Below are 115343 nucleotides of genomic sequence, written 5' to 3'. Positions count from 1 at the left end.
GAGCGCTATAGCAGAGCGCTCGACGCGCCTCGACTCGACCTTATTGGACCAGTCGAAATCGACGAACTGTACGTTTCTGCAAGGTTGAAAGGCCGCGAGCGCGACCAACCGTCGCGCTCGCGTGACCTGTCCACGCGCGGACGTAGCTCAATATGATGGAGACAAACTACCTGTCTTCATTATCGTTGATTGTGGAACGACAGCGATACGTTGTCCCAGCGAAATCCACTGACGAATAGGGTGCGACTCCTCCTCGCTGATCACGAGGAGGAGTCGCTAACCGTCTACACCGGCGGATTTCGAGCATACGATCTACTGGAGGACTACGACGAGTTCGACCGCGAGTACGTCGTCCACGGTGATGGAGAATACGCGGATGGAGACGTTCACGTCAACACCTGCGAGAGCCACACGTCCCTGACGCGACGGTGGCTCTCGCCGCATCGAAGCGTCTCGAAGGACAAGTTGACACAGTATCTTCGCGCCTTTCAGCTACGCAGTGAACTCTTCGAAAAATCTGGTCGAGAATCACTTAAACACGCTTTCAATGTGACTCTCTGAAATCAACAATGTGCTACACATGAGCGTATAAATAATTTAATATTATATTTTTGTGATTATTTAATGTATTGTTATCGTTGACCGTGGCCACAACTACTATACTTTCTCAAACCAACGAGTCGATATGGTAGAACAGACGAATGTACCGCAGCCATTGGATGGAATTCGAGTTTTAGATTTAGGCCAGATTTACATGGGGCCCTATTGTGGAAAATTACTCGGTCATTTAGGGGCCGACGTCATCAAGATTGAACCGCCAGGCGGAGAAAATGTTAGATATCGAAGTGATGAAGATGAGTCAATTGAGGTACAATTACTCAATCCTTCTAAACGTGGCATAGAATTAGATCTTAAACAGGAGTGTGGAAAAGATGTTTTGAGAGACTTAGTGGCTGAATCTGATGTCCTCATAGAGAATTTCGCAACTGGGAAGCTTAATGACCTTGGTGTCGGATATGACAATCTTAGCAGCATCAACCCAGAACTTATCTATGCCCACGGATCTGGTTTTGGAGATGAGGGGCCATATAGTGACCATCCAGCTATGGATCTGACAATTCAAGCAATGGGTGGTGTGCTCCATACCACGGGGTTTGAGGATTCGCCACCAGTCAAGGCAGGTCCTGCTGTTAGTGATTTCACGGGAGCTATCAACCTTGCTGTTGGGATTGTTAGTGCATTATTCCAACGAGAACAAACAGGTAAAGGACAATATGTTGAAGTGGGAATGTTTGACACGTTATATCCACTATTAGCTTCACCAGTTTCTGCGTGGGCTCGGCAAAACGATACACCACCGAGGACAGGTAACAGACATCCAGGACTTGCACTTGCACCGTATAATGTCTATGAAGCTGGTGATGGGTATGTCGCAGTTATCTGTGTGACCAACAAACATTGGCGGGACTTGTTGAGAGTTATCGATAGAGAGGAGCTGATATCCGATGGTCGATTTGATAATAAAGTTAAACGCGCAGAAAACGTGGATCAAATAGATGCGATTATTGAAGAGTGGATAGATGATCGAAGTAAACAAAACGTGGTAGATGATTTGATTGAAAAGGATATTCCAGCTGCCCCTGTCCTTTCAATTGAGGAAATTACCGAAGACCCTCATCTTAACCATCGAGATATGTTGAATTATATTCCCAATAAGGGAAGCGGCCGACAAGAATTGCCAGTAGCCGGAATGCCAATTAAGTTCTCAAAAAACAATGATCCCACCATTGAATCCTCACCAGGTCTCGGTGAGCATTCCCATGAAGTTCTGTCGCAAGTAATTGATTATTCGGATGAGAACATTCAAAAACTACGGGACGAAAATGTAATTTAGAATATTAGCTTCGAAGGTTGTCTCGAAATGTATTCCCGGTGTATTCCATGCGAACTCTATTACGTTCTTGGAGAATTGGAATGACCTTTTCAACGAAATCAAATAACGTTCCTGGTCGATATAATTCGATTATATTAAAGCCATCAACACCTCCTTCATCAGCGAGAGTTTCAAGGCTGTCTGCAATCTGTTTCGGTGTGCCCGTTAGATTGTGGTGACTTCCGATGCCGTATTGGGTAGCTGCCTCTCGAAGTGTTTCATGGTTACTATCAACAATCATTTCAAGCATACCTTGGCTCCCTTCCACATCGAGTTTTGAGATAGGTTTATCTGGATCGTATTGAGAAAAATCGTGATTTGTATGTCCAGATAGTAATGCCATACCGGACTCATAATTTGACATATCCTTAATTTTCATTAATTGATTCTGAGCACTTTCCTCTGTCTCACCAATAATTGGCAACACAGACTGGATTATGCTGATGTTTTCTGGGTTTCTATTCTTATTCTTGGCCCTCTTTCTTATGTCGTTGACGTAATCTTGGACCAGGTCAATACGATCGGTGGGTTGAGCTGTAAAGATGGCTTCGGCGTGTTGAGCAGCAAATTCTCGTCCTCGATCAGATTGTCCTGCTTGGAAATAAACCGGCTTTCCTTGCGGAGATGGTGTTACTGGAAATGGACCAGGAATAGTGAAATAGTGACCATCATGATCTATTCGAGGGACATCATCGGCATCAGCATAGACATCTTTTGATTCACCTTTGGTTGGATCACCTTTCCAGCTGTTCCATAACTTCCCAACTACTCTCATATATTCATCAGCGCGTTCGTATCGTTGGTCATGGGGAATGACCTCGTTAAGGCCCATATTTTTTGCTTCGTTATCATTTAAAGATGTGACGATATTCCAACCAATTCGGCCATTTGTAATGTGGTCAAGAGTCGAAAGCTTTCTCGCAAGTAAATATGGTTGATAATATGTTGCAGACATTGTTACGGCGATACCGAGGTTATCAGTGACCTCCGAAATAAGGGGCACATGTAATAATGGATCGTGCTGGGGAAATTGTACCCCGTTTTCGATGGTGGATTCACACGAATCTTCATATGTATCGTACGCTGCAAGGTTATCAGCAATAAAAATTGAGTCGAATTTGCCTCGTTCAGCGACTTGGGCAATAGCTTTCCAATATCCAGTCTTTCGAGTATCGTACGTCTCATTATATTTGTGCTTCCATGATCCCATGGAATGGAAACTTCCATGAATCGCAGCCACAAAACTATGCATTTGAAGGCGATTATTTGTCGTCCTCGACATAGTGCCTATGTAGTGTACTATCAGTTAATTCTAACTATAACTAGCTCCGCTGCATTTCAACTTCTAAAGGGCGAAAAGACACCAACATATATGTGTAGACAGAGAGATAGCCAATTGATGCTATCACTTACAAATGACCAGCAGATGATCTTGGATTCTGTTGAACAATTAGCCAATGAAGAGTTCCGAGATAAAGCGTATACCTGGGGTAGTGAGATACCGTGGGAGAATATCGAGTTACTAGCAGACCACGGTTACATGGGTATCAATTTCGAAGAAAAGTGGGGTGGCGGAGGAATGTCCGAGTTTGAGGTGATGCTTATCGTTGAGATTCTGGGTAAAATATGTCCTGATACTGCGAATTTTTATCATGCAAATCATCTTATTGGGCCTCGTGCGATTGAAATGTTTGGTAGTGAAGCAGCAAAGAAGAAGTACATACCGCCAATCGTAGAAGGGAATGATTCAATAGCAGTCGCTATTTCCGAGCCGGAAGCTGGGTCAGACGTTCAATCGATGAACACAACTGTTAGAGAGGAAAATGGTGAGTTAATCCTCAATGGCGAGAAGACATGGGTTAGTGCCGTGGACTATTCTAGTGCAGCTGTTGTGTGGGTAAAGTTTCCTGAGGGATTAGGATCAATAGTTGTGGATTTAGATGAGCCAAATCTCAAGATATCTGGAAATTACACTAACATGGCCGGTCATAAACAGGCCCAATTCGTTATGGAAGATATTGTGGTTCCCGAAGAGAATGTTCTTACTCGTGATCGTAACGCATTCAAACAACAGCTTAAATCCTTGAATTGGGAGCGTCTTGGTGCTGCAATGAAATCAAACGCATGGGCGATGAGCGCATTTAATATGGCCTTGGACTATGCGCAAAATAGACAACAATTTGATCAAGCTATTGGTGATTTCCAGGGTAATGAGTGGAAAATCGCAGATATGGCTAAACGAATTGAAGCATCACGAATGCTAACCTATAGTGCAGCTCAAACCGCTTTAGATCAAGGTCGAGTCCCTGATCGTCTTGAAACAGCGATAGCAAAACTCCATTCTACTGAAACTGTACTCCATGTCGTTGATGAATCACTTCAGTTACACGGCGCGAATGGGTATATGAAGGAGCATCCCCTCGAATATCTCTATCGGCTAGCGCGGGGGCGGCGCTTCGGAGCTGGGACAGATGAAATTATTCGAAATAATATTGCATCTGTTGTCAAAGAAAACGGTCTTCCTTCGCATTGGTGAGATAAGCCAATCAATCTTACTGGGGAAGGTGCGTTCAGATCGTCAGCGTGTTGTTTGGCAAAGTCTCAGTATATCTGCGCGAACCATCTGAACGATCCAATACCGTCGGTCGGTGTCGATTTCAAGGATAATGTGTCGGAATCTTCCTTGCCAAGAGTCTGAAGTTGGCCTCAATCGGCGATAGAGCAACGTATTTGAGTTTCTGTGTCAACGATCGCTGTTGCATTGACATCCATTTGCTTCGACGAGACCAATAAGACACTCCACGGTCACAAACGTGACCAGTTCGATACGCTATTGTCTAATCTGACGGATCTACCACGTGTCGAAACTTTGAACAGAGGACGCTATGTGGCAGGCCAATCACGATACAACCAAATGGTTGATCAATTGGCAGTTCACCACTTGTTACCTACGTATCAATATATGCAAACTCTATCCCGAATCGATGGATGAGAACTTATTAGACTGGGACTATAGTTTCAAAAGGCAAGACATAATCGACACATTTAATATATCATGTGTCCTATCTAAAAAGGGACATATGACAGAGAATACAATGCACATTTTCTCGTTCGAAGCAAATAATCCTCTGCCCCACCACGTTATGGGTGCGTGGCGGCATCGAAACAATCGGACTGCTGATCCGACTGGACCTCAATATTGGCGTGAGCTCGCTCAAATCGCTGAACAAGGAAAGTTAGATGGTATATTTCTCGCTGATGGATTCGCAGCTTATGAACAATACGAGGGATCAATTGACCCGACAATAAAACATGGCATTCAGTTCCCAAAACACGACCCTGTTCATACAATCCCGATTATGTCTGAAGCGACAGAAAATCTTGGTCTCGCGGTAACAATGTCCACAACATTTTACCAGCCATATAACCTAGCAAGAAAATTCGCTACACTGGACCATCTGACCGAAGGACGAATTGGCTGGAATATCGTGACGTCGTTCCATGATAAAGAAGCCGAAAATCTGGGTCTCGATGAAATGGTCGAACACGACGAACGATACGAAATAGCAGATGAATACATGGAAGTCGTCAACAAATTGTGGACTAGCTGGGATGACGACGCTGTAACACAGGATTACGAATCTGGTCAATTCGCCGACCCAAACAAGGTGAACAAAATAAATCACAAAGGGAAATACTTCGATGTCCCAGGCATCCTCCCAGTGACACCGTCTCCGCAAGGACGACCAGTATTTCTTCAGGCCGGGCAGTCGGATCGAGGGCGAGAATTCGCAGCTAAACATGCCGAGGCTTTGTTTACTATCAACAGGTCTGTCGAAGCGACTCGGGAGTTTGTTGATGATATTAACGAGCGAGCCAAGTCTTACGGAAGGAAATCCAGTGATATCAAAAAACTTGGTGGAATTCTCCCGATAATTGGCGAGACTGAGAAGGAAGCTAAAGAAATTGAAAAACAAGTCAAAGAATTGGTTTCGTATGAGGCTGGCCTTACGGCAATTTCTGGACAAGCAGACCATGATTTCTCTGGTCACGATCCGGATATGCATATTAAAGACATAGAAGTTGGAGGTGTACGTGGAGCGCTTGATGTAGTTGCGGAAGAAACAGATTCCCTCCGTGAAGCTGCTACTAAATTTGGGTTTGGTGTCTTCATTCCACGATTGGTAGGGACTCCTGAGCAAATAGCTGATAAATTAGAGTTATATGTGGATGAAGGTGGACTCGATGGGTTCCTTTTTGCTCAGGTTTTCCGACCCGGAACAACGTTTGATTTTGTTGAGAAAGTCATTCCAATTCTTCAAGAACGAAGTCGGTTTCGAACTGAATATGATGGAAATACACTCCGGGCCCATCTCGATTTAGATTAATGATAGAAGTAGATACTATTCTCGGTATTGCTGGAAGTGCAATTTCACCATCGAAAACGAAATCTGCTGTAGAGACGTCCCTTAACGAAGCTGCCGACGTTTTCGACGTGGAAACTCGACTTATTCACTTGGCAGAGTACGACATTGTCACTGCTGATGGGCGAACCTTAGATAAATACGAAGGAGACACAGCTTCAGTACTTGAAGCAATTGCCGAAAGCGATGCATATATCATCGGCACGCCTGTTTATCGAGCCGCATATTCTGGAGAGTTGAAAAATATTTTTGACATGATTCCTCGTGGAAAGTGGCAGGCTGATATTGCGCCACTAGAAAATAGCGCGGTCGGCTTGATAGCTACAGGAGCAACAGAACACCATTACTTATCTATCGATCAGGAGCTACGACCGATAATGGCTTTTTTTGGGGCTCATACGGTCGGATCGAGCGTATATGCTTATGACAATCACTTTGAAAACACAACCATTATTGATGACAATATCGAGTCGAGGCTAGAAGCCCTTGGCCGTGCGACCGTCGAACTTGCTAATGCTGTTGAATTAAGTGAGACACTTACAAGTTTTGGACCCCAAATATAATATAATCGCACCAATATAGTGTATTTATTCATATAGAATTATATTTCATTGAATCAAATAAGTGATGTTTGGATCTTATAATAGACTCCAAGAGTAATTAATCGCAGTTTAGAGTATTACTCAAGACCGACCAAACATACAGCTAAAGGGCACTGTCTAGTTCAACACCTCCTCAGTTGGCGTTCGGCCTTTGAGCGCTTGAATCGGCCGATCGTAATTGTAATGGTGTCTGAGGCGACTGAGCTAGCGTCTTGTGCTGGCTGGACTCCCCCGTTAGAACGAGTGAAAGCGGTCGATTCTCATTAAGGCAGTCTGAAACCACTTTTCGACCTGTCCCATTTCGACTTGACAAGACTAGCAAGCGAGAAGCCACGAGGAAGGCAGTACCCCCTCAGAATCACGAACTGGTCTACGGAGTACGAAACAGACGAAGACGTACTCGACCAGTTGGGAGAGTACAGACTCAGGTGTAGCGTATACTCAGTACTTCACAAAGCAACCTGTCGATGCCGAACTGTCGTGAGAGCGTCCGCTAAATAGTAAGTAACTGGGAAGGATGTTTGCTTACGCAAGGTGTGTCTAACACCCTGCAAGCAGACAGTTTAATCCACGAGGACCAGGTTCTTAACTTCCTCGTCAACACGATTGACGAGGAAGCTGAACCTGACTTCGCTCCGACCGCCGACACGACATCTGATGACATTCACGAGGTCCTCGTCGGCGCATGCGCCGACGGGACTTCGGTCTCAGCCCTTTGCGAGAAGAGCGAAGACTCACCGCACCACAACACGGTTCTGTACCACCTTCGTGAGAAGTCCACCTTCGTGAGAAGTTCGACCTGAAATCGGTCGAACAGATCGGCAACACACTGCTCCAGAAGGACGGTCTCGACGTATTCCCCAAGCAGGTGGAGGTCTGCGCAGACCTCCACCTGCGGCCCTACTACGGTGACGAGGACGAGACAGACGGTCTTTATCACTCAGAGGCAAATCGTGGAATGACTGCCTTCCACGCCTACGCGACACTCTACGCGCGTGTACCGAACAAGCGATTCACGCTGACAGTGCGCTGTCTCGAAGATGGCGACACTGCTAGCAGCGTCCTCGCGGAGTTTTTCGGTGTGCTCGACGGCCTTGACCTTAGTGTCAAGGCGGTCTATCTCGACCGTGAATTCTACAACAGCAAGTGTCTCACGTTGCTACAGGCGCACAACCACGCGTCCGTGATGCCGATCGTCCGCTGGGGAAAGACGATCAAGCAGGAACTCTCCGGAAGGGTGGAATCGCGTCATCCAGCACGATCTGACGGCTACACTCGACGGTCACAGCTGGACCGTCAAATTTCCAGTCTACATCGACTGTACCTACCAGAACGGACGCTACGACGAACACGGTGTGGCGCGTCACGGCTACGCCGCTGACGCGCCGTTCATCGACGAACCTCGACAGGCACGATCCCACTACAGCAAATGCCTCGGAATCAAAGCGAGCTAGCGCCTCTCAGAATCAACATTGATCTCGACGACGCAAGATCCTGCGAGACGATTGTTGTTTGTCTGGTTGAGCCTGTTGCTGCAAAACGTCTGGCGGTACTTGCAATGGGAGTACGTGCCAACGCCACGCCGTGGCAGGCGTCGCCTCTGGTGGTGGCCGTTCGAAGAGTCATCGACATGGTGACTCTGGCAGTGTGGACGGCCCTCACGGCGCGTCGGTCCGTCCCCGCAAATCGGCCACCTGATGACCGCTTCCACCGGTAACTGGTGACCGAGTGCGGCCTCCCGATTAGCGAACCCGCCGACTGCGACGACTTCCCTTCTCTTGATTTCGAGCTACGATACGGATAGTACAGATCCAGTTCTGGTTGGTCGGTAATTCACGCTTCAGCGGCTGTTAGTTAGGGACGCTTTGTGAGGTGCTGAATCTATTCGACCCACATCGAAGCGATTCAATACAATGACGCTGCCTAATGGTACTACGATTCAACAACAAAGAACTTTACTACGGATTCGGCTGTACGATCGCCTCAACCGGCGCAAAGATCCCGATGGCCGTAGGTTCACACAGGCCAAACACTCGACCCCAGGGACGGCGACGCGCGTCACGCGTGACGCGCTCGCCGTTAAAAATCCAATCTGGGTACTTGGAGACAGCGCCTACGACATTCTTGACTGGCACGACCTCCTGCTGGTTGTAGGGGTCGTGCCAGTCGCCCAATACAATCCGTGCAACACTAACAACCAGAAAGACATCGAGTACAAGGTCGGAGACCGTGTTGAGGATCATGGAAAAGACGCGCAATTAGAGCAGTACATCTTCGACGAGACATACGACCGGCGTACAGGAGTTGAGCGAACCAACGGTGCTTGCAAGAATGCGGCCACGGGCGCGAATGTGCGCGAGGCCGCGCTCACGCGAAAACAGAAGTGGTCATTGCTCTGAGTATCGGGATCGTAATTGCAACCACCAATTACGAGCGAGGAGACGGTCCTGAGCGTGAGAAACTCAAGCTATGAGTTAAATTTTATAAACGTCTAAACATAGCTAAATAAATATTATTTATAGACTTTACAATTGTAATGTAATTGTTATATCACAAATACGCTTGCTAACTCAGGCCATTTGAATAGGTAGGATATGTGGCATTGGAAATATCCCAAATCTATTTAAACATCAATATCTAGGATATTCGCAATGCTGCAGAATAGAAATTCAGTTCTTAATAGTGAACTAGATCGTAAAATTAGTCACTGTGCACAAACACTACGAGAACGGGCACCAGCGGTAGACAAGGAAGCAACAATCCCATCAGAGAACTTTGAGTTGCTTGGTCAGAATGATATGTTAATTCTTTCGGCTCCCGAAAATTGTGGCGGATATGACATAGGATTCGGTGGAAATGGAAGGAAAGAGAAAGTCGAAATTCTCGAACGAATAGCCTCAGCATGTTCAAATACAGCTCAGTGCCTTAATACCCACCTGTCGGCACTGGGAACAATTAGCCTTCTAGGGGATGAAAAACAGATAGAAAGATTTGCTAATGAAATAATTGAACGAAACACTATATTTTCCTATTATGGAAGTGAACCTGATCAAGAATTTGACACAGAGGAAGGAGATCGTATAAAATACGACACCATTGTGGAACGTAACGGTGATGAATGGATCATTGATGGAGAAAAATTTTTTGCGACCAACTCCTTGTATGCTGACTATCACTTGGTGTTTGCGATGGAAGAAGATGCAACAGATATGTCCGATTTGCGGGTTGCAATTGTTCCTGACGATGCTGATGGAATTGCCATCCATGACTCATGGGACGGAATGGGACAACGAGCGACGGCTTCCGGGAGGGTCGAATTTAATAGTGTCCGAATCCCTGATGACAACGTAATTGGTGAACCAGGTGCACTAATCGAATCGGGGATTGGAGGATTCGGCTTTCAACTTGATTTCGCTGCACATTTCGTTGGCATCGCCGATGGTGCACTTCGCTTCACGAAGCGATGGTTGGATGAAGAGGCAAAACCTCCATCTGACCTTGATAGTCTTTCGGAAGATCCCCATGTTCAACTTCGTATCGGTGATATGGACATTCAAGTGAACGCTGCTCGTGAGTTAGTTCGTGAAGCTGCTCGACAACTTGACGCAGCTGAATCAGAAAAAGAGATGAAGACTGCCGGAACAGCTGTTTACAGATCGAAAGTGTTTGCATCAGAAGTTGTTGTTGATATTTCAAGTAGACTGTTCCAGATCACAGGTGCGCGGTCGACAAGCAAAATGTATAATTCAGATAGGTTTTGGCGAGACGGACGTACCCTCGTCCTTCACGATATTATAGATAAACAGAAAACAAAAGTTGCTCGTGATGTACTTGGCCTCGAGAGTCCGACAATGAGTACGCGTTAGCCTTCTTATAAACAAGTGCTTTTGTTAGCAATAATTGTTATATATTTAGCAGTAGTGTTGGGATAATTCTCTGACTCGTTTTGAATATATAGACGCACTCTTCTGTAAGATATTGTAGGACAGGACACAACAGTAGCCAGAAGTCCCAGCAGGCAAGGATGGCGCGGACGCGCCACCCGACGAACGATGTTTCCAATCTAGACATTCGTCTCGAAGCGTCGGACCGCGAATCTGCTGGCATACATTCACTGGCATGACGGCACCTATTGCCCGCGTTGCCGGGGCGTATCGGTGATTCGGTACGGCAGCTTTCGAGTGTTCCAGCGATTCCGCTGTAAGAATTACGACCGAACATTCAACGACCAGACAGGCAATGTTTTCGAACACTCAGTACCTCACAAAGCCGGTTAGTTAGAACGTCTGCTTGCTGAAGATGTGTCCAAGCACCAGCAGCAAGCAGACAGTGAAATCCACGAAGACCAACTCCTTAACTTCCTCGTCAAGTCGATTGACGAGAAAGTTTCTCTGAACCTCACCAATAACGCTGAAATCGATGCAGAGGACATCTACGAGGTCCTCGTCGGCGCAACCGCCGACGGGACCTCGATCTCGACGCTATGCAACCCCAGTGAAGACTCGCCATCGGCGAACACGAACTTCTACCACCTTCGGGTGAAATTTGAGCCGTTCCGGCTCGAACGAGTCGCTAACACGCTTCTTCGACGAGACATCGTCGAATTGCTCCCCGAGCAGGTGGAAGTCTGCGCATACCTCCACCTGCGGCCCTTCTACGGTGACGAAGACAACACAGACGCTCTCTACCACTCGGAAGCGAAGCGTGGAACCACTTCGTTCCACGCCTACGCCACACTCTACGTGCGTGTGAAGAATAAACGCTACACGCTGGCGTTGCGCCGTCTCGAAGACGGCGACACCGCCAGCAGCGTCCTTGCTGAGTCCCTCGGTGTTCTCAACGGCCTTGACACCGAGGTCAAGGCCGTCTACCTTGATCGCGGATTCTACGACAGCAAGTGTCTCACGCTGCTACAGGCCCACAACTACGCCTACGTTGCTCCGATCATCCGGTGGGATGAAGCGATTAAACAGGAACTCTCGGAAGGGTGGAGTCGCATCATTCAACACGACCTGACAGGGAACTCGACGGCCACAGATGGACCGTCGAGTTTCCCGTCTACATCGACTGTGTCTACCAGCGAGGACGATATGACGAGCACGGCATGGCGCGTCACGGCTACGCCGCTGACGCGCCGTTCATCGAGACACCACGCGACGCTCGATACCACTACAGCAAACGCTTCGGTATCGAGTCGAGCTATCGCTTGTCCGAGCAAGCGATAGCGACGACAACGACGCGTGACGCGACGATCAGACTGCTGTACGTCGTAGTGAGTCTGCTGCTACAGAACGTTTGGCGGTATCTGCACTACGAATACGTGGCGACGCCCCGCCGAGGCGGGCGTCGCCTCTGGTGGTGGCCATACAAGGAGTTCGTCAACATGATTCGCCGGGCTGCGTGGACGGCCCTTGCGGTGCCTCGGGCCGTCCCCGCAAACCGGCCACCTGACGACCGATTCCATCGGTAGTCACTGACCGGGGACGCCACCTTATGAGTGGCTACGTTGCCGCGTCGGCGGCTGACTGCCGCCGACAGCGACAGCTCCGTCTTCGATTAGCGTTGTTCAACCGCTATCGACGACACATGACGACAGAACAGGCGACTCAGGTCAGGCTAACTGGCGATGTTTTGTGAGGTACTGACACTCAGCCGTCAAACTCAGCAAGTGGTATCTCGCCATCTACACCTCCACCCGCTCATCACCAGTCTTCGCCAGCCAGACGTTGAAATTGATGTGTCCTACAAGTCGGTGTACCGGCGCGTTCAGCGCTTTCTGCGAGCGCTGGATGCGCCGGCCATAACTAAAAGTCCGGTCGATATCGACGGACTGTACGTGAAAGCAGGTCTCAAAAAACGCGAGCGAGACGCCTTATCGAACTCACATGGCCTGTTCACGCGGGAGAAGGATCGTACGAGGAGGCAGGCCACCCGTGTTCATTCTGGCTGATCGCGGCACCAGCGATCGATAAGTGCTACCGTCGAAAACCATCGACTAATCGACAAAAGACTCCTGCTTGCTGACCGTAAAGGGGAGTTGCCAACTATCTATACCGATGCTTTCGAAATTGTGAACCGCTCGAGGAGGAAGACACATTCGACCGTCCATACGTCGTCCACGGTGATGATGAATACGTCAATGAGATACTCATGTCAATACCTGCGAGAGCCACAGATCGCTGGTGCGATCCCGGCTCTCGCCCCACTGAGATATCTTCAAAGACAAATACACGCCATATCTCCGAGCGTTCCAACTTCGCCGTCTCATCTACAAAACCAGGGAAAGAGGCGTTGGAAACCACCTCGGGGACTGTATTACGACTCACCAACAATCTACGCCACAAGAGCGTTCCTTATAGTCCGATCCTCTTCACACCAACCGAATTCGCCGCAGAATACCTATCCCCTTTACTTGTACGCACACTTACTATAGACCTCACCTTGAATCGAGAAGAACACAGTTTATGGACTTGAATTTGCCGGCGTCCACGTTGTCCTCGACGGTCTCATGTGGACCGTCCGGTTTTCTGTATGCATCGACTGTATCTGCCTAAATTTACAGTTACATTTCTGTTATAAATTGCAGTGATACAATTATAGAATATATGGAGTTGTGCTATCATTGTCCCATAACCATGCCGCCATTTCCGGTGAAATTAATAACTAATGTTTTGGTATTAAAGATCAATGTGAATGCGGACATGAGAAGATATATGTACTATCATGAACGATCCCATATTGAGAATGATGTGTGACCATAGCAAACATACCATTCAATTTTCGCCTAAACAACAAAGGATGACAATGGCAAAAGATTTGATTTGCTACAGTTTGAGTGGTGGGATATATGTCTGTTAGTACTGAAATATTACGAGTGCTCATCAACGGTCTTACTAATGGTATGATGTTATTTTTAATTTCTGCTGGTCTAACTCTTATTTTTGGAGTATTAAATGTTATTAATATTGCGCACGGATCTTTCTATATGTTTGGAGCGTACACGGCATACTTAATGATGTCAAGTGAAATTACCTTAATTCAGTATGGTGGCTTTTGGATAGCCTTAATCATCTCTGGCGTTGTCGTTGGTATAATTGGTGGTATTGTAGAACGAGGCATAATTAAAAGAATATACGATGAGGACCACATAATGCAATTATTATTGACTTTCTCATTAGTAATTGTGTTTGATAATTTTATCAATATAGTTTTTGGTAGTGAGTTTAAATCAGTCACAATGCCTTCACTCCTCCAATTCCAAATCAATGTTCTAGATGTCGTCGTACCAGTGTATAACCTATTCTTAGTTGGAATCGGAGTCATAATAGCATGCATCTTAACTGCATTATTCCGGTACACCCAGTACGGTAAATCCATCCGAGCTGCCGCTCAAGATCGGGAAATGGCGGCCGCACTCGGAGTGAATATACCTCTGATATATACTAGTATATTTGTACTAGGGAGCGTACTCGCTGGGCTTGGTGGTGCGCTCTCAGCACCATACTCAACGATTCATCCAACTATGGGTGAAGAAATTATCATTGACGCTTTCATTGTCGTTGTGATCGGAGGACTTGGATCGTTCACTGGCGCCATCATTGGATCACTTCTCATTGGATTTTTGAATTCGATTACTTTTGTGGTTATGCCCGAGTTACAGAGTGTGCTTCCCTTTTTGATCATGTCAGTAGTGATATTAATTAGACCTGGTGGACTAATGGGGGTAGAAGAGTGATGGAGATACCTCGTTCAATACTTCGTTCCAGACAAAATACCATCGTTTTAGGGACGATTGTACTATTGGCTCTGTTACCAATGCTGGGATTCGATACCCGTTTCCTCGGGTTAGTAATAGATTCAATGATTTTGGTATTATTCGGGATGGGGTTGAATATTCTATTCGGATACACAGGATTACTATCATTTGGCCATAGCGCGTTTTATGGCATTGCCGCATATGCGTTCGGACTCTCAATAACTAACAGTTATGGACTTATTCCGACAACGCATTCAGTTATACCTGCAATTCTCATTGGTGTGTTTGTCGCGACACTAACTGCGGCAATTGCTGGTGTTGTAATCGTACAGCGAGGAGGTATTTACTTCGCGATGCTAACACTAGCATTGACTATGTTGTTCTACGAACTCGCCAACACATTATCTAATATTACTGGAGGTGATAACGGCCTAATTGTGCCATCGCAAACAATTGACTTGGGTGTTTATTCCTTTAGTTCTGCGGACACCAAAATGTTCTACTATTTGGTCTTAGTAATAGTTGTGTTATCACTATTATTCGCATGGAGGATCGTCAACTCGCCGTATGGAGAACTAATAACTGCGGTACGAGAAAACCCGGAGAGATTGAATTTCATCGGGTTGTCGGCTAAGTTCTACCAATGGACCGCGTTCGTCATAAGCGGTGCTTTTGCGGGTCTTGCTGGATCATTAGCCGCCTTGCGTAATTACGTCGTGTCACCATCGCTGTTAAGTTGGACTACGGCAGCTGATCCGCTTCTCGTCACCCTAATCGGAGGTGCTTATAGTTTCTTAGGACCTGTGATTGGCACCATAGTCTACGTTGGAATCGAAGAGATACTTATCCGATTCACTGACTACTGGCAGATCAGTGTTGGAATCATATTAGCCTTCATTGTACTATTCTTCCCTAACGGAATTCTTGGCGTTTGGGAAAATAGAAGCGATTATGATCTTCAACTATTATTAAAAGAGCAAATAGGGAATAGATACACCCAATTCAAAAAATTATTCAGTGGTGATCAACAATGACTGACAAAATAATCGAACTTGAAAACGTATCGAAGCAGTTTGGAGGAATAGTTGCAATTGATGACGTAACCATCAACTGTGATGATGAGGGTGTTACTGCTCTCATCGGGCCCAACGGTGCAGGGAAGACAACACTATTTAATCTCATAACTGGTAAATTACACCCAACAAGTGGGACTATTGCCTACAAAGGTAAAGATATCACGAACGAAGGTGTCGCTGCACGTGTGAAACAGGGAATTGGTAGGTCCTTCCAACTAAACAATTTATTTGATGATCTTACGGTACGTCAAAACATTAGGGCGTCAATCACTGCAAGAACACGGAACAGGTTCAATTTTTATTCGCCTGTCGGTACCAACGTAGAAATATCCAAAGAAGTCGATGAAATACTTGAATTACTAGATCTCCAAAGGGTAGAAAATATAAGTTGTAACAAACTAGCCTATGGCGATCAACGACGTGTTGAGATCGCCTTATCATTAGGAACTGATCCTGACTTCGTTCTCCTTGACGAACCAACTGCTGGTCTTAACCCAGATGAGACTGAAGAATTTGTAGACCTATTAGAATCAGTTAACGAACAGACTAATAAGTCATTTTTAATTATTGAACATGATATGGATGTTGTGTTCTCCATTGCATCGCGGGTCATCGTGTTGAACGAGGGTGCGATAATTGCAGATGGTTCTCCAAAGTCTATTCAACAAAATGATGATGTCGAGAAAGCGTATCTTGGAACCGAAAACTTTGATGAGATCCGTTCAGATAGTAAAAACGAGAGTAAATTCAATAGTAAGCAGCCTATACTATCATTAGATGATGTCAATTCATTTTATGATGAGAGTCATATTCTTCATAATGTGTCGATGTCGATAAACGAGGGTGAAGTTATCGCGCTACTCGGCCGAAATGGAGCAGGGAAAACAACGATACTTCGAAGCATTATCGGCGTTGTTTCTCCCAGGTCTGGTAGTGTTGTGTTCAACGGTAACGAAATTTCAGGAATGCCCACACATAAGATTGCGAGAACTGGTATAGGTTATGTCCCACAAGAGAGACGTATTTTCCCAAATCTAACTGTCGAAGAAAATATAGAAGTTGCTATAGAACCGGACTCAAATTGGTCGATTAAGAGGCTTTACGATATCTTCCCACGACTTGAAGAACGAAAATATAATGATGGGAAAAATTTGAGTGGGGGAGAACAACAGATGTTATCGATTGCGCGTACCTTAGGAACAGATCCGGATCTGTTATTACTTGATGAGCCCAGTGAAGGACTTGCACCAGTTATTGTGAACAAACTTCAAAAGAATCTTTCGCGACTCATTGAAGAGACAGATATCACATTGATACTCACAGAGCAGAATTCTGAACTCGCGTTCTCGTTAGCCGACCGCATTGCTCTAGTAGACAAAGGACAGATTGTTTGGACAGGTACCCCATATGAACTTGACAATAGTGAGGAATTGATCCAAAAGCATCTTACAGTAGCCAAAGCAGGAAAGAAATAAATTAATTCTCCAATTGTATCTCGCATTATTAGCAATAGTACAACGAGACCGTGACAGTGCAGAATTGCTACAGCATGTCATAGAATACGTCTCACTCCCTTTACCTGACGATTATATAGCTCTCATTTTGCGTAAGAGCCTGTAGTTTAGCCAGTCATAGGTTTTGTCCAAGATTGATGCCGTGAATAATCCCTGTTGAGAACCATTGTACGACATGCTCTTGCTAAGTAAAAAGTATCAGACGCATCCTATGGCAAAACGGTCATGAGTATCTACAGCGACGTTGTGTGACCTGAGCCCAAAGCCATTAAGTTGTATTAGACGGGATTTCAGCCTGTAGCGTTACTCGATACCCGTTAGTGGTAATTCGACGACGCTCTTCTCAACAGGATTTCCGAAACGATGTCATGGCGGCCCTGCGACGGGTTTTCGATCTTCGAAATGACATAAGCGAGCACGCAAAGTTTGTCTGCCAGTATCTCTTCGGGTAGCGAATTGTGATACGAGCTTATCGTTCTGGTGCCTGCTCCTTGATGAAATTTATAGTCTCGTCTATCGAAGTGCCAGGGCCGAAGATCGCTGCGACGCCTTCCTCTTCGAGTTCATTGCAGTCCTCCTCAGGAATGACCCCACCCACGAGAACGAGCGTGTCGTCTCTGGCACTGTACTTGTCGAGTCCGTTCATAATCTTCGGGACCAGCGTGTCGTGGGCCCCGGAGAGAATTGAGATGCCGAGCACGTCAACATCCTCCTGGACCGCTGCCTGAACGATTTCGTCGGGCGACTTGTGCAATCCGGAGTATATGACCTCAAAGCCGGCGTCGCGGAACGCACGCGCAATGACGTGTGCACCGCGGTCGTGACCGTCCAGTCCTACTTTCGCTACCATACATCGGATACTTTGCTGCTTGCTCTCAGTACTCACATAGATATCTTTTACGCAGTTCCGTATAATCCTATCGGAAATCGGAATGTGCATGCGTAAAGTTGATAAATTTACATTAGAATCGAATGTATTTCATAATAGGTCGGCTACCGAAATAGAGGTGACCAATATATTTGATCTATGTGATGCCTCCATAACCGGTTCGTGAAGTGAAAGTCGATGGTATTGTCAGGATCCAGACCGTGTCAGAAGATTTATAGAGGCCGTTCTTCCTGAAACCGATGTATGAAGACCATTCAAGACCGTTTTGACTATTGGTACTACGGCAACTGGATCAAATACTCGATTGTTTTGGGGCTGTCATTCATACTTGTGATTTGAATTGCGAAAATTCCAGCTTCATGAAGCCCATATTGAGGAGGTGCCGCTCAAATAGGACAGCGATTGGTTGTTTGAACATTCTCTAATGGGATGCGAATCGACCAGGCCTTCCAAAACGGTATAATTTGACGTCTCCCACGATTCGACGCCGATCAGATGGGTGTGATGTTCTCCTGGTAGGCACCGTAGTGGTCCTCAAACACCTGCATAATTTCGCCCATCGACGCGTACGCTTTCACTGCGTCGATGATGAACGGCATCACGTTCTCTTTGCGATCAATTGCTTCCGATAGAGCCGCGAGCGTAGCGTCGACTTCCCCGTCGTCGCGCTCATCTTTCACCTCCTTGAGCCGCGTTAGCTGGCGGTCGCGTGTTGTTTCGTCGACTTCGAGGATCTCCGGGGAAGTGTCCTCCTCGATCGTGTGCTCGTTGACACCGACAACGACTTCCTCGCCGCTTTCAACCCGCTGTTGGTACTCATAGCTCGCCTCTCCTATCTCTCGGTGGAAGTAGCCCTGTTCGATGCCCTCGAGGACACCGTCACGAACCGATCCTTCGCCCATTTCCCTGATTTCTTCGATGTAGGCCATGATTTCCTTCTCGAGTTCATTGGTGATCTTCTCAATTGCGAAGCTACCTCCCATCGGATCGACGATGTCAGCCGCACCCGACTCCTCAGAAATGATCTGCTGGGTGCGTAAGGCGACACGGACGGCCTTCTCGCTCGGAAGAGCTAGAGCTTCGTCGAAGCTGTTCGTGTGCAGCGATTGGGTGCCGCCGAAGACGGCAGCCAATGCCTGAATCGTCACTCGGGCGATGTTGTTCAAAGGCTGCTGGGCAGTGAGAGACTGTCCCGCAGTCTGGGTATGAAACTTAAGACGCTTTGATTCGGGGTTCTGGGCACCGTACCAGTCTTCCATTACACGGCCATAGATGCGACGCGACGCGCGGAATTTGGAGATTTCCTCGAAAATAGAGTTGTGACAGTTGAAAAAAAAAGAGAGTAGCGGCGCGAACTCGTCAACGTCGAGTCCTCGGTCGAGACAGTCCTCAACGTAAGCGAAGCCATCGGCGAGCGTGAATGCTGCCTCTTGGACGGCTGTCGAACCAGCCTCCCGGATGTGATAGCCTGATATGGAGACAGGATGAAACTTTGGTGTCTCCTCAGTGGCAAACTCGATTGTGTCAGTTACGACGTCCAACGAAGGATCCGGCGGAATAACCCACTCCCGCTGAGCGATGAATTCCTTGAGCATATCGTTCTGAAGTGTACCGCGTATCTCCTCGCGTGGGACGCCTTGCTGCTCGGCCAAGGCGATATACATCGCGTAGATGACTGGTGCCGACGGGTTGATCGTAAACGACGTAGATACCTTGTCGATTTCGATTCCATCGAAGAGGATCTCCATATCCCGAAGCGTGTCGACAGCGACGCCTTCCTTGCCGACCTCGCCTTCGCTCATTGGATCATCAGAGTCGAGCCCCATCAGCGAAGGCATGTCGAAGGCAGTCGAGAGGCCAGTCTGACCCTTATCTATGAGGTAGTGGAACCGCTCGTTGGTCTCTTCGGCGGTTCCGAACCCCGCAAACTGGCGCATTGTCCACGTCCGTCCCCGGTACATGGTTGGATACGGGCCGCGCGTGTACGGCGGTTCGCCGGGAAAACCGATCTCCTCCTCAAAGTCGATGTCGGCTACATCAGCGGGTGTGTAGAGGCGGTCAACCATGTGATTTGAGACTGTCGCGAAGCGGCCCTTCCGTTCGCCGTGGGATTCGAGAACCGAATCTAGTGACTCCTCTTCCCACCGGTCCCGTTGCTCCTGAATAGCATCGAGCTCGTGGTCGTCGAACATTACTTTGAATATGTGTGGCAGATTCTAAAATGTTGTTATCAGCATCTAGAGCCGAGTGGTCCACCGTCAGTCACTGCTTGTCCGGCACTAATCCTGTCACACCGATGGCGTTTCACACGGAAGGATGGAGAAAGAGACGTCGGCTACCGTCATTTCAATGTTTAATACCATCGCTTGTTTTTTGACAGGTATGAAACATAGATCTGTAGTCTTGAGCAGTGGCAGTCGGCTGCCGCGGTCTAGTCGTTCGACTAACTTGAGTATATGCTAATGAGCCAAGAAGACACTAGTCGACTCGGGGATCTAATCGGCAGACCCGTCGAGACTGTGCGCGATTTCACGGTTGGATCAGAGAAAGTCGCTGAGTTCGCGCGAGTCATCGGCGACACGAGTTCAGTTTACATGGGCGCGGTCGCAGTCGACCGCCAATGTGGTGATGAAACCCCCGCTCCACTTACGTTCACGCGCGCTGGCCTCTTCCCTTAGTACCGGTTTTCGGACCACGGACCATGCGGGTTCGACCTCGGTTCGACCGTCGCTTCGAAATTCATGGTGAGTAGGAATTTGAGTTCGAACGACCAGTCTCAGTACCTCACAAAGCCGGTTAGTTAGAACGTCTGCTTGCTGAAGATGTGTCCAAGCACCAGCAGCAAGCAGACAGTGAAATCCACGAAGACCAGTTCCTTAACTTCCTCGTCAAGTCGGTTGACGAGAAAGTTTCTCTGAACCTCACCAATAACGCTGAAATCGATGTAGAGGACATCTACGAGGTCCTCGTCGGCGCAACCGCCGACGGGACCTCGATCTCGACGCTATGCAACTCCAGTGAAGACTCGCCATCGGCGAACACGACCCTCTACCACCTGCTGACGAATTTCGAGCCGTTCCGGCTCGAACGAGTCGCTAACACGCTCCTACGGCGACATATTGGCGAACTGCTCCCTGAGCAGGTGGAGGTCTGCACAGACCTCCACCTGCGACCCTACTACGGTGACGAAGACGACACAGACGGCCTCTACCACTCCGAGGCGAAGCGCGGAACCACCGCGTTCCACGCTTACGCCAGACTCTACGCACGCGTAACGAACAAACGGTACACGCTGGCGGTGTCGCCGTCTTCGGGTGATCGGGGTTTGGTTTGAATACTCGTTTCGGACGCGTTCGCTCGAGTTGCCGGATTCGAATAGCGTTCCAACGTTGCCAAGATTCAGAAGTGACGCAAACCACTCCGAGACGGCGACACCGCCAGCAGCGTCCTTGCTGAGTTCCTCGGTGTTCTCGACGGCCTTGACCTCGGTGTCAAGGCCGTCTACCTTGATCGCGGATTCTACGACAGCAAGTGTCTCACGCTGCTACAGGCCCACAACTACGCCTACGTTGTCCCGATCATCCGGTGGGATGAGGCGATTCAAGACGAACTCAGCAAAGGCTGGAGTCGCGTGATCGAACACGAACTCGCTGAGCGGGTAACATTCCCTGTGTTCATCGACTGTGTCTACCAGCGAGGACGATATGACGAGCACGGCGTGGCGCGTCACGGCTACGCCGCTGACGCGCCGTTCATCGAGACACCACGCGACGTTCGATACCACTACAGCAAACGCGACGGCGCGGCAGATACGGCGGGCCATGGGAATGCGATCGAGAATCCCGAACTAAGCCGACCATCCTCGTTCGCATCCATCACGTGGCCAGATGGGGAATGCGATAGCCGCCCAGATCCCGCGGCCGTTGAGGAAGGTGACTCAGGACCGACGCTACTAACCGAGGGAATATCATCGACCGATTTCGTCCGGTGCACCCGGGCGAGCGGCGATTTCAATCTGATCCTTTACGACCAGGACTACGCGCGCCGACTAGGAAACCGGAACATCTTCGGACAGGGGATGATCACCGCCTGCTATGCTTCGACGGTACTCTCGAACTGGTTCGGCATCGAGACGGTAACCCAATTTCGGAATCGGTTCACTGCTCGTGTTTGGCCTGGAGATATCCTCACCGTCACGGGAGTCGTTGTAGGCGTCAAATTCCCGTTAGTCGACGTTGCGTTTTCGATCGCTAGGGAGGGCAGTGAGGTCGTCTTGCAGGGTGATGCGCCCGTGGATTTCTCCGGCTGACGGGATCACGCTCATGACCGACTGCGATCAGACGAGGTATGCTCAGGCGGATACTCAACCGTCGGCTTCGGACAGGCCATATTCTCGGTCGATGAGAGTCGAATTCAATGGTCTGACCAAGCCCAGGTCAATGTAATCCAATGGAATCGATCCGATCGCAGTGAGTAAAATATATTTTAAGTTATATTTAAGGTGTCGTATATAGATATGTTACCGTGCAACTCGATAGCATTCGTGTCGTTGATTTGACTCGGCTCCTTCCAGGACCGTATGCGACCCAGTTGCTTTCGGACATGGGAGCAGAAGTGATCAAGATCGAAGATCCGGATTTGGGCGATTATGCGCGATTCATAGAACCGAAGGTGGCCGACGACGTGGGCGCCGTCTTCTCTGCCATCAACCGTGGCAAGAAAAGTGTAACTATCAATCTCAAAGATGAGGGCGGTCTTGAGGCCTTCTACAAGATCGTCGCAGACGCGGATGCCGTGATTGAACAGTTCCGCCCTGGCGTCGCCGCCCGCCTCGGCGTCGACTATGAATCCGTCCGTATCCACAATCCAGACATTGTCTACTGTTCACTGTCCGGATACGGACAGGACGGGAACTACCGGGACCGCGTCGGTCACGATCTAAACTACGCAAGCATGGCGGGGTTGATTGACATGACTCGGGACAGTGAAGGTTCAAAACCCGAGATTCCCGGTTTCCTAATCGGTGACATAGCCGGTGGAACATTCACGGCGCTCAGCATGGTCAGCGCTCTCTTGAGCCGAGAGTTGAATAAGGGCGATAGTAACTACATCGATTTGTCCATTACTGACACACTACTGTCATTTTCGCACGCCGTCGCGCCGCTCGCGCTGAACGGAGATCAACCCCGCCCTGGGCGCACCGAACTGACAGGAAAATTCCCCTGCTACGACGTGTATGAGACAGCTGATGGCAGATATCTCTCGATTGGTGCACTCGAGCCAAAATTTTGGCGGACGCTCTGCGAGGAACTCGGCCAGGAAGAACTGATCGAAAGACATCGAGCGGAGGACGAGGCGACGCGAGTGGCCGTGCGCGAGCGACTCGCGGAGACGTTCCGATCGAAGACCCTCGAAGAATGGAAATCTCGACTCGCCCAGAAGGAGGTCATGTTCGCTCCGGTACAGACAATAAGCGAAGCTGTGACCGACGACCATGTTCGAAGTAGGGGGATCGTACGCGATGCCAACGGATTGATACCACGTATCGGATACCCGGCCAAGGTACGCCATGGGCTCCAGCAGACCGACGAATCAGTTCCTGAGATGGGCGAACACACGGAGGAAGTTCTCGAAGAAGCGGGTATCGACCAAACAGAGTTCGAGGAGTTGCGAAGACAGGATGTGGTGTAACCCGTTGATGAGACATTCGACCACCGTATCCTGCCAGAGAACGTCGGCGACGCGCTGACGACGCGACTACGGTCGGGAAGTTGTCCGGGTCACTATGACGAACGGACTAGTGATCGCTCTCCGTCACGATTTCCCCGTCCTCCCAGACGTAGAACCCTTCGCCTGTCTTCTTGCCGAGTTTTCCCGCCCTTGCCTTTCGTTTTAGGATCTGGGGCGGCTTGTAACGCTCCCCGAGTTCTTCGCGCAGGTATTCCATCACATCCAGGTTGACGTCAATTCCAGTGTGATCAACCGTCTCGATGGGGCCCATTGTGTGGTTGTAGCCAAGTCGCATCGCAGTATCGATGTCCTCTGCGCTTGCGACGCCTTCCTGAAGCATGCGGAGCGCTTCGATACTAAGCATCGCTCCCAGTCGCGATGACGCAAAGCCAGGGAAATCCTCGACAGTGACGGCGGTCTTGCCGGTCGACTCGGCGTACGCCTCACCGACCGAGAGCGTCTCGTCGTACGTCTGTTCGGCGAGGACGACCTCAATGAGCGGCATAATGTGGGGAGGTTTAAAGAAATGGAGTCCAATCATGCGACCCGGTTCGTCAAGCGTGCTCGCGATCTCAGTTACCGAAAGCGAGGATGTGTTAGTTGCGAGAACGGCATCCGCTGGTGCGTGATCATCGACGGTCTCAAACGTCTCCTTCTTGAGGTCCATCCGTTCGGGGATAGCCTCGATCACGAGGTCTGCATCCGCGACCGCTGCCTCTATCGAGGTAGTCCCCGAAAGTCGTTCAAGCGTGGCATCCCGCTCTTTCGTTCCAATTTTTCCGTGCTCAATGCCCCCCTCTAGGTTCGCCTCAATCGCCTCGAGTCCCTCTTGTATGAGGCCTTCGTCGATGTCTCGGACGGTAACCTCGTGTCCCGCCATTGCGCTTACCTGTGCTATTCCGTGTCCCATAGAGCCGACTCCAAGGACGCCGACGGTCATTTTGTCGATCATACAGTTGGTATGATTTTCAACCGAAGATAATATACTTTGGCATGACCTTGCCCGGTCCTGGGCTTTGCACCACCGACTTTTCGGATTTGTTGTCCGAGGACTTGCTACGTTCGAGATAAGTGTAGATGAGATCAGGGAGCGAACGTCGCGGCGATATTGTTCGGCGGCGGAAACTCTAAGTAGGTTGGCCAATATCCCAGATGTATGTCTGAGGCAGTCATAGTTGATGCCGTCCGTACGCCGTTCGGAAAGTATGATGGATCGTTCGCGGACACGCACCCACAAGATTTAGCGGCGAAACCGATCGAAGCTCTTCGCGACCGAAACGAATTAATTCATGGGACGATCGAAGACGTCATCTACGGCTGTGTGACGCCGATCGGTGAACAGGGGCTCAATATCGCTAGACTTGCACCGATGGTGGCCGGGTTGGGCGACATAGTCCCTGGCGTCCAGCTTAACCGTATGTGCGGGTCCGGCCAGCAGGCAGCAAACTTCGCGGCGGCGAACATCATGGCTGACCAGCACGACGTCCTAATCGCCGGCGGCATCGAACATATGACTCGTGTTCCGATGGGATCAGACGGCAACTCCCAAGAGGGTATCCTTGACCGTCACGCGGTCACGGACACCTACTTAGAACACTTCGACGAGATCGTCGATCAAGGAGAAGGAGCTGAACGCATTGCCGAGGAATATGGCATCTCGCGCGAGCAGGTTGATAAGATTGCGGTCGATTCCCAGCAGCGCTGGAAAAACGCCTGGGATGACGGCCGGTATGATGATCAGCTCATTCCCGTCGAGACGGAACTCGATGGCGAACGGGTCGTGGTGGAACAGGACGAACACCCGCGGCCGGGGACGGACCTTGATAGCCTCTCGGAACTGCCGCTCTCGTTTCGGGACGAAGGCGACGGCGTGCACCACGCAGGCAATTCCTCGGGTATCGTCGATGGATCGTCCGCGCTGTTGCTCGCCAGCCGAAAGGCGGCCAACGAGCATAGCTGGGAACCGATGGCGCGAATCGTAGCGACAGAGGTAGTCGGGGTCGATCCAGTAACAATGCTCAAGGGGCCGATCCCGGCGACTGAGCAGGTTCTGGAGAAAACAGACATGTCCGTTGATGATATAGATCTTTTTGAAGTTAACGAAGCGTTCGCCTCAGTGATCGGAGCCTGGCTCGAGGAGACTGGCGCCTCTTGGGAGAAGGTCAACGTCAACGGCGGCGCCATTGCACACGGCCACCCCCTCGGCGCAACTGGGGCGATGCTGCTTACGAAACTTGCCCACGAACTCCAGCGTACCGGCCAGGACTATGCTTTGTGCACTATGTGTATTGGCTTCGGGCAGGGGATTGCGACGATCATTGAGCGTATCTGAGGTTCTGGACGCTAACTCCCTGTGTTGACGTAACCGAACGAACCAATCCCAACCTTTCCACGCTGCCCTTATCGAACGAGTATTGGTACCACAGATGTCACGTGCACCATAGATGTTTCATCATCGGTTACTGCGACACCGCGGGCGTCGCTAGGTCGAACCATTCAACCCATTCGGACATTGTCGCGCCGGCCGTTACAGCAATCCATACTGCTTGGCGATCGTATTAAGTTGAATTTCGTCAGTTCCCTCGACGATACGGAGCACACGCGCGTACTTGAGACGGTGCATGAACGGGTTCTCCTCTGACAGGCCGTTGCCGCCGTGGATCTGGACGACGTCGTCGGCTATCTCCCAGAACGCATTCGTTGCAAGCCACTTGAAGATCGAGGACTCCTCGACGGTGCGATCGTCTCGGTCCATCGCCGAGGCGAGACGCAATCCGGTCGTATCGGCGGCATAGGTTTTCGCTCGGCCACGGGCAATCTTATGAGCAACCCCTTGGTACGAGCCGATCCGATTACCGAATGCCTGTCGATCGGACGCGTAGTCCGTGGCACGGTCGAGGAGGAACTGCGAGTGGCCGACTGACTCTGCACCTAGCTCGAGTCGACCCAAAGAGAGGAAGTCCATCGCGGTGTAGAAGGCGTCGTCAAGGGTCCCGAGAACCCGATTAGCGGGCACCCGGACGTCGTTGAAGTGAACTTCGGATTGATACCCGATCTGGCCGACAGCGTTGTTGATGGAACCAATCTCGTACTCGTCGGACTCGACGAGAAAACATGTGATGCCGCCGTACCGTCCTGCTTTCTCCTGAGGTGCCGTCCGGGCGAAGACCTGCATGAAATCCGCGTACGGCCCGTTGGTTATCCATTGTTTAGTTCCATTGATAACCCACTCGTCACCATCACGTTCGGCGGTTGTTTCCATGTTCGGCGAATCCGAGCCGGTCCCAGGTTCAGTTTGTGCGAATGCGGTGGATTTCTCCGCCTGCATGGTCGGCTTTAAGAACCGCTCGATCTGGTCGCCTTCGGCTTCCAACAATAGCGGCTTTGGCCCCTCGGGACCGGCGAGGACGTAGCGAGCGAGCGGAACCTCTGACGTGGCTACCTTCTTCTTCGCGGCGTACCACCCGACGTTGGACACGTCGCCGCCACCGATATCTGACGGAAGATTCATGGCATAGAAACCGGCCTCCGCGCTCTTGTGTCGGACCGTCTCGATGGCGTCCAGGAGTTCTGGGACGAATAGGCCGTCGTCCTCGTACCGGAGTCGAGGATTAGAGTACGTTTCTCCCAACTCGGACTGAATTGGCTCGACCTCCTGATCGATAAACTTTTCGAGATTGTCGATTATCAAACGTGTCTCCTCGTCGAGTGAGAAGTTGATTCCACTCTGTTGGTTTTCGGCTGACTTCGCCATACTCTCACACAGTTGAGCAGCATGAAAAACATTGTTACTCAGTCGGAAAGTCTGCTCACCTGCGAAACAATAATACGACTCCAGCAGCGAGTAGAGTGCGGACGAGATCGATGTGAAATCTCTCCAGAAACCGAGGATCAAATCGTGACAAAAACCACATATAGTGTCAGCGATCGAGTCGCCGTTGTAACTGGTGCATCACGGGGTATCGGTCAGACGATCGCGGAGCGGTTCGTCAAGGATGGTGCGGATGTCGTTCTCTGTTCTCGATCACAGGCAGACGTTGACGAGGTCGCAGCGTCGATAGCCGAGAATGGGACCGGTGATACGCACCCAGTCGAGTGCGACGTCACTGACCGGGAGTCAGTCGATGCCCTCGTCCGAGCAACCATTGAGGAGTTCGATAGCTTTGACATTCTCGTCAACAACGCGGGTGGGAGCTTCGCTTCCGAGTTCGAAAAGTTGAGTGAGAACGCCTGGAAGACGATCGTGGACATCAACCTGCACGGGACATTCAATTGCTTGCAGTCTGCGGGTGAAGTGATGCGGGACGGCGACGGCGGTGTTATCGTCAATATCGCGAGCAACGCAGGTCTGCGAGGGGCGCCGGCGCTCAGCCACTACGGTGCAGCGAAAGCCGGCGTCATAAATCTCACCGCGACGCTCGCCCACGAGTGGGCGGGCGACGATGTGCGGGTCAACGCGATTGCGCCAGGAGTCGTCGCTACGCCCGGTATCGAAGAACAACTCGACATCAGCGCCACGTCGATTGATCGGGACTCAGTCGATCGCCGCATTGGAACGACCGACGAGATCGCCGATGTCGTTCAGTTCCTAGCCAGTCCGGCGGCTTCCTACGTGATTGGCGAGACGATCCCCGTCCGGGGAGTCCCTCAAATCGACGGAATTGGAACGCCGTAGCTGACGGACGCATCTGCCCTAATCAAACTAATCGATGTCCTCGAAGCGATCGGATAAATATCGACTACTGGCGACGAGACAGGTGTGGGCGGTCAGTCACCGACTGAGCTCATAGCCGCTTTCCCGGTCCCAGATTGACGACCGTGTATCCGAACCACAGAGCTTATGCTTTTGAATCTTTCCGGACGGGGTTCGAGGGAACGAGTCCCTAATCTCGATATACCTCGGCACCTTCAGGTAGGCCAGTTGTTTCTCACAGTGGCGGCAAATCTCGACCGGAGTCACGGTCTCATCTTCCCGGGGTACAACGACCGCTTTTATGTCTTCTTCCCCAGTTCGGTCAGTGACGCCGATGACGGCGGATTCCTGGACCGCAGGATGACAGTCTATGATACTCTCGACTTCAAGCGAGGAAATACGACCGGCGGCCCGGCCGCGGTTGATCGTGTTCTTCTTGCTCGCGACGAAGTGTAAGTACCCGTCATCGTCTAAATACCCGATGTCATTCGTGTGAATCAACTGGTTGCGACAGGTTTTGGCGGTCTTTTCGGGCGAGCCGTGGTAGCCCAGAAACATTGAGTTCGGTCGGCACGACCGAACGACGATTTCGCCGGTGTCGCCCGTTGGGACTGGCCAGTCGTTCTCATCGACTATCTCGATCTTGGCATGGGCGACCGGTCGGCCCACGCTTCCACCGCGTTGATCGTCCACGCGGTTGAACGAGGCAACCGTCGCCGTCTCTGTCGCGCCGTATCCCTCGAGAACCGACGTGTCGAACCGATCCTCGAACCGTTCGATAAGTTGCTCGTCAGTATCGAAGCCGTAACCGTGACCAATTGCCAGCCTGAGTGGGTTCCCCGAGGCCGCGGCGTCGTCGCCGTGGTTATAGAGGACGGACAGCATCCGATCTAGGTAGAGAAACACGGTGGCTTCGTGGGTACGGACCTGATCCCAGAACGCTGTCGGTCTAAATTGGTCCTCGAAAGCAAATTCGGCACCGGTGAGCATGGACCCAACGACCCCGATCTGCAGAGCATAGCTAGTGAACAACGGGAGGGTCGTGAAAATACAGTCGGAACGCGTGAACTCAAAGAGAGTGTGCGCACTTTCCCAACCTGTATTGATGTACGAGAAGTTAGGAAGCATCACGCCCTTCGGCCGCTCGGACGCCTTCTGCTGAATGTAAATTGCGGAAAAGGGGTCTGAACCGTCGATTTCAACGGTCGGCGACGATGAAACGTCGCCTTCGAGCAGTTTGTCGAACGGTCTATACGAGAACTTGGCGTGGCTCTCCCCTATAAAGTACTCGGTCGATATATTCGGCAGGTGGTTGTCAATCGCCTCGTAGTCGGTTCGCGTGTTTGTGTCTAGAACGATGACCTCCGCGCCGGTCTCCGAGAGAACGTGCTGGAGCGTCTCACCATTGAATCGCGTGTCGATCGGCGCGGAGATGGCGCCAATTTTCGCGAGCGCGAACAGGGTGGTCAGGTACTCCGGCCGGTTATAGAGAAACAGGCAGACGAAATCGCCTTGTCGGACACCCTGCGAATAGAGGCTGTTTGCGATTGCGTTCGCTCTCTCATCAATCTCGGCGTACGTGTAGGTCTCATTCCGGTACCGAAGGAACGTCCGCTTGGGGTGGTCGGTCGCCGTCGTCTCTATCAGCTCCTTCATCGTCCGGATCGCCAGCCTCGAATCACCGTTAGACATGGGTATCGCCACCTCCGTGTAGCGACTCTTCAAGGCCAGCGACGGCATTTATCACCGTCTCCTGCAACCGCATCAATTTACTCTCTCCAGTGAGGTCTTGCGAATAGCCGAAGATCCCAACCGCGTGTACGGCCCCATTTGGGACCGTGAACGCAACACCGATCGACTCTACGCCGAGGACAGCTTCGCCGTTACTGACTGCATATCCGTTTTCGCGAATGGTTTCGAGTTCCGCGGCGAGTGCGTCGTCGTCCGTAGTAGTCTTTATTGTCTGTTCGGGCAGTCCATGATGGGCGATGATTGTTTCGACGTCGTCATCTGGGAGTGCTGCGAGGATAGCCTTTCCCGGCGCATGAGTGTGCAGATACGACCGCTTTCCAACGCGACCATATATTCGTTTGGGCGATCCCGTGCCAAAGTACTCGAGGAAGTTAGCTCGACCGACCTCCTCAACGATCCACCATATCGGGGACGACACCTCCTGGGAGATCGCATTGAGAGATCGGGAGACCTCCGTCTGGACGGCCACGCTCTTCTTTGCAGACATCCCGTGGGTCAGGAAACGCAGACCGAGTCGATAGGTTCCGTTCTCGTTGACGACGTACCCCAGCCCTTCAAGCGTCGCGAGGTAGTTGTGGATGGTACTCTTTGCAAGGTCGTGATGCTCGACCAATTCCGCTAGCGTAGCCCCGTTGAACTCTTGGATCATGTTGACCAAATGGAACGCCGTCCGGACCGACTGAACCTGCCGTGACGTGTTATCTGTGAGCATGCCCTTCCATTCAAGGGTATGGCCTATATACTTTCGGTATTTGTGAACATACAACGCTATCGTTCAAAATCTTCAAAACCAATTGTTCGATAGAGGTGAACAAATATTTGTATAGGTATTAATCAACTCACAATATGTATATGCGAACTGTCCTATCTTCGGCTGCCATTCATAATTACCCTTCTGTTTAAGATGAAATTGTCTTTCCATGATGGAATATACTATCATAACAGGTCTAGTGCTGTTATTCCCTTTGAAATCTCAGACAACAGTCGGGCCCTGGAATCAGTATTAGACCGTCAAAGATGCCATCGAAGATCATAGATGTTCACTTACGAAAACCGAAATCGAACTTCACGCTGGACTGTGAATTGTATATATGTCCGTGACGATCAGAGGTTGTAATAAAACGAGTAACACAACAAGGAGCAGGGTGAACACTGAGGTGGTATGCGCACAGCGATCCTGCAAGACGATCCTTCGGTAGAGTTGTTCTTCAATGTCGTGGAGACGAAGATACTCGCGTTGTTTGAGCATCTTCCCTTCGTTTTTCTCGACGAGTTCGACGTGTTCGCCCGGCGGAAAGATACAACGCCACAAACTTATTAACTGAGCGACGCCACGTCATAGCTCAGCATCGTCTGCCAACGTCATGCGTCGGCGTATTTGAGATTTGCCCCCCCTATGATAGCAGTCCGCATGACTGGGTTAGACATTGATTCGATGAATTCGTTTTCGTCCATTCGGTGAATAGGGACCGCAATTGCGATGGAAGCCACAATCGCCCCCACCTCGTCAAAAATCGGCGCGGCTAGGGTTCGAACGTCTTCGATCCGCTCGCCTTGATCGAGCGCGAACCAACGCTCCCGAATAATCAAAAGCTCCTCACGTAGTGTTGACGGATCAGTGATCGTCTCTTCCGTTATCGCCGGAAGTTCGTTTTTGTCGATAATCTCAGCTCGACGTTCCTCTGGTAAATGAGCTAGAATCACTTTGCCGGCAGCCAAAGAGTGCAATGGCATCCGCTCCCCAGGAAATGAGCGGATATCGACAGCATTGTCTCCTTTGTGCGAGTGTAGCATGACGCCGAGATTATGCTCTTCAATCATGAGGCCGGCGAACTCACCCGTCTCCTCTGCCAACTGGACGATTTCGGGTTTGGCGATCTTGTAGAAGCGCTTCTGGTGGAGTTCGCGTTGGCCGATTTCGAGGAATTTCGTCCCCACATGATACTCGGATTCGTGTTGAACGAGGTACTCAAGTTCTTCAAGAGATTTGAGATGATCATGGACCGTGCTAACAGGCCTGTCGATCGCGTATGCTAACTCCGATACGCCCGCACCATCAAGTTCACTCAGGGCTTCTACGATTTCGAATGTGATCCGGATGGCCTTGAGACGATTCGTCATAAGCCAATATACGATTCGGCATCGTCAAATATCTACTGATAAGATTAAATGTCTACAATATAAATCATTTATTGAATATATGTGCCGTTATCTTCAGCATTAGTTAATGATGTTGTGCTATGTCATGAGTTAGATGAAATTACTAGAATAGAATAACTTCCGGTATTGCCGGAAGGGTTGAATGAGTTTATTACCGAGGATACACACTGTGTATGACTACCAAACAGAGGGAATCGCATTCAGAGGGACTAGGTGGTACGTTACGAGTTAGAAAACTCCAATTACATCACTATATCTGTAAAGGACCGTGTTGAGATTTTCCAGTAGTACCCGGCCATATTCTAGTCCATTAGAAATGACTACTCACTCCGAGCGCAAGGAATTAATCATATGCAGGAGCAGTCGCGGTCGGAGACTCGGTGAGCCGAAAATTCGGTTCCTGTGTACAGTTTGTGACGGCAGCTGGCAATCATTAAAAGGGAACCAATTCCAGCGAAATACGCAGGTAACGTGTCAAATTTGGGGGCGTAACGGGCATTACATCCGTGACAGCCGTCGCGTGAACGGACGGTACTCCATCCAGAGCTACGATCGAGTCATTTCTGAATTCGACACATAATACAAAAGGGATCTATCCTGCACGGTTGGCAGTAACGTACTCTTCGAACCACGGGGAAAAAGTGGTCGACGTTTTCGGTGCTAACGTCCAAGAGACACGCCAGTCGCGTCGGCTGGGACTCCGATAGGATAGATGGCTGCGTAGCACGAGGAAACCACGCGACACGTGGCTCAACTCATACAGAATATGTCGCAGGACGATTCTTGCTCATCAGCACCAGACTCGGCGGCTATACGGCGTGAGTCTGGATTAGTCACTCCCGCTTCTTTGAACAACCGCCAGCAACTCGATGTTCCACTGTGTCAGCATCGGATAATGAGCAGAAAGTTCTAATAGCAACAGCAGTCGTTAGCTGGGACTCGGCGTTCCCGGATCGGTTTTGGTCAGTATGGACTTAGTCGAACCCGTCTGACTCTGATCGTGGTGCGAACAGAGGTACGAAATCCCCGAATCAGACACCACTAGTTCGGCTCAAGCCAGGTGATTCCGGCAAAAGCGAAGATATAACAGCCCTACTTGATTACGTTCTTCCAATAAGTGCGAGCGACTGGAACGTTCCGAGGGGGGACGTAATCGACTCGATCGGCAACTGTCTCGATGTCGTCGGAACGCGGTTCTAGCCCGGTCGTCGATGTCGATGGGAGCGCGAACCGTCGCCCGGGAGCGAAGATGGTAATCGACGAGCAGGGTGCCGGCGGATATCCGAGCCGGGCGACAAGGTCGATACAGATACGTACGCCGTAGTAATGACGCACAATTTCGACGACCGAATCGCCCTCGAGGAACTGCTAGAGACGCCGGCCCCCTATATCGGGCTAATGGGTCCTCGAAAGTGTTTCGAAGAAATGAAAGAAGCGTTCATCGATGATGGACGGCCGCTCTCAGAGGGAGACGTAAACCGCCTCTACACGTCCGTCAGGCTCGACCTCGGCGGCGGTTCACCGTCTCAGATCGCAACCAGCATCGTGGCAGAGATACTCGCCGTTCGTAACAGTCGTCGTCCACGCCATCTTACGGACAGCGAGGGACCAATTCACGGCCGCCCAGACGACGATGACCGAAGCGGCGGTGACTAGCGTCTCTCTATCGGCGCTTGTTCGAGCACCGACAGCGGTCTCGAGGGCTACTCGTCAGAAATCATCCCCTGGCGATTCTACATCAATTCAAAACCAGCGAATACCATCTACCGCCGATAGCCATTGTTAGAGAGGAGTATCACATCCTCACCAATAGAACAAGAAAGAGTATCACGACAACGTTGAACGCGAGAATGGCGCCGATATATGCTTGTGAGAGAACGTTACTACTCGAGGTTGCATCAAGGAGGTACGCGCCAGTGACAGTGAATACAATCCACATCAGATACAGTATTAATTTTTGGATTACATTCTTGGCTATATATCGTCTCGTTAGCGGGATTCTGTACTCGATGAGATCGAAGGTCTGAAGGACTACTACAGAATGTTTCTGGTTTGAATGAGCGCGCCCCGAGTAGGTATTAATGGTTTTCTTTACGTTCCGCCAGACATCAGTTTTCTCTTGGCGAATTCGATGCCCATATATGGCGATGTAGTTGAAGTGTTTTGACAATGCTCGTAGTCGTTGATGAATCCAGTCAGTTTTGTTTGGCAAATCATAAACTATTGCAATGCCGATTTCGTCACCGATAGCGATGTCGCAGTCAGTTATATATTTCGAGTAGGTCATTTCTGCTGCTACTTCACGGTTCCCCGTTTCGACTAAATATTCTTTGATAAAATTGTAAATTTTATTTTTGATGTTTATCTTTCCTCGTGATCCATGGGATGTGATCCATTCGTCGATCCCACAACAAACGACATCAAATATGTCGCCGAAGGAGTCCGTAGGCGATGAATTTTGGTGATTCATAGACATAGGTTCTTGAATATTCCTCTGCTCGCTATTGTTGGTATATCGCTCAGGTGTCGCCGAATGAAACGGAGATTCGACTGCTGTTCTTCCATCTGGGTGTGAGTATTCACCTGTCGTTCACGGTTACCGTCTGCAATGGTATAAAGAGATTGTTGATTTCAAAAGTTGAGTCTGAAACAAAAATATTATAGAATAAACATTTCTAATCGTGGGAGACGTTCTCTGTTACCTTCGAAAAATTGTCACTATATTGTGTAGAATATGTTACTATTGCCCCGTTTTGGGTAAGAGATTTGAATGTATAGAAACCAATAAAACAAATATTGATTATAATTCTCTTTTGGCAACCACACTTATTTGTGACGTCAATCGAAGTACTTTCGAGATAGGGGCCCCAAAACCCTGCCTCGAATTGCTGAGCAGATCCTCTCTTATTCTAGCTTCTCCAATTGTGAGGAGCCCGGTTTGATCGATGTCAGACAAAATCCGACCGCTCCGAGACAGCGCTTACTCGACGATCCGTGATAGCCCGACTGTGAAGGCGGTAACAACCCAAATCGTCCATCCTTGCTCAAATCGCTCTTCGAGTGAGATGTGTCTCCCGATCATCGCCGTAGCCGGTGGCCGATTCCTGACCAGTATACCTCCAAGATGGTGGCCGTCCCTGCCGTGATGCCGAATACGCCAGCAACCACCAGATCTCCGATAGTCATCCATGTCGGTGCCACATGGAGTATGCCGTTGACAACCGGACCGGTGATAAAGGCGATGATCCACGAGAGGCCAGTCTTCGAAGTTCGATCCATACCATCGGCCGCTGGCTCGATGGGGCCTCTGGCAAGTGCAGCTGTGCTCCGCCCAGTTGTGCTCTCATCTCCGGTCCCGAGACGCTCTGCTTCGTAGGGTGTTGCGATATTTACGCTCCACACGATGTCGTTATTCTCGGAGAGTTCGATCACGCGATTTCCCTGGGAGTCAGTCACGAGCGTATGACCTCCGGGGAGTCGGTCAGCGTCGCGCGGCCACCGGAGTCGTTCGTCTTTCCACTCCCAGGTTCGTGTCCACGTCGCGTTTTCACGCTGATACTCGAGGACGCGATTGTTCTCAGAGTCGGAGACGATAACCGCCGGACCGCCGCGGGCGGGCGGGATGTAGTCCGGGTTGTGCTGCTCGTAGAGGATTCCGTACGCGTCTTCAGCGCCGAGCGTCCAGTCACGCTGGAGCCCTTCACCCGGCTCGAGAAAGACAACCCGGTCCTGGTTACGGAGACTGACCATCACCCGACCATCGGCGAGCAGTTCGACGTCATTTACGTGTGTCCAATCGCCGGATTTCCCACCGGTATCCGGATCGAGATCTGCACTGGCGCGCCACTCCCACGTCACCTCGTCGGTGGTTGTGTTCAGCGTGAACACGCGATCTCGAGCGATGTCGGCCACGAGAAGTCGGTGTTCGTCGATCCGATCAACGTCGTGCCAGATATCCCAGCCAGTGACTGCAGTATGTATCCGTTCGGTAGTCCCAGTGGTGAGGTTGACGCGTTCAATTGCGACCTCTGCACAACCGCCGTCGACGGTCCCATCCGCCTGCGCTTTGAGGTTGTGAGGGCACGGGTCGTACCGGCTTCCTGCAACGTAACGGACGGTCTTCGAGTCGGGTGGATCGGGATCAACATCGAAGTAGTTACCATACGTGTCGTTGTGATAGAGCGGCCGCCCGTCGGCACTGAAGGCGACGATAGCCCCAAGGCCGTCGCTCCCTCCCGGCGGATCGGTCGTGATGACGGTCGCTCCATCGCGTTTCTCGACGACAGGAGTACGATCTTCAAGCGGTATATTGCGCTGATTCGCCGCGGCATCGGTTGCATCAGTTGGTGCATTGAACCACGTGACTGCAAGACTGCTGGCGGTCCCAACCAAGACGGCCAGAATTAGGACTCGAAGAATATTGCGTCGTTCCATCGTAATTGCAATCCACTGTCTGTATCGATTTCATCGGTTTCACTTGAGAATGTGGGGTCCTCAGTAGTTTCGAGCCACGATTTACGGACGATACCCTGCATCTCGTAACTGACGATGGTTGGCTGTCCATCTTGAAAAACATTGAGAACGGGTCAACGTCGCAGGCATTGCAGAAATTCATTTGGTAAACATGCATCAAGTCGATGCTCTCGGATATCTATCCCGTCGTCGATTTGGAGACGATCGCCTCGAGGGCAAGTGGTTCGAGAGGCTTCGTCTTTCGTCAGCATGGAAGGGGTCGACTTTCGACCGAATCTGAGGCAATCGTCCGGTTTGATCGATGAGCATGAGAACGACGACCGTGATACCGAGGAAGACGGCACTGGTCCGAAATAACGAAGCCGATGATCCCGGAGATGGCGACCAGCCCGACCAGCCCGTCGACGACTGTTAGTACGAAAAGAGTGATGGTGAAGACGCCGACGATGCCGAGCATGTACGGAACACGCGGCAGCCTATCGGCCAGATCACCGCCGAAGTAAGACGCTGGAATACCGGCGATGAAAACGAGGGAGAGAAGCAATCCTGCTACCTGCCCTGATAGCCCCTTCGACTGCATGTACAGTTCATAGAAGTTGAACACGCCTTGTCAGACGAACGACGCTGCGCCGGCAATCGCAATCGCGGTCACGAGAGGCGCCACTCCGATAGCCCACCGGTGACGAAGTTTCGATCCTCCTGATTAGCTCTCGGTAACTCGGTCTTTCTCGCAGTGAACCACGTAAAGACCGTTACCGCGGCGACCACCGACGGTGATCGCCCACAGCGAGAGTCGCCAATCGGCAACGAGCGTAAGCGCCACGAGTGGCGCGGCGACCACCGCGGCGATCTAGCTGGCGGCACCGTGAATTCCCATAATACGGCCGATGCGATCCGGAAAGAACTCGCTCAGAAACGGATTCGCCGAGACGAAGTATACGCCGGAAGCGATCCCCATCAAGAAGGCCCCGGCCATGAGGTGACGGGTCGTCGTTGCGGTCGCAGCGAATCCGGATGCGGCCGTACGAATCGTTCCGGAACCGATCACGACGTAGTGTCGCGGCACTTTCGCCAGGAGCCACCCAGTCGGTAATCGAGGAGACGCGCTTCCGACCCACGCGAGCGTCACCACGAGTCCAGCAGTCCCCTCTCCGATCGAGAAATCCGTAATGATTACATCCAATAGCGGTGCAAAGACGATTCTGGCGAGATTGAGGAGGAAAACGAGACCACAGAGGGAAGCGAAGAGTCGAGAACGGCACATGTCTCCTTTTTTCGCGTCTATTTGACAAACGTTCCGAAATTACGCTCTCCGGCATCACCAGTAGTTTATCACCGGACAGACCACCGTGTGGAATCACTGATGTCGAACGATGATCCGGCCTCGACGTGGGGTGACTGTCAGCGACCGGTCACACGTTCTCGTTCAGTCGAGAGCGGCTTTTCGTCCCTCTTTCGTCGAATATGTACTACTTACAAACTGAATTTGAGATAGATATGTTGTCGATAGATTATTTTCGTTCGGAGTCAGCAACTGGCAGAATCTGGTCTCGACACAATGCTATGTAATACAACAGTCACCAGACCGACGTGTGGTCAATGGTCACCCCGTTTCAAATCGGACGTCCTCCGTGACGACGCGCTCCGAACTACCGCTATGCAATTATTCGACCACCGGCACGCAGGTCGGCCGATCTCGAAAAGCCGAAACTACTGCCGTCCGAGGTGGAGTTCAGGTAGCGTTTAGGCCCTCACGATAGGAACCGTACTGGTCTTTGAACACCTGCATCACTTCACCCATCGTGGCGTACGCTTTCACCGCATCGACAATGTATGGAATCACGTTCTCATCGTCTTCGATAGCGCTCGATAACGCCTCGAGCGTCGCGTCGACCTGGCTATCGTCGCGTTCGGCTTTGACGCGCTCGAGGCGTTCGATTTGGCGGTCTCGTGTGGTCTCGTCGACGGTCAGGAGATCTGGTGAAGTGTCTTCTTCGATCGTGTACTCGTTGACACCGACGACAGTCTCTTCGCCTCGTTCGACTCTCGTCTGGTACTCGAAACTCGCATCCTGAATTTCACGATCGAAGTAGCCGGATTCGATACCGTCGAGGACGCCGTCTCGGACGGAACCATCGCCTATTTCCTTGATTTCGTCGATGTAACCCATGATCTCGGCTTCCATCTCGTTCGTAAGTGTTTCGATGGCGAAACTTCCGCCCATCGGATCGACGATGTCTGCTGCACCCGACTCCTCGGCGATGATCTGCTGAGTGCGCAACGCGACGCGAACGGCTTTCTCGCTGGGAAGGGCGAGCGCTTCGTCGAAGCTGTTCGTGTGCAGCGATTGGGTGCCTCCGAGAACGCCCGCGAGTGCCTGAATGGTGACTCGAACGACGTTGTTGAGCGGCTGTTGGGCAGTCAACGACTGACCGGCGGTCTGTGTGTGGAATTTCAGTCGCTTCGATTCGGGGGATTCCGCGTCGTACCACTCGTCCATTACGCGGGCGTAGATTCGACGTGATGCGCGGAACTTGGCTATCTCCTCAAAGATAGAGTTGTGGGAATTGAAGAAAAACGAGAGTTGCGGGGCAAACTCGTCGACGTCGAGTCCACGGTCCAGGCAATCTTCGACGTAGGCGAAGCCGTCGGCGAGGGTAAACGCCGCCTCCTGAACGGCGGTCGAACCAGCTTCTCGAATGTGATAGCCGGAGACTGAGACGGGATGGAAATTCGGCGTTTCCTCGACGGCGAACTCGATGGTGTCGGTGACGATGTCGAGGGATGGATGAGGGGGAACAACCCACTCTCTCTGTGCGATAAATTCCTTGAACATGTCGTTCTGGAGGGTCCCTCGGATCTCTTCACGCGGAACGCCTTTCTGGTCGGCTAATGCAATGTACATCGCGTAGATGACGGCTGCGGAGGGATTGATCGTAAACGAGGTAGACACTTCACCGATATCGATCCCATCGAAGAGGACCTCCATGTCCGCGAGCGTATCGACGGCGACGCCTTCCTTGCCAACCTCTCCGTCGCTCATCGGATGATCTGAGTCGATACCCATCAGCGACGGCATGTCGAAGGCCGTCGAGAGGCCGGTCTGTCCCTCGTCGATGAGGTAGTGAAACCGTTCGTTGGTTTCTTCGGCGGTCCCGAATCCCGCGAATTGTCGCATCGTCCACGTCCGGCCCCGATACATCGTCGGATACGGACCGCGGGTGTACGGCGGTTCGCCGGGAAAACCGAGGTCTTCGTCGTAATCGAGGTCGGCTATGTCTTCGGGCGTATACAGTCGGTCGACCTCGTGGTTCGACACCGTCGCGAACCGATCCTTTCGTTCGCCTCGTGCTAGAAATGGCTCGAGCGTTTCGTTCTCCCACCTTTCTCGTTCGTTTTGAATGCGATTCAGATCGACTTCATCAAACATGGGTTGGTACTCATTGGCTGGATTCTAAAGCTTTGTCAATGGGAGATGGAGGCTATTGTTTGAGCCGTCAAGTACCAGGCAATACGAAGAAATGAATAAAACGAGGTGTTTAGATCCGAACCTGGACGCTAGCTGTTCGGTCGAGTCGGCATTCCGGCGATAGACGATGGATGGCAACGCTTCCGATTTTACGGTCGGCGAGGTCCCCACCTGGCGGTCGATTGGCCTCCTGAAAGGCACATCACAGTTGTTATACTCGTTGCCTGCGGACATATCGTATGGATCACGTCGAACGGTTCGAGATACCGACCCCATTTCAGATCGGGAAGGTAAACAGCTATTTGATCACGGCTGGCAAGCCAACGCTGCTCGACCCAGGGCCATCGACTACCGAAGCGTATGGCGAACTGACTGAACAACTCGACGGGGCCGGATACGCACTCGAGGACATAGAGCGAGTGCTGATCACCCACCCGCACATGGATCACTTCGGTATCTGTCATCGAATTCGAGCAGAATCTGGTGCGCAGATCTACTGCCACGAGGATGCGAGGGAACTGCTTACGGATCCTGACGGCTGTTTCGAACGCGAACAGCAGTTTTTCGTTCCGTTCTTGCAACGAATGGGCGTCCCCGAACAGTCCGCAGAGAGTGCCATCTCCCTTCCGGAACCGTACACCGATTTTCGGGAAGCGGTGACTGTCTACGAGTGTCTGACTGATGGTGATCGTCTCGACGTTGGACTCGAGTTAGACGTCGTGTACACGCCCGGCCACTCCCCCGGATCGGTCTGTTACGTAGACCCGGCTCACGACGCCGCGTTTACCGGTGACCACATCATGAACGACATCTCGCCCAACCCGTTGCTCACGCTCGTTCCGGGAACGACCGACGAACGAACCAGGAGCCTCCCCATGTACCTCGAGTCGCTTCGGCGGATGAAGCGCGTCGACGCGACGGTTGCCTACGGCGGGCACAGAGAACCGGTATCCGATCTAAATGCGCGAATCGACGAGATCGTCGATCATCATCAGGAGCGCAAACAACGGATCGCAACCCTGATTGACGAACATGGGGGCCTGACGGCATACGAGGTGATGGAGGCGATGTTCCCGGATCTTCCGATGACGGAGATTTATCCCGGCATGTCCGAGGTCATCGGTCATCTCGACCTGCTCGAAGACGACGGGACTATCGTCCGCTCCGAGCGGGATGGAGTCTGGTATTACGAACTCGCTTGAAACGGTAATTACACCTTTTCGAAGTTATCGACTGGAACGAAGCGTCCGCCGGCGTATCGTGACGACCGCACGAATTCCGACGACAGAATCCATGACTTTTGAGGGCATCGTGATCGGCAACTCTCTGTGTGATCTCGAGCGAGAGTTCGGTAGCGGATACAACCGGCTTGCGGTCTGCCCCAGCGAATCGATTGACCACCCGGAATCACGATCGGCGTCCCGCATCCGTGAGAATCCCACACATGTCCCAATTATGCATTTGAAACTTGTTACTAATTTTAAATTTGGTTTTTACCCAACGTTATAAGGCCTTCTCTCGTATCTGGCCTGACAAACGTTTGGTTTTTGGGAGGGGAATGTGTGGGGCGAAAAACCGACGGACCGTTTGTCGAGGGAGATGCAGAACGATGTACTGCCTCGGAGACGAACCCCCGAGTGACTCGCCCTGCTTACCTTCCGGCCCGGATTTCGGTACGGATTCAGTGGTTTTCCTTGTACTGACCGACGACCTCTTGCATCGTCTCCTGGCCGTCGCCAAAGAGCATCAGACAGTTGTCTTCGGCGAACAGCGGGTTCGGAATGCCCGAAAAACCGGGACTGAGACTTCGCTTGTTGACGACGACAGTCCCCGCCTCTGCGACGTTGAGAACTGGCATCCCGGCGATCGGACTCGAGTCGTCGGTGTTCGCGAGCGGATTCACAACGTCGTTCGAGCCGATCACGATCACGACGTCGGTCTGGGCGAACGTCGGGTTAATTTCCTCGAGTTCCTTCATCTTGTCGTAGGGGACGTCCGCTTCGGCCAGGAGCACGTTCATGTGTCCGGGCATTCTGCCGGCGACAGGGTGGATGCCGAACGCGACCTCGACGCCGTTTTCGTCGAGTAGTTCCGAGAGTTCGGCGACGGCGTGCTGTGCCTGTGCGACGGCCATCCCGTATCCGGGGACGATGACGACCCGATTTGCGGTATCGAGAAGCATATCGAGCTCTTCGGGGGAGGTTTCCGTGATGTTGCCCTCGTAGATCTCGTCCATCTCTTCGGAGGAAGCAGCCGCTTCACCGAATCCACCGAAGAGGACGTTCGCCAGCGATCGGTTCATCGATTCGCACATGATCACCGTGAGGATGATTCCAGCGGCGCCAACGAGCGTGCCGGCGATGATCAGCGCGCTGTTACCGAGAACGAAACCGGTTCCGGCGGCCGCCAGACCGGAATACGCGTTCAACAGTGCGATCACGACGGGCATGTCCGCGCCCCCGATCGGAATGACGAGCATCACGCCGAGTACCGATGCGGCGAGGATCAGGAGCCAGTAGGAGGGGACCGCAGACCCCTGGAGTAGACCCGCGAGCACCTCCGGCTGAACGACCATGTAGACGCCGCTCAGAACGGCGATCAACAACAGAAGCGCCTTGACGGCGTGTTCACCGGTGTATCGGATTGCAGATCCCGTCACGAGGCCGTGGAGTTTGCCGGCGGCGACCATGCTTCCCGTAAAGGTGACCGCGCCGACGATTCCGGATGCGGCCGCCGCAATCCCGACGTCTGCGGGAATCGCGCCGCCGTTTGCCGTTCCGAGCTGGAAGACTTCCGCGCCGGCGACGAGCGCCGAGGCGCCACCGCCCAGCCCGTTGAACAGCCCGACCAGCTGTGGCATCTCCGTCATCTCGACCGTGGTCGAAAGTCCAACACCAATCGCGGCACCGACGACGAGCCCGCCGAGGAGCACCTCCGGTTGCAGGATCTCGAACCAGAGGACCGTCGCGCCAACGGCGACGAACATCCCCGCCGCCGACGTGAGATTGCCCCGGACCGCGGTCCGGGGATGGGTCATGTCCCGTAGTCCCTGGATGAACAGGATGGCGGCGATCAGATACACGAGCGAGAGGACGGTCTCCGAGAACAGTTCAACCATCCGTCAGTCACCTCCTCCGTGGAAGTCAGAGAGCATGAAATGGCTCACCATGTAGCCGCCGACGACGTTGACCGTGGCCATGACTACCGCCAGAAAGCCAAGCGCCGTCGCCAGGGTTGACGAACTCGAGCCGGCGACGACGACGGCGCCCACCAGCGTGATGCCCGTAATGGCGTTAGAACCGGACATCAGCGGCGTGTGGAGCGTTGCTGGAATCTTGGTGATGACCGAGTAGCCGAGGAACGCGGCCAGCACGAAGAACGTCAGGTACGTAACGATCTCGCTCATCGGTCCCTCCGTGTGGCGGCGACTGCGGTGCGTTCGTCGATACGGTGATTATTCGTCATCGGTCGCCTCCACGGTCGTCTCTTCGTCTTCGTCGGGTTCGGCCTCGTCGGACTCGTCTTCCGCCTCCTCGTCATCTTCTTCGTCGGGCTGTTCGTGTGGGTTTCGTATCGTTCCATCGTGGGTGAGCATCGTCGCGTCCACGATTTCGTCTGCTGTGTCGATCGTGAGTTCATCGTCTTCGAGTAGATTGTCGAGGAAATTGGTCACGTTGTTCGCATAGAGTCGGCTCGTCGTGCGAGAGACGGTTCCCGGGAGATTAGTCGGGCCGAACACGGTGACGCCCTCGTAGGTGACCGTCTCGTCTGCCTGTGTGGGTTCGCAGTTTCCGCCGCCTTCGGCCGCGAGGTCGACGATGACCGATCCGCGTTCCATCCCTTCGATCATCTCGTTGGTCACGAGTTCGGGAGACGGTCTGCCGGGGACGGCCGCCGTCGTGATTACGACGTCGGAGTCGGCGATCACGCGGTTCATCATCTCGCGTTGTTTGCGGTAGAACTCCTCGTCTTGTTCTCTGGCGTGGCCCTCTTCGTCGGACGTGTCGTCGGTTTCTAAGTCCAGTTCGACGAATTCAGCACCGAGGCTTTCTACTTCCTCTTTGACTTCCGGCCGGATGTCGTACGCGCGTACGTTGGCACCGAGCCGGTCCGCCGTCGCGATCGCCTGCAGACCCGCGACGCCCGCACCCACGACGAATACGTCCGCGGGACGGACGGTTCCGGCTGCGGTCATCTGCATTGGAAATAGCTTTGGCAACTCTTCGGCCGCGACTAGGGCGGCCTTGTACCCGCCGACGCTGGCCATCGAAGAGAGCGCGTCCATACTCTGGGCCCGGCTGATCCGCGGGATGAGCTCGAGAGCAAACGCTGTAACGTTGCGTTCTGCAAGCGTTTCCAGTTCGTCCTCGAGTTCGTACGGCCCGAGGAGCCCGATGACGATCTGCTCCTCGTCGTACTGGTCTGGTTCTGCTTCCGGGCTGGCACCTAAGCCGCGCACCTGGAAGATGACATCGGATCGGTCGAAGACTGCGCCTCGATCGTCGACGACCTCGCATCCGGCGTCTCGATACTCCGTATTACTCCAGCCCGCTTCATCGCCGGTACCGGCCGAAACGAGAACGTCGAACCCTCGTTCGACGAGGCCCTCTGCCACCGGCGGCGTAAGGGCCGCCCGTCTTTCGTTTACCGCGACCTCACGTGGAACACCGATAATCATACAAATTCTCTTACTGATAACTCCTATGTATATGTTTGTGTTCAACTCACGTAAAACGGAGATTCTCGCCTCTTGTCGTGAAACGGGAAGTAACGATCGGCGGGGACACGACGAAGAGGGGTTCTACCGGGCAAATTCGTCGACAGACCGCCCAGCGCGCGCTCGTTCGAAAACGGATGTCCCTCTCGGTACGCGAATCGAACAATTAGTTAGACGATTTCGACCCGGCCGTCTTGAACTATTATCTCGAGGAGCGACGTCACGTCATAGGAGCATCCCTCGAGCGCATTCTCGCCACCGACCTTGTGCATGACCACGATGACATCGACGATATCGACACCCATCGACTCGAGAACGGACGTTATAGCGCGGAGCGTCCCACCGGTGCTGAGCATGTCGTCGATCAGGAGAACCGAATCAGATTCCTCGACATCGTTGATGTACATCTCGCTCTCCGCGTAGCCGGTTTGCTGGGTCAACGAAACTTCCCCCTCCAATCCGTACTCGCGTTTGCGAATAACGACCAGCGGAATGTCAGACAGAAGAGAAACAGCTGTCGAAATATGGATTCCCATCGCAGCGGGTGTGACGATTTTGTCTACCTCCTCGAGGTCTGCGACCGCGACGATCCGCGAAGCGACTTCTCGAAGGAGGGCCGGCTCGAGTTTTGGAACGCAGTTGCTGATCGGGTGGACGAGATACTCGTAATCGCCTTTATTGATAATCGGCGCCTCGTGAACCGATTCTTCCAATTTTGCCATATCTCTACTTCTCGTCGGGCACGTAAAAGATACTGATTGCGGGCCTCCGGGAGAAACGAGACTAGCAATTCACACCTCCGCAGATACTACTGAACAGTTACACGAAAATATACTGGTACGGCGTCCAGATATCACCTCAGTCCTGGTTTCCCGTCATGTATCGTCCGAAACTCCACCAGAAATACGGGCAGTGAACGACCGACCCGGTGTTTACATCTTTAGGAATATCATACTATACACTATCAGATGGTTTTATAAATATACATTATATTTTACACAATATTATTCTATTTTTGTTCATCTAATGTGCGAACATCTATTTGTTTTTCATACCTTTTAGCTCACCCACTGAGTCGATAATATGACTATATCCAAATTTTTCGCTTATTTTTCTATTATCAATTATTATCTACTATGTTTCAAAAATGCCGACATGGCTATTTCTAGTACCATGCAGTATTTTCGGTGTGAATCCCGCATACGAGTCGTTTTTACGATCGAGAGCCTCATGACCGAAACGAGATATAGAGCCATCCGGTCACCGCAGCCAGTATCGAAAGCAGACCGGCGACAGGGAGAACGACGCGATATCCGGCTAACTGTTTCTCGAAACCGACTGCGGCCACCCCTGTGAACGCAATTGGGCCGATCGTCTGTCCGATTCGAAGCATGCTCGTCTGCGTTCCGAGCATACTCGCGCGCAGGTGGTCGGCGGCAAGCGAAACGATCGATGCATTAAGCGACGGCATGACGATACCGAATCCGACGCCAAAGATCACGAGCAACAGACCGACCTCTGCTGGCGACGTAACGACTCGAATTCCGAGCAGCGCGAGGCCGAAGCACGTGAATCCAAACGCGACGAGCGAGGGGAGATCGAAGTACGGTTCGAGACGGCCGTAGAAGGATGCTGTGATGGCATTAGAGAAGGAGACGATCGCAAGGAGAAATCCGAGATACGGTTCGACGACTCCGTACTCGTCGGTGAGCAAAAGCGGTATCGCAGTAAGTACGCCGCCGTAGAACAGGAAGAAGGTGGCAAACGATGCGACGTAAATCCCGAACGCATCACGCCTCGTTACGGCTTGTACGACGCGTTTTAAGTACGTCCGAAGCGACGGAGGCGCATCGACGGCCGGTTCCTCGAGGATCAACGCCGCGGCGATCCCGACCAGAAACGCGACGCCGAAAAAGAGAAACGGGACGTTCCACCGTATCGCCGCGAGGGCTCCACCGATCAACGGATAAAGCGCTGCACCCGTCCCGATTGCGCTGCTATTGATGCCGACAATCGATCGTTGTCGTTGTCCCTCGTAGTAGTCCCCGATGAGAGTGATAGCGAGCGTGATTAGCGCACTGGCACCGATTCCCTGGACGAACCGGAGGACGAGGACCATCTCGAAGGTGTTCGTAACCGCGATAGCGGTTCCGGCAGTCCCAAAGATGAACAACAACGGAATTAACGTTCGTCGCCGACCCAGTCGGTCTGCGACGAGTCCAACGAACGGAGTCAGAAGTATTCCGGGTAGCGTATAGACAGTAATGATCAAGCCGACTTGCGAGTCAGTGATATCGAAGGCAGCTCTGAGCGCCGGCAATACCGGACTGAGCAGGGAGACGCCCATGACGCCGATCAACGAACTTGCTAGTATGACGTGAAGAAATGGGGATCGCCACGGGATAGCCTGTGATCCGTTTTCGGTAGTGGGACGGGTCGTCATTGGTGGCTACGAGGGAAACGGTTTCGGATACCGACGCTTCACGGGACAATGGGTGAGCAGTTCAGCGGGATCCGGATGGGATCGGAAACACGCATACATTGGTGAAATCGACGGAACGATTCGAAGCCGATTTGTTTTGTTTTCGTCGTTAGTTACGCATCTGTGTTTGTTTGGGATAAAAACTCCCATTCCCGGCCGGAATGAGGAATGGGACCAGTTGTCGTCGGTCCCGGGAGATAGGCGTCTCTCGAGCGGCGAGTATGGAGGCGAGTGGAGTGGAACTGGTCACGTGACGGCGGTGAGACGGTTCGTTTCGAACGAGGTGACGATCCCCCGGTCGAGCCGGGAAGTGCGCTCGAGGGCCGTCGAGACGGCATCCGTTGCCTGTCTCGCAAGCGTGGCATCGTCCGCTTTGTTAACGAGCGGAACGACCGTCGCATCGTCGGGAACGTGCTTCAGGCCACCGTCAGGATGAGCGAGAACCTGTCCGATGACGTCCGGTGTGATACGCTCGCCTGCCGAGATATCCGCACAGCGTTCGATTCGATCGACACGGTGGACGACGTCGTCGGCGAGTGGCTGGCCGACAGCTTGAACGGATGCAACCGGAACGACGACCGTGCTCGTCTGTGGAATCGGCGGTTCGTTCGGGCCAGGTGCTTTGAATTCGCGCATTCTGGCCCCATCGGCTTTGACGAGGAGCCAGTCGAACGGAGCATCGTCGAACAGCGAATTGAGGGTAGCCGGCTGGTATCCTCGTACCTTCTCGTCGACGCGGGATGGATTGGAGACGCGTGTACGGGCCAGTGCGATCGGAGCTGTGGCATCGTCGACACTGGACTCGATGCGATCCGGGTCGGCGAGAACGAGCGGAAGATCCGGCGGCGGCATGTGTGTCGTCGTGGTGTATCCCGCCTCGAGACCTCGTTCGCTCGCCTCAGCGACTAACCGAGTCATGGCAGTCTTTTTTCCGCCAGCGCCGACGAACGAAACGAGTTCGTCGTCCCCGAGGCCGAGCGTTTCGGCAAGATTCATAGTGTATCCACAGTGGCCGGGGAGATGAGGGTTGCGGCGGGAATCGCCTCTGGGCTACGACTCGGGACGTGCGTCTCGAGCGTCCCGTAAAAAGCAAACCGGTCGAAATCGAATTGGAATCCGGTGGCGGCTCGAAGGAGAAACCGAATTCGGCTCCCGCCGGAACCGGTCGGAGACAGGTGACGAGATCCCACCGACGCTACCCAGGCGTGGCGATACAATTATTCGGACAGGGTCGGAATGGATCGGTATGGAACGTGTGGACGTCACAGGGGAAGTATGTCCGCGTCCCGCTCTCATCGTTCGTCGGCGGTTGTCCGACCTGGGCGAGAACGACGAACTGCTCGTTCGGGGAGATTACCCGCCAGCAGAAACCAATCTCCGCCGAACATGTACGAAACACGGCTACGAAGTCGAGGATCGGCCGGCACCCGAAGACGCCGACGGTAGCTTTGAATTGCTCATTCGTCCATCTGCCGACTCGAGCCGATCGGAGGAAGAGGATGTCTGACGCAGGTGACGACCGCTCACCAGCCCTGACCGAATACGCAGAGCTTCACGGCTGTTCGTGTAAAGTCGGTCAGGCCGAACTCGACTCGTTGCTCACAGACGTCGGGTTATCCGAGGCTCAGGAGGAACTGCAGTTCGGTGTCGGCGAGGACGCGAGCGCTCGCGTCATCGCCGACGGTCTCAGTGTCGTCTCCACGATCGATTTCTTCACGCCGATTATAGACGACCCGTACGAATTCGGTCGCATCGCCGCGTGTAATGCGGCCAGCGACGCGTTCGCGACCGGTGCTGGCGATGATCTGACATTTCTGGTGGTCCTCGGCCTGCCACAGGAACTAACGGACGCGGCCACGGACGTTCTGTGCGGCATCGTCGACGCGGTGGACGACATGGAGGGCGTCGTCGCGGGTGGACACACGATCATGAACCCATGGCCGATCGCGGGCGGGTCCGTCATCGCCACCACTCCGTCGGAACACGTCCTCCAGACGAGCGACGCCTCGCCGTCGGACCGTCTCTATCTGACGAAACCGCTCGGCACGCAACCGGCGATGGGCGCGCTCCGTGTGCGAGACGGAGAATTCGGCGAGACGATCGCGGAAACGACGGCCCGACCCGTACAGGACATCGCAGACGAGGCGCTCGCGTGGATGACGACGCCGAACAGGGACGCGATGCTCGCGGCCCGGGAATACGCGACGGCCGCGACCGATATCACGGGCTTCGGGCTCCTGGGACAGGCTCGCGTCCTCGCGGAGAACGCCGGCGTCGGCGTCGAGCTCACGCACCTCCCCATCATCGACGGCACCCTCGAGCTCTCCCAGCTTTTCGGCTACGGCCTCGAAGACGGCGAGAGTGCGGAAACGAGCGGGGGGCTATTACTAGCGGTCCCTGACCGACAGACGGACGCGTTCGAGTCCTCCCTCTCAGATGCAAACGTGTTCTATCGTCACGTCGGCCGCGTTACGACCGATTCCGGCGCGACGATCGTCGATCCGACGATCGAACGGGTCCACGGCTGATCGCCCGCAGCTGATCGTCCACGAGCCCCTGACCGGGGTACGGGCTGTGGAATCGAACGGACACCGACTGCAAACGGCTTGTCCGAGCTGTCTCTAGGAGAGGTTGAGCAACGCTTCGAGAACGCCGCCGCCGAGACAGAGCGCTTTGTCGGAAATCTTCGTGTAGTCGACGTCATCTCGGGGATCGACGTCACCGAGTTTCGCGCCAGAAGAGACGGAAACGCCGTCGTGGACGAGTCCCCGGACGAGCCCGCCGATTGCCGTGACGACCGGATCGTCGTCGACGTAGCCGACGGTTGCCTCCGCCTCGACGATGTCGCCGATTTCGACCGACGGCGACCACACGCCGTCGCTTGGGGCTCTGAGAACTCGCTCGTGAGTGTACCCACGACGTTCACCCGGTTCGCCGTCGTACGGGCTGGGTTTCCCGTCGTAGATGACGTGTCCGAGTTCGTGTCCACGATCGGTTTCGACGACGGCGTCCACGTTCTCGCCGGCCTCGAATCCCGGACCGAGACCGATGACGACGTCCGCGAGGTCCCGGCGGGTTCCGGTGTCCGTCTTCCCCTTGGCCATAATCGCATCGACGACGGCCTTCGGCTCGAGTTCGTCGACGACGGTCGCGTTCGGGTCCTCGAGGACGGGCACCTCGTCGTCTTTGATAGCGGCGAGTGCGTCGTCGATATCGGCGGCCTGACGGCCCGTGACGCCCTGTATGGAGACTTCGTCCTCGTACATCGCAGCGCCGAACGCGACCGCGCGGCGGACGACGGTCGGCCGCGCCGTCTCAGCCACGATGACCGGATAGCCTGCTCGATGGAGGCGATAGACCACACCACTCCCGAGGTCGCCGCCACCGCGAACGACGACGAGGTCCTCGAGATCGTGTCTGGTCGCTCGCTCGCCTGTCGTGTCGTAGCGATCGCGGTGCATCTCGGCGAGAACCGAGAGCGCGACGTCTTCGGGTCCACCCCCACCGAGGTCGAGCCCGACGGGCGCGCGGACGCGAACGAGGTCTCGGCGCGAGTAACCCTCCTCGAGCAACGAATCGAAAATGTGAGCCGCCTTGTCTTCGCTGGCAACGACGCCGACGTAGCCGGCGCCACCGTCGATTGCGGCGGCGACGGCCTGTCGGTCGAACGTTCCGCTTCGCGTCGCGACGGCGACCGCCGTTTCCGACGTCATCGGGAGTTCGGCGAGGACCTCGTCGTAGTCCCCGTGAACGACGTCCGCCTCCGCAGCAAACCGGTCCGAGGATGCGTATTCCTCGCGGTCGTCGACGACGGTGACGTCGTAACCGAGTCGGTTCCCCATCGCCGCGAGTTCGACGCCGATGTGTCCACCGCCCGCGACATGGAGCCGAGAGCGGCCCCGGATTCGATCGATAAAGACGTCCATGGACCCGCCACAGACCATGCCGGTGTTGCCGCCGGGACGCAGTTCGTACGACCGGACCCCGGGATCGGCGTCGCCGCGGAGGACGTCACGAGCTTCGTCGACGGCGAGCCCTTCGACCGTTCCGCCGCCGATCGTTCCGTACTCGTCTTCGTCGGTCACGAGCATTTTCGCCCCGACGTCCCGCGGCGCACTTCCGTCTTTGCCCACGACGGTCAGCATCGAGGCCGGCCGTCCCTGCTCGACGAGTTCGTCGACGCGATCGAAGAGCGTCATACGAAACTCGTCACCTCGTGATCGACCATGAGCGTCATCAGTTCGTCGTACGTGACGGTGTCGATTCGTTCGGGCGCGGTCAGACCGCGCATCTCGAGGTCGCGTTCGACTGCGAGCGTCGGCGCGTCGAGATCCGGATCGAGCAAGACGCCGTCCTGTATCAGGACGACGATTCCGTCGTCGTCGTTCGCCGCCGATCGCAGTCCGATTTCCGCCATCGGTTTGTCAATCAAATACAACATTGTCAAAAGTCGAGAGTGTGATCAGCCTGCTTGATCATCGACGCGATCTCCTCGCCGGTCTTGATGCCGACGTCGGGAGCTATTTCCTCGGGTGTGACGTCGCGTGCCGTCATCGATGCCTCGTCGACGAACAACTCACCCTCTTCCTCTGCGAGGTCGATGAGATGGTCGGTCATGTTGAGCGCATCGCGGTCGACCGCCGCTCGAGCGGCGTAGATACCGTCCTGCGTGAACACGACGGAGACGTCGTGACGATCGAAGCCGGCAGCGACGCCACGAGCCGCCCGAAGCCCTTCAGGGACGTGGACGCGACCGTATGGCCCTCGCGTGAGCAAGACGAGGACGTCTCGTTTCATAGCGAGATCACCCGATCGGCCTCGCCGAGTATATCCGCCAGATCCGGCAGCAGACCGACTTCGACGCCGTCCGGGTAGTCCGTTTCGGCGTCGATACCCCGTGCGTTCACACAGAGGCCGCAGCAAATCACCTCGGCACCGTCGTCGATCAGGTCCTGAAACTTATCCGTCGGCATTTCGTCGTACAGTCCCGCCTCCGAACAGTCGGGGAGGTGCTGGTCGGCGACCGGAACGTAGGCGCCGTCGAGATAATGGAAGTACGTGACCTCGTGACCGGCGTCGAGCGCTGCCCGGCCGAGTTCGTATGCTGTCCGCCACCGTTCGCTATCGAAGGGGCCACCGGTAAGCAGAAACCCGACGTGGATCATGTCCGAGACGTTGGCCGAGTGCGATAATAAGAGTTAGCATCCCACAAAATATCATTCGGACGAACCGGCCGTCGACCGCCTGTCGTTCCGCCTTCCCGTCTCGGCGCGACTGTCCCGAGTCACTCGACCACTGCGTCGACGTGGTCCCAGCGCTCGACGTCGACGAGCCCCCGGTTCGTCAACCGGTACTCCGGGATCACCTCGAGAGCGAGGAACGAAAGCGTCATCAGACCGTGGCGGTCGAGGCCGAGGTCTTCCGCCCGGGCGGTGACCGATTTGAACTGCTCGAAGACGTCAGTCAACGGCTCGTCCGACATTAACCCGGCCACGGGCAACGGAATCGCCGAAATGTCGTCACCCTCACGTTCGGGATCGCACACCGCGATACCACCGTCGACCGCTCGGAGATGATTCGCAACTCGAGCCATCGCATCGTAGGACGTTCCCGCAACGACGCAGTTGTGTGCGTCGTGTGCGACCGTCGACCCGATCGCCCCGCGCTCGAGGCCGAGCCCCTCGACGAAGCCGCGGCCGATGCCGGCGTCGCGGCCGTGCCGTTCGATGACCGCGATCGGAAGCACGTCCTCGTCGGGTGCCGGTTGGATCGTACCGTCGTCGACGGGAAGTGACGCTTCGGCACGTCCCGTCTGAATCCCCCCGACGAGGTCGATTACGCGGACGGTGGCCGTCTCCGACGCCGATTCAGGGGCGGGGAGCGCGAGATCGGGCTCCGCAACCGGAGCGAAATCCACGGTCCCCGTCGAGAGTGCGGTCGATGGTGGATCGCGCTGAGTGCTCGTCGGATCGAGCCGTCCATCGACGAGGACGTGATCGACGCTCCACGACTCGAGGTCGTCGAGCAAGACGAGATCGGCTGGCGCACCCGGTTCGATCCGTCCGAACGGAAGGTCGTAGGACTCGGCCGTGTTCAGCGTCGCCATCTGGACGGCTTCGACAGGGTCGACGCCCTCGTCGATCGCCTTTCGCACCGCGAAGTCGACGCCGCCGTTTTCGACCAGATCGACTACGTCGCGGTCGTCCGTACACAGCGACAGCCGACGCGTGGGAACGTCGTCGACGAGACTCACGAGGTCGGCGAGGTTCTTCGTCGACGATCCTTCGCGCAGGTAGACGCGGAATCCGAGGTCGACTTTCTCGCGTGCCTCGGCCTCGGTAATACTCTCGTGATCGTTGTCGAGGTATCGTGCAGCCTCCTGCAGGTCCGAACCGGACACCCGCGGAAGGTGTCCGTCGACCGTGAGCCCGCGCTCACGCGCGGCACCGATTTTCGCGTGCAGGTCCTCGTCGCCCCCGACGAGAGCGGGCAGGTCCATCACCTCCGCGAGTGCGACGACCAGTTCGTGATCGAGCAGCGGCGAGACGTCGTCGGCGTCGAGCGTCGCACCGCCGTCCTGCAAATTCGAAGCGGGCACGCTCGACGGGACGCCGAACCTGACCTTCAACGGGGTTTGCGTCGCGTCTTCGAAGGCGGCCCGGACGCCGTCGGCGCCGAGGACGTTCGCGATTTCGTGGGGGTCGTGGATGATACTTGTCACCCCGCGAGGCACCAGTGCTTCGCCGTACTGAGGCACCGTGACCATGCTCGACTCGACGTGTACGTGTGCGTCGATCAATCCCGGAGCGACGTATTCGGCCTCGAGTTCCCGATCTGCCGGCCGCTCCTCGAGCGCGACTATTTCCCCATCGTCTATGGCGATCGCCCGGTCTTCGAGGGACCCGGTGTTGACGTTGACGAGCGTTCCCCGAACGAGTGTGTCGACGCGGTTCATGTATGGGTCGTGATGCTACTCCCGTGTACTGCGACGGCCGTCGATTGGCCGGGCGTGCGATCGGTCGGACCTGTTCTGTGCATACCTATGCTGTATGCTCGCTTTGTAATCAGTATTAGTCTTCGTTCATGGCAGTGGGTTCCGCCGGTGATGGATCGTCGCCGTCGACCGGCTCTTCGAGTCCCATCTCGTACTCTCCGTCCGGGCGCGGGACGAGCGTATTGAGCAGGACCGCACAGATCGCGGTCATGATAATCGCGTTGCCGAAGAAAATGCGGACCCCGGTCGGCATCGCTTCGAAGATTTCGGCTCGAACTTCGACGCCGAGACCGAGACCGATCGAGACGGCTATGATCACCATGTTCCGGCGGTTCATGCGTTCGTTCAAGAAGATGAGCCGGAGGCCGCTCGCCATCACCATACCGAACATGACGATCACCGCACCGCCGAGAACGGCGCTTGGGATCGTCGCGACGACGGCGCTGACCTTCGGAATGAATCCGAGAACCAGCAACACGGCACCGCTAATGCCGACCACATAGCGGCTCATAACGCCAGTGAAGTTGATTATTCCGACGTTCTGTGAGAACGTCGTCAGCGGGAACGCGCCGAAAATGGCGCCGATCGAACTGCCGAGACCGTCGACGAAGAGGCCGCCACTAATTTCGTCATTGTCAGGGTTTCGTCCTTCTGCAGCCGTGATTCCGGACATATCCCCGATGGATTCTATCGCAGCTGTGATGTGAATCGCGGTGATCGTCAGGATGGCGACCGGTTCGAACTGGAACCCGAATCGGCCCGGAATCGGGAGTGCGAACCAGCCCGCGTCCGCGACAGTGGAGAAATCTACGACGCCCAGGGCGACGGCGGCGATGTAGCCGACGACGATTCCAATCAGAATGCTGAGAAGCCGCCAGATTCCGTCCATAAACAGGTTCATTCCGACGGTGACACCCAGGACGAGCAATGCGAGGCCGAGGTTCGTGTATGAACCGTAATCGGACGCGCCGACCCCGCCTGCCATGTAGTCCATCCCGACCGGGATCAGGTAGAGACCGAGGATCATGACGATGAGGCCAGTAACGAGCGGTGGGAACAGAGTTTTGATCCGATCGTACTGCCAGCCGATCAGAATCTCGACCAGCGCACCGATGACGACCGCACCGAAGACCGCATCGAGCCCGTACTGACTGCCGATGGCTATCGCCGCGCCGACGAACGCGAAACTCGTCCCCATCACGATCGGAAGTTTCGCACCGACCGGTCCAAACGGGAAGACCTGAACGAGCGTGGCCAACCCGGAGAATACCAGGACCATCTGGATGAGGTACGTCGTGTCACCGCTGCTGACCCCGACTGCACCGGCGACGATGATTGCCACCGCAATCGTCGGGACGAACATCGCCGATACGTGTTGCAATCCGAGTAAAAGCGCCTCCGGTATCGGCGGTTTGTCTTCTAGTTCATACGCCAGATCGATCGACCCATCACTGGATGACATGGGATAACATAACCCAGATCATCCCCGACCTTGATAAGTTCTTTGTAGGGCAGGTATTTGGCCACTATATGACGAAAATGGGGAGCAAAGAGCCACACACTAGTTCGTTATCACATTATTCCACAGATTATTGCTCGGATTGTGGAATCAAATGAACGAACAACAAACGGATTTTATGTACCAGATATTACACCTCCTGCGGTGATGTAGTAATAGAAAATAAACGCCACAGCCAGAAGCCACTGACCTGGGCGGACGTCATCCAGTTCACCCATCGCTGCTTTGACGATCGGATAAGTGACGATTCCCGCCGCAAGTCCGTCGGCAACGGAAGCTGTAAGCGGCATGACGGTGATGGTGAGTCCGCTCGGGATGAGCCAGGCCGGATTGTCCCAGTCGATATCCGTCACACTGCCCAGCATAATGAGCCCGACGACGACCAGCGCGAGATAAGACGCGTACTGCGGAATCGCTGTGATCAGGGGGACAGCGAGCAGGGACAACAGAAAGAGGATGCCGGCGACGAGCGCCGTCATCCCAGTCCGGCCCCCTTCCTCAATCCCCGCCGAACTCTCGACGAAGGTCGTCACCGTCGACGTCCCGAGTATCGCACCGGCAGTGGTTCCGACTGCGTCGGCCATGAGCGGCTTCTCCATCTCGGGCAAGTCACCGTTTTCGTCGAGGAATCCGCCGAACTGCGAGACACCGATGAGCGTGCCCGCAGTGTCGAAAAAGTCGACGAAGAAGAACGTGAACACGACCAGCGCGAACGTTGCCGGTTCGATCTCGCTGAAGCCGTCGATGAACGCACCGAACAGCGGCGATATGTCGTACTGTGCCGAGGAGAGATTTTCTGGCGCGAGTACCCCGCGGTCGACTACGCCGCCGAGCGTGAGGCCCCAGCCCGCAAGCGCAGTCGTAATTATCCCCATGATTATCGCACCAGTAATTCCCTTCGCGTAGAGAATGAAGGTCAACGCGAGACCCGCAAGCGAAAGGAGCGCAACGGGGTCAGTCGCCACGTCGTTCATCTGGACCAGCGTCGCGTCGGCCGCAACGATCACGTTCATCTCGATGAGGCCGAGCAACAGGAGGAACAACCCGATACCTGCACCGACGGCGAACTTGACCGGTTCCGGGAACAGTTCGATGATGTATCGTCTCGCGCCCACGAACGTCAACAGGATGAAAATGATCCCCTCGACGAAGACGGCCGCAAGCGCCGTTTGCCACGGGACACCGAGTCCGATGACGACCGTGAACGCGAAGTACGCGTTCAGCCCCATCCCCGGCGCCAATCCGAACGGTCGATTCGCGTACAGGGCCATGACGAGAATGCCAATCACTGACGATAGAATCGTCGCGATGGCGATCATCTGGAAGACTTCCTGATCGGTGTAGCCATCTATCTGAATCGCCGCGGAGAGAATTGCAGGGTTGACGACGATGATGTACGACATCGTGAGGAACGTCGTGATTCCTGCCACCACCTCTGTTTTCAGGTCGGTACCGTGTTCTTCGAACCCGAAGAACCCCGCCACCCGCGAAGTATTGTCAGTTGAATCTGACATATGATCCATGTTAAACCATATCAATAAAAAGGTTTCCTGAATGAGTTATCCGCCAAATAGTTTTGCGACAGTCCGTCAGGCTGTGGCAAATTGTGACCATCGCGTGGCACACCCGTGCAACGTAGCCGTCCGACGACATGCTAATAACGATTGTGCCGGAGATATCGACTACCATGGTGAACGCAATAGATCCACCAGCCGATCTCGAGGAACTGCGACGCGGGACCGAACTCGTCAAGCGCGGCTTCGCGCGCATGCAGAAAGGCGGCGTCATCATGGACGTCGTCGACACCGAACAGGCTCGTATCGCCGAGGACGCCGGCGCCGTCGCCGTCATGGCTCTCGAGGCCGTCCCCGCGGACATCCGCAAGCGCGGCGGCGTCGCCCGGATGGCAGACCCCGCCGACGTCGCGGAGATCGTCGACTCGGTTTCGATCCCCGTTATGGGCAAATCCCGCATCGGCCACACCAAAGAGGCCCAGATTCTCGAGGCCGTCGGTGTCGACATGATCGACGAAAGCGAGGTGCTGACGCCCGCCGACGACGCCTACCACATCGACAAGCGCGACTTCACCGCCCCGTTCGTCTGTGGCGCGCGCGACCTCGGCGAGGCGCTGCGCCGGATCGACGAAGGCGCGGCGATGATCCGCACCAAAGGCGAGGCCGGCACCGGCGACGTCAACCAGGCCGTCCACCACCAGCGCACCATCAAAGGCGCCATCCGCAAACTCGAGGGGATGAGCCACGAGGAGCGCGAAGCTTACGCCCGCGAGATCGAAGCGCCCGCGGAACTGGTCCACGAGACCGCCGAAATGGGCCGGCTCCCCGTCGTCAACTTCGCCGCCGGCGGCATCGCGACGCCTGCCGACGCCGCGCTCATGATGCACCACGAGTGCGACGGCATCTTCGTCGGCAGCGGCATCTTCGGCGCCGAAAACCCGCCCGTGATGGCCGAAGCGATCGTCGAAGCGACCAACAACTGGGACGACCCCGAAACGCTCGCGGAAATTTCGAAGAACCTCGGCAAGGGGATGAAAGGCGACGCGAACGTCGACCTCTCCGAGGAAGAGAAGATGCAGGGCCGGGGCGTTTGATCCCCTCGTGTGACACCTGATAGTCAGCTACGGAATAGCGTGCGTGAAAGTCGGAGTTGTCACGTTCGATGTGATATACTGGTTCGCAACGCTGACGTGCCATATCCAATCGGATGCTACAGGGGAACCCCCTCACTTGGTAACGTTTAAACGGTCGTACCTGTATGCAAACCGTATGAAGCGTATCCTCAGTACTGACGAAGCGCCGGCTGCAGTCGGTGCGTACAGTCAAGCGACGACCAACGGCGACGTGACGTTCACTGCCGGTCAGATTCCGATGACGCCTGACGGCGAATTACTCGACGACGAACCCATCGCCGTCCAGACTGAACAGTCTCTGTCCAACGTCGAAGCCGTGCTGGCAGAAGCCGACCTCGAGATGAGCGACGTACTCAAGGTCACGGTCTTTCTCGACGACATCGAGTCCTTCGACGAGATGAACGAAACGTACGCCGAATTCTTCGATGATGAACCCCCGGCCCGGAGCGCCGTCGAGGTGGCGAACCTGCCGAAGGGCGTCGGCGTCGAAATCGAAGCGATCGCCGCAAACGACTGAGTCGGCCACAGCAATCGGGTCTTCATCCGTTTTGAGAAACCACTACTGAGCCGATGGTGTCGGCACCGAGGTCGCGGTCGGAACGCGAAAACTGCTCACGAACGTCCATCCGCAGTTGGTTCTGTTCGGCGGTCTCAGTCGCGGAGACCGGCGAAGGCCGTTACTGAAATCGAACGCCGAGGTCGTGCATTCCGTCGTTGTTCATCGCGAGGTTGATCAAGAGCGGCGTCATGCTCTCGACGAGCGCGGTAACGGCAAGCGGACCGCCGTCGAGGGCTCGCAACCCGTCGATCTCTGCCGCAAGCGATGACACGAGAGCTTTTGCCTCCGCGTCGTCGCTGGTGACGATAACGTCCGCAGCCAGGTCCCGATCCAGGTCACTGAGCGCGCCGGCCGCGAGGTTCTGGAAGGCACCGACGATTGGGACGTCGTTCGGTGCTGTATCCTCGATCGCTTCGGCGACCGAGCCGGCCTCTGGGGCCTCGTAGTGAAAGCCCGCACCGTCGCGACGCATCGCCACTGCGGGACTCACGAGAACGGTCTCGTCGTCGAGTTGCGATGCGATGGTATCGACCGTATCTGTGGCGTACTCGGGCGGAACGCTCACGACGACGACATCTGCAGTCGCCGCGGCTTCCTCGTTGCCAACACCGGTTACGTCGATATCGACACCACGAGCCGAAAGGAGTTCGTCGTAATCGTTCGCCCGGCTCGTTGCCTTCTCCGGGTCTCTCGAGCCGATTACGACGCTATGCTCGGTGTCACGAGCCCACCGCAGAGCGAGTCCTTCACCGATATCGCCAGTTCCGCCGAGGAGTGCAATCTCCATAGTTTCGATCTCGAGAGTCACGCTCTTAGAACTATGCCTGAACGAGGCGTCTGTGGCCACTCCGAAGCTCATGTGGCCGGCCGACACAATCTATGGCACGACGATCTGTTCGACGATTTGCCCATGAAAAGCAGACTGTCGGTCCGATCGCCTCAGTTCGGGCTCGTCGAACCAACCATAGTTATATGTAGCGCTATCTCACATCTTACACAACGATACGTATGCTAGTGACACGTTCGCAGGAGGGATCACAGTGCAGTTCAGCCTGACCGTCAACGGCGAATCGCTTGACATCGAGGCAGCGCCGGACGACGATCTCGCATCGGTGCTCCGTCGCGAAGGGTACACGGGCGTGAAATGCGGCTGTGACGGTGGCATCTGCGGGGCTTCGAAGGTCCTCATCGAAGGGAGCGCCGAGATGGCGTGTGGAAAAGCCGTCCAGGAAGCTGATGGCGCAACGATCCAGACGATCGAAGGCATCGGTAGTCAGGACGAGCTCCATCCGATCCAGCAGGCGTTCGTCGACCACTTCGCAGTTCAGTGTGGGTTCTGTATCCCGGGAATGATCGTCCAGACGAAGGAACTGCTCGAGGAGACTCCCGACCCGACCGAAGCGGAGGTTCGGGAGGCTATCGACGACAATCTGTGTCGGTGTACCGGATATCAGAAACCCGTCGAAGCGATACTCGACGCCGCAGCGCGAATGAACGGTGACGGGGCCGTCGCGACGGATGGCGGCACGCCGTCTGCCCCAAACGCTTGCGAGGGAACCGAACGCAACGGTGAGACGAATGAGTAACGAAAACGATCCGAAGCCCGATGGTGGTACCGCATCGCACCCGGAACAGGACGTCACGGAATTCGAGGACCATCCACTCGAGTGGGACGAACCGGAGAACAACAATCTAGCCCCCGACGAACGAGCCAGCGTCTCCCAATCGGCCGAGAAAGACGACGATCCGAAACTCGTCACCGGTCAGGCGAAATACACAGCGGATTACGAGAAGAAGTTCCCGGACCTCGCACACGCCGCCGTCGTCCGTAGCGACGTTCCACACGGTCGAGTGGCGAATATCGACACGAACGACGCAGAAGAGATGGACGGCGTCCACGCCGTTCTGACGCCGTGGTCCGACGAAACCCCGGACGCGAAGTATACGAGCGCGGGTCAGTCCTACCCCGAACCGAGCCCATGGGACATGAACGTGCTCAACGAGCACGTCCGCTACATCGGCGATCCGGTCGCAGCAATCGCGGCTGACGACGCCGAGACTGCACGCGCCGCGGCCGACGCCATCGAGGTCGAATACGAGGAGAACGACTACGTACTCGATCCCGAGGAGGCATACTCCGAGGACGCCCCCCAGATATTCGGCGACGACGAGGTCGAGAACAAGATCGTCGGGCACGATTACAGCCGCAATCGGATGTCCCAGATCGAGGGCGAGATCGGTGACGTCGACGGGGCCGTCGATCGTGACGACGTCCACGTCCACGAAACCGAGTGGGAGACGATCCGACAGTCCCACGCCCAGATCGAGAAACATACCACCCTCGCGTACACCGACGAGGACGACAGACACGTACTCGTCACGAGTACGCAGGTACCCAATCACACGCGCCGACAGCTAGCTCACCTGTTCGACATCCCCATTCGGGACATTCGCGTCTCGAAGCCACGGGTCGGTGGCGGCTTCGGCGGCAAACAGGCGATGGTCGTCGAGCCGATTCCGCTCGCGCTGGCCCTCGCGGCCGACCGTCCAGTCATCTACGAAGCGACGCGCGAAGAGGAGTTCGCCGGGATGCGCTCGCGACACCCGATGAAAGTCCGAGCGCGCACCGCAGTTACCGACGATGGGTCGATCGAAGCCATCGATCTGTACGCGCTCTCGAACACGGGCGCGTACGGGAGTCACGGCATGACCGTCGCCGGAAACGTCGGTAGCAAGCCGATGCCGCTGTACTCGAAGGTTCCGAACGCGCGATTCAAAGCCGATATCGTCCACACGAACACCCCACAGACGGGGGCGATGCGTGGCTACGGCGCCCCACAGGGCACCCTCGCGCTCGAGGGACACTTAGACGAGGTGGCCCGCGATCTCGACCTCGATCCCATCGAGTTCCGCAAACGCCATTACATGGAAGTCGGCGATCTCGACGAAATCGCCGGCATGATGGGTGGCGAAGGTGCAGAGCGACGAATCCGCTCGTGCGGCCTCGACGAGTGTATCGAACGCGGTATGGACGCGATCGGATGGGGCGACATCGACCAACCGGACGAGGAGCACCGCCACCGAGGCATCGGGATGGCACTCTCCGCACAGGGGACCGGTGTCGCGGGCGACGAACTCGGTGCCGCCCAGCTCATGATGAACGAGGACGGGTCGTTCCACCTGCACGTCGGCGGCGTCGATATCGGAACCGGAGCGGACACGGCGTTCATCCAGATCGCAGCCGAAGTGCTCGGCTGTCCCGAAACGGACATCGTCATTAAATCGTCCGACACGGACGTCACGCCCTTCGACTACGGGGCGTACGCCTCCTCGACGACTTACATCAGCGGCATGGCGGTCAAAAAGGCCGCAGAGGACGCGAAAGAGCGCATCCTTCACTGGGGCTCGAAACTTCTCGAGGAACCCGAAGCGAACCTCGAGACGGGAGACGGGGAGGTCTACAGTGAAGAGACGGGTGAGAGCGTCAGCCTCGAAGAGATCGGTTACGAGGCCGCCTACGGGCACGATGAACGCGAACACATCCTCGGAAAAGGGACCCACTGCACGGAGGAGAGTCCGCCGCCGTTTGCCGCACAGTTCGCGGACGTCACCGTCGACGAAGAAACCGGCGAGTTCGAGGTCAACAAGCTCGTCGTCGCGGTCGATTGCGGGGTCGCGATCAACCCCGGCATGGCAGAGGGACAGGTCGAAGGCGCAAACCACATGAGCTACGAGATGGCGGTCAGCGAAGGCATTACGTTCGACGACGACGGCCGATCGGAGGTGACGAGTTTCGGCGACTACGACTGGCCTACGGCGTCGGAGACGCCGACGATCGAGTCGATTCTGGTCGAAACGCACGAGCCGACCGGCCCGTTCGGCGCCAAATCCGTGGCGGAAGTGCCGACGAACACGGTTCCGCCCGCGCTGAGCAACGCCATCCGTGAAACGGTCGGCGTTCGGATCACCGACATGCCGATCACCCCGGAAAAAATCAGAGCCGCCCTCGAAGACGACGAGTGAGCTAACCCCAATCTGACACTTCGGACCACCATTCCCTCCATTCTTCGCACTCTCCGTTATCTGACCCGTCTCCGCGGGTCACACTCCCGACCTATCGAACGGACGTCGTTCGCGGATTCGGGACTTTCAGGCATTCGTGATCTCACGTATCTGTGAATAAGGATAACCTCCAAAAATGTTTTATTACATATTATTAGTGAGCAGAAACCTCGACAAATCTTAAGGTTCCGGTACGTGTGGTGTGAGGTATAGTGGTAGCATCCCCCATAGAGTGAGCCATATGCACATCGAATGTACAATCAACGGTAACGAACGGTCCTTCGAGGTATCGAAATCAGACCTCCTGCTCGACGTGTTGCGTCAGAACGGATACACCGGTGCTAAGCGCGGCTGTGACACCGGCGCGTGTGGAATGTGTACCGTCCAGATCGATGGAGAGCCGACGATGTCGTGTATAACGCCGGTCGTGAAGGCCGACGGTGCGACCATCGAGACGGTCGAAGGGCTCGGCACTCAGGACGATCTGCACCCGGTTCAGCAGGCGTTCGTCGACAACTCGGCGCTGCAGTGTGGATTCTGTATTCCGGGGATGATTATGCGATCGAAGGCGCTGCTGGAGGAGAACCCATCACCGAGCGAGGCTGAAGTCCGGGAGGCGCTGTCTGACAACCTCTGTCGGTGTACCGGATACAAGAAAATCGTCGAAGCGGTCCTCGAGGCATCGGAACGAATGGGTGAGCAGACGGTTGCTGCCGATGGCGGATACTCGTGTCGCTGCGAGGACACGGGACTCGAGGTCGATTCACGAGGTGAGACGGATCGATGAGTAAACCGACTGAACGAGATCGTCCCGACGACACGACCGAAGAAGGCGAGCGACGAGTCGCCGACTCCGAGCAGTCCCCGATGGAGTGGGACGAACCGGAGAACAACCGCAAACCTAGTGACGAACGCGAAAATCTCACGACGGACGTCGAAAAGGACGACGCGCGGAAGATCGTTACGGGCGAGGCGCAGTATACAGCCGATTACAGCCGTCAGTTTCCCGACCTCGCCCACGGGACGGTCGTCCGCAGCGACGTCGCACACGGCATCGTGACAGATATCAATACAAGCAAGGCCGAATCGATGGACGGCGTATACGCAGTCGTCACACCCTGGGACGACGCCGTTCCCAACACGCTGTACTCGAGTTCCGGCCAGTCCTATCCGGAACCGAGTCCGTGGGATATGCGCGTTCTCAGGAGACACGTTCGGTTCGTGGGAGATCCGGTCGCGGCCGTCGCCGCCGAAACCGGTGAGATCGCGGATCGAGCCGCCCGCGCGATCGAGGTCGAGTACGAGGAACGCGACGCCGTTTTCGACGTAGAGAGGGCGATGGAACCGGATGCGCCACGGCTGTTCGAAGACGACGAGGTGGAAAACGCACAGAGCGGCGCGGAGTACGAACGTAACCTCGAGTCGCACTTCGAAGGAGAAATCGGCGACGTCGAGCAAGCGTTCGAGCGTGACGACGTCCATGTACACGAGACCGAACTGGACACGCCGTATCAGTCCCACTGCGTTCCAGAGCCCCACACGACGATCGCCTATACGGACGAAGACGACAGATACACGTTCATCACCGCAACGCAGGTGCCAAATCACACGCGACGACAGCTCGCGCACGTCTTCGACGTGCCGATCCGAGATATCCGCGTGGATAAACCCCGCGTCGGCGCCGGTTTCGGCGCGAAACAGGAGATGGCGATCGAACCGATCGCGTTCGCACTTCACCTCGAGGTCGACCGACCCGTCAAACTCGAGATGACGCGACAGGAGGAATTCTACGCGCTGCGGTCGCGCCATCCGATGGACATGACGATGCGATCGGCAGTGACCGAGGACGGGACGATCGTGGCGATGGACCTCTATGCGCGCTCGAACGCCGGAGCGTACGGCACCCACGGGATGACGGTCGCAACGAACGTCGGAACAAAGGCGCTTCCGCTGTATCCGCGCGTTCCGAACATCCGGTTCGAGGGCGACGTCGTTCACACGAACCTGCCGATGGGTGCCGCGATGCGCGGGTACGGTGCCCCACAGGGTCACTTCGCCGTCGAGGCACACATGGATGAGGTTGCCCGCGACCTCGGGATAGACCCCATCGAGTTCAAGCGCCAAAACGCGATACGAAAGGGGGATCTCGACGACGTTTCGACCATCCTCAAGGACGACGATCGTTTTGCCCGACGAATTCGCTCCTGTGGCCTGGAAGAGTGTATCGAACGCGGCATGGACGCGATCGGCTGGGACGACGTCGAGCAACCCGAGGAAGACAACCTCCATCGTGGGGTCGGGATGGCGATGTGTGCACAGGGAAGCGGGGTCGCTGGCAAGGAACTCGGCGCTGCAAAACTTATGATGAACGAGGACGGCTCGTTCCACCTTCACGTCGGCGGTGTCGACACTGGAACGGGAAACGATACGATGTTCAGCCAGGTCGCAGCCGAAGTGCTCGGCTGTCGACCGGATGATATCGTCGTCAAATCGTCAGATACTGACATCACGCCGTTCGACTACGGCTCCTACGCGTCGTCGACGACGTACATCAGCGGAACGGCGGTCAAAAAAGCAGCCGAAGACGCCAAAGATCGCCTATTGTACTGGGGATCGAAACTCCTCGAGGAACCCGAAGCGAACCTCGAGACCGGAAACGGGGAAGTCTACAGCGAGGAGACGGACGCGAGCGTCGACTTAGAGGAAATCGGCTACGAAGCGACCTACGGCCACGACGAACGCGAACAGATCATGGGCGACGGCCACCACTCGACGGACGAGAGTCCGCCGCCGTTCGGCGCGCAATTCGTGGACGTCACCGTCGACGAGGAGACCGGCGAGTTCGAACTGAACAAACTGGTCTACGCGGCCGACTGCGGCGTTGCGATCAATCCACCGCTTGCCGAGGGGCAGGTCGAGGGAGGCCAACACATGAGCCTCGAGTACGCGACGAGTGGCGGGTTGGAGTTCGACGACGAGGGGAACCCACAGACGACCGGGTTCCGTCAATACGGGATGCCACGGACGACGGATCACCCACCGATGGAGACGATCCTGGTCGAAACACACGAGCCGACGGGCCCGTTCGGCGCCAAATCCATCGGCGAACTGCCGACGAACGGAATCCCACCCGCGCTCAGTAACGCGATTAGTGACGCCGTTGGGGTGCGCATGACGTCGCTCCCGATCACTGCGACGGACGTCAAAGCGGCGATCGAGCGCCGCGAAGCGTAACGCGCCGGTCCGAGCATCGTTGCTAGCTCGTTATTTTGCAGCGGTCATTGGTGGCTTGACGGTCCGAGGAGGATAGTTTCGGATATCGTCCGGACGGAAACCGCGGTGTCTGTTGTGCCATTCGACGTGGCTGTCGTCCACGGATCTGTGGCGGACAGCCAAACGTGCCACACAGCTGAGGAGTTAAGTGGCTCGATAACGTGTAGATAGCCTGTGCGGACGGTACCTGCTCTCGAAGGCGGGCACGCGCCGTCGGAGGAAGAGAATGGCCACTGACAACCAACGTAACGCCCAAAGTACGACTCGAGTGGATCAACAGTGTCGTTATTTCAGCGAGAGACAGCGGCGCATCTACGAGTACGTCCGCAATCACGAACCGGTGGCCCGTGAGCGTCTGGTCTATCGATCCGATTCCGTAACCGACCAGCGTGCCGCCGTCCATCACTGTGTGGCACTCAAACGCCTCGGGATACTCACGGCCGATGGAAATCGACTTCGAATCGGTTTCGACGTTGCAACGCTTCCCGACCCCGAAACCGTCACCGCTCGATCGGTAAACGGCGACGTTACGATTCGCCCGGTCGGCTGGAGGGGGTACACCGACCTGTGTGAGCGTCTCCAGCAGAACGACGGCGAGAACCCTGACGTTGAAACGGAACAGATTTCTCGTCGGGTGGCGACCGAGGGACGACTGTTTCGCCAGGATCGTGTGCGTGAACGCGTCGCATACGCCGCGTACACGGCCACCGAAATGCGGGGATGGGTCCTTCTCAGTTCGTCTCGGCCGCAGGACAAACACACGGTGACGTTAACGAGCGGCGTCGTCGAAACGAGTGGTGGCGATGTCAGTCTCGGGAGTCGGCTGCGAGAGTACGGCCTCAAGTGGGCCCGGTCGCGAGGATACGGGAAAGTCTACCGCCCGCTTCCGGCAACGAAGCAGGGTACCATCGAAACGCTCGAGTCCGACGGATGGACCGTCGACGCCAGACGCGAGGGACGGTATCGGACGGAAGCCGGCTTGGTCGACGAAGTAGTTCTCGCGTGGCGGTTCGACGACGGTTTTGAGAGCGACTCGTGACGAAAACCATCCGGAACTGGAGGCGATGCAAGGCGGTGAACCGGTGCGGTTTCGGCGGCTACCGACCGATCAGTTACGGTGTCTCGTCTCACCCGTGGAGGGTGTGACGCCCTCGGTTACACGAATTCGAAGGGTGAACGTTTCCGCACCGTCAGAGTCGTCGTCGGTGGCATCGGTGACCGCATATCCGTGCTTGTAGCAGGTTCTGCAAATACTGCGTTCGGCTGGCGGATAATCACCGGTAACGACCAGTTCGTCGCCGGGTTCGAGTTCCTCGAGACAGCGGCGGACGATGCTCACCGGTTGCGGGCAAACCATTCCACTGACGTCGATGTGCACGTCCGCCAGTACGGTCACGTTCGTAATAACAGTTAGTGACGATCGTCTCCGAGATGGATGGGGCTGACGAGCTCGAGACCATCGTTGCAGCCGAGAGGAATGGCGTGATCAGGATACCGTTTCTGGCCCGCAGTCAGTTGCCCCTAATCGAGATGGCGGCGTACTCGCGAGAGTGCCGTTTCGTTCGATCGCCACAGAAAGTACACAACAGGTCCTGTGGCACAGTTGTGGCTCAAATCGACTGACACCAATTTTATACCGAACGGGATCTTTCATCAAGGATAATGACGCAGCTTCGCGGGCGCTCAACCAGACGTACGTTTCTTGGTGTACTCGGGACAGGCGTCGTTTCTACGGCGGGCTGTCTCGGAAGTGCAACGAGCGACGAACTCTCTATCGGCGTTATCCCGGACGTCGATCCGGATACAGCCATCGACAAAAACACGCCACTCGCGAACCACCTGGAGGATGAACTCGGAGTCACGATCAGCCTCGATACGACGTCGGATTACGCGGGACTCGTTCAAGCGACGACCGGAGATCACGTCGATATCGCGTACTTCGGCGGCGTTTCGTACGTCATCGCGAGTCAGCGCGCCGACGTCAGAGCGATCGCCGTCGGTGAAAAGGACGGATCGACGAAGTGGGAATCCGTCTTCGTCGCCCACGAAAGTAGCGGAATCGAAGACCCGACCGACCTCCGCGACGCATCCGACGTCGATTTCGTGTTCGGCGACCCGATTAGCACGTCCGGGACCGTTATGCCCACGTACTACGCCAACGAAGAGTGGGACATCGATCTCGAGGCGGACCTCTCGACTACCCACGTCGGTGCTCACGATGCTGTGGTTCGGACGGTCGCGAACGGAGACGCCGATGCGGGCTCGTTGAACGCACGCATTTTCGACGCAAAGCACGAAGCGGGCAAAACGGACGGAGCCATCGAAATCTGGCGAACGCCTTCATTTGCCGACTACCCGTGGGCCGTGGGCCCGTCCGTCGACGACGATCGGGCCGAGGAGATTCAACAGGCGTTTCTCACCCTCCACGAGTCAGTCTCGGACGAGATGCTCGATCAGCTAAACGTCGACCGATACGTCGAAGCAGATCACGACGATTTCGCAGATATCGAGGCAGCAGTCGAGCTGATGGGAATTACAGACGTCTAATCATGTCGTTGCTCTCGTTCGAGAACGTCACAAAGCGGTTCGAAGGCGCATCAGCCCCGGCTGTTCGAGACCTCTCGGTTTCGATCGCTGCCGACGAATCGGTCGCCGTGATCGGTCCGTCGGGCGCCGGAAAAACGACGCTCCTTCGGCTGGCAGCGGGCGCGATCCAGCCGGACGTCGGACGGGTCTCACTCGACGGGACGCATCACTACGATAACGACGACGTGGCGCTCGTCTACCAGGCAGACACGCTGATCGGCCGGCGAACCGCCCTCGAGAACAGCATCGTCGGTCAGATCGGCTCGTGCTCCCGGCTCCGCGGCTTGATCGAGCCGTTCGTCCCCTCCGATACTGATCGAGCGATCGAACTCCTCGAAGCCGCCGGATTGGGAGAGTACGTATATACCCGCGCCGATCAGCTCAGTGCTGGCGAGCGCCAACGTGTCGCGGTCGTCCGAGCGGTATTGCAGAACGCGCGGGTATTGCTCGCCGACGAACCGACGGCGAACCTCGATCCGACGACGAGCGACACGATCGTCGATCTGTTGCACCAGTCGTCGGCGGATCGCGCACTGATGGTCGTGATGCACGACGTCGACCTCGCTCTGGAACGATTCGACCGAATACTCGGAATAGCCGACGGGGGACTCGCATTCGATCGATCAGCCGAGCGGGTCGACGACGAACTCCTCGAGGCGATCTTCGGCGACGACGAGGGCCAGCGAACGAAACAGGAGGCTGTGAGACGATGACTGCTGGGGGGCCAGAGCACAACGAGGAACCGGGGACGAACGTGGCCCGGCTCTCTGATCCACGTCTGCATTCGGTAGGCGATTCGACGCCACCGGAACGGACGGCCGGCGGCGGGCTGTCGAAGCAGTCTCTGACGTGGGTACTGGTCCTCGGGCTGCTACTCGGTCTCGCCGCGTGGATCGCCGAAGTCGATCTCGTCGCCCTCCTGAGCGCTGATGCGCGGAGGCAGATGTGGAGCTTTATCGCTGACGGAATTCCACCGAACGTCTCGAGGGAGTATCTGCTGGGGCGGACGCTTCGAGATGGGCTGCTGTGGGCCGCCGTCGAAACTGTCGCAATCAGCATCGTCGGCATCGTGCTCGCTGTCGGTCTGGCGATTCCGCTCGCACTGGTCGGCGCCGCGAACGTAACGCACCGCGGGCCGCTGTACGATCGCTCGAGCCCGACGACGCGGTACGTCGGCCTCGCGCTCCATCGGATCGCCCGCGGCGTGTTGAGCTTCCTTCGGTCGGTTCCGGACCTCGTGTGGGGATTCCTGTTCGTGGCGGCGATTGGTCTCGGCCCGTTCGCCGGGGCGCTGGCGATCGGCATTCACAACGGGGGTGTGCTCGGGAAGCTGTACGCGGACTTCCTCGAGGATACCGATCCGCTCCCCGTCGAGGCAGTCTACTCGACCGGCGCGACGCGACTGCAGACGGTCGTCCACGGGATGGTCCCCCAGATCACGCCGACGCTGGTGTCGTACACGCTGTACCGCTGGGAGTGTGCGATTCGGTCCGCGACGATACTCGGGTTCGTCGGTGCCGGTGGGCTCGGCTACTACCTCACCATCACGATAAACAGACTCCAGTATCCGAAGTTACTCACGGCGATCGGTGCGGTGTTCGTCCTCGTCGTCAGTTGCGATTATCTCTCGAGTCGCCTCCGAGCGGCAATGGTTTAGGGCCGTACTTCGTCCGCAGCATCGCGGTGTTCCTCGAGCGAGAGTCCGACATCCCGTGCCTGCTGGCGGATCTCGTCCGCGTCGACGGTCGTAACGTCACCGTCGTCCATTACGACCTCTCCGTCGACCATCGAGAAGACGACGTCCTCACCGTGGGCGGCGAAGACGAGGTGGGAGAGGGGATCGTGCAACGGCGTCGCACGAGTCACGTCGGTGCGAACGCCGACGATGTCCGCCCGCCACCCGGGTTTCAGTTCTCCGAGTTGCTCGAAACCGGCGGCTTTCGCGCCGTTGATCGTCGCCATCTCGAAGAGCGTCTCTGCCGGTGCCGCGACGGGATCGAGATGGTCGACCTTCTGGAGAAGGCTGCCCTGTCGCATCTCCGTGAACGGATCGAGCGTGTTGTTACAGGGCGGGCCGTCGTTCCCGAGCGCAACGTTGATGCCGCGGTCCAGATAGTCCACGATGGGCGCGATCCCGCTCGCCAGTTTCATATTCGACGACGGGCAGTGGGTGACGTGGGTCCCGGTCTCGGCCAGCACCTCGCGTTCGCTCTCGTCTGTCCAGACGCAGTGGGCGAGCACGACGTCCTCTCCGGTGAGACCGACCTCGTCCAGCCAGTGGATGTTCCGCATCCCGGTGTCCGATTCGACCGTTTCGATCTCGCTTTGATTTTCGCTCGCGTGTGTGTGGATACGGACGCCGTCGTACGCATCCGCGAGTTCGCGAGCGCCGCGGAGACATTCCTCGGTACACGAAACGGCGAACCGGGGCGTCACGGCATACCGGATGCGGTCGTCGAATGAGCCGTGATACTTCTGGATGAGCCGTTCCGTCTCGGCGAGCGCGTCGTCGGTCGCTTCGTCGAGGCCCTCCGGCGACCGTTGATCCATGAGGACTTTGCCGAGCAGACCGCGGATCCCCATTTCGCCGGCCGCCTCGAACGCGCGGTCGGCGTGGTTCACGGACAGGTGATCGATACACGTCGTGGTCCCGCTCTCGATCATCTCGAGATAGCCCAGTTTCGCCGCGATTTCCATCTCCGCTTCCGAGAGGGACGCCTCCATCGGAAGGATGTATTCGAAAAGCCAGTCGAGCAGCTCCGAATCGTCCGCGATGCCTCGCCCGAGGCTCTGGACCGAATGGATGTGTCCCCCGACGAGCCCGGGAAGAAGGATGTCGAACGTTCGTTCCTCCCGATCCGGATACCGATCGACGACCTCGTCCCGTTGCCCCACCGCTTCGATTCGTGACCCCTCGACGACCACACTCCCATCGTCGATGACGGTCTCGGAATCGGCGAGGACTGTGCCAGATAGTATCATCCGTTCGTTACTCTCCCCGGACAGTTAAAATGATTACTACATCGGAAATGCGTTTCGCGAGCGATTGCGATCGGCACGATCATTTGGCAGACGAACCGCTCGAATTCCTCGGCAATGGAACGAGAGCCACAGCGGAGGAACCGAAAGCCACAACGGAACGAGAGCCACAGCGGAGGAACCGAAAGCCACAGCGGAGGATACCCGCGGTCCTCAGAGCGACGCTTGTTCCGTGACGGCCCGGAGGAGGACGTCTGCGCCGGTAACGATGTCTTCCCACTCGGTGTACTCGTTCTCCCGGTGACTGATTCCGTCGACGCTCGGAACGAAGATCATGCTCGTCGGCGCGATCGTGTTCAGATAATTGGCGTCGTGTCCCGCACCGCTTACCAGCCGGGTGTACTCACAGCCGGCATCCTCGGCTGCGTTGGCGACGGTCTCGATGCAGTCCGCGTCGAACGGATCGGCATCGACCCGCATGATCTCCTCGATCTCGTACTCGAGACCCTCCCGTTCGGCGGCCCACTCGATCTCGTTCTGGATGCGTTCGACGGCCGTCTCGACGACCGCGTTGTCGTACGACCGGAAGTCGAGGGTGAACTCGACGCGTTCGGGGATGACGTTGATCGCGTTGGGCCAGACGTCGACGCTGCCGACCGTGCCGACGAGGTCGGTCCCTTCGGTCGCGGTTATCTCGCGGACGGCCTTCGTTACGTCCGCCGTGGCGACGAACGCATCGTGGCGCATGTTCATCGGCGTCGGGCCGGCGTGGTTCGCCTGGCCTTCGAACGAGACGTTCATCCACGAAAAGCCGAAGACGCCCTCGACGACGCCGACGCTCAGATCGGCCTGTTCGAGGAACGGTCCTTGCTCGACGTGGAGTTCGAAATAGCAGTGGATGTCGTCCGGTTCGCAGGGTTCCTCACCCTTGTACCCGACCCGCTCGAGTTCGTCGCCGAACCGGTTCCCGTCCTTGTCCTCCCGGTCGTATGCGTACTCGAGGTCGAAGACGTCGGTGAACACGCCGCTGCCGAGCATATCGGGCTGAAACCGAACACCCTCCTCGTTGCTCCAGGCGACGATTTCGAGGGGGCGGTCCGTTTCGACGCCGGCGTCGTTCAACGCCTCGACGACCTCGAGAGCGCTCAAAACGCCGACGACACCGTCGTACCGACCGCCGTTGTACTGGCTGTCGATGTGAGAGCCAGACATGACCGGGGCAGCAGACGAATCGCGGCCCTCCCGGCGCCCGAAGATGTTCCCCATCTCGTCGATACGCACCTCGAGGCCCGCATCGCGGAACCACTCGACCAGCGTGTCGCGCGCTTTTTTGTTCTCGTCGGAGAGTGCCGGGCGGTTCACGCCACCGGCATCGGTCGCACCGATCTGACTGAACTCGTCGAACCGTTCGCGGAACCGTCGCTCGTCTATCGTTGCGGTTGTCATATATCATCACACCTAGCCCACCGTCTTTAACATTCCGACGCTCTACCGTGTATCCGCGCGTTCGGCGTGACGAGGTTGCCACAGCGTCCAAAATGCCGGGCACACTGTGCTGACCAAAAGAACCAAATCATCGATACACGATAACAGTAATATGTCGACTACTAACACGGACTCTATAGAGTTCCGTAACGCACGAGTTCTCGACGGAAGTGGCGCCGACGCGTACTCGGGGAACGTCCTCGTCGAAGGGGAGCGAATCCAGCGAATTGCCGACGATCCCGCCGGTGCCGACCGCGAAGTCGACCTCGACGGCTCGTTTCTGGCACCGGGGTTCATCGACATGCACGCCCACTCGGAACTTCGTCTGTTCGAGAAGCCGGAGGCGGCCGAAAAGATAACGCAGGGCGTCACGACGGAAGTTCTCGGGCAGGACGGCGTCAGCGTCGCTCCCGTCCCGTCGGACCTCAACGAGGAGTGGGCGAACCGAATCCAGTCGCTCGACGGCACGATCGGGGACGAATGGCCGTGGACGACCGTACACGGGTTTCTCGACGAGCTGAGTGACGCGGAGCCGGCCGTCAACACCGCCTTCTACGCCCCCCACGGAAACCTCCGATCGCTGCTGGCCGGGTTCGAAGACCGCCCGCTCGAGGACGACGAACTCGAGACGCTCCAGGCGGAACTGGCCGCTGCAATCGAAGAGGGTGCGTTCGGACTGTCGAAAGGGATGATCTATCCGCCGAGTTCCTACGGGCGCGACCCCGAACTGGAAGCGCTGGCGTCGACCCTCGGTGAGTACGACTCGTTTATGATTTCCCACGTCTGGAACGAGACCGATTACGTTGTCGAATCCATCGAACGGTACCTCGACATCTGTCATCGCGGCGGCTGTGACGCGCACGTCTCCCACCTCAAAGTTGGCGGCCAGCAAAACTGGGGCGCCTCCGAAGACGTCCTCTCACTGTTCGACGACGCGGAAGAACGGGGACAGCGCGTTTCCTTCGATCAGTACCCCTATACTGCCGGTTCGACGATGCTCACGGCGCTGTTGCCACCGTGGGCGCGACAGGACGATTCGGCGGCGATCCTCGAACGGCTCCGCGACGAGTCGGCGCGAGAGCGAATCGCCACGGACATCTCGGAGCAGGGTGACTGGGAGAATCTCGCCCGCGCGGCCGGGACGTGGGACAATATCCTGATCACGCGGACGGAAAGCGGACAACACCAGGGCGAAACGATCGCGGAAATCGCCGCCGAACGCGATCGGGATCCCGTCGACGCGATGTGCGACCTCCTCGTCGAAGAGGACCTCGACGTAACGATGGCGGACTTCATCATGTCCGAAACCGACATCGAGCGCTTCCTCGCCGATCCGCGAGGGACGTTCTGCAGCGACGGCATCTTCGGCGGCAAACCCCACCCGCGAGCGATCGGGACGTTCCCGCGGATCCTCGAACGATACGTCCGGGAACGCGAGGCGCTGACGCTCGAACGCATGGTGTACAAGGCGGCGGGTCGACCGGCCGACCTTCTCGGGCTTCCAGACCGGGGATACGTAAAAGAGGGATACGTCGCCGATCTCGTGGCGTTCGATCTCGACGCGATCGTCGAACGGCCGACGTACGAAGAGCCGAACCAGTTGACGGAGGATTTCGACTTCGTTCTCGTCGGCGGTGAAATCGCGGTCGAAGACGGCAAACCGACCGAGCGACGGAACGGCTCCGTGCTCCGCTCGACCGAAGAGTGGGACGGACAGACTCGGCCATCTCGTTCTCGCCGACTCTCTTGATTGGCGCGAATCGCACACGCGTGTGGCACCCAGCGTTCGCCGGATTGCGACGGACTGGACCACGACAGATTGCAACACCTGCATCCAGACCGGTTTCACTGCTCGGATACCTCGACTCGGTTCGCCACACAGACGCCTCAGCTGTTCCCGGTCTGATGGCACAGCGCGAACGTATACCGGGTCTGTGCTACCTTGCCCCATAGTTATATATCACCCGCTCTTCTACTTGGGAACGACTCTATGAGCTACAGTCACGAGGCAAGCGACGGGAGCGACAGAGTCGGGATTTACCTGCAGGACAAGCACCCGATTCGAGAGAATATGGAACTGGTACAGTACGCCGAGGAGCAAGGCTTCAACGAGGTCTGGCAGGCCGAATCGCGCCTCGCACGGGACGCCATCACCCCGATGGCAGCCTACGCCGCCGTCACCGACGACATCAAAATCGGCTCCGGCGTCATCAACAACTGGACGCGAAACACGGCCCTCATCGCACAGACGATGAGCACCCTCGAGGAACTAGCCGGACCGGACCGGGTCCTCTGTGGGATCGGTGCCTGGTGGGACCCCCTCGCTGAGAAGGTCGGGGTCGACCGGTCGGACGCGCCCCGGGCAATGCGCGAGTGCGTCGAAGTGACGAAACGGCTGCTCGAGATGGAGAACGTGACATACGACGGCGAGCACGTCAACGTCCGTGACATCGAACTCGACGTCGTTCACGGCGATTCCGGTCCCCGGACCGTGCCCGTGTACGTCGGTGCGACCGGGTTCAAGATGATGGAGTTGACGGGCCACTTCGCGGACGGAGCCCTCATGAACTACCTCGTCAGTCCCGAGTACAACCAGAAGGCGCTCGACGCACTCGAGACCGGGGCGGAGCGATCGGATCGATCCATCGACGAAATCGATCGACCGCAACTGATCGTCTGCTCGATGGACCACGACGAAGAGAAGGCACTGGACAACGCCCGGGAACTCATCACGCAGTATCTCGGCCAGCAGCCACACATCATGAAAGCCAGCGGCGTGAGTCAGGACCTGATCGACGAGGTGGGAGACGCCATCGGTGGCTGGCCGGCCGACAAGGACGACATCAAGAAAGGGATGGACCTCATCCCGGACGAGGTGGTCCACAAGTTGACGGCGAGCGGTCGTCCAGAACAGTGTCGCGAGAAGGTCCGGGAGTACGCCGACAACGGCTGTCTGTGCCCGATCCTGTACCCGCTCGGTGACGATCCAGAGCTCATGATCGACGAGTTCGCAGACGGCTACCTCTAGCGGTATCCGGAGACTGGAATTCACCGCAGGTGGTGTGTCCGACGGGGCCTGCGAGGGTCTCGCGGTCTATGGTATTCTCGCGGTTCGTTTTCGGCTCGGAACCGGCTCGAAGCTGTCACGATCGTCCCTCTCTGGCGGTGGCTGGACCCGGGATCACGGGATTAGAGATGTCGGCTCCGTATTCGAGGAACGAATTCGATCCCGGGACGATTGGGTCGTCCGATACCGGCGGAAAAAGGTCACCCTCAAATCGCGTCGCTTAGTCGTCGGCCGCTGCGGATGCCGGGACGTCGTAGCGCTGTTGGACTTCCGTGATGTCCGGGTCGATCCGCATGACGTCACCGGTCGCCTGTTTCGCGCTCTCGGTGTCTTTGAGTCCGAACCCGGTCGAGTTGATGACGACCGTTTCGTCGGACTGAATGATCCCGTCTTCGATCGCGCGCTTGACGCCGGCGAGTGGCGTCGCACCGGCCGGTTCAGTGTAGATCCCTTCGGTGCTTCCCAGCAGTTTCTCAGCCTCGAGGATTGCGTCGTCCTCGACGAGGAGGGAAGTGCCGCCGCTTTCTTCGAGTGCACGGCACGCCTTGATCGTGTTCCGGGGCCGACCGACGGCAATGCTGTCGGCAAGCGTATCGGCGATGTCCTGGACATCGTCGTGGTCGTGGAACGCGTCGTGGATTGCGGATGCGCCCTCGGCCTGAACGCCGAGCATTTTGGGCGTATCGTCGACGTAATCGAGTTCGTAGAATTCGCGGAAGCCTTTCCAGGCACCAGCGATCGTACAGCCGTCTCCCATCGAGAAGACGATCCAGTCCGGAATCTCACCGCGTACTTTCGACTGTTCGGCGAGTTCGTGTCCGACGGTTCGTTTCCCTTCGACCTGGAACGGGTTGATCGCCGCGTTGCGGTTGTACCAGCCGTACTCGTCGGTGACCTCGACGCTCAGGTCGTACGCCTCGTCGTACGATCCGTTGACGGCAAGAACGTCGGCACCGTAGACGAGTGGCTGTGCGAGCTTTCCGGCAGGAGCGTCACCGGGGACGAAGATCCGACAGTCGAGCGCACCGCGTGCGGCGTAACCGGAAAGCGAGGCGGCTGCGTTCCCGGTCGATGCACAGGTAATGATGTCGCGACCGGCGTGTTTCGCTTTCGTGACCGCAACGGAACTCGCACGATCTTTGAAACAGCCGGTCGGGTTCCGACCATCGTCTTTGACGAGGGTTTCGACGCCGAGTTCCTCGCTCAAATTCGGGGCGTCGAAAAGATCCGTTCCGCCCTCGTTGAGCGTTACGACGTCAGCTTCGTCGTCGACGGGAAGGAACGCCTCGTACTTCCACTGACTATCGATGTTGCCGTCGAGTTCGGCGTCGAAGTTGTCGTCGATGACGTCGTAATCGTACTTCACTTCGAGGATGCCCGAGACACCCTCGTGTTCCGGGCAGGTGTAAATGATCTGATCCGGATCGTACTCTTTCCCGCAAATCGTACACTCGAGTGTAGTAACGTGGTCCATCGCCATAGGATAGACAAAGCAGGCGGCTCACATAAAGACTTGCTTCGCGCTTCCACTTGGCTGTCCGCCACCGACAGAGAGGAACGAAATGGCCCGGCCATAGTACTCACGTCGGAGAATCCGAGACCGGTCGAACGCGGTTGCGGGTCAGCCCGAGAGAGACGGCAGCAGAGTTGATTCGCAGACCGATTTCTGCCGCGACCGACCGTCCGCGAGGAAGCGTCCGTCGACGTCGCTCGAGTCGATCGATACGGCGCCACGAGACGTCAGTCATCCTTCCATCTCTCCGCGATAGGGCGAGCCGAGTCGAGACTGGGGGCTCGCGACGGAGACGTGCCGAAATACGAGAAGACTCGCGAAGAGCCGCGAAAACGCTCGCTGTAGAATGCTTGGTGTTCGATGTCGTATACGCTGCGTGTGCGGAGACCACTCTCGAGGGGGCACTCGAAACGGCTACATCTGTTTTCGTCGCGGCTACCGCGGAAAGCCAGTCGCAGATGGGACGTCGATGCTCGAGTTCCGGGCGGAATGTCGGTCCGTTTGTTGCCGATCCAGATTCCGTGGGAACAGTCACAAACGCCGCCACATCGGCCACAATCGGCCCCACAGCACCCAATGTTTATAGTCAAGACACGCGTCATAAATGCTGGGTGCTAACTACCCGCAAGAAGCGTCGCTCATAGCGCGACGGTTTCGCCAGAGACGGTTAGCACCGTGTATATCCATGATTGGAAGACGACTAGCCACGACGGAAGAACTCATCGTCCTCATCAGTCCCGACAGCGACGAGGAACTCGCAACGATCGAAGAATGGGGCCGCAAACAGAACATCCCCGTCAACGCGGTGAATGTAGGCGACGATATCGACCCGGTTTACGATCCCGGAACGGAATATCTCGGCGTCACCCTCGGTGGCGACGGAACCTACCTCGAAGGGGTCCGCCAGTTCAGCCCCAAGCAGATCCCGATTCTCGGGATCAACGCTGGCTCCCTCGCCTTCCTCGCGAGTATCTCACCGTCCGATCTCACCGACGCGCTGACGGAGGCCGTCACCGGAAAGGCGACGATAGATCAGCGCCAGCAGTTACACGTCGACGCCGACGGCGTCGATTGTACGGGCATTAACGACGTGATGATAGAGCACGTTCCGCCGGAGAATCCGGTCGAACGGAAGATCACGCAACTCGAGGTGTTCGCCGGCGAAGAGTTCATCGGCCAGTACGAGGGAAGCGGACTCGCCGTTTCGACGCCGACAGGTTCGACCGGCGTTTCGCTCTCGGCCGGTGGCCCGATCCACTATCCCAAAAACAACGCCTCACTGCAGGTCGTCCCGCTTCACACGCACCGGCTCGGTGTCCGGCCGCTCATCGTCGATGCGGACACGACCGTCCGGGTCGTCTCCGCCGGACCGGCGAACCTGCTCGTCGACGGCGGCCGAGCCCAGACGGAACTCGAAGAGGACGCCGTCGTCACCATAGAAGGAGCAGAGACGCCGGCTCACGTCGTCAATACGAGCTACGACGACGAGTTCTTCACGTCCGTCTCGGAGAAGCTCGGCTGGGGAGTCCGTGACGGAAAAGCGGACACGGGCTCGAAACAGGTGTGGCGACAACGGACCCACGATCGAAACGAGGGCGACGTTCTCGAACGAGCGAAGCAAGTCGCCGAGGAGGCGGCGCGTGCGGCCGGGCCCGCGCTTCGCGAACTCCACGGGCAGACGGAGTCAGTCGAGTTCAAGACTGACAAGTCCGATATCGTCACCGAGGCGGACTACAAAGCCGAGAACATCATCACGACCGTTCTCGAAAGCGAGTTCCCCGACCACGGAATCCGCTCGGAGGAATCCGTTCAGCGAGATGGGTCGAGTGACTACACGTGGTCGCTCGATCCGCTCGACGGCACCGGAAACTTCGCCCACGGGAACCCGAACTACTCCGTCTCGCTCGCGCTCCTCGAGAACGATACCCCCGTCGTTGGGGTCGTGTACGCACCCGAGACGGACGAGATGTTCAGCGCGATCAGCGGCGAACAAGCGACGCTCAACGGTAAGCCGCTCTCGACGACCGAACGAACGTCCCTCGACGAGTGCATGCTGCTCTCGGGATACGATCCGGACGGCTCGTTCCTGTCCCACAGCTATCACGAGGCACGGGGCGTTCGTCGACTCGGCTCCGCCGCATTGAACCTCTGTTACCTCGCGGCCGGGAGCGCGGACGCCGTCTGGGAGTACGATACCTACCCCTGGGACGTGAATGCGGGGATCGTCATCGCCCGGACAGCCGGCGCGACCGTAACGAACGCCGACGGTACCCCTTACGATCCGAACACCGCCCTCGATACGAGAAACGAACTGCTCGGATCGAACGGGCCGCTTCACGACACCCTGCTTGCACACCTCCAGGACGCAGAGGCGCTTCAGACCTCAGCGACGAGTATGACCGACTGACGATACTCCGGGGGGCAGACGTTCGTCCCGTTACTCGACCGGTATCCGGGGTCCGCGAGAAAGATACGATCCGTCACCTGGTTTTGCGACCACGTCGTGTTCGCGTGCTGCGATCTCTCCGTCCGTGATGACAGTGTCGACCCGCCAGCTCCAGGTCCGACCCTCGAACGGCGTCCATCCACCGTTGTAGGTCAACTCGTCCGCCGACACCTCCCACGGATCGTTTCGAAGGAGGACGATGTCGGCATCCGTCCCCACCTCGAGCGATCCCTTCCGTGGGAAAACGCCGGCCTCGCGGGCGGGTCGCGCACAGACGAGTTCGAGGAGCCGCGGCCACGAGATCCGGCCCTCGTGGACGCCCTCGCTGGCGAGGAACTCGAGCATCGTCTCGACACCCGGAAGGCCCGCGTAGGGCTCCCAGATGTCCTCCCACCCTCGCTCTCGGTCCGCGCGGTGTGTCGGGAAATGATCAGTCGCAACGAGGTCGATCGTCCCGTCCCGAAGCGCCTGCCAGAGTCGCTCGACTTCGGTGGCGGATTTCAGACTCGGATTGACCTTGAGAAACGGACCTTTCCTCTCGACGTCCTCGGTGGAGAATCCGAGGTACTGCGGGCACGTCTCGAGCGTCACCGGAACGTTCGCACGGGATTTGAACCGATCGGCGACCGCAGCGCCGCTCCCGCTCGAGATGTGGACGACGTGGAGGGGACAGTCCGCGTATTCCGCGAGCCATCCCACGCGACTGATGGCCTCGAGTTCGGCCTCGATCGGGCGCGAACGGGGATACAGCTCCGGATCGGTCCCGTCGAGACGGTCGCGCGCGCGATCCAAAATCGCCTGTGACTCGCAGTGGACGCGAACCGAACCGCCGGCGGCACCGACAGCCGTCATCAGATCGAGGATCGTCTCGTCGTCTGCGCGGTACGGGTCCGCCGTGAACGTTTTGAAATCCGGCACGCCGGCCTCGACGATCCCCTCGACGTCGATATCCGTTTCCTGTACGTTCCCGGCGACGAGTCCAAAATCGATGTGTGCCAAATCCGCACAGCTGTCTCGCTTCTCTCGAACGGCTGCAGGTGTCGTTACGGGTGTTTGCGTGGGCAGTTCGACGACGGTCGTCACGCCACCGGCGACGGCGCTTTCGGTCTGGGAGGCGAAGTCGATATCGTCCGGGAACAACGACGGGTCGTGCATGTGCGTATGGACGTCGATCGCACCCGGAAGTGCGACCATACCGTCCGCCTGAACGACCGTTTCGGCGTCGGCTCCCGTCACCGAGAGTTCAGTATCGATCGCCGTGATCGATCCGTCTTCGATCGCAATCGATCCACGTTGCAGCCCTGCATTCGTCACGACACGAGCGTTCTCCACGAGACAATCCGTCATGGTTCGTACACTCACGCGCGGGTATCATAACAGTTCAGGTACGCGGGTACGCACGCTCGGACCAGAACCCGACCCGATCCGAGTGTGGACCAGCAGTGAAGCTTCGGGACCGATCCGAGTGTATCTGCGTGTAGTGAGTCGCCACCGGGTCGTACTCGGCGGCTGTACCCGGTCCGTGCAGTCAGACTTCACAGGGACCGATCCGGTTCGGAGAGGGGGATCGGAGATAGTTTTTTAGTGGTTGATAGAGATTCACATGTTGTGATACTCAATGCTGGTACGCTCGTCACGATGAACGACGAGCGCGAGGTCAGAGAAGAGGTACACGTCGTCGTCGAAGACGGCGAAATCGTCGACATCGCCGACGGATACGCATCCGGTGACGACGTCGTCGATGCCCGTTCCGAAGTCGTCATTCCCGGCCTGATAAACTGCCACACGCATATGTACGCGCTGCCGATTCGGGGCGCCCCGCTTTCGGTGTCGCCACAGAGCTTCTACGAGGCACTGGTCGATATCTGGTGGGAAGTCGATGAAGCGTTCACAATGGAGGACGCACGACTCTCGGCGCTCGGATCGTGCAAGGAAATGCTCGAGAGCGGCGTGACCGCGTTCTGCGACAATTACTCCGGTCCGAACACGCTGCCGGGAGCGATGGACGCCGTCGCAGAGGGTGTCGCTCAGACCCCGATCCGCGGCATGATCGCGTTCGAGACGACGGCGCGAAACTCCCGCGACGAAGCGCTGGCAGGAATCGACGAGAATCAACGATTCATCGAGGAAACGGAAGAGCAATACGATCGCGTTACCGGCCACTACTGCCTCCACACGCTGTTTACCAATCCGGAAGAGATCGTCGAAGAGTGCGTCGATCGGGCGACGGCCGACGACCGACCAATCCAGATTCACCTCGAAGAGGGATTGGTCGACGTTCACAAGTCCATCGAGGAGTACGGCGAGCGACCGGTTCCCGCCCTCGAATCGATGGGATTCTTCGACGCCGACGTCATCGCGGCACACTGCGTGCACGCGACCGACGAAGAGATCGAAATACTCGGCGAGAACGACGTTGCCGTCGCACACAACCCGTACTCGAATACGAACAACGCAGTCGGCATCGCGAACGTCGAAAAAATGCAGGAAGAAGACGTGACGATCGGCATCGGTGGGGATGGATGGGACCCCGATATGTTCGAGACGATGCGGACAGCCGTCGGTATCCACAAGTTGAAACAGACCAATCCTAGCGGATTCGACAATGCAGTCGCCCTCGAGTGGGCGACGATCGGGAGTGCAACTGTGATGGGTATGGAAGACCGAATCGGTAGTATCGAGGAGGGGAAGCGAGGCGACTTCGTGACGCTGGATCTCGGACCGAATCCGGTTCTCCCCGAAAGTGCTCCCTACTACGTCGTCAGCGCAGCGAGTCAGGCCGACGTCACTCGGACGATTGTAGATGGAGACACCGTCTACGAACGCGGCGACGGTGTCCGCGGCATCGACGCTGAAGACATGGAAGCCGTCGGGGCCGCGAGTGCCGCACTCTGGGACCGGCTTTAGACGAACCGACACGCGGCGACACGGCTCGTCAGCGTCTTCTCCTCTCCGATCGTCGAATACAGATGGAAAATACTGGGTGTACTGTGAGTACACATCGTCAAGCACTCCCCCGAGAAACGATGCCGGTTTCTGACGGGCACCGAGACGCTACTCCGTAACGACGCGCCGGTACGACGCCGCCACCTCGCCTTCGAGCGTTCCCGCTCTGAGTACGGCCCGAAAACGTGACGACGCCGTCCTCGAGGTGTCTGGTCGCCCGATCCGGACTGAGGCGTCAGTTCACACCCTTAGGGTGTATATTATTCTGTAGTCGATTGAGCCACACTTCCCTGATGCTATGTACACCCTTAGGGTGTGAATCAGATGGAGTCCCCCGACACAAAGTGTGCCAATGATGGGCAACGACCATCGCCGATGAGTGCCAAACGAGAGGCAACTTGTGGTCGTACACGTGGGGTGGACGCATAGTCAGGCTTATTAGATTACGACGAATAGTATCGATAGATGTCCACTGGTGACGGCTGCAAGGTCGACGCAACGATCGATCAGTACGACCTCGAGACGGCCGATCCCCGACACGAATCGCTGAACGAGGGTCTTCTCGCACGGTGGACAGGAGCGAGCGGACACACCGAAGTCGGATATCGGACGCTGACCGAGTGGTTCAACAAGCGACTCTTGAAACGCGTTTACGACGAACACGGGCGAGGGGCACTCGACACGCAGATCGATGCCGATTACGAAGCACTTTCAGCCGATGACGAACTGGTCCGCGAAGAGTTCATCGAGCGGCTCTCGACGGCGGGAATCGATGGCGAACAGTTGCTGGACGACATGGTTTCGTGGGGGACGATGCGAACCCACTTGAACGAATGTCTCGGCGGGAAAAAGGAGCAGTCGGACGCACGCACGGACTGGGAACGTAACAGCATTTCCGTCGCACAGAATATCGTTGGCGAAAAAGTCGACGAAGCACTCGCTTCGCTGGCGGCCAAAGGAGAACTCGACGGAACGGCGTCGTCCACCGTCGAGGTCCAGATACAATTGCGGTGTGACGAGTGTCCCACACGAGTCCCACTCGATGTGGCACTCGAACGCGGGTACGTTTGCGAGCAGCACCGAGAGACGATCGGCGGAACACAAACAGAATCATGACCTGGAAAATCGAAATCGAGAACATCGCCGGAATTTACGAGGGGAGTGCAGAACTCGAGCCCGGACTGAACGCGGTCAAGGGCTCGAACTGGCAAGGGAAGTCGAGTTTCATCGAAGCGATCAAAACAGGCCTCGGAACGGCAGCAACGCTCACAGAAGGAAAAGATCATGGAAGCGTCTACCTTCAAACGCCGGAAAAAACAGTTTCAGTCGACCTCAGCCGATCTAACGGCGTGGTGGACGTCGACGGAACCCCCTATCTCGAGACCGAATACGACATCGCCCGAACCTCGTTGTTTGCGTGTCTCGGCGAGCAAAACGAGATCCGGCGGGCCGTTCGGGAGGGAAAGAACCTGGAAGAGGTCTTGCTTCGTCCGCTCGATTTCCAGAACATCGACGTCCAGATCGCGGATCTCAAAAGCGAGCGCGAAGGAATCGATTCTGAGTTAGCGCAGGCGAAAGAAGCACGGAAGCGACTCCCCGGTCTTCAAGAGCGCGTGACGCAACTCGAAACCGAAATCGAAGACCTCCACGACCGACGTGAGGAGTTTTCCAACGCGTCCGGCTCCGAAGAGCAATCCACGTCCGTGCAAAGCGAATTGAGTCAGGCACAGGCAAACCGCAGCCAAGCGAAAAGCCAGCTCGAACGCCTGGATCAGACGATCGAGCGCGTCGAAAACCGCCTCGAGGACCGCCGCTCTGAACTCGAGAGCATCGATATCGACGAAGATGACACCGTCGAATCCGAACTCGAAGACGCACGCGAGAAGCGCCAGGAAGTAAACCGAGCACTGGAGATGTTGCAGAACGTCTACTCGGCCAACGAACTGGTTCTCGAAGAGGATCACCTGGACCTCATTACTACCGTCAACCGAGAACTCTCCGGCGACTCGGTCGTCTGCTGGACCTGCGATTCGACGGTGTCCCGATCCGACCTCGAGAATCGGCTCGACGCGCTCGGGGAGAAAATCACCGAGAAACGCGCCCAGCTCAAAACACGCCGTGATCAGGTCGAAAAACTCGAGGCGCGACGGGAAGAGCGTGCTCAGGCGCGGCGGCGGAAACGAGACTTAGAGGGGGAAATCGAGGATCTCGAGGAAAAGCTCGCCGATCGAAAGCAAAGTCTCGAGGAGGCCCGCGACCGCTTCGAAAGCGCAGACGAGCGCGTCGAAACCCTCAGCGAGATGGTCGACGAAACGGTCGATGCGATTGCGGACGTAGAAAGCGAAATCAAGTACCGGAAAGCGGAGCTTAAAGATGCACGCACCGAACTCGACGAACTCGAATCGCGCGCCGATCAGATCGAAACCCTGGAAGCGGAGCGAGAAGAGATTCAACGAGAGATCGAGGAACTCAGAAATCGAAAGCAGGAGATCAAACAGCAGGCGCGCGACGAATTTAGCGACTCGATCCGGGAAATCAGCGAACGGTTCGAAACCGGGTTCGAATCAGCACATCTGACCGGCGGGTTCGATCTGGTCGTGGCACGGGAAGGCCGCGAAGCGAACCTCGAGGCGCTCAGCGAAGGTGAACTCGAACTGATCGGCTTCATTGCCGCACTCGCGGGATACGAATCGTTCGACGTCGACGAGGCGGTGCCGATACTGCTCGTGGATGGTGTTGGAAGCCTCGCGGACGAAAATCTGCAAACGCTCGTCGAGTACCTCGACAAACGAACCGAGTACCTCGTTTTCACCACGTATCCGGAACACACGACCAGTGACGGTCGGACTATCGATCCGACATCGTGGTCGGTGGCAAGCCGCGACGCTATCGACGCCGACTAGTATCCACGCAGCGTTCACTATATATTCGCAGCTGACCCGCTGAGTCGAAACGGTGCCGGATGCCGAACCAGATCGCGGTGAGAACCGTCGTTCCGACTGAGGCGATCGACTACGGTTCCGCCTCCGAGTCCGAAAACCGACGATAGCCACCGCAAACGAAGACTTTAACCCCACCTCGGCTGAATGTAGGCTGAAAATGACCTCTGATCCAGACGACGTAATGAATATCGGCAATCGGCTTCTCAAGCAGTATCCGGACGCGTTTTCGACCGAATTTAGCGCAAACAAGGAAGTCGTCCAAAACATGACCTACGTCAGTTCGAATCGGCTCCGAAACCGCATCGCCGGATACATCACCCGGCAAAAGCAGTCGCATTGACGCAGCGAATCGACTCGTATCCCCACTTCTCCAGTCGGCCGTCGTCGCGTATTCATTCACAGGTCTGCCCGCTGGAAGGCGTGGAACGTCCGGTATCATTCTATTCAGGAAAAAATTACCGGTACCCCCACACAGTTGTATGTTATTGGGTAACAAGACAGTATGGTGGTTAGCGCCGCGATTGGGGAGTTTGCCGAGATTCTCGCAGATCTCGAGCAGACTGACAAAAAAGTACGGAGTGTAGCCCTCGCCGAAACGGACGGCGACACGGAAACGGTTACTGCGCGCGTCCAGGTCGGTGTCCCGGTGATCGACGGCGGGAGATTGAGCGACGATGTGACGGTTCAGGCAGCCGAGGAAAATTTAACTGACGGACACGTCGACGTCACTCTCGAATTCTCCATCCCCGCCGGCAGCGGTGATAGAACACTCGAGACGCATCAGTCTGGGTCCCTTCCACGGAGTGTGAAATCGGCCGAAGCGTTCGCGACGCCTGCTAGTACACCGCCGTACAAAGACCCGGACGTCCTCGAAACGGTGTATGAACAGTACGACTCCTTCCCCAAAATGACCGACGCGCTGGGAGTCGACGTGACGTCTGAAACCGTACGGCGATACATGGTAAAATACGGTATCCATGATCCAGACGAGTCAGCCGACGAATCGGACGATCAAACTATCGACGATACTGAATCGGAGAGCGCGGACGATGTAACGACGAATACCGATGGACCGCAATCGTCAACAGTCGGAACGGAGACCGCGTCTTCAACAGAGGACGAGTCTTCGTCGTCGTCGGGCGACAGAGACGCTGAATCGCCCGCAGATGATGCATCACAGTCGGGGTTCGGTGAACGGTCCGTCGCCGAGATTTTGGCCGATACGGATCTCGACGAGGAGGAATCGCTCATCGCTGACGGAGTCGGTGTGCCGCGAAACCTGACCGTGGCGGATCTAACGGAGATACTCAATCGTTCTAGAACGGTCTCCGAAGTCAAACGGGCGCTCGATCTGGATCACGACCAGACACGACGGGTACTGAACGAGTTAGGTGTCATTTCGTTCGTTACCGGTCGACTCACCAACTCTCGCTGCGATATCAGCATTTCAGAGGTGGAAGAATGTATACGGAACGAAGCGCCTTCCCGGGCCTGACGCTGGTTCACTCCCCGCTCACATCACTCGGCGACCCCAGATACCGATCTCGCTAACCCACTCGAGTGTGCGCGTAAACGTACCCGTCCACCGTGTTCGACGAGTCAGAGAAGAACGTCTAGGCAGTAACGTGACCGCTCGCATGCGGTTCGACAACCGAGATACGGTAATAGTCGGTGAATTTGACGACGTCGCACCGGGCGAGCTCCGCTTTCACATCCGCATCGACCGCTATCTGACCGTCCTCACATACGACCCGATAGAGATATTCTTTGGCCCTCGTGGAGAGTTCGTCGATGTGGCGGACATTCACCGACGAGGGAATCGATTCGATCCTGGTTACTGTAAGTCGCGATTGCATGCTAACTGCTACCATTCAACTTCAGTCTCCCATCCGTAATCAATATATCGACATCGGTCACGGCAGGGAACTGGTATGGTCAGTAGAATGTCGGGAGAATACCCACAAGTATACACCCTGTGAACCATCTGTATATAGGATGTATACACGGGTGGCCCTCACTTGACAGGCGATAGTAGTCGTTGAAACGGTGGAGCCACCGCTCTCACTGCTGCGGCCAGCGAATGGGCGCTGGCTGCGAATTCGCGATCAGGGCGTGCAATGACATTCAACGACGCCTATGGTTGCACGTACTCATGACGGTGACGGCCACGTTTCGCCGCGAAGCGATAGCGACAGTCGCGACACCGCTGTCTCAACCCCGAAGCGTACGCCGTAGCAAACGACGTTGGCCGATACACTATCACCGTAAATCAAAATTTATTGACTACTTGGCAAACGTTATTGTGTTTGGCACACACAGACACATTCGAAAATGGCAGCCGATTCAGAAAACATCATCAACGTCGGAAACACGCTTCTCGAACGATATCCCGAGGGTTTCTCGTCTGACTTCGAGGAAAACAAAAATCGGGTCGAGAAATTAACCGACGTCGAATCGAAACGGATACGCAACCGAATCGCCGGGTACGTCACTCGAGAGCGGACTGATAACGCTCAATGAACAAATCGCCGGAGATGTGCCCATTCGATCACGGCTGTTCGAATCTGTCACTCTCATACTAGCCCCGTTAGAGCGAACAGTAGAAACAATTAACCACGATTGTACGGAGCGTATATGGTATGGCCACAATCAGAATACGCGACTGGACGAAGAAGCAATTAGAAAAGATACAGGATGAGGAATCGCACTCATCTCATGATTCGGTCATCAAGTCGCTACTTAAGGACCACGAGTTGGCTCAATACGCACACGCTACTGCACCGAACGCGGAATCGATCGAATCCGAACCGGCACCTGAAGAGAAAGCCTTCGATGATTTAACCGTATTCGACGAACTGACCACGGTCGATAATCAGGTGTTGTTCCTCTGGTGTCCCAACTGTGGCAAAGAAATGGCACATCTGTCCGTCGAAAACCCGATCGACATCCCCGTGTACGAGATGGAATGCCAACGCTGTCTCACCCATCTCGATCATCACGCTATCGTCGGTATCGAAATCGGATACCCCATCGAGAAACGGTTGGTCGAAAACACCTTGCAGGACGACCTCAAAGCCTGCGTGATCGACTACTGGGATCGAAAGCTCGAACAACTGGCAGTAGAGGTAACCGACGACACCGATTTGGATCATCTCGTCTGGCAGTTCGGTCAGTACGCCCGCAACTTCAACTGGGATTGGCCGGCAGACGTCCCCGTCATTGGTATCGAAATCGGAACGACCTATCGAGACGAGATGACCGGTGACGTCCTCGAAGTGCTCGAATGCGTCACCGAAAACCGGAACGAACTCGACACGTACCGAGTCAAGCGTTACGATAATGACGCGGCGGATCCAGAAACGGAAGTGATGGGAAAAGAATCGCTCATGCCGCTTCTCCTTCGTCGAAGCCTGTACGTCGCGGACGAAACAGAAGCGAAAAACCACTGAACTGTCCCACGTTTACGGTTCGGGCTTCGTTCGATACTGTCACCGCATACTCCGTTACTCATCGGAGTCCCCTGTCGGCTATTTCGGGCCGGAGTCCATTCGTTCTCGGTCGCCCGGACGGTCGACGTCCCGAAGAACGCCCGGGTCGCCAGTTTCGACGATAGCTGCATCTGACGCGTTTCGGAGCACGGTCCGTCCGCCGACGTCACCCGATACGGAACCGAGAGAGTCGAAATGCCGCGAGTCGAACAATACCGGATTTCCCCGCGTTCCGTCGTAGCCAGCGGTGAGTACCGAGCCACACCCCGATTGATAAGCGGAAACGAGCAGATCGACCGTAGTCGGGGATACCGCCGGCATGTCACCGAGCGCAAAGACGACAGCATCCGAATCGCGCTCGCGAGCGGCCGAAATTCCCGTTCGAACCGAGGTGCTCTGGCCGTTCTCGTAGGACTCGTTGTACTGATAGTCCACGTCGTACTCGCTGAGCACCCTTCGAACGCGTTCTCGATCGTATCCCAGAACGACAGTGACCGGCGCGGCGCTGGATTCGACGAGCGTCGCGACTGCGTGCCGAATCAACGGGGTTCCGTCGATCGTTTCGAGTAATTTGTTCTTCGACCCGTATCGATCGCTCGTCCCTGCCGCCAGAACGACGCCGTGAACGGAGCCGTCCCGTTCGATCTCGTCGACCGGTGGCGGGTCGACGACCGGAAGGTCCTCCCGCGTCATTCGATTGCCGAATACGGAACGACCTCGACGTTCTCGTCGGCCTCGAGCGCCGTTCGAGTGATAACGATGCCGTCCGCTTGACTCGCACGGGTGCTCGAAGAGAGGACGCTCGGATCGAACCGGTCGTCGTATACCTGCAGGGGCGAATCACTGTGACCGAGCGGCATGGCCCGACGATCACCAGCGTTCGTAGAGAGGGTCACGGGAATCGCGTATTCGAAGCCGTCGGGCCCGAGAGAGACCGCTCGTTCCATGGACGCAGGCACCGTCGGTATCGACGTTTCGCCAGTGAAGAACGGCCGCATCACGAGCGTGGCGACAGTATGCGCGCCGATCGGTTTCCCCGGGATGGCGAAGACGATCGCATCGTGGTCGGGTAATCGAGCAAGCGCGATGGGCTTGCCGGGTCGAAGTCGAACACGGTGGAAGACGACCGATCCGAGCGACTCTAACGCTCGGATGACGTGATCCTTGTGCCCGACGCTCGTCCCTCCCGTCGTGATGACGACGTCGTATTCCGTCGCGAGTTCTTCGATCGACGATTCGATTCGATCGTACTCGTCCGGGACGGTTCCCTCGTAGGTCGCTTCGTGTCCCCACGAGCGGACGAGACCGGACAACATAGGTGAATCGAGGTCGCGCGATCGGCCCTCGTGGATCTCCGTTCCCGTCGCAAGAACCCCCGTCGAAACGGTTTCGGTGACGTCGACGCGTGATTTTCCGAGGTCACCGAGGAGAATCGCATCTTTGGCCGAGAGACGATCGCCTCGTTCGAAGAGGACGTCACCTTCACTGACGTTCCCGCCACGTTCGTACGTGTACGTTCCCGGCGAAATGTCGGTTCCATGGAGCAAACCGTCTTCGACGGTTGCATCTTCCCGTTTCAACACCGCGTTCGCCGCCTCTGGAATTGGTGCGCCCGTCGCAACGCGGATCGCTTCGCCCGATTCGAGCGCCGATGGTTTATTTTCCGGATAGACTTCCCCTTCGACGACGGTCAACGGATATGGGTCCGTCGCATCGAATGCGAACCCGTCCATGGTCGCGAAGTCGTGTTCCGGCATATCTCGGTCGGCAACGACAGGTTCGGCTATTGTTCGCCCCGAAATCGAGTCGATGGGGACTGTTTCTGTCCCAACGGTGGATGCAACCTCCTGTCGAACAGTCAGTACTTGCTCCAGAATATTTCGACGCCAGACAAGATCCTCGTGGTCGCCTCCCATGTACATGCCTTTCCCGATGGTCACTAAAACGTTGTCCATCACTCAGTCAGACGTGTTGTGACGGCGACATCGAGCCCCGCTTCCCCGGTCGTCAAAGCCCCAAAGCCCCAGACGTACTCCCCTCGGCACAAACCCCGTTAGTGGAACAACGATACGTACCTTGCCGCAGTCTTCGACCTCCCGGACGTAACGACTGCCGGTCATCAAGGCGGCTGCTATTCGAGAGAATTCGCTCGATTCTGAATGTCGCCGCCACACTCCGAGCAGGACCCGGGGTGGGACATCGCCTGTGTGATTTCACCGCACTGCAAGCATTCGTACGTGGACTCCGTTCGAGGGTTGTCTTGAGCGTCGAACATCAACGGAAAAAAAGCAGGGATCTATTTAATACGTCGGTCGCTGTGTCACGGTGGCATTTTCGTCTGGAAGCGTGCCACTCGCGTCATCGTGTGGCAAATTGAAGCAAATGCTGTCCGAGACGACCTTTATCTCCCGATCCCACAGTAATGTTCCACGAGCGATCTGTAAACGAGAGCCGATTTCCAGCGTCTCACAGCACGATAGCGTTCGTCGTGTACTCGAGGCGATCGACGAGACCCGATTCGTATCTGGTACAGATGGACCGGTGTGAGCGAACGGCACCGCTTGGCTCTCGAGGTGGGTTCCCGACATCTGTTTCGAACCCGACACCACCGAACCTCTACAAATATATGAATGTTCATTCAAGCACACCCACAATAACTACCAGAATTTTATAAAATATACTAACTTATAAAATTGAGATAATTGTACAATATTGGTTCCCGGCCAGTCGCGTGTCGAACATTGTAAGAGGGCGCAGGCAACGAATGTTTGCCGTATACGACCGCATATCGCAGATTTGTATTTGTGATTCTCTTCGGCCAGATGAAAGTCGGATTATCGAACAGAGTTGTCTTGTTCCTTTATACCAATATTCTAATCCACATTCCGCTTCACATACGATGCTAGATATCTATGGCAGGCGATGGATACGGCGAAAACAATCCCGTCTGGGACTTGTCCGGGCCTTCTGTTTCGATTCTGACTCGATTCCCCGTCTCGACTTCGTCGATGCTATCGGCGGCGGTTACATCTCTGTCAAATGAGAAATGTTTTATATATTAGTTGTGGCTCGAAATAACACGTCGAAAGGCGGCGTCGGCCACGAGCCGTACGAACGGCCTGTTCGAGGTCATCCGAGTAGTATCTCGACCGAAGTGTGAACAGAGCAAGTCGAGAGGACGAGATAACTGATTTGTAACCATCGATCGGCTAGACGGCCGGCATCACGCAGGACGAATGAAGGCGTCACTATCTGGTTGGGACGGTCGGCTGGTTCATTTGGCCGCGGTAATTGACAGCGAAACGTCCCACGTGCAGATCGTCCCGTTAACCACAATAGCAGTTATCATCTGGACAAACCGTCGATTCCCGGTCCCCCACCGGGAGGCCGAGTGATGCCAGCGAACTCCGCATTCGTTGGCTGGCGGACGTCTCGGGTCGAACCATTCCACCGACGGCACCGGTCGGAGACTCTCCAGTATCGATAGTCGTACGGACCGCTCGCTGATCGGGGTCGATGACGGCGACGTGGTTTGCCGTCTGAACCGGTACGTACAACGTTTCCCGAGCAGGGCCCCACGCTCCCGCGATCGCGCTGCCGCCGATAGCGATTTCACGGTCGACGGCCTGCTCTTCGAGATCGATCACCGTGACGGCCTCGATGCCGGGAGTGAAGAGAAACGCCGCGTCGGTGGACGGATCGACTTCGCTCGTGATCGGTGGCGCCGATAATCCGTCGTCGCGGGTGATCCGCTCGAGTTCGACCGGCGTCTCGGGATCGGAAATGTTCCAGATACTTTCTGACCCTTCGCGCGGGATTTCCGGATCGGAGCCGAGTTCACCCTCGCCGTTTTCGACCAGGAGGCGATCGCCGTCGAACGATGCGGTGCACATGAACGGGAGTACGTTTCCGTCTCCTGTGGGCTCTCCCACGTCGATTCGAGTGGCAATTTCGAACGGATCGACGCGAAGAACGGTCAACGTCTCGTTTGCGATGTCTGCGACGAATCCGTACGCACCGTCGGGACCGAGTGTCATATCACACGGGCCGCTGTAGCCAACCTCGATCTCTCCCGTAACCTCGCCGAACGTATCGCTCTCGCGATCGGCATCGATGCGGACGAGAACGTGATCATCGGGATCGGGTGGATCGGATTCGAGGGTCGTCGTTCCGCCGGCAGCAACGAGTAAATGGGCACCGTCAGGCGTCAGATTGGGATAGTTCGGACCGAAGCCGGTTTCGATCGCTGCGATTTCCTCTAACGTGTGCTGATCGAGGGCTTTGACGCCGCCGGATACGTTGAGCCAGAGCGCCTCGGACGCCGAATCGATGCCGGTACCGTACTGATTGGCCGGGAATGAGGCGGTCGTTCCGATGTGGACTGTCTCGATCAGTTCGTCGGTCGTGGCGTCGATTATGCTCAGCGTTCGATCACCGTTGTTGAAGACGTACACCGTCGGCGCTCGCTGTCCGTCCGACTCCGAGAGGCAACCCGACAGGGTAGCGGTCGCTCCGATCGTTGCCGACGATTGCAGCACTCGCCGCCGATCGATCCCGTTTCGGAACGGGTCCGTCGGGTTCGGATTCATTCGGGCCCTGCCGGCATCGCTTTTGGGTTCCCTGTCTTCGTGACGAGTCACACTCGGACCTTGGGCGAGCAGTACTAAATACTGAATCGCGCTTGTGCGTCGGCCACACACAGCCAACGTCGAGTTGTTGGGTCTGCGGTCCGTTTGCTACCCATGCCAGGGGAACGGCCAAACCACGGCATCTCGAGACGGCGCGTCATCGGCGCTACCAGGGGCATCGGTCTCACCGCCGTAGCAGGCTGTCTCGGTAGCTCCGGATTGTTCAGCCGCGGGGCGAGTGACGAGAGCGCATCGCTCGGCGATCCGCCGACGATCGCTTCGGTCACGATCGTGGCAATTGTCGTGGTGGGTTTCGTCGGTGCCGTCGGGTTGCCGCTCGAGGCAGTCGTGAACTTCGTCGCGATTTACGGGTTCAGATCGCGTACTCGCTGCCGCTGCTCGCGTTCGTTCGCCGCTGCATTGGGAAGGCCGTGAACGCAGCGCCGAGGGGACTGTTGCTCCCGCTGCAAATCGACTTCGTTGAAATAATCGGCGGAGAACAATCTCAGCTACCCTGTTTACAGGCAAATTGACGGGTATTAGTAAGTTTATCGGCGGATACAGGCACTTACCGACATAGCGAACGACGGGGGGAGCGGGTCGAACGTTTTGCGCTCAAATAGATGCAGCCGGCTGATTTCATCCGTTATTTCCCAAATTAGTACCAATAGTTTGGAATGAGACGATAGTCTCAGTTTAATTGGTGGCCGGTCGCAAAGAGTACTGTCTCACGAAGAGACTGGAGAGCAATAATGGGCCAACAGGACAGTGACGGCGACTCACGTCGCACGTTTATAAAAAAGGGCGCGCTTGCAGCAAGCGCTATCGCACTCGGAACCGCCGCTACGACCGGGACAGCGTCCGCCCAGCAAGACGAACAGGGACTGGTTTTTTCGTACGACTACTTTCCGGGGGCGGAGTTCACCGTCGTCGCTCGACTCGAGCAGACTGCGACTGTCAACGTACTGGAAGTCGACGGTGAGTTAGTCGACGAGATCAGTCAGCCCGACGACTGGAACGGGCACGTCATCCGATACGAGACGAGGGGTGGAGCAGCCGGTGTCACCACCTTCCTGTTCCTCAGGGACGCGGTGCTGAGCAGCGGCGATACCGGTTCGACGAGCGGGGACGCATCGATGTTTAGTTCGGAGTTGAATCTGTTGAGTACGTCGCTCAGTGTGGCTGGAAACGGCAATGGTAACGGCGAGACGACTGACAACAATGACAGCAACTGATTCCGGAGAAGACGCACACGAAACGGACAGCGGGCAGGAACGGACCCACGAACACGTTGGTTCGAGACGTTCGCTGGCCACAAAAGGGGCACTCGCTGGGAGTGCCGTGACACTCGGTGCGGCTGGCTCCGCGACCGCACAAGAAGACGAGGAGGTGCTGGTATACTCGTATTCCTACTGGCCGGACACGAATTTCGAGGTTCTCTCGCGGCTCCAGCAGAGTACCACCGTCGACTTGCTCGAAGTCGACGGCGAAATGGTGGACGTAATTAGCCAGCCGGACAACTGGAACGGTCACGTGATCCGGTACGACAGGGGCACCGAAACGGCCGGCCTCACGACGTTCCTGTTTCTTCGAGACGGGACGTTCGACGAGGGGGATACGGAGACGCTTTCCGAAGCGGCGTCGATGTTCAGCTCTCGTCTCAACCTCCTCAGCACATCGCTCGACTGACGCTGTAGCCACCTATTTTTGCCCATTGCATTCACCAGGCAGAGAGGAACGAAAACGAGCCCGACAACCGAGCGCGACCGGACAACCGACCGAGACTGAGACCGACTGCAGGCTCGAGGCGCCGGAACCGAGCAACTGGGACCTGTTTGCCCGCGGTGATTCTCATTTCATCGCCCATACCGCCGTAATCGGTACCAGGCCGACGTAGAAATCGATGAGCAGGCCGGCAGCGACGATCTCCGCCGGCGAATACTCCCGGGCGAGCGCGTCGTGAATCCGGTCAGTCACCGTTCCAGATTCGACGGCTCGAGCGTACTGGATGAGGACGAACTCGGCGTCGTCGAACGGTGAAAAATCGTCGCCGCCGATCGCGCGCATCTCATCGAGCGTGACGCCTTTTTCACGGGCGATGTCGACGTGCTGGTGCCACTCGTATCGGGCCTGACGCGCCCGAGCGACGTGAGGATGACCAGCTCCTTTCGTCGCTGACCGAGCTGGTTGTAGAGGGTGTTCATGTACTCGAGCGTGGCCTCGAGGACCTCGGGGTGTGTGCCCACGCACGGAAGATGTGGCGATCACCGAGATAGTCGTCAGTGAGCAGGTGGTGGTACTCCGCTGGGATGTCGTCAAGTTCGAGTAATAGAAGTCGTGACATGGTTCGGTGTTTCGGTTAGTGATCGTTCTGGATGGAAATCGGTCATCGGGTTGCTGGGCTGTGGTGGGGTTCCGAAACGGTGTACTCGCTCTCATCGGGTGGGCCAGCCTCGAGAAAGGCGGCCGCGTGCTCTTCGCCGAGGGCCATCAACTCTCGGATGAACGTCGGGCTGCGGTCGACTTTCGTCGAGCAGTGGTACGTCCGTTCCATCGTGAGCCGTCGGATGGCGGTCTTCGAAAACTCGCTTTCGGGGAGGTGGCCCGCATCGATCCACTCGTTGACCCGCTTGATGACGGTCAGTTCCTGGTTTAACGAAATGTTCCCCGACAGTTCGGTTCGTCCGGTCCGCAGCCGACGATCGAGTACGTCATCGCGGGGAACCACCCCGCTGATCGACCGACCTTCGACGACCTGCTCGAGCGAATCGACGAATTCGTACTCGATCTGGCGTGATAGCGGTGTTTGATCCGATATCTGACTTCTGACCAACCGAGATATATACTCATATTATTTAAATGGTGTCCGATCGAAACGTCGGTCGTGTACATGCGATGCAGCACCGGAAAACGGATACCATCCGTGCAATCGAGAGGTAACACATGAACCACACCAGCGATCAGCTATACGAACTCTCACCCAGTGCGAAACTCGTCTACAAAGTACTCGAGGTAAACGGCACGATGACGCAGAGTCAGATCGCAGACGAGTCCCTGTTGAGCAAGCGGACGGTCCGGTACGCGATCGGTAATCTTCGCGAAGCCGATCTACTCCACGAGCGCGTGTCGTTTCGCGACGCGAGAAAAACGCTCTATTCGATTTCCGAATCGATAGCGGCCGACGAGATTGCACGCGTCAGCGAATGACAGCTATCGGGCACGACGGGCAAGCCTCCGGGGATGGACAGGGAAGAGCGGAAGTCGCCGCAGGTAGTCGTTCCAGGCCCATTTCGTCGAGATCCCTCGCAGGCGCAGCGAAGCGTTCAGGAAGGGAATCGGGACTCTCGCCGGCGTAGTGTGGGAAACGAAGTACTCGAAGTGCTCGATTTCCGGGGAGGCAACACGCAAACCGGACCGAACGTCGTAATTTCGTCGTTGCAACGCCACGGGGGAGACGACCACGGACGACCGACGCTCTGGTATCGCGCGTACACGACCGGTTAGATATTATGATAGTAACGGACTACTGACCGGTATGACCGATCCATTCGTCGTCGTCGGTGGCGACGCAGCAGGGATGTCCGCAGCGAGCAAGGCAAAGCGCGAAGATCCGGACCGCGAGGTCGTCGTGTTCGAAATGGGGGAGTGGGTCTCCTACGGTGCGTGTGGACTCCCGTATTACGTCAAAGGGGAGATACAATCGCTCGAGGCGCTCGTCTCGGTGACCCCCGAGGAATTTCGCGAGGACCGCGACATCGATCTCAGGACGGGACACGAGGTCGTCCAAATCGATACCGACGCCCGAACCGTTACCGCCGAACACGAGTCGGGGACGGTCGTCCAGCCGTACGATCACCTGTTGATCGCGACCGGTTCGGCGGCGGTGATCCCGCCGATCGACGGAACCGACCGCGACGGCGTGTTCACGCTCGGGTCGATGAGCGATGGAAAGGAACTCCGCGAGTACGTCGCTCGAGCGCGCGGCGGCGAATCGCTTCAGCAGCCGGATCGCGGGCCAGCCTGTCGGTATCTCGAGAACTGTACCGGTCCAGTCGGCGTCGTCGGCGGTGGCTACATCGGCATCGAAATGGCGGAGGCACTGGCCGAAAACGGGTTCGAGGTGCACCTATTCCAGCGTGGGGATCGCGTACTGAAGGGGTTCAGCGAAGAGACGAGCGAACACGTCGCCGACCACCTCGAAGAGCAGGACGTCGTCCTTCACCTTGGTGCAGAGGTGCAGGCGGTTTCGGGCGGAAAGCGTGTCGGCGCCGTCGTCACCGCTTCAGAGCGAATCGACGTCGAGATGGTCCTGCTTGGAACCGGCGTTCGCCCCCGAACGGCGCTCGCAGAGAGAGCCGGAATCGACCTCGGCGAGACCGGTGCAATCGCCACAGACGCGTATCGTGAGACGAACGTTCCCGACGTGTATGCCGCGGGAGACTGCGCCGAGTCCACTCACGTCGTCACGGGTGAGCCGGCGTACGTCCCGCTCGCGTTGACCGCCAATCGCCACGGCCGCGCGGTGGGTGAAACCGTTACCGGCAGGCCGTCGAAAGGTGGCGACATCGCCGGCACGGCCGCAGTCAAGGCCTTCGACGTCGAGGCTGCGCGAACAGGTATCGTCGACCACGACGCAGCTCGCGAAGCCGGGTTCGATCCCGTTAGCGAAACGGTGACGGCGAAATCCCGTGCCGGGTACTATCCCGAGGGGGGAACCATCACCATCACACTAACGGCCGACCGCGACTCCGGACGCGTCCTCGGCGCGAGCCTCGCGAGCGAGTACGGCGAAGGTGCGGTTCATCGAAGTCACGCAGTCGTCGCCGCACTCGAGGAGAGAGCCACCGTCTCCGACGTGGAGAACTACGATCTCGCGTACGCGCCGCCGTTTAACTCCACGTGGGATCCGGTACTCGTGGCCGCGAAGGTTCTTTCCGGAACGTTGCAGGAATCGACCGACTAGCCGTCGTTTGCGGTACATACCGTTTCGATCAGTTCGTCGATCCAGTTCTGGAGGGCGTCGCCGCGGTCGGTGTCGAACAGCCGCTGGCCGTGAGCGCCACCCGGAAGCACCTCGAGTCGCGTCGGATCGGGTGCGTTTTCGTGGAGTATCTGCGTCGTCTCGACGAATCTGTCGTCGTCGTTCTCCGCCACGACGAACAGCGACCGCGCCCGGAGCTCGGACGCGCGGCCTGTCCCGCCGCCTGGAGAGAGCGCGACTAGCCCGTCGACGTCGTCGCTGGCTTCTGCGGCGGCAACGACCGCGGCTTCGGCGCCGATGCTCGCCCCGACGAGGACGACGTGGTCGACGCCCACGGTCGACCGGAGAGAGTCTATTGCGTTTCGAATCGCCGTCGGACGATCATCTTCGGGATCGATCGCGAGCCCGAATCGCTCGCCTCCGGCGAGCGCCTTAGCCTGGTCCGTCCAACTCGTTCGGTCCATGTTGATCTGTGGGACGAAGACGATGCCGCACGATGCATCGTCGCTGCCGAACGTGAGTCCGTCGATGGATTCCGTCGACTCTCGGTCGTCGCCGTCCGTATCGGTCGATTCGTTCGTATCGGTCGACTCGTCCGGTTCCGTTGGCTCCTCGTCATCGGCGCTATCCGTCGTCCCGTTCGGTGCCGGTTCGTCGGACCCGCCGAGACAGCCAGCAAAAAAGCTTCCCGTAGCCAGTGACGTTGCGCCGAGGATGAGGGTTCGACGATCCGGTTCCGGCGACTCCATGGCCGTTGCTACGTTTTGGGGGATGATTATTAGCGAGAGGGTAAAACACTCGGGAAAACGGCTATCGCTCCTGAACGGCCGTTCGGCGACCAATGGATGGCGACGTTCAGCGAGCGATAGACGGGGATAACAAAGTCCAGAGTGGACGACGGGAGTGTACTCGGCATCACCGATGGCACTGCGGCCCGTTCAGGGGACCGCTCAATCGCTCTCCGCCGATGAATGCTCGTTCGCCCGACTTCGCAGACTATCAGCCATCGCGGGAACGTCGCTCGGAGACACGGAACCTTCAGTCTCGAGTTCCGCGACGGACTTCGGGAACTCGCGGAGGTCCTTGTGAACCGCGATTCCCGCTTTCGCACCCTGGCCCATCGCGACCGGGATCTGGTTGTGTCCCGGCACCAGATCGCCGACTGCGTACAGGCCGTCGACCGATGTCCGTCCGTGATCATCGACGTCGATCGTACCGTCTCCCGTGAGGTCCGCACCGAGTGACGCCGCCAGTCCGTTGTTGTATTCGGAACCGTACATCGCGAAGCCGCCTTTGTACTCGCGATCGGTGCCGTCTTCGAATTCCAGCGCTTCGAGCCAGCCGTCGTCGCCGTTCCGAACGCCGGTAACGTCTTCGGGAATGATATCGACGGGATGATGTTCCAACATCGTCGCCGTCTCGTCGCTCCACGTGGGCTCGTCGCCGCGGAGCAACAGGTCGACGTCGTCGGTGAAGTTGAGCATAATCATCGCGACGTGAGCCGCGCTCTCACCGTGGCCCATCACGTACACCGGTTCATCGACGAACATGTATGCATCACAGTGGAGACAGTAGTGCAGGCCCCGACCTGTTCGGGGTAACGGGGGGTCGGGGCGACCGTCGGAAAACCCGGTCGCGAGGACGACGCGCTCCGCGACGGCAGATTCGTCAGCCGTCTCGAGGACGAACGATCCGTCCCGGCGCTCGATCCCGGTCACGAACTCCCGTCGGTAGTCGGCACCGTAGGATCGAATCTGTTCGGCGGCCGTCTCGAGGAACTCGTTTCCGGAGACGGATTCGGGGATGCCGATAACGTTGTGCGTGTCCTGCATCATGGCGGCGCGACCACCGCCACGATCGAAGACAGCGGTCTCGTGGCCGAGTCGCGTCGCGTAGAGCGCAGTCGTGAGGCCGGCCGGACCACCGCCGACAACGGCGACCTCGTACCGGTCAGCGTCTTCGGGTGTATTGGCTGCCGTCATATAGTAACTAACAGTAATGGGGTTACCCCTCGTTAGGCATAAACGTTAGCAAACTACCGGGTTATCAGGTTACCCGAAGGTAATGGTCTTTTTCTCACTAAAAAGTACAGCCGTCAAAAAACCCCCACCGACTACCATACGTAATGTAGTTACAGGAGGTAACTATATGTGGCTCCAGTGCGACCGTCCGATATGACCGAGTCATCACAGCGACTGGAAGTGTGGTGTACAGGCGAAGACTGGTGTCCTATTACGTCCACCGCGACGTTGATCGGAAAGAAGTGGCACACCGTAATTCTCCACCGGTTGCTCGCCAACGGACCGCTGGGCTTTAACGCCCTGAAGACGGAAGTCGGGGGCATCTCGAGTAAGGTACTCTCAGACGTGTTAGAGGACTTGGAAGAGAAACAGTTGATCGATAGAGAGATCGTCAGCGAAAAACCGGTTCGCGTCGAATATTCGCTCACCGAACTCGGAAAATCGCTCGAGCCAGTTATTCAGGAAATGGCGGAGTGGGGGGAAACGCACCTCACAGATGCAACTGACCAACAGAGCTCAGTCGTGTGAAATCGCGCGTTACATCCCACTTAACTGTAATTCCCTGGGAGCTCATTCGTTTTCGCTAACGACCGCGATCGTCACCGTGTCACCATGAGTGGCGTCTTCGAAGACAGTTGGGTCGTGGACACGAAGTAGCGTACTCTCGTCACCGGCATCCACGACCTGTGCGGCCACTTCCGTCTGGGCGGTCGAAATCGACCGTTCGATACCGTCTAACCGATCGAGGATCGCTTGGAGCCTGCCGTCCGTAGTCGTATCGTCTGTCGTCTCTCGCTCCGGTTCCAGCACGTCCATTTCTGAGAGTGATTCCGACGAAGACGCGTTCGCAGAGAATTCAGCCGATGGGTTGGCGAGTCGATCGTGCAATGTCGTGACATTCAGCCCCTCTGCCTCGAGATCGACGTCCGACGCACGCTCGACCCGCGGGAACGAGAGTTCGAGCCCGGAAACAGAATCGCCGACGAGTTGTTTCCGACGTTGTCCGCTCCGGGTACGAACGCGCTGTCTCGTCGCTTCGGTAACCCATGGCGGAGGTTGCCATCCATCGTCGTAGAGCGTATGAATCTCGTCGTCGTCCGTCGCCCAGACGAAACTGTCGTACTGGTCCTTGTAACGGTCCGCGTTCGAACCGGTCTGATGGACGATCACGATCTGCGTCGGCGAGAGGGCGTCGACTACCTCGTCGATCGTTTCCTTGGTCGGGTGGTTTTTGATAGTGAATTCGTAAACCGTACAGGGAGCACTCGAAACCGGATCTGGTCCACCGTTCGTAACTTGAACGAGTGTCGCACCTGCGTCCTCGCGGATCGCCTGGAACAGTCGGCGTGCGCTCCCATCGACCGGTACTTCGGGTCCAGCGATTGTGATCTGACCAGAAGCCAGACAGCGGTCGGAGTGGTGGAATTCTGGAACGAATTCGAGGGCATCATGATCGTACTCGAGGCGGGTGGCGAGTTTTGCAACGTGGCCGACGAGGGAAATTGGAACGTCGATATCGTATTGCTCTCCGGCGTTGGCGAGCAGATAAGCGAGATGAACGCCGGTTAGGCCGCTCGTCGTGACCAGCGTCGTCGATCCGGCCTGTGCGCGCGTGAGGATCGTCCCAACGGCGTCAGTAAGCGTTGTCTCGAGATCATTTGCTGTCGTTCCTGTCAGAAAAATCCCATCGACGTCGATGGAAGGAGCCGTCTCCAGACCCGGATAGCCTGCTGCTCGTCGGCAGGTGAAGTCACCAGTTGCGAGAAGCGTATGGGACTCGCCACAATCGTCGAATTGGATGCAAAAGCCAGCAGCCCCAGGAGCATGTCCGGCCGGAATCGGCCGGACGCGAATATCGGCAGTCACTTGTTCCCAGCCATCGATCGGTTCGACGGCATCGAGGACGGCGTCGGTATTTTCGAGGTCGTAATGGTCCGTTCCGACTGCGAAGACTTCGGGAAGAATCGCTGCGGTATCCGACGCCGCGTAGACGGGCGCCTGATGAACGATGTTTTCTGCAAGTGTGCTATAGTGGTCGACGTGGGCGTGTGTCAGTAAAACAGCTGCAAGATAGTCGTCGGAACTCGAGTCGAGTAGGGATTCTACCTCAACCCCAGTGCCAGCATCGACCAGGATACACGCTGTCTGATTGCGTACGTTGTCGGCGAACCGAAGTACGTACGACTCGTTACCTCGAAAGGGATTTGCATGTTGGAATGATACTTCCATTTATTTAGAGCAACACATACTGTTTTAAGTTTATTTTCTATAGAATTATAATAGGAATATCTGACACGTTATGCAGCTGTTTCTTTGGCTGTCCTTCGTTTGGATAACGAAGTCTGGGCTTCTTGTGCCACTTACTGGAAATTTCCCCGGCTGGCGAGTTACTGACGAACAGGACATTTTCGATGCCTTGCCGAGTATAATGGGGAGAGAAACCCTCGCAAAACTCGCCTACTGGCCGCCTTCCTCAGGTGAGCTCCCCCACTCACCCGCAGCGATCGCCGTCGTTCTTTGCAGGTAGCGCGAGAGCGAAGGTCTCATGGACCATGCGAACGAGCGCTTCGCGCCCGTGAGCAGATACGGAGGTTCCTGTGTCAGCGAGGGCACCTGGAGGAATCACGTTCTCCGAACATGACTCCTAGCGGTTCCAATCTCAACAGGCGTTGATTCGGCCAGTTCCTGCCATGGCTCGTTCGAATCCTCAACTACTTTCAAATCAAGTCATATTCCGTCACAGTCGTATCAGCCGCCTCGAAAGTAGCCATTTGCTTCCTCGATTCCAGTGCAGTCTTTATACCGAAAATATATTTAAAAAGTAACCATGTATGCTTCTGAATACAGATGGCGGCATGCGTATCCTCGGACGGTAGATCCGTAGAAACCAGCGACGCGATCATAGAGGAAGTGTAATGGAAATACCAGCCAGACAACGGAGTGAAGTCACTGTAGACTTCTCGAAATCAGGTGCGTGTCTCAGTAGAGAGAGCAAACGGTACGTACGAGCGTCGACTCGAGGCATGAACAAATAATGTGGCCCTGGGGACATCTTGCAGTCGGCTATCTCCTCTATTCGATATCGACTCACGCCCTGCTTCGTCGACCGCCTACCGGCCGAGGTGCGATTGCGCTCGCCGTAGCGACACAGTTTCCGGACCTCGTCGACAAACCGCTTGCATGGACGCTGGCGATTATTCCCGGTCGGTCATTGGGCCATTCGTTCTTCTTCGTTGGCCCACTCTTGCTAGTCGGGATGATGATCGCTGGCCGGTACGGTCAACCGGAGGTCGGGGCTGCATGGGTAATCGGCTATCTCTCACACCTCTTTACGGACGTTTTTTCCCCGCTATCTATCCTGGAGATGGACGTTTCGCTTGGATTTCTATTCTGGCCTCTTGTTCCAGTTCCGATGACCACCCACGGTGGGTTTCTCGAGACGATACTATACTACCTGAATGAGTCGATTGCATACATTTTCACCCCGATTGGTGTTCTGTTCGTTATTTCCCAGATCGTTCCGCTTTTCGTCATGATGGTAGTTTGGATATACGATGGCTGTCCTGGCAAAGATGTGATTACGAACCGTCTCTCCAGCGGTCATTCAGGGTAACCCCATCGGGTTCAGGTCGTGAACAATTGCCGTATTTCGACTCCGATAACCGATCTGGGTCGATACCTACTACCGCCTGAATGCACCGGAATTCCAGCTGCAGTTGGGATAGTATGATTTGCAGTCTGCAGGCGGGGCAGGGCGAGTGCCTTGGTGTCGACTGGAAATCAAAGATTGTCGAACGATTTGACCGTAAGGGTGATGCCCGTCGGAATATCTAACAAATGTCGTTTGATGGTGTGATTACAGTCAGAAGATACAACAAAAATGGATTCAAACTATAATCCACTGCTGGCTGAGATTCGGTTTGGAAATGCGACTCCTCTAAACCCCTATCTTTGGCTTGGTGAGACGAGAATTGTCGGGTCGTGGTGGAGCGACCGGCCCTCGCGGACACAACGAGGGTTTCGGGTGTTACTTCCAACCGGCCCATCTCGGGACGGTCGAGGGGAATTACATTCGCCTGCGTCTGTTCGTCCGTTTCTGGACGACACAGACAACCGGTGAAGCCTCGGGTCTCGTCCCCGAGGTACTTCACTCCTTGGACGTGCGATTTGAATCGTCCCAGGCTTAACTGTGTGGGTATTCACCTTGTTCGTTATAATAAACCACTCGAATTGCGATGGTATCGGTGTTCGCAGTACGACTACTGTGTCGTCCATTTCCCGCCAGGCTCTGTGTCATCGTCGTGTGATTCGCCAGAATTAGCTTCGGTGGCCACACGACGGGATCGCTGATACGTCAACCCTGCTTCTTTTAGCAACCGCCGACAGCTCGGAATCGAGTATTCGACGTCGTATGTTTCCTCAAGATACTGCTGGACCAGTTTTGGCGTCCATGAAGCCGCGTCAAGGCTAACGTTCTTCGGCGACTCGTGGACAACCTGTTCGAATTCACTCTGCTGTTCTTCTGATAATTTCCGTTTTCTGCCAGGTCGATGATCATCAGCAACAGCCTGTTCAAGCGGCTCATTTGTGTCCAGTCGCTTGAGCCAACTATAGATCGTTCGTCGTTGAACACCGTACCACTCAGCTAGTTCAGTCTGTGAAACGCCGTTTTTGAAGGCAATCGCTGCTAGCAGCCGTTCAGTCGGCTTTTTCCTCTCTACATCCGCAAGTGCATCTTGCAATTCCTCGATAGAGATATCATCAAGATGGTCCATAGTTGCTCTCGAAGACTAGTGAGCAGAAAGTTCTAACGGTTAATGACGTACACGTTATCATTGGGTCTCAGGTCGTTCAGACGAAAATGCCAGTACCTGTCCTCTACGAGTCGAGAAAGAGCCCACGTTAGTTCGACTGTCGCGGTCGAACCCGCTTTTGATAGTCAAAATCCGTCAAGCAAGCCGATCTGCGACTGGAACCTGACGACCATGACTGCGGGAAATAATTGCAACGGTCACTGCCCGACACTCACGGTACCCCGGTGACGATGATAGATCCAGTGACGACCACATCGTCCAGTCACAACAGGTTCCGGTATCGCCCGTCATCTCGTCGACTGATATCCCCTATCCTTACGATTATACTTATAAATATTAATTTACTTCCATACAGTAGTATGGGCATCGAGTCGCGATTACAGGCCGCTCCTCGTACCGACGGTCAGGTCCCGGTGGACACAGACACGTTAGACTACATCAGACAACTTGTCGCTGACATACTGATCTTCCCATTCCCGTCGAGCCTCGAGTTCCCGCCGGCCACGGGCAGTGACCGTATAGTAATTCGTCCGACGATCGAGTTCTCCTTTTTCCACGAGGCCCTTATCGACTATCTCGTCGAGGTTCGGATAGAGTCGCCCGTGTTGGATATCCTTCTCGTAGTAGTTTTCGAGTTCTTCCTTGATGGCGAGCCCGTGGGGCTCGTCTTGGCCGGCGATCACGTACAACAGGTCGCGCTGGAAGCCTGTGAGATCGTACATATAGATAATTCGTACTATCGGTTAATAAATATATCGGATATTGGTAACGGAAGTGATTGTGGGGCGGTACAAATATAACATCAGAAAGAGAGTAACTATCCATTCGAACCGATACGAGAAATTCGGAGCGGAGTATCGCCGTCGTTCACACTTCCCAGTTTCCGGCTGAATTCCGCGTATTCACAGGCGGTTCGAGGCAGCTGCCCCGACCCGTGAGCTTGGGGAAGCAGCCGATACTCGAAGATACAAACCACGCTCGGTAGCACGACTGATGCCGTCTACGTCTCGTTTTCGAAAATGTTCCTGCGGGCGTGCTCATCCCCTCACACGCTCCGAGAGGCACGAGGCTGGACGAGATGAAGGCCAGACCGAACTCATACTGCCGGATTCGACTACGGTTCGAACCATATGGTTCAGTTTTACAGGGGCTCCTCAACTATGTGAGAAGAAGGGAGAACCCTATTCAACCGATTTCGCACGGTTCTGGAAGTCACCACCACACTCCTCGCACTCGCCTGGATTCGTCTCAGCCTTGACTATCCTCCCACACTGAAGGCACTCGTACTCGGACGATATTTCAGAGGTGTCGCCTTCAACGTCTTGATCGTGTGGCATATTCTTGTCTTCGAGTCCCAGTCATAAATATGAATCGCGGTTTGTAGCTATTGGTCCAGGGTGAAGAAATCCCATACAAAAGATACGGTCTTACTCGATGTGGCCCACTTCCCATCCCCCGGTGTGACATATGTGTGAATTTCTTCGACAGAACGGAGATTCAAGCGAACAGAGACGAACACACTCCGTCAAAACACTTCGAATCCCAGTAAGGCGTCTCGAGAACAGTAGAGGGAACGCGAATCATCCAACCGAAAGTACGGATATTTGATGAGCATCCGGGACAGTAGGTTCCAACACCTTCATTTCTATAATTGGTGACGAGTTATCATCGTCGTAGCTAGAAGTCGTCGACACTACTCACAAAAAGAGATATTCAGAGCGAATTGGCTGCCCGCCCACCTCGGGGTTTGTCCGTAGGAGACGACCGACTCCAAGCAGTTGACGACTAACGAACTGATACGGGTTCGCGATATCGAAAGCGAAACGGACCAGACGGTGCTCGAGTTGGTCCTGGAGCAGTCCACGGGTAAGGCCGTAGAGACATCCGACAGCGGACCCAGCGCAACGGTGAACGGGGGTTATTTCAAACGGCCAGAGGGACGATTCCTACGCACTTAGAATTGGGGTGGGATTGATATATGCCAGATCGAACATATTCACCGTCGCGTATCTCACGCGACACGATTCAATCACCACCCACTGACCGCGATATTGTCCCACCCGTCCCGCCCGGCGGCCGTCTTTCTGCGCCCATCCGGGCGGATTCTGACCCCTTTCTGAGGCCCTCAATTTTTAGCACCAAACCCCGAACGCGTCGTCGGTTCCGTACGCGCTGATGCAGATCCGCGAAATCGAGACCACTTCACGTCAGAGGTCGTTGCGTTCGAGTTCGAGGCAATCGGTTGGCAGGATCGCTCAGAATATGAGACAGCAAACGTAACGCAACAGCGATCGAGCGTCAAATCACGAAATTACGTATCAATGGCTATCTGACATGCTATATGACACATGTATTTCCTCCGAATTTCGTATCACTCGGGTCTTGTTTAGACGGGGTGAGAAGCCAGATTCCGTGCGCTAGTAACGCTACGAATCAATCTCTCAGGGAACCTGCGTCTGTCAGTAGGTCGCACACTCAGACCGCATCGCGTTCACTTTTGACCTGCTCGGCGTACGTGTCCACGACGTTCTGAATGATCACTTCTCCTGCCTCGGTGGTTGCTTTGGTCGGATCACCGAGGACGCCGTTTTCGGTAATCGATTTGAACCCCTCACTCAGCAAACGGGCTGGTGAGATATCGCCCTCAGGCCCGGGTTCGATATTCTCCATCCTGACGAGACCCTCGTTGATGGCCAGCACCATCGCCGTTTCGGCGGCTCCGGCGTGGATCACGTCCTGATCGTACTCGATGCCCGCCTCGCTAAGCCCCTCGTTCAGCAATTGCATGTGTTCGTCGAGATCGGCAAGTGGAATCACCGTGGCGTCGAGTTCGCGGGCGATGTCGGGCGCCACGGTCTCGACCGGCCCGAAGTTCCCGCCGTGGGTCGGGACCAGGACAATGTACTCGAAGCCGTGTTCGCCGAGTGATCGGCAGTACGACCGGATTACGTCCATCAGCGTCTCAGGTGGAACGGTGATCGTACCGGGAAATTCCATGTGATGGCCCGAACACCCGGGGCGAATCGTTGGGGCAGCGAGGGCATCGCCCAGTTCTGACGCAATTCGGCGTGAAAGCTCGTCCCCGTCGAGCGCATCCATATTCAACGGTAAATGTGGACCGTGTTGTTCGATCGAACCGACAGCCACGATTGCTGTCCGTGTTCCATTTTCGAGGGCAGATTCAACCTCTGGCCATACCATCTCCTCAAGGCGTACTGATTTGCGAGAAGGCACGTATTTGTGTCTGTCTTGTCGAAACGAAAAAGCCTGTGATGGAATTATACCGACTCACACAGGAACTGCTAACCGTTGCCTCTATACTGACCGACGTTAGGAAGCAGGATCGAGTTATTCGCGGAGGCCGTGGATAGCGTCGATGGTCCAATTAGCGTACTCGCCATCACCCGTCTTGACCGATGGTGCAGAATCGTCGGAAACGGCGTGTTTCGCAAACGTTGCGAGACGTGTGAATCGGGAAAGACGAGGAGACACCCTACACAGTTCTGGTGCTGATGGTGGTCTGCCCACCGAAGTAAGCCGGTGTCTTTGGCGTCCAAACAAGGCCTCTCACCAGTATAGAGCGTGGGAAAACTTCCGATAACGGAAATATCACTTCCCGATATCTGGAACAACAATTCCGTCCACCGATAGAATAAGAAGAAACCTCCCTATCGTTCATTCTCCTCGGCCCAGACGATCACGTTCGCTACAAACTAACGAGAACATTTTACAGCAATGAAAGTATTACATTTCGGTGTATTGTAGAATGGACGTAATTATATCGAGCGCAATGAGGTTTGATCTTCTGTGGTTCTTGCTCGTGTAATGAATGGGAGTCGATCAGATAGTCGAAGAGATTCGGCGGCGCACCCAGCGGAACAACGAACGAGGGACAAATACCCAGCAAAATCGCATGCGTTTTAAAGTCTCACCCCCCCAAGGTGAGACTCTCCCAGAAAGGGAGCTACGTGAGGCACAGAAGGGGGAGTCGCCATAGAGACGAATTCCCCTTCTGTGGCGCACTTTTCAGCGCGCGAGTAATCATAATCTGGAGTGAATTATCAAGCTTATGGTTTTATAGTTTATTTTTTAGTTCCTCTTGATGTTTCTATAGATTACGGAAAAAATTAACGCCGCGCTGAAATGCCGACGGGAGTCGGCGATGGAGTGCTTAATCCCCTAGGTGGTGTGTCGTATGATGGGAAACGAGATCGGGTGACAGTTTGGCAGGTGGCTTCACATCGGAACGATCTCGTAGTGGCGAGGGTGTATGTCTCGGAGTGTCGAATCCCATCAGCAACGACTACATCCTATACCTCGCCATTTCAGGCTTTAGAACACACCCCCATTAACCTGTTGGAAATTTTGTAAGTATTTGCAACTATTACTGGAGATAGCCAAAGAAAACCACGGGAATAACACATTCTTGTGTGGTTATTATAACCTTGTTACTATAAATATGGTTCGTATACAATAAAGATATCGGAAGAGCCGGAAGCTGCCCGTGAGTTTGCGAGATAGACGCCAAAGACGACGAATTCGAGTTACGGAAATACTGAATAACCAGACCGCACTTACATCTGTTCACTGTCGTTTTCCGTACGCTGTAGTTCGTTCTTCGGTGGCACGGGTCGCCAGCGATACGAGTACCGGCATTGCCCTCACCCCGGTGTCTGGCCGTAGTTTCAATACGACAGTCGCGTTCTATCCTGTATGGAGACCGAACAGACGGCAGCCGACGTATTCGGGCTCTTGTCCGACGAGATTCGACTCGAAATCCTTCGAACGGTCGCACTCGCACAGCACGAAAAGCGACAGACGGGCGTCACCGAACTATCGTTCTCTGACATTTACGATCGCGTCAGCGTAGACAACACGTCGAAACTCTCGTATCACCTCGGAGAACTCACGGGTACATTTCTCAGGAAGCATGAGAACGGCTACGCGTTCACCCATGCTGGCGAGCAGTTGGTCAGGTTTATTCTCGCCGAGAACTTTCGCTCGCCGCCGGATTTCGGAACCATCGAGACGGATGGGCGGTGTCTATTCTGTGGGGAAAGCCCGCTCGAGGCCCAACTCGAAGAGCAGTACTTCATGATTCGGTGTTCCGAATGTGACCGCCCCGCCTTCTCGTATCGGATCAGGCCCGCACAGGCGCGATCTCACTCAGGGCCTGATCTGATTGATGCTGTCATCTGGGAGCAGGTCGGCGACTTTCTCAAAATGCAGCAAGGAGTCTGTCCGGACTGTGCCGGTCATTTCGATACGGAGGTCATGGATGCCGAGTCGACTTCAGTCGGGGATCTGGTACCTGTCTCTTACGGGGTTGTCAACGAATGTCAGCAATGTCAGCGCGTTATGGGTGTTCCCCTGCCGTATGCAGCAGTCTACCATCCAGAATCGATCGCTTTCCACTGGGATCACGGCGTCGACGTTCTGGGAACGGGTGCCTGGGAGTTCCATCGTTATCTTCAGGACGGCCAATGGACATCTGAACAGATCCAGACTGCCCCTGATGAGTATCGAGTCGAGTTACAACGAGAGACGAGTGCACTGCGACTGCTTCTCGATAAAAACGCCACGGTTACACGAACTGAACGTGTGCGACACAGCGATCAGCACGGTCGTCGTTAATGACATATATATTTCAAAATTCTCGTTTGATGGATCGGGCCGTTGTCGGGGCCAACTGTTGAAATCGTCTTAGATACGCCCGATTGCCGGGCTAGCCACTCAAACGAAATTTTGAAACAGTCCTGATAATATATCAAATACTCTATAATTGTTAAGGGATGGGAGCACGATGGTCCGAGTGTCGACGCGGTGTTCGAACCAATGACGGCACACAAAACGCCTGCCGAGGGGCAACATGTCGAATCGCTTTCCGAGTACGTGCATCGTCTCGCTGGGGCACACGGCGTGTCCGGCTACACGAAGATGCCCGACGACACGGTCGTCTATGCCGCCTACGGTGACGGAGACTACGACCTGTGGACCAGTGAGGGTCGACTCACGCACGCTGACGGCGATATCACGTCACCGACGTGGTTGCGGGGTCACGAGTCAATTCTTGCCTATCGCGATGTAGATGGGAACGAACAGTTCGACCTCCTGAAGATTGATCCCGAGACCGGAGCGGTAACGCCGGTTGTAGACGACCAGTTCCTCAACGTCAACGCTCGACAGGCTCCGACAGATCCGAATCGGATCGCCTTCATCTCTAATCGAGATCGGTCGCTGGACCTGTACACGTACGACATCGACGAAGGCACGATCACCAAGCAATCCGAAGCCGACGAACCGGTGATGGGCTACGCGTGGTCCCCGGACGGGCACCGGATCGTCTACCAGGCTGGTACCTTCGACGACTCGGCACTCCAGCTCGTGGACCTCCACCTCGATAGGGACGACGTCTTCATTGACGAACCCGATTCCGAGCAGTCGTTCGCCTTTACCGACGACGGCGACGGTGCGTGGTCGGAAGATGGAATCGTCTTTACGACCAACCACGAGACGGGGTATCGAGAACTCGCAGTCACGGACGGCGACGGTGACTACAGACTCTGCTACGTGAACAACCACGACAAGTACGACCCACAGTGGACGGATGAGGGCGACATCGCGTTCATCGAAGCTCGCGGCGGGGACCGGCGGCTGTGTGTGCTCAGCGATGGCGACGTCACGACCGTCGAGCGAACAGGTATGAACATGGACCTGAAATCCATCGATGGCGACGTCTACTACAAGCACTGGAGTCCAGCGACCGCCGGTGATCTTCGGCGCGACGGGGCGACCGTCGTTGAAGAAGGGCAGGTCGATGTCCAGACGGTTTTCCCCGAGGAGATTACCTACGAATCGTTCGACGGCCGGGAGATCGCCGCGCGACTCTACAGACCGGAAGACGAGCCACTCGGTGGTGTCGTCAAGGTCCACGGTGGCCCGGAGGCACAGCACTACAACCGACTCGACATAGTTACGCAGACGCTCGTCCGCGCCGGGTTCGAGGTTCTCGCACCGGATTTCCGTGGGAGTCTCGGCTACGGACGTGACTTCCGGAAGGCGAGCGACGGGGACCTCGGCGGCGACGATCTCACCGACGTCGTCGCGGCCGCTGCGTACCTCCGAAATCGAGGCCGGGACCAGGTCGGTATTCTCGGCGCGTCCTACGGCGGCTATATGGCCCTGATGGGCGTCGGCGCGACCGACGCGTTCGACATGGGTGCGAGCGTCTGTGGGGTCGTCAACTGGGAGACGACCATCGAAGAGGCTCGGCAGTATCTGGGTGACGTGTTGATCCGGAAACTCCAAGGCACACCCGAAGAAAAGCCCGTCCTCTACGAAGAACGGTCCCCAATCACGTACACCGACGACATCGACGTTCCCCTGCTCATCGTTCAGGGGGCGAACGATCCGCGGGTACCCAAAAGTGAAGCCGAACAGCTCGTGTCCTCAGTAGAAAAGCGGGATGTCGACTACGAGTACCTGCTATTCGAGGACGAAGGCCACGGCGTCGAGCGAACCGAAAACCGCATCGAGTACATAACCAGGACTGTCGAGTTCTTCAGCTCGCACGTCTGAACGCCGAGATACTAAAGGAATCCACGACAATGACTCGAACTGAACAACCGACGCAGCACAAGCCCTGCAGCGAGCACCATCGAGACGACACCGATCCAGCGTCGAACCGATCGATGTCGGTCTCGGAGATCAAGTCCACCTATGCCGAATATGCCGACTGGATGCATCGATTCGAGCTGTTCGACCGCGTCGTCACTGGTCGATATCGTCGCTCCCGGTTCGGCGACGTGGAAGGGAGGGTACTGGACGTCGCCTGCGGGGCTGGGGCGAACTTCCGGTATCTCCCCGACACGGTCGATCTCGTCGGAATCGACATCAGCCCGGAAATGCTAGCGAACGCCGACGAGCAACTCGCCGCGCTGGGAATGGACGGCACGCTCCGAGAGATGGACGCACAGGATCTCGATTTTCCCGACGACAGCTTCGACGTGGTGATCTCCGCGCTGTCGACGTGTACGTTCCCGAACCCGGTCGCTGCGCTGCGGGAGATGGAACGTGTCTGCAAGCCCGATGGAACGATTCGCCTGGTCGAACACGGGCGTAGCGACGTGGGAGCAATCGCGAGGTACCAGGAGTGGCGTACTGATGCACACTATGCGAAGATGGGATGCCGATGGACCCAAGAACCAAGAGAAATTGTCGCGGAAGCGGGCCTCACGGTGCAGGACACGAATACCGGACTGCTCGGCATGATAACCACGTTCGAGATCGATCCTGATTGCGGTGACAGACGATGATCGAACCGTCCTCTACTGCCTTGCAGTGGCTCAGTGTCGGCAGTCTATTGATGATTACAGGAGCACTGATCAAATTCCGTGGCTGGACGTTTCTTCTCGCAGGCTACGATAGGACTTCGCCGCTCCCAGACGACGTCGTCGCTGACATCGCGGGGAACACTGTCCTCCGCATCGGCATCGCAGCATTGGTCCTCGGTGTCCTCGTAGCGATCACCGATGTCCCACCGTACATACCAATCATCTTCCAGGTGAGTATCCTCTTTGCTGTTCTCCGTCTGATCTACCGTCTCTACACTTATACCCCGGCTGAACCGACGTAGGAGACGAATTTCCAATCAAGCGCCGAGAGCTCGAGTTTATATTCGATCTCGGTATCCACGATATACCAGTGCCCATCGAAACTCACTA

At 56.1% G+C, this 115343-nt stretch carries 89 protein-coding genes and 14 pseudogenes (1 of these 103 running past the window's edge); 56 read left to right on the top strand and 47 right to left on the bottom strand.

Features of this window, described 5'->3' with window-relative positions; translation table 11 throughout:
• Positions 1 to 561: pseudogene (locus tag HYG82_RS43695) on the top strand (IS1595 family transposase) (it extends 321 nt beyond the left edge of the window).
• Between the two features lie 124 nt (positions 562 to 685).
• The gene (locus tag HYG82_RS43690; RefSeq protein WP_235218056.1) at positions 686 to 1894 is read left to right on the top strand and encodes a CaiB/BaiF CoA transferase family protein; all 1209 of its coding nucleotides are present in this window, start codon (positions 686 to 688) and stop codon (positions 1892 to 1894) included.
• A 4-nt stretch (positions 1895 to 1898) separates the two neighbouring features.
• On the opposite strand, the gene HYG82_RS43685 is transcribed toward HYG82_RS43690, so the two are convergent.
• Positions 1899 to 3215 carry an LLM class flavin-dependent oxidoreductase gene (locus HYG82_RS43685; protein ID WP_235218055.1) on the bottom strand — a complete coding sequence of 439 codons (1317 nt, stop codon included), beginning with the start codon at positions 3213 to 3215 and terminating at the stop codon, positions 1899 to 1901.
• Positions 3216 to 3332: 117 nt separating this feature from the next.
• Between HYG82_RS43685 and HYG82_RS43680 the strand changes: the two genes are divergently transcribed.
• The 3 genes from HYG82_RS43680 (at position 3333) to HYG82_RS43670 (ending at position 6920) form a co-directional block, all read left to right on the top strand.
• On the top strand, positions 3333 to 4469 hold the full coding sequence (locus HYG82_RS43680) for an acyl-CoA dehydrogenase family protein (RefSeq protein WP_235218054.1): 1137 nt from the start codon (positions 3333 to 3335) through the stop codon (positions 4467 to 4469).
• 544 nt (positions 4470 to 5013) lie between these two features.
• The gene (locus HYG82_RS43675; protein WP_235218053.1) at positions 5014 to 6321 is read left to right on the top strand and encodes an LLM class flavin-dependent oxidoreductase; all 1308 of its coding nucleotides are present in this window, start codon (positions 5014 to 5016) and stop codon (positions 6319 to 6321) included.
• Positions 6321 to 6920, top strand: a complete 600-nt coding sequence (locus HYG82_RS43670; protein ID WP_235218052.1) for an NADPH-dependent FMN reductase — start codon at positions 6321 to 6323, stop codon at positions 6918 to 6920. The genes HYG82_RS43675 and HYG82_RS43670 overlap by 1 nt, the downstream gene beginning before the upstream one ends.
• A gap of 156 nt (positions 6921 to 7076) precedes the next feature.
• On the opposite strand, the pseudogene HYG82_RS43665 reads toward HYG82_RS43670, so the two are convergent.
• Positions 7077 to 7262, bottom strand: a pseudogene (locus HYG82_RS43665) (IS6 family transposase); the annotation flags it as partial.
• Positions 7263 to 7495: 233 nt separating this feature from the next.
• Between HYG82_RS43665 and HYG82_RS43660 the strand changes: the two are divergent.
• The 9 genes and pseudogenes from HYG82_RS43660 (at position 7496) to HYG82_RS43620 (ending at position 17266) form a co-directional block, all read left to right on the top strand.
• Positions 7496 to 8676: pseudogene (locus HYG82_RS43660) on the top strand (ISH3 family transposase).
• A 162-nt stretch (positions 8677 to 8838) separates the two neighbouring features.
• Positions 8839 to 9432, top strand: a pseudogene (locus HYG82_RS43655) (transposase); the annotation flags it as partial.
• A gap of 178 nt (positions 9433 to 9610) precedes the next feature.
• Entirely contained in the window at positions 9611 to 10825 is a 1215-nt protein-coding gene (locus HYG82_RS43650) for an acyl-CoA dehydrogenase family protein (protein WP_235218051.1), read from the top strand.
• A 231-nt stretch (positions 10826 to 11056) separates the two neighbouring features.
• Positions 11057 to 11215, top strand: a pseudogene (locus HYG82_RS43645) (transposase); the annotation flags it as partial.
• Between the two features lie 45 nt (positions 11216 to 11260).
• Positions 11261 to 12429 (top strand): annotated as a pseudogene (locus tag HYG82_RS43640) (ISH3 family transposase).
• A gap of 175 nt (positions 12430 to 12604) precedes the next feature.
• Positions 12605 to 13277: pseudogene (locus HYG82_RS43635) on the top strand (IS1595 family transposase); the annotation flags it as partial.
• Between the two features lie 529 nt (positions 13278 to 13806).
• Entirely contained in the window at positions 13807 to 14694 is an 888-nt protein-coding gene (locus tag HYG82_RS43630; RefSeq protein ID WP_284145049.1) for a branched-chain amino acid ABC transporter permease, read from the top strand.
• A gap of 80 nt (positions 14695 to 14774) precedes the next feature.
• Positions 14775 to 15749, top strand: coding sequence for a branched-chain amino acid ABC transporter permease (locus HYG82_RS43625; protein WP_235218050.1), 975 nt, complete (start codon positions 14775 to 14777; stop codon positions 15747 to 15749).
• Positions 15746 to 17266 (top strand): ATP-binding cassette domain-containing protein, encoded by a 1521-nt coding sequence (locus HYG82_RS43620; protein WP_235218049.1) that lies wholly within the window; start codon positions 15746 to 15748, stop codon positions 17264 to 17266. Before HYG82_RS43625 ends, HYG82_RS43620 begins: the two co-directional genes overlap by 4 nt.
• Before the next feature lie 508 nt (positions 17267 to 17774).
• On the opposite strand, the gene HYG82_RS43615 is transcribed toward HYG82_RS43620, so the two are convergent.
• Positions 17775 to 18155: a cobalamin B12-binding domain-containing protein gene (locus tag HYG82_RS43615; protein WP_425495443.1), complete on the bottom strand. Its 381-nt coding sequence runs from the start codon at positions 18153 to 18155 to the stop codon at positions 17775 to 17777.
• A 530-nt stretch (positions 18156 to 18685) separates the two neighbouring features.
• Complete coding sequence (locus tag HYG82_RS43610) at positions 18686 to 20386, bottom strand: acyl-CoA mutase large subunit family protein (RefSeq protein ID WP_235218047.1); 1701 nt, start codon at positions 20384 to 20386, stop codon at positions 18686 to 18688.
• Between the two features lie 632 nt (positions 20387 to 21018).
• Here HYG82_RS43610 and HYG82_RS43605 point away from each other — a divergent pair.
• The 3 genes and pseudogenes from HYG82_RS43605 to HYG82_RS43590 all read left to right on the top strand — a co-directional run.
• Positions 21019 to 21502 (top strand): annotated as a pseudogene (locus HYG82_RS43605) (ISH3 family transposase); the annotation flags it as partial.
• Positions 21503 to 21612: 110 nt separating this feature from the next.
• Positions 21613 to 21996, top strand: a pseudogene (locus HYG82_RS43600) (ISH3 family transposase); the annotation flags it as partial.
• Between the two features lie 722 nt (positions 21997 to 22718).
• Entirely contained in the window at positions 22719 to 23885 is a 1167-nt protein-coding gene (locus tag HYG82_RS43590) for a CaiB/BaiF CoA transferase family protein (protein WP_235218046.1), read from the top strand.
• 106 nt (positions 23886 to 23991) lie between these two features.
• Here the strand turns inward: HYG82_RS43590 and HYG82_RS43585 are convergent, their stop codons facing one another.
• Positions 23992 to 24864 carry a 3-hydroxyacyl-CoA dehydrogenase family protein gene (locus HYG82_RS43585; protein WP_235218237.1) on the bottom strand — a complete coding sequence of 291 codons (873 nt, stop codon included), beginning with the start codon at positions 24862 to 24864 and terminating at the stop codon, positions 23992 to 23994.
• A 216-nt stretch (positions 24865 to 25080) separates the two neighbouring features.
• Between HYG82_RS43585 and HYG82_RS43580 the strand changes: the two genes are divergently transcribed.
• Positions 25081 to 26256, top strand: a complete 1176-nt coding sequence (locus tag HYG82_RS43580) for a thiolase family protein (protein WP_235218045.1) — start codon at positions 25081 to 25083, stop codon at positions 26254 to 26256.
• A 195-nt stretch (positions 26257 to 26451) separates the two neighbouring features.
• Here the strand turns inward: HYG82_RS43580 and HYG82_RS43575 are convergent, their stop codons facing one another.
• A complete protein-coding gene (locus HYG82_RS43575; RefSeq protein WP_235218044.1) occupies positions 26452 to 27678 on the bottom strand; it encodes an acyl-CoA dehydrogenase family protein in 1227 nt (408 codons plus the stop codon).
• Between the two features lie 144 nt (positions 27679 to 27822).
• On the opposite strand from HYG82_RS43575, the gene HYG82_RS43570 reads away from it, so the two are divergent.
• The gene (locus HYG82_RS43570; protein WP_235218043.1) at positions 27823 to 28599 is read left to right on the top strand and encodes an SDR family NAD(P)-dependent oxidoreductase; all 777 of its coding nucleotides are present in this window, start codon (positions 27823 to 27825) and stop codon (positions 28597 to 28599) included.
• A 96-nt stretch (positions 28600 to 28695) separates the two neighbouring features.
• Here the strand turns inward: HYG82_RS43570 and HYG82_RS43565 are convergent, their stop codons facing one another.
• Together HYG82_RS43565 and HYG82_RS43560 are read right to left on the bottom strand one after the other, a co-directional pair.
• Positions 28696 to 30309: an AMP-binding protein gene (locus tag HYG82_RS43565; RefSeq protein WP_235218042.1), complete on the bottom strand. Its 1614-nt coding sequence runs from the start codon at positions 30307 to 30309 to the stop codon at positions 28696 to 28698.
• Complete coding sequence (locus HYG82_RS43560; RefSeq protein ID WP_235218041.1) at positions 30302 to 31081, bottom strand: IclR family transcriptional regulator; 780 nt, start codon at positions 31079 to 31081, stop codon at positions 30302 to 30304. Before HYG82_RS43560 ends, HYG82_RS43565 begins: the two co-directional genes overlap by 8 nt.
• Positions 31082 to 31531: 450 nt before the next feature.
• On the opposite strand from HYG82_RS43560, the pseudogene HYG82_RS43555 reads away from it, so the two are divergent.
• Positions 31532 to 31657: pseudogene (locus HYG82_RS43555) on the top strand (IS5/IS1182 family transposase); the annotation flags it as partial.
• Positions 31658 to 31731: 74 nt separating this feature from the next.
• Here HYG82_RS43555 and HYG82_RS43550 read toward each other — a convergent pair.
• Positions 31732 to 32490: an IclR family transcriptional regulator gene (locus HYG82_RS43550; RefSeq protein ID WP_235218040.1), complete on the bottom strand. Its 759-nt coding sequence runs from the start codon at positions 32488 to 32490 to the stop codon at positions 31732 to 31734.
• Positions 32491 to 33706: 1216 nt separating this feature from the next.
• Here HYG82_RS43550 and HYG82_RS44800 point away from each other — a divergent pair.
• On the top strand, positions 33707 to 33853 hold the full coding sequence (locus HYG82_RS44800; protein ID WP_425495435.1) for an XdhC family protein: 147 nt from the start codon (positions 33707 to 33709) through the stop codon (positions 33851 to 33853).
• A pseudogene (locus HYG82_RS43545) lies at positions 33829 to 34185 on the top strand (XdhC family protein); the annotation flags it as partial. The gene HYG82_RS44800 and the pseudogene HYG82_RS43545, both read left to right, overlap by 25 nt.
• Before the next feature lie 139 nt (positions 34186 to 34324).
• Here HYG82_RS43545 and HYG82_RS43540 read toward each other — a convergent pair.
• From HYG82_RS43540 to HYG82_RS43525, 4 genes and pseudogenes are all read right to left on the bottom strand, one after another.
• Complete coding sequence (locus HYG82_RS43540; protein WP_235218039.1) at positions 34325 to 34999, bottom strand: hypothetical protein; 675 nt, start codon at positions 34997 to 34999, stop codon at positions 34325 to 34327.
• A 608-nt stretch (positions 35000 to 35607) separates the two neighbouring features.
• Complete coding sequence (locus HYG82_RS43535; protein ID WP_235218038.1) at positions 35608 to 36963, bottom strand: arylsulfotransferase family protein; 1356 nt, start codon at positions 36961 to 36963, stop codon at positions 35608 to 35610.
• Positions 36964 to 37354: 391 nt separating this feature from the next.
• Positions 37355 to 38266, bottom strand: a pseudogene (locus tag HYG82_RS43530) (MFS transporter); the annotation flags it as partial.
• Positions 38267 to 38734: 468 nt separating this feature from the next.
• Positions 38735 to 40432, bottom strand: a complete 1698-nt coding sequence (locus HYG82_RS43525) for a methylmalonyl-CoA mutase family protein (RefSeq protein WP_235218037.1) — start codon at positions 40430 to 40432, stop codon at positions 38735 to 38737.
• 278 nt (positions 40433 to 40710) lie between these two features.
• Between HYG82_RS43525 and HYG82_RS43520 the strand changes: the two genes are divergently transcribed.
• Positions 40711 to 41673, top strand: a complete 963-nt coding sequence (locus HYG82_RS43520) for an MBL fold metallo-hydrolase (protein WP_235218036.1) — start codon at positions 40711 to 40713, stop codon at positions 41671 to 41673.
• 479 nt (positions 41674 to 42152) lie between these two features.
• Here the strand turns inward: HYG82_RS43520 and HYG82_RS43515 are convergent, their stop codons facing one another.
• The 6 genes from HYG82_RS43515 to yqeC form a co-directional block, all read right to left on the bottom strand.
• Positions 42153 to 43589, bottom strand: coding sequence for an NAD(P)(+) transhydrogenase (Re/Si-specific) subunit beta (locus HYG82_RS43515; protein ID WP_235218035.1), 1437 nt, complete (start codon positions 43587 to 43589; stop codon positions 42153 to 42155).
• A 3-nt stretch (positions 43590 to 43592) separates the two neighbouring features.
• Positions 43593 to 43877, bottom strand: coding sequence for an NAD(P) transhydrogenase subunit alpha part 2 (locus HYG82_RS43510; RefSeq protein WP_235218034.1), 285 nt, complete (start codon positions 43875 to 43877; stop codon positions 43593 to 43595).
• A gap of 48 nt (positions 43878 to 43925) precedes the next feature.
• Positions 43926 to 45149, bottom strand: coding sequence for a Re/Si-specific NAD(P)(+) transhydrogenase subunit alpha (locus HYG82_RS43505; protein WP_235218033.1), 1224 nt, complete (start codon positions 45147 to 45149; stop codon positions 43926 to 43928).
• A 209-nt stretch (positions 45150 to 45358) separates the two neighbouring features.
• Positions 45359 to 45910, bottom strand: coding sequence for a hypoxanthine/guanine phosphoribosyltransferase (hpt, locus tag HYG82_RS43500; RefSeq protein WP_235218032.1), 552 nt, complete (start codon positions 45908 to 45910; stop codon positions 45359 to 45361).
• 506 nt (positions 45911 to 46416) lie between these two features.
• A complete protein-coding gene (locus tag HYG82_RS43495; protein ID WP_235218031.1) occupies positions 46417 to 47631 on the bottom strand; it encodes an MFS transporter in 1215 nt (404 codons plus the stop codon).
• Between the two features lie 285 nt (positions 47632 to 47916).
• Entirely contained in the window at positions 47917 to 48666 is a 750-nt protein-coding gene (yqeC, locus tag HYG82_RS43490; protein WP_235218030.1) for a selenium cofactor biosynthesis protein YqeC, read from the bottom strand.
• Positions 48667 to 48916: 250 nt separating this feature from the next.
• Here yqeC and HYG82_RS43485 point away from each other — a divergent pair, with 250 nt between their 5' ends.
• Together HYG82_RS43485 and selD are read left to right on the top strand one after the other, a co-directional pair.
• A complete protein-coding gene (locus HYG82_RS43485; protein ID WP_235218029.1) occupies positions 48917 to 49177 on the top strand; it encodes a sulfurtransferase TusA family protein in 261 nt (86 codons plus the stop codon).
• Complete coding sequence (selD, locus tag HYG82_RS43480) at positions 49170 to 50198, top strand: selenide, water dikinase SelD (protein WP_235218028.1); 1029 nt, start codon at positions 49170 to 49172, stop codon at positions 50196 to 50198. The genes HYG82_RS43485 and selD overlap by 8 nt, the downstream gene beginning before the upstream one ends.
• 93 nt (positions 50199 to 50291) lie before the next feature.
• On the opposite strand, the gene yqeB is transcribed toward selD, so the two are convergent.
• From yqeB to HYG82_RS43445, 7 genes are all read right to left on the bottom strand, one after another.
• A complete protein-coding gene (yqeB, locus tag HYG82_RS43475; RefSeq protein WP_235218027.1) occupies positions 50292 to 51869 on the bottom strand; it encodes a selenium-dependent molybdenum cofactor biosynthesis protein YqeB in 1578 nt (525 codons plus the stop codon).
• The gene (locus tag HYG82_RS43470; RefSeq protein ID WP_235218026.1) at positions 51866 to 52087 is read right to left on the bottom strand and encodes a hypothetical protein; all 222 of its coding nucleotides are present in this window, start codon (positions 52085 to 52087) and stop codon (positions 51866 to 51868) included. The genes yqeB and HYG82_RS43470 overlap by 4 nt, the downstream gene beginning before the upstream one ends.
• Positions 52088 to 52113: 26 nt before the next feature.
• Complete coding sequence (locus HYG82_RS43465) at positions 52114 to 52467, bottom strand: DsrE family protein (protein WP_235218025.1); 354 nt, start codon at positions 52465 to 52467, stop codon at positions 52114 to 52116.
• Complete coding sequence (locus HYG82_RS43460) at positions 52464 to 52835, bottom strand: DsrE/DsrF/TusD sulfur relay family protein (RefSeq protein WP_235218024.1); 372 nt, start codon at positions 52833 to 52835, stop codon at positions 52464 to 52466. The genes HYG82_RS43465 and HYG82_RS43460 overlap by 4 nt, the downstream gene beginning before the upstream one ends.
• A gap of 119 nt (positions 52836 to 52954) precedes the next feature.
• Positions 52955 to 54625, bottom strand: coding sequence for an adenine deaminase (gene ade / locus HYG82_RS43455; protein WP_235218023.1), 1671 nt, complete (start codon positions 54623 to 54625; stop codon positions 52955 to 52957).
• Positions 54626 to 54740: 115 nt separating this feature from the next.
• A complete protein-coding gene (locus tag HYG82_RS43450) occupies positions 54741 to 56126 on the bottom strand; it encodes a uracil-xanthine permease family protein (protein ID WP_235218022.1) in 1386 nt (461 codons plus the stop codon).
• 173 nt (positions 56127 to 56299) lie between these two features.
• A complete protein-coding gene (locus HYG82_RS43445; protein ID WP_235218021.1) occupies positions 56300 to 57697 on the bottom strand; it encodes an NCS2 family permease in 1398 nt (465 codons plus the stop codon).
• Between the two features lie 173 nt (positions 57698 to 57870).
• Here HYG82_RS43445 and pdxS point away from each other — a divergent pair, with 173 nt between their 5' ends.
• Both pdxS and HYG82_RS43435 read left to right on the top strand, forming a co-directional pair.
• Complete coding sequence (gene pdxS / locus HYG82_RS43440; protein ID WP_235218020.1) at positions 57871 to 58791, top strand: pyridoxal 5'-phosphate synthase lyase subunit PdxS; 921 nt, start codon at positions 57871 to 57873, stop codon at positions 58789 to 58791.
• Between the two features lie 175 nt (positions 58792 to 58966).
• Entirely contained in the window at positions 58967 to 59347 is a 381-nt protein-coding gene (locus HYG82_RS43435) for a Rid family detoxifying hydrolase (RefSeq protein ID WP_235218019.1), read from the top strand.
• A 160-nt stretch (positions 59348 to 59507) separates the two neighbouring features.
• Here HYG82_RS43435 and npdG read toward each other — a convergent pair whose 3' ends face one another.
• Positions 59508 to 60176, bottom strand: a complete 669-nt coding sequence (npdG, locus tag HYG82_RS43430; protein WP_235218018.1) for an NADPH-dependent F420 reductase — start codon at positions 60174 to 60176, stop codon at positions 59508 to 59510.
• Positions 60177 to 60429: 253 nt separating this feature from the next.
• Between npdG and HYG82_RS43425 the strand changes: the two genes are divergently transcribed.
• The 5 genes from HYG82_RS43425 to HYG82_RS43405 all read left to right on the top strand — a co-directional run bounded on the left by HYG82_RS43425 (position 60430) and on the right by HYG82_RS43405 (position 67763).
• The gene (locus HYG82_RS43425) at positions 60430 to 60975 is read left to right on the top strand and encodes a (2Fe-2S)-binding protein (RefSeq protein ID WP_235218017.1); all 546 of its coding nucleotides are present in this window, start codon (positions 60430 to 60432) and stop codon (positions 60973 to 60975) included.
• Positions 60968 to 63412, top strand: coding sequence for a xanthine dehydrogenase family protein molybdopterin-binding subunit (locus HYG82_RS43420; RefSeq protein ID WP_235218016.1), 2445 nt, complete (start codon positions 60968 to 60970; stop codon positions 63410 to 63412). The genes HYG82_RS43425 and HYG82_RS43420 overlap by 8 nt, the downstream gene beginning before the upstream one ends.
• A 280-nt stretch (positions 63413 to 63692) precedes the next feature.
• On the top strand, positions 63693 to 64238 hold the full coding sequence (locus HYG82_RS43415; RefSeq protein WP_235218015.1) for a (2Fe-2S)-binding protein: 546 nt from the start codon (positions 63693 to 63695) through the stop codon (positions 64236 to 64238).
• The gene (locus HYG82_RS43410; protein WP_425495434.1) at positions 64235 to 66685 is read left to right on the top strand and encodes a xanthine dehydrogenase family protein molybdopterin-binding subunit; all 2451 of its coding nucleotides are present in this window, start codon (positions 64235 to 64237) and stop codon (positions 66683 to 66685) included. The genes HYG82_RS43415 and HYG82_RS43410 overlap by 4 nt, the downstream gene beginning before the upstream one ends.
• Positions 66686 to 66950: 265 nt before the next feature.
• The gene (locus tag HYG82_RS43405) at positions 66951 to 67763 is read left to right on the top strand and encodes a hypothetical protein (protein ID WP_235218014.1); all 813 of its coding nucleotides are present in this window, start codon (positions 66951 to 66953) and stop codon (positions 67761 to 67763) included.
• Positions 67764 to 67832: 69 nt separating this feature from the next.
• Here HYG82_RS43405 and HYG82_RS43400 read toward each other — a convergent pair whose 3' ends face one another.
• Positions 67833 to 68102 carry a sulfurtransferase TusA family protein gene (locus tag HYG82_RS43400; RefSeq protein ID WP_235218013.1) on the bottom strand — a complete coding sequence of 90 codons (270 nt, stop codon included), beginning with the start codon at positions 68100 to 68102 and terminating at the stop codon, positions 67833 to 67835.
• A gap of 284 nt (positions 68103 to 68386) precedes the next feature.
• Between HYG82_RS43400 and phnD the strand changes: the two genes are divergently transcribed.
• From phnD to phnE, 3 genes are read left to right on the top strand one after another with little or no spacing between them, the layout of a single operon-like run.
• Positions 68387 to 69271 carry a phosphate/phosphite/phosphonate ABC transporter substrate-binding protein gene (gene phnD / locus HYG82_RS43395; protein WP_235218012.1) on the top strand — a complete coding sequence of 295 codons (885 nt, stop codon included), beginning with the start codon at positions 68387 to 68389 and terminating at the stop codon, positions 69269 to 69271.
• 2 nt (positions 69272 to 69273) lie between these two features.
• Positions 69274 to 70023: a phosphonate ABC transporter ATP-binding protein gene (locus HYG82_RS43390; protein WP_235218011.1), complete on the top strand. Its 750-nt coding sequence runs from the start codon at positions 69274 to 69276 to the stop codon at positions 70021 to 70023.
• A complete protein-coding gene (gene phnE, locus HYG82_RS43385; RefSeq protein WP_235218010.1) occupies positions 70020 to 70967 on the top strand; it encodes a phosphonate ABC transporter, permease protein PhnE in 948 nt (315 codons plus the stop codon). Before HYG82_RS43390 ends, phnE begins: the two co-directional genes overlap by 4 nt.
• Here the strand turns inward: phnE and HYG82_RS43380 are convergent.
• Together HYG82_RS43380 and HYG82_RS43375 are read right to left on the bottom strand one after the other, a co-directional pair.
• Positions 70964 to 72292 (bottom strand): 5'-deoxyadenosine deaminase, encoded by a 1329-nt coding sequence (locus HYG82_RS43380; RefSeq protein ID WP_235218009.1) that lies wholly within the window; start codon positions 72290 to 72292, stop codon positions 70964 to 70966. The two genes, phnE and HYG82_RS43380, sit on opposite strands and share 4 nt — an antisense overlap.
• A 210-nt stretch (positions 72293 to 72502) precedes the next feature.
• A complete protein-coding gene (locus HYG82_RS43375; RefSeq protein WP_235218008.1) occupies positions 72503 to 73735 on the bottom strand; it encodes a Zn-dependent hydrolase in 1233 nt (410 codons plus the stop codon).
• A gap of 151 nt (positions 73736 to 73886) precedes the next feature.
• Here HYG82_RS43375 and HYG82_RS43370 point away from each other — a divergent pair, with 151 nt between their 5' ends.
• Together HYG82_RS43370 and HYG82_RS43365 are read left to right on the top strand one after the other, a co-directional pair.
• Positions 73887 to 75524 (top strand): N-acyl-D-amino-acid deacylase family protein, encoded by a 1638-nt coding sequence (locus HYG82_RS43370; RefSeq protein WP_235218007.1) that lies wholly within the window; start codon positions 73887 to 73889, stop codon positions 75522 to 75524.
• A 240-nt stretch (positions 75525 to 75764) separates the two neighbouring features.
• Positions 75765 to 76802: an LLM class flavin-dependent oxidoreductase gene (locus HYG82_RS43365; protein WP_235218006.1), complete on the top strand. Its 1038-nt coding sequence runs from the start codon at positions 75765 to 75767 to the stop codon at positions 76800 to 76802.
• 259 nt (positions 76803 to 77061) lie between these two features.
• Here the strand turns inward: HYG82_RS43365 and thrC are convergent, their stop codons facing one another.
• Positions 77062 to 78321: a threonine synthase gene (gene thrC / locus HYG82_RS43360; protein WP_235218005.1), complete on the bottom strand. Its 1260-nt coding sequence runs from the start codon at positions 78319 to 78321 to the stop codon at positions 77062 to 77064.
• Positions 78322 to 78421: 100 nt separating this feature from the next.
• Positions 78422 to 78589, bottom strand: a complete 168-nt coding sequence (locus tag HYG82_RS43355) for a hypothetical protein (protein ID WP_235218004.1) — start codon at positions 78587 to 78589, stop codon at positions 78422 to 78424.
• A gap of 450 nt (positions 78590 to 79039) precedes the next feature.
• On the opposite strand from HYG82_RS43355, the gene HYG82_RS43350 reads away from it, so the two are divergent.
• On the top strand, positions 79040 to 80761 hold the full coding sequence (locus HYG82_RS43350) for an NAD(+)/NADH kinase (RefSeq protein WP_235218003.1): 1722 nt from the start codon (positions 79040 to 79042) through the stop codon (positions 80759 to 80761).
• 30 nt (positions 80762 to 80791) lie between these two features.
• On the opposite strand, the gene HYG82_RS43345 is transcribed toward HYG82_RS43350, so the two are convergent.
• Positions 80792 to 82147, bottom strand: a complete 1356-nt coding sequence (locus tag HYG82_RS43345; protein WP_235218002.1) for a dihydroorotase — start codon at positions 82145 to 82147, stop codon at positions 80792 to 80794.
• Between the two features lie 261 nt (positions 82148 to 82408).
• Between HYG82_RS43345 and HYG82_RS43340 the strand changes: the two genes are divergently transcribed.
• The 5 genes from HYG82_RS43340 to HYG82_RS43320 all read left to right on the top strand — a co-directional run bounded on the left by HYG82_RS43340 (position 82409) and on the right by HYG82_RS43320 (position 88183).
• Positions 82409 to 83707 (top strand): amidohydrolase family protein, encoded by a 1299-nt coding sequence (locus HYG82_RS43340; protein ID WP_235218001.1) that lies wholly within the window; start codon positions 82409 to 82411, stop codon positions 83705 to 83707.
• 504 nt (positions 83708 to 84211) lie between these two features.
• The gene (gene rdfA / locus HYG82_RS43335; RefSeq protein WP_235218000.1) at positions 84212 to 84862 is read left to right on the top strand and encodes a rod-determining factor RdfA; all 651 of its coding nucleotides are present in this window, start codon (positions 84212 to 84214) and stop codon (positions 84860 to 84862) included.
• Entirely contained in the window at positions 84859 to 86649 is a 1791-nt protein-coding gene (locus HYG82_RS43330; RefSeq protein ID WP_235217999.1) for an archaea-specific SMC-related protein, read from the top strand. Before rdfA ends, HYG82_RS43330 begins: the two co-directional genes overlap by 4 nt.
• A gap of 196 nt (positions 86650 to 86845) precedes the next feature.
• The gene (locus HYG82_RS43325) at positions 86846 to 87028 is read left to right on the top strand and encodes a 30S ribosomal protein S17e (RefSeq protein WP_235217998.1); all 183 of its coding nucleotides are present in this window, start codon (positions 86846 to 86848) and stop codon (positions 87026 to 87028) included.
• Positions 87029 to 87190: 162 nt separating this feature from the next.
• Complete coding sequence (locus HYG82_RS43320) at positions 87191 to 88183, top strand: DUF8073 domain-containing protein (RefSeq protein WP_235217997.1); 993 nt, start codon at positions 87191 to 87193, stop codon at positions 88181 to 88183.
• Positions 88184 to 88301: 118 nt separating this feature from the next.
• Here the strand turns inward: HYG82_RS43320 and HYG82_RS43315 are convergent, their stop codons facing one another.
• Entirely contained in the window at positions 88302 to 88559 is a 258-nt protein-coding gene (locus tag HYG82_RS43315) for a DUF7979 domain-containing protein (RefSeq protein ID WP_235217996.1), read from the bottom strand.
• A 460-nt stretch (positions 88560 to 89019) separates the two neighbouring features.
• On the opposite strand from HYG82_RS43315, the gene HYG82_RS43310 reads away from it, so the two are divergent.
• Both HYG82_RS43310 and HYG82_RS43305 read left to right on the top strand, forming a co-directional pair.
• Positions 89020 to 89208, top strand: coding sequence for a 30S ribosomal protein S17e (locus HYG82_RS43310; protein ID WP_235217995.1), 189 nt, complete (start codon positions 89020 to 89022; stop codon positions 89206 to 89208).
• 119 nt (positions 89209 to 89327) lie between these two features.
• The gene (locus HYG82_RS43305) at positions 89328 to 90137 is read left to right on the top strand and encodes a hypothetical protein (RefSeq protein ID WP_235217994.1); all 810 of its coding nucleotides are present in this window, start codon (positions 89328 to 89330) and stop codon (positions 90135 to 90137) included.
• 78 nt (positions 90138 to 90215) lie between these two features.
• Here the strand turns inward: HYG82_RS43305 and HYG82_RS43300 are convergent, their stop codons facing one another.
• From HYG82_RS43300 to HYG82_RS43285, 4 genes are all read right to left on the bottom strand, one after another.
• Positions 90216 to 90869 carry a nucleotidyltransferase family protein gene (locus HYG82_RS43300; RefSeq protein ID WP_235217993.1) on the bottom strand — a complete coding sequence of 218 codons (654 nt, stop codon included), beginning with the start codon at positions 90867 to 90869 and terminating at the stop codon, positions 90216 to 90218.
• Positions 90866 to 92092 (bottom strand): molybdopterin molybdotransferase MoeA, encoded by a 1227-nt coding sequence (locus tag HYG82_RS43295; protein WP_235217992.1) that lies wholly within the window; start codon positions 92090 to 92092, stop codon positions 90866 to 90868. Before HYG82_RS43295 ends, HYG82_RS43300 begins: the two co-directional genes overlap by 4 nt.
• A gap of 215 nt (positions 92093 to 92307) precedes the next feature.
• Entirely contained in the window at positions 92308 to 92451 is a 144-nt protein-coding gene (locus HYG82_RS43290; RefSeq protein WP_235217991.1) for a rubrerythrin-like domain-containing protein, read from the bottom strand.
• A gap of 1051 nt (positions 92452 to 93502) precedes the next feature.
• Complete coding sequence (locus HYG82_RS43285) at positions 93503 to 94816, bottom strand: YncE family protein (protein ID WP_425495433.1); 1314 nt, start codon at positions 94814 to 94816, stop codon at positions 93503 to 93505.
• 102 nt (positions 94817 to 94918) lie between these two features.
• Between HYG82_RS43285 and HYG82_RS43280 the strand changes: the two genes are divergently transcribed.
• The 3 genes from HYG82_RS43280 to HYG82_RS43270 all read left to right on the top strand — a co-directional run bounded on the left by HYG82_RS43280 (position 94919) and on the right by HYG82_RS43270 (position 96493).
• Positions 94919 to 95239, top strand: a complete 321-nt coding sequence (locus tag HYG82_RS43280) for a hypothetical protein (RefSeq protein WP_235217990.1) — start codon at positions 94919 to 94921, stop codon at positions 95237 to 95239.
• Positions 95240 to 95556: 317 nt separating this feature from the next.
• On the top strand, positions 95557 to 96039 hold the full coding sequence (locus tag HYG82_RS43275) for a calcium-binding protein (protein ID WP_235217989.1): 483 nt from the start codon (positions 95557 to 95559) through the stop codon (positions 96037 to 96039).
• Positions 96026 to 96493, top strand: coding sequence for a calcium-binding protein (locus HYG82_RS43270; RefSeq protein WP_235217988.1), 468 nt, complete (start codon positions 96026 to 96028; stop codon positions 96491 to 96493). The genes HYG82_RS43275 and HYG82_RS43270 overlap by 14 nt, the downstream gene beginning before the upstream one ends.
• Positions 96494 to 96688: 195 nt before the next feature.
• Here HYG82_RS43270 and HYG82_RS43265 read toward each other — a convergent pair.
• A pseudogene (locus tag HYG82_RS43265) lies at positions 96689 to 97148 on the bottom strand (carboxymuconolactone decarboxylase family protein); the annotation flags it as partial.
• A gap of 42 nt (positions 97149 to 97190) precedes the next feature.
• Positions 97191 to 97637, bottom strand: coding sequence for a hypothetical protein (locus tag HYG82_RS43260; protein ID WP_343233120.1), 447 nt, complete (start codon positions 97635 to 97637; stop codon positions 97191 to 97193).
• Between the two features lie 110 nt (positions 97638 to 97747).
• On the opposite strand from HYG82_RS43260, the gene HYG82_RS43255 reads away from it, so the two are divergent.
• Together HYG82_RS43255 and HYG82_RS43250 are read left to right on the top strand one after the other, a co-directional pair.
• A complete protein-coding gene (locus tag HYG82_RS43255) occupies positions 97748 to 98011 on the top strand; it encodes a MarR family transcriptional regulator (RefSeq protein ID WP_235217987.1) in 264 nt (87 codons plus the stop codon).
• A 328-nt stretch (positions 98012 to 98339) separates the two neighbouring features.
• Positions 98340 to 99767 (top strand): FAD-dependent oxidoreductase, encoded by a 1428-nt coding sequence (locus tag HYG82_RS43250; RefSeq protein WP_235217986.1) that lies wholly within the window; start codon positions 98340 to 98342, stop codon positions 99765 to 99767.
• Here HYG82_RS43250 and HYG82_RS43245 read toward each other — a convergent pair.
• Complete coding sequence (locus HYG82_RS43245; protein WP_235217985.1) at positions 99764 to 100534, bottom strand: alpha/beta fold hydrolase; 771 nt, start codon at positions 100532 to 100534, stop codon at positions 99764 to 99766. The genes HYG82_RS43250 and HYG82_RS43245 overlap by 4 nt on opposite strands.
• 201 nt (positions 100535 to 100735) lie before the next feature.
• Positions 100736 to 101767, bottom strand: coding sequence for an NAD(P)/FAD-dependent oxidoreductase (locus tag HYG82_RS43240; protein ID WP_235217984.1), 1032 nt, complete (start codon positions 101765 to 101767; stop codon positions 100736 to 100738).
• A gap of 192 nt (positions 101768 to 101959) precedes the next feature.
• Between HYG82_RS43240 and HYG82_RS43235 the strand changes: the two genes are divergently transcribed.
• Positions 101960 to 102334, top strand: a complete 375-nt coding sequence (locus HYG82_RS43235; protein ID WP_235217983.1) for a winged helix-turn-helix transcriptional regulator — start codon at positions 101960 to 101962, stop codon at positions 102332 to 102334.
• Positions 102335 to 102376: 42 nt separating this feature from the next.
• Here HYG82_RS43235 and HYG82_RS43230 read toward each other — a convergent pair whose 3' ends face one another.
• Complete coding sequence (locus HYG82_RS43230; protein WP_235217982.1) at positions 102377 to 104035, bottom strand: MBL fold metallo-hydrolase; 1659 nt, start codon at positions 104033 to 104035, stop codon at positions 102377 to 102379.
• Between the two features lie 805 nt (positions 104036 to 104840).
• Here HYG82_RS43230 and HYG82_RS43225 point away from each other — a divergent pair.
• Positions 104841 to 105419: a metal-dependent hydrolase gene (locus HYG82_RS43225; protein WP_235217981.1), complete on the top strand. Its 579-nt coding sequence runs from the start codon at positions 104841 to 104843 to the stop codon at positions 105417 to 105419.
• 694 nt (positions 105420 to 106113) lie between these two features.
• Here the strand turns inward: HYG82_RS43225 and HYG82_RS43220 are convergent.
• From HYG82_RS43220 to HYG82_RS43205, 4 genes and pseudogenes are all read right to left on the bottom strand, one after another.
• Positions 106114 to 106581: pseudogene (locus tag HYG82_RS43220) on the bottom strand (IS630 family transposase); the annotation flags it as partial.
• A 467-nt stretch (positions 106582 to 107048) separates the two neighbouring features.
• Entirely contained in the window at positions 107049 to 107342 is a 294-nt protein-coding gene (locus HYG82_RS43215; protein WP_235217980.1) for a PadR family transcriptional regulator, read from the bottom strand.
• A gap of 459 nt (positions 107343 to 107801) precedes the next feature.
• Positions 107802 to 107957, bottom strand: a complete 156-nt coding sequence (locus tag HYG82_RS43210) for a rubrerythrin-like domain-containing protein (RefSeq protein ID WP_235217979.1) — start codon at positions 107955 to 107957, stop codon at positions 107802 to 107804.
• Between the two features lie 1138 nt (positions 107958 to 109095).
• A complete protein-coding gene (locus tag HYG82_RS43205; protein ID WP_235217978.1) occupies positions 109096 to 109854 on the bottom strand; it encodes a creatininase family protein in 759 nt (252 codons plus the stop codon).
• Positions 109855 to 111333: 1479 nt separating this feature from the next.
• Here HYG82_RS43205 and HYG82_RS43200 point away from each other — a divergent pair.
• The 4 genes from HYG82_RS43200 (at position 111334) to HYG82_RS43185 (ending at position 115255) form a co-directional block, all read left to right on the top strand.
• Complete coding sequence (locus HYG82_RS43200) at positions 111334 to 112254, top strand: helix-turn-helix domain-containing protein (protein ID WP_235217977.1); 921 nt, start codon at positions 111334 to 111336, stop codon at positions 112252 to 112254.
• Positions 112255 to 112455: 201 nt separating this feature from the next.
• Positions 112456 to 114198 (top strand): S9 family peptidase, encoded by a 1743-nt coding sequence (locus HYG82_RS43195; RefSeq protein WP_235217976.1) that lies wholly within the window; start codon positions 112456 to 112458, stop codon positions 114196 to 114198.
• Positions 114199 to 114227: 29 nt separating this feature from the next.
• Positions 114228 to 114935: a class I SAM-dependent methyltransferase gene (locus HYG82_RS43190; protein WP_235217975.1), complete on the top strand. Its 708-nt coding sequence runs from the start codon at positions 114228 to 114230 to the stop codon at positions 114933 to 114935.
• Complete coding sequence (locus HYG82_RS43185; protein WP_235217974.1) at positions 114932 to 115255, top strand: hypothetical protein; 324 nt, start codon at positions 114932 to 114934, stop codon at positions 115253 to 115255. Before HYG82_RS43190 ends, HYG82_RS43185 begins: the two co-directional genes overlap by 4 nt.
• Positions 115256 to 115343 lie beyond the last annotated feature (88 nt).

The sequence above is a fragment of the Natrinema halophilum genome, assembly GCF_013402815.2.
In the GTDB taxonomy this organism is placed as follows: domain Archaea; phylum Halobacteriota; class Halobacteria; order Halobacteriales; family Natrialbaceae; genus Natrinema; species Natrinema halophilum.
This window is presented reverse-complemented; position numbering and strand designations above follow the sequence as displayed.

Excerpts from the sequence above, each read along its gene's own strand:
- HYG82_RS43465 (WP_235218025.1), bottom strand. The coding sequence starts at position 52,467 with ATGAAACGAGACGTCCTCGTCTTGCTCACGCGAGGGCCATACGGTCGC.
- HYG82_RS43505 (WP_235218033.1), bottom strand. The coding sequence starts at position 45,149 with ATGATTATCGGTGTTCCACGTGAGGTCGCGGTAAACGAAAGACGGGCG.
- HYG82_RS43550 (WP_235218040.1), bottom strand. The coding sequence starts at position 32,490 with ATGACGAATCGTCTCAAGGCCATCCGGATCACATTCGAAATCGTAGAA.
- HYG82_RS43315 (WP_235217996.1), bottom strand. The coding sequence starts at position 88,559 with ATGGTAGCAGTTAGCATGCAATCGCGACTTACAGTAACCAGGATCGAA.
- yqeB (WP_235218027.1), bottom strand. The coding sequence starts at position 51,869 with ATGACGCTCTTCGATCGCGTCGACGAACTCGTCGAGCAGGGACGGCCG.
- HYG82_RS43245 (WP_235217985.1), bottom strand. The coding sequence starts at position 100,534 with ATGGAGTCGCCGGAACCGGATCGTCGAACCCTCATCCTCGGCGCAACG.
- HYG82_RS43200 (WP_235217977.1), top strand. The coding sequence starts at position 111,334 with ATGGAGACCGAACAGACGGCAGCCGACGTATTCGGGCTCTTGTCCGAC.
- HYG82_RS43345 (WP_235218002.1), bottom strand. The coding sequence starts at position 82,147 with ATGACGGATTGTCTCGTGGAGAACGCTCGTGTCGTGACGAATGCAGGG.
- HYG82_RS43615 (WP_425495443.1), bottom strand. The coding sequence starts at position 18,155 with ATGGTAGCGAAAGTAGGACTGGACGGTCACGACCGCGGTGCACACGTC.
- HYG82_RS43495 (WP_235218031.1), bottom strand. The coding sequence starts at position 47,631 with ATGACGACCCGTCCCACTACCGAAAACGGATCACAGGCTATCCCGTGG.
- HYG82_RS43365 (WP_235218006.1), top strand. The coding sequence starts at position 75,765 with ATGAGCTACAGTCACGAGGCAAGCGACGGGAGCGACAGAGTCGGGATT.
- HYG82_RS43535 (WP_235218038.1), bottom strand. The coding sequence starts at position 36,963 with ATGGAACGACGCAATATTCTTCGAGTCCTAATTCTGGCCGTCTTGGTT.
- HYG82_RS43250 (WP_235217986.1), top strand. The coding sequence starts at position 98,340 with ATGACCGATCCATTCGTCGTCGTCGGTGGCGACGCAGCAGGGATGTCC.
- HYG82_RS43515 (WP_235218035.1), bottom strand. The coding sequence starts at position 43,589 with ATGGTTGAACTGTTCTCGGAGACCGTCCTCTCGCTCGTGTATCTGATC.
- HYG82_RS43350 (WP_235218003.1), top strand. The coding sequence starts at position 79,040 with ATGATTGGAAGACGACTAGCCACGACGGAAGAACTCATCGTCCTCATC.
- HYG82_RS43320 (WP_235217997.1), top strand. The coding sequence starts at position 87,191 with ATGGTGGTTAGCGCCGCGATTGGGGAGTTTGCCGAGATTCTCGCAGAT.
- HYG82_RS43235 (WP_235217983.1), top strand. The coding sequence starts at position 101,960 with ATGACCGAGTCATCACAGCGACTGGAAGTGTGGTGTACAGGCGAAGAC.
- HYG82_RS43240 (WP_235217984.1), bottom strand. The coding sequence starts at position 101,767 with ATGACGGCAGCCAATACACCCGAAGACGCTGACCGGTACGAGGTCGCC.
- HYG82_RS43450 (WP_235218022.1), bottom strand. The coding sequence starts at position 56,126 with ATGTCATCCAGTGATGGGTCGATCGATCTGGCGTATGAACTAGAAGAC.
- HYG82_RS43295 (WP_235217992.1), bottom strand. The coding sequence starts at position 92,092 with ATGGGAGGCGACCACGAGGATCTTGTCTGGCGTCGAAATATTCTGGAG.
- pdxS (WP_235218020.1), top strand. The coding sequence starts at position 57,871 with ATGGTGAACGCAATAGATCCACCAGCCGATCTCGAGGAACTGCGACGC.
- HYG82_RS43520 (WP_235218036.1), top strand. The coding sequence starts at position 40,711 with ATGGATCACGTCGAACGGTTCGAGATACCGACCCCATTTCAGATCGGG.
- HYG82_RS43565 (WP_235218042.1), bottom strand. The coding sequence starts at position 30,309 with ATGTCTAACGGTGATTCGAGGCTGGCGATCCGGACGATGAAGGAGCTG.
- HYG82_RS43445 (WP_235218021.1), bottom strand. The coding sequence starts at position 57,697 with ATGTCAGATTCAACTGACAATACTTCGCGGGTGGCGGGGTTCTTCGGG.
- HYG82_RS43190 (WP_235217975.1), top strand. The coding sequence starts at position 114,228 with ATGACTCGAACTGAACAACCGACGCAGCACAAGCCCTGCAGCGAGCAC.
- HYG82_RS43305 (WP_235217994.1), top strand. The coding sequence starts at position 89,328 with ATGGCCACAATCAGAATACGCGACTGGACGAAGAAGCAATTAGAAAAG.
- HYG82_RS43585 (WP_235218237.1), bottom strand. The coding sequence starts at position 24,864 with ATGACCGTCGGCGTCCTTGGAGTCGGCTCTATGGGACACGGAATAGCA.
- HYG82_RS43390 (WP_235218011.1), top strand. The coding sequence starts at position 69,274 with ATGTCGTTGCTCTCGTTCGAGAACGTCACAAAGCGGTTCGAAGGCGCA.
- HYG82_RS43460 (WP_235218024.1), bottom strand. The coding sequence starts at position 52,835 with ATGATCCACGTCGGGTTTCTGCTTACCGGTGGCCCCTTCGATAGCGAA.
- HYG82_RS43675 (WP_235218053.1), top strand. The coding sequence starts at position 5,014 with ATGACAGAGAATACAATGCACATTTTCTCGTTCGAAGCAAATAATCCT.
- phnD (WP_235218012.1), top strand. The coding sequence starts at position 68,387 with ATGACGCAGCTTCGCGGGCGCTCAACCAGACGTACGTTTCTTGGTGTA.
- rdfA (WP_235218000.1), top strand. The coding sequence starts at position 84,212 with ATGTCCACTGGTGACGGCTGCAAGGTCGACGCAACGATCGATCAGTAC.
- HYG82_RS43355 (WP_235218004.1), bottom strand. The coding sequence starts at position 78,589 with ATGACTGACGTCTCGTGGCGCCGTATCGATCGACTCGAGCGACGTCGA.
- yqeC (WP_235218030.1), bottom strand. The coding sequence starts at position 48,666 with ATGAATCTTGCCGAAACGCTCGGCCTCGGGGACGACGAACTCGTTTCG.
- HYG82_RS43670 (WP_235218052.1), top strand. The coding sequence starts at position 6,321 with ATGATAGAAGTAGATACTATTCTCGGTATTGCTGGAAGTGCAATTTCA.
- ade (WP_235218023.1), bottom strand. The coding sequence starts at position 54,625 with ATGAACCGCGTCGACACACTCGTTCGGGGAACGCTCGTCAACGTCAAC.
- HYG82_RS43625 (WP_235218050.1), top strand. The coding sequence starts at position 14,775 with ATGCTGGGATTCGATACCCGTTTCCTCGGGTTAGTAATAGATTCAATG.
- HYG82_RS43690 (WP_235218056.1), top strand. The coding sequence starts at position 686 with ATGGTAGAACAGACGAATGTACCGCAGCCATTGGATGGAATTCGAGTT.
- thrC (WP_235218005.1), bottom strand. The coding sequence starts at position 78,321 with ATGGCGATGGACCACGTTACTACACTCGAGTGTACGATTTGCGGGAAA.
- HYG82_RS43650 (WP_235218051.1), top strand. The coding sequence starts at position 9,611 with ATGCTGCAGAATAGAAATTCAGTTCTTAATAGTGAACTAGATCGTAAA.
- HYG82_RS43415 (WP_235218015.1), top strand. The coding sequence starts at position 63,693 with ATGCACATCGAATGTACAATCAACGGTAACGAACGGTCCTTCGAGGTA.
- HYG82_RS43270 (WP_235217988.1), top strand. The coding sequence starts at position 96,026 with ATGACAGCAACTGATTCCGGAGAAGACGCACACGAAACGGACAGCGGG.
- phnE (WP_235218010.1), top strand. The coding sequence starts at position 70,020 with ATGACTGCTGGGGGGCCAGAGCACAACGAGGAACCGGGGACGAACGTG.
- HYG82_RS43380 (WP_235218009.1), bottom strand. The coding sequence starts at position 72,292 with ATGATACTATCTGGCACAGTCCTCGCCGATTCCGAGACCGTCATCGAC.
- HYG82_RS44800 (WP_425495435.1), top strand. The coding sequence starts at position 33,707 with ATGTCGTCGGAACGCGGTTCTAGCCCGGTCGTCGATGTCGATGGGAGC.
- HYG82_RS43215 (WP_235217980.1), bottom strand. The coding sequence starts at position 107,342 with ATGTACGATCTCACAGGCTTCCAGCGCGACCTGTTGTACGTGATCGCC.
- HYG82_RS43510 (WP_235218034.1), bottom strand. The coding sequence starts at position 43,877 with ATGAGCGAGATCGTTACGTACCTGACGTTCTTCGTGCTGGCCGCGTTC.
- HYG82_RS43560 (WP_235218041.1), bottom strand. The coding sequence starts at position 31,081 with ATGCTCACAGATAACACGTCACGGCAGGTTCAGTCGGTCCGGACGGCG.
- HYG82_RS43620 (WP_235218049.1), top strand. The coding sequence starts at position 15,746 with ATGACTGACAAAATAATCGAACTTGAAAACGTATCGAAGCAGTTTGGA.
- HYG82_RS43630 (WP_284145049.1), top strand. The coding sequence starts at position 13,807 with ATGTCTGTTAGTACTGAAATATTACGAGTGCTCATCAACGGTCTTACT.
- HYG82_RS43575 (WP_235218044.1), bottom strand. The coding sequence starts at position 27,678 with ATGGCGAAGTCAGCCGAAAACCAACAGAGTGGAATCAACTTCTCACTC.
- HYG82_RS43290 (WP_235217991.1), bottom strand. The coding sequence starts at position 92,451 with ATGTTCGACGCTCAAGACAACCCTCGAACGGAGTCCACGTACGAATGC.
- HYG82_RS43540 (WP_235218039.1), bottom strand. The coding sequence starts at position 34,999 with ATGAATCACCAAAATTCATCGCCTACGGACTCCTTCGGCGACATATTT.
- HYG82_RS43435 (WP_235218019.1), top strand. The coding sequence starts at position 58,967 with ATGAAGCGTATCCTCAGTACTGACGAAGCGCCGGCTGCAGTCGGTGCG.
- HYG82_RS43300 (WP_235217993.1), bottom strand. The coding sequence starts at position 90,869 with ATGACGCGGGAGGACCTTCCGGTCGTCGACCCGCCACCGGTCGACGAG.
- HYG82_RS43330 (WP_235217999.1), top strand. The coding sequence starts at position 84,859 with ATGACCTGGAAAATCGAAATCGAGAACATCGCCGGAATTTACGAGGGG.
- HYG82_RS43225 (WP_235217981.1), top strand. The coding sequence starts at position 104,841 with ATGTGGCCCTGGGGACATCTTGCAGTCGGCTATCTCCTCTATTCGATA.
- HYG82_RS43470 (WP_235218026.1), bottom strand. The coding sequence starts at position 52,087 with ATGGCGGAAATCGGACTGCGATCGGCGGCGAACGACGACGACGGAATC.
- HYG82_RS43370 (WP_235218007.1), top strand. The coding sequence starts at position 73,887 with ATGTCGACTACTAACACGGACTCTATAGAGTTCCGTAACGCACGAGTT.
- HYG82_RS43230 (WP_235217982.1), bottom strand. The coding sequence starts at position 104,035 with ATGGAAGTATCATTCCAACATGCAAATCCCTTTCGAGGTAACGAGTCG.
- HYG82_RS43185 (WP_235217974.1), top strand. The coding sequence starts at position 114,932 with ATGATCGAACCGTCCTCTACTGCCTTGCAGTGGCTCAGTGTCGGCAGT.
- HYG82_RS43580 (WP_235218045.1), top strand. The coding sequence starts at position 25,081 with ATGTCTGAGGCAGTCATAGTTGATGCCGTCCGTACGCCGTTCGGAAAG.
- HYG82_RS43255 (WP_235217987.1), top strand. The coding sequence starts at position 97,748 with ATGAACCACACCAGCGATCAGCTATACGAACTCTCACCCAGTGCGAAA.
- HYG82_RS43410 (WP_425495434.1), top strand. The coding sequence starts at position 64,235 with ATGAGTAAACCGACTGAACGAGATCGTCCCGACGACACGACCGAAGAA.
- HYG82_RS43280 (WP_235217990.1), top strand. The coding sequence starts at position 94,919 with ATGCCAGGGGAACGGCCAAACCACGGCATCTCGAGACGGCGCGTCATC.
- HYG82_RS43485 (WP_235218029.1), top strand. The coding sequence starts at position 48,917 with ATGGAACGTGTGGACGTCACAGGGGAAGTATGTCCGCGTCCCGCTCTC.
- HYG82_RS43325 (WP_235217998.1), top strand. The coding sequence starts at position 86,846 with ATGACCTCTGATCCAGACGACGTAATGAATATCGGCAATCGGCTTCTC.
- HYG82_RS43420 (WP_235218016.1), top strand. The coding sequence starts at position 60,968 with ATGAGTAACGAAAACGATCCGAAGCCCGATGGTGGTACCGCATCGCAC.
- hpt (WP_235218032.1), bottom strand. The coding sequence starts at position 45,910 with ATGGCAAAATTGGAAGAATCGGTTCACGAGGCGCCGATTATCAATAAA.
- HYG82_RS43610 (WP_235218047.1), bottom strand. The coding sequence starts at position 20,386 with ATGTTCGACGACCACGAGCTCGATGCTATTCAGGAGCAACGGGACCGG.
- npdG (WP_235218018.1), bottom strand. The coding sequence starts at position 60,176 with ATGGAGATTGCACTCCTCGGCGGAACTGGCGATATCGGTGAAGGACTC.
- HYG82_RS43680 (WP_235218054.1), top strand. The coding sequence starts at position 3,333 with ATGCTATCACTTACAAATGACCAGCAGATGATCTTGGATTCTGTTGAA.
- HYG82_RS43275 (WP_235217989.1), top strand. The coding sequence starts at position 95,557 with ATGGGCCAACAGGACAGTGACGGCGACTCACGTCGCACGTTTATAAAA.
- HYG82_RS43195 (WP_235217976.1), top strand. The coding sequence starts at position 112,456 with ATGACGGCACACAAAACGCCTGCCGAGGGGCAACATGTCGAATCGCTT.
- HYG82_RS43310 (WP_235217995.1), top strand. The coding sequence starts at position 89,020 with ATGGCAGCCGATTCAGAAAACATCATCAACGTCGGAAACACGCTTCTC.
- HYG82_RS43405 (WP_235218014.1), top strand. The coding sequence starts at position 66,951 with ATGGCCACTGACAACCAACGTAACGCCCAAAGTACGACTCGAGTGGAT.
- HYG82_RS43375 (WP_235218008.1), bottom strand. The coding sequence starts at position 73,735 with ATGACAACCGCAACGATAGACGAGCGACGGTTCCGCGAACGGTTCGAC.
- selD (WP_235218028.1), top strand. The coding sequence starts at position 49,170 with ATGTCTGACGCAGGTGACGACCGCTCACCAGCCCTGACCGAATACGCA.
- HYG82_RS43685 (WP_235218055.1), bottom strand. The coding sequence starts at position 3,215 with ATGTCGAGGACGACAAATAATCGCCTTCAAATGCATAGTTTTGTGGCT.
- HYG82_RS43210 (WP_235217979.1), bottom strand. The coding sequence starts at position 107,957 with ATGCCACACGATCAAGACGTTGAAGGCGACACCTCTGAAATATCGTCC.
- HYG82_RS43525 (WP_235218037.1), bottom strand. The coding sequence starts at position 40,432 with ATGTTTGATGAAGTCGATCTGAATCGCATTCAAAACGAACGAGAAAGG.